At 56.8% G+C, this 115,343-nt stretch carries 105 protein-coding genes and 1 pseudogene (2 of these 106 cut by a window edge); 48 read left to right on the forward strand and 58 right to left on the reverse strand.

The window, feature by feature from the left end:
- Positions 1-261, reverse strand: partial view of a transferase hexapeptide repeat family protein gene (locus tag CDH48_RS03365; protein ID WP_100687320.1) — the 5' portion only. It extends 330 nt beyond the left edge of the window; the window shows 261 of its 591 coding nt (coding positions 1-261); its start codon is at positions 259-261; its stop codon lies off the left edge, out of view.
- Between the two features lie 464 nt (positions 262-725).
- Between CDH48_RS03365 and paaG the strand changes: the two genes are divergently transcribed.
- The 11 genes from paaG (at position 726) to paaZ (ending at position 12,083) form a co-directional block, all read left to right on the forward strand.
- On the forward strand, positions 726-1,517 hold the full coding sequence (gene paaG, locus CDH48_RS03370) for a 2-(1,2-epoxy-1,2-dihydrophenyl)acetyl-CoA isomerase PaaG (RefSeq protein ID WP_100687321.1): 792 nt from the start codon (positions 726-728) through the stop codon (positions 1,515-1,517).
- 2 nt (positions 1,518-1,519) lie between these two features.
- Complete coding sequence (gene paaH / locus CDH48_RS03375; protein WP_100687322.1) at positions 1,520-3,040, forward strand: 3-hydroxyacyl-CoA dehydrogenase PaaH; 1,521 nt, start codon at positions 1,520-1,522, stop codon at positions 3,038-3,040.
- Entirely contained in the window at positions 3,037-3,495 is a 459-nt protein-coding gene (gene paaI, locus CDH48_RS03380; protein ID WP_100687323.1) for a hydroxyphenylacetyl-CoA thioesterase PaaI, read from the forward strand. The genes paaH and paaI overlap by 4 nt, the downstream gene beginning before the upstream one ends.
- A complete protein-coding gene (gene pcaF / locus CDH48_RS03385; protein WP_100687324.1) occupies positions 3,492-4,739 on the forward strand; it encodes a 3-oxoadipyl-CoA thiolase in 1,248 nt (415 codons plus the stop codon). The genes paaI and pcaF overlap by 4 nt, the downstream gene beginning before the upstream one ends.
- 92 nt (positions 4,740-4,831) lie before the next feature.
- On the forward strand, positions 4,832-6,139 hold the full coding sequence (paaK, locus tag CDH48_RS03390) for a phenylacetate--CoA ligase PaaK (protein ID WP_100687325.1): 1,308 nt from the start codon (positions 4,832-4,834) through the stop codon (positions 6,137-6,139).
- Positions 6,140-6,278: 139 nt separating this feature from the next.
- Complete coding sequence (gene paaA / locus CDH48_RS03395) at positions 6,279-7,268, forward strand: 1,2-phenylacetyl-CoA epoxidase subunit PaaA (protein WP_100687326.1); 990 nt, start codon at positions 6,279-6,281, stop codon at positions 7,266-7,268.
- A gap of 15 nt (positions 7,269-7,283) precedes the next feature.
- Positions 7,284-7,565, forward strand: coding sequence for a 1,2-phenylacetyl-CoA epoxidase subunit PaaB (gene paaB / locus CDH48_RS03400; RefSeq protein ID WP_100687327.1), 282 nt, complete (start codon positions 7,284-7,286; stop codon positions 7,563-7,565).
- Between the two features lie 10 nt (positions 7,566-7,575).
- On the forward strand, positions 7,576-8,340 hold the full coding sequence (gene paaC, locus CDH48_RS03405) for a 1,2-phenylacetyl-CoA epoxidase subunit PaaC (protein WP_100687328.1): 765 nt from the start codon (positions 7,576-7,578) through the stop codon (positions 8,338-8,340).
- A 31-nt stretch (positions 8,341-8,371) separates the two neighbouring features.
- Positions 8,372-8,929 (forward strand): 1,2-phenylacetyl-CoA epoxidase subunit PaaD, encoded by a 558-nt coding sequence (gene paaD, locus CDH48_RS03410; RefSeq protein WP_100687329.1) that lies wholly within the window; start codon positions 8,372-8,374, stop codon positions 8,927-8,929.
- Between the two features lie 13 nt (positions 8,930-8,942).
- The gene (gene paaE / locus CDH48_RS03415) at positions 8,943-10,019 is read left to right on the forward strand and encodes a 1,2-phenylacetyl-CoA epoxidase subunit PaaE (RefSeq protein ID WP_100687330.1); all 1,077 of its coding nucleotides are present in this window, start codon (positions 8,943-8,945) and stop codon (positions 10,017-10,019) included.
- Between the two features lie 18 nt (positions 10,020-10,037).
- Entirely contained in the window at positions 10,038-12,083 is a 2,046-nt protein-coding gene (gene paaZ / locus CDH48_RS03420; RefSeq protein ID WP_100687331.1) for a phenylacetic acid degradation bifunctional protein PaaZ, read from the forward strand.
- A gap of 106 nt (positions 12,084-12,189) precedes the next feature.
- On the opposite strand, the gene CDH48_RS19340 is transcribed toward paaZ, so the two are convergent.
- From CDH48_RS19340 to CDH48_RS03445, 6 genes and pseudogenes are all read right to left on the reverse strand, one after another.
- Positions 12,190-12,894 carry an ABC transporter ATP-binding protein gene (locus CDH48_RS19340; RefSeq protein ID WP_227520952.1) on the reverse strand — a complete coding sequence of 235 codons (705 nt, stop codon included), beginning with the start codon at positions 12,892-12,894 and terminating at the stop codon, positions 12,190-12,192.
- Between the two features lie 210 nt (positions 12,895-13,104).
- Positions 13,105-13,554: pseudogene (locus CDH48_RS19345) on the reverse strand (hemerythrin domain-containing protein); the annotation flags it as partial.
- 21 nt (positions 13,555-13,575) lie between these two features.
- Positions 13,576-14,334, reverse strand: a complete 759-nt coding sequence (locus CDH48_RS03430) for an ABC transporter ATP-binding protein (RefSeq protein ID WP_100687333.1) — start codon at positions 14,332-14,334, stop codon at positions 13,576-13,578.
- Positions 14,331-15,338 carry a branched-chain amino acid ABC transporter permease gene (locus CDH48_RS03435; protein WP_100687334.1) on the reverse strand — a complete coding sequence of 336 codons (1,008 nt, stop codon included), beginning with the start codon at positions 15,336-15,338 and terminating at the stop codon, positions 14,331-14,333. Before CDH48_RS03435 ends, CDH48_RS03430 begins: the two co-directional genes overlap by 4 nt.
- On the reverse strand, positions 15,338-16,213 hold the full coding sequence (locus CDH48_RS03440) for a branched-chain amino acid ABC transporter permease (protein WP_100687335.1): 876 nt from the start codon (positions 16,211-16,213) through the stop codon (positions 15,338-15,340). Before CDH48_RS03440 ends, CDH48_RS03435 begins: the two co-directional genes overlap by 1 nt.
- Before the next feature lie 76 nt (positions 16,214-16,289).
- On the reverse strand, positions 16,290-17,450 hold the full coding sequence (locus CDH48_RS03445) for an ABC transporter substrate-binding protein (protein ID WP_100687336.1): 1,161 nt from the start codon (positions 17,448-17,450) through the stop codon (positions 16,290-16,292).
- Positions 17,451-17,767: 317 nt separating this feature from the next.
- On the opposite strand from CDH48_RS03445, the gene paaX reads away from it, so the two are divergent.
- The 5 genes from paaX (at position 17,768) to CDH48_RS03470 (ending at position 24,081) form a co-directional block, all read left to right on the forward strand.
- On the forward strand, positions 17,768-18,739 hold the full coding sequence (gene paaX / locus CDH48_RS03450) for a phenylacetic acid degradation operon negative regulatory protein PaaX (RefSeq protein WP_100687337.1): 972 nt from the start codon (positions 17,768-17,770) through the stop codon (positions 18,737-18,739).
- A gap of 207 nt (positions 18,740-18,946) precedes the next feature.
- On the forward strand, positions 18,947-20,563 hold the full coding sequence (locus CDH48_RS03455) for a cbb3-type cytochrome c oxidase subunit I (RefSeq protein ID WP_100687338.1): 1,617 nt from the start codon (positions 18,947-18,949) through the stop codon (positions 20,561-20,563).
- A complete protein-coding gene (locus CDH48_RS03460; RefSeq protein WP_100687339.1) occupies positions 20,560-21,201 on the forward strand; it encodes a cbb3-type cytochrome c oxidase subunit II in 642 nt (213 codons plus the stop codon). Before CDH48_RS03455 ends, CDH48_RS03460 begins: the two co-directional genes overlap by 4 nt.
- Positions 21,198-21,869: a c-type cytochrome gene (locus CDH48_RS03465; RefSeq protein WP_100687340.1), complete on the forward strand. Its 672-nt coding sequence runs from the start codon at positions 21,198-21,200 to the stop codon at positions 21,867-21,869. Before CDH48_RS03460 ends, CDH48_RS03465 begins: the two co-directional genes overlap by 4 nt.
- 1 nt (position 21,870) lies before the next feature.
- Complete coding sequence (locus CDH48_RS03470; RefSeq protein ID WP_100687341.1) at positions 21,871-24,081, forward strand: heavy metal translocating P-type ATPase; 2,211 nt, start codon at positions 21,871-21,873, stop codon at positions 24,079-24,081.
- A gap of 4 nt (positions 24,082-24,085) precedes the next feature.
- Here CDH48_RS03470 and CDH48_RS03475 read toward each other — a convergent pair whose 3' ends face one another.
- Positions 24,086-25,141, reverse strand: a complete 1,056-nt coding sequence (locus CDH48_RS03475; RefSeq protein WP_227520922.1) for a tellurite resistance/C4-dicarboxylate transporter family protein — start codon at positions 25,139-25,141, stop codon at positions 24,086-24,088.
- A 211-nt stretch (positions 25,142-25,352) separates the two neighbouring features.
- On the opposite strand from CDH48_RS03475, the gene CDH48_RS03480 reads away from it, so the two are divergent.
- From CDH48_RS03480 to CDH48_RS03520, 9 genes are all read left to right on the forward strand, one after another.
- A complete protein-coding gene (locus tag CDH48_RS03480) occupies positions 25,353-26,354 on the forward strand; it encodes a YeiH family protein (RefSeq protein WP_100687342.1) in 1,002 nt (333 codons plus the stop codon).
- Between the two features lie 147 nt (positions 26,355-26,501).
- On the forward strand, positions 26,502-26,828 hold the full coding sequence (locus CDH48_RS03485) for a GreA/GreB family elongation factor (protein ID WP_100687343.1): 327 nt from the start codon (positions 26,502-26,504) through the stop codon (positions 26,826-26,828).
- 273 nt (positions 26,829-27,101) lie between these two features.
- Positions 27,102-28,688 carry a cbb3-type cytochrome c oxidase subunit I gene (locus tag CDH48_RS03490; RefSeq protein ID WP_100687344.1) on the forward strand — a complete coding sequence of 529 codons (1,587 nt, stop codon included), beginning with the start codon at positions 27,102-27,104 and terminating at the stop codon, positions 28,686-28,688.
- The gene (locus CDH48_RS03495) at positions 28,689-29,348 is read left to right on the forward strand and encodes a cbb3-type cytochrome c oxidase subunit II (RefSeq protein WP_100687345.1); all 660 of its coding nucleotides are present in this window, start codon (positions 28,689-28,691) and stop codon (positions 29,346-29,348) included.
- Positions 29,345-29,968, forward strand: a complete 624-nt coding sequence (locus CDH48_RS03500; RefSeq protein WP_100687346.1) for a c-type cytochrome — start codon at positions 29,345-29,347, stop codon at positions 29,966-29,968. The genes CDH48_RS03495 and CDH48_RS03500 overlap by 4 nt, the downstream gene beginning before the upstream one ends.
- Positions 29,968-30,729, forward strand: coding sequence for a c-type cytochrome (locus CDH48_RS03505; protein ID WP_100687347.1), 762 nt, complete (start codon positions 29,968-29,970; stop codon positions 30,727-30,729). The genes CDH48_RS03500 and CDH48_RS03505 overlap by 1 nt, the downstream gene beginning before the upstream one ends.
- A gap of 34 nt (positions 30,730-30,763) precedes the next feature.
- Positions 30,764-31,900, forward strand: a complete 1,137-nt coding sequence (locus tag CDH48_RS03510; RefSeq protein ID WP_100687348.1) for a c-type cytochrome — start codon at positions 30,764-30,766, stop codon at positions 31,898-31,900.
- An 18-nt stretch (positions 31,901-31,918) separates the two neighbouring features.
- Positions 31,919-34,228: a heavy metal translocating P-type ATPase gene (locus tag CDH48_RS03515; protein WP_100687349.1), complete on the forward strand. Its 2,310-nt coding sequence runs from the start codon at positions 31,919-31,921 to the stop codon at positions 34,226-34,228.
- 82 nt (positions 34,229-34,310) lie between these two features.
- On the forward strand, positions 34,311-35,384 hold the full coding sequence (locus tag CDH48_RS03520) for an AraC family transcriptional regulator (protein ID WP_100687350.1): 1,074 nt from the start codon (positions 34,311-34,313) through the stop codon (positions 35,382-35,384).
- On the opposite strand, the gene CDH48_RS03525 is transcribed toward CDH48_RS03520, so the two are convergent.
- Both CDH48_RS03525 and CDH48_RS03530 read right to left on the reverse strand, forming a co-directional pair.
- Entirely contained in the window at positions 35,381-36,664 is a 1,284-nt protein-coding gene (locus tag CDH48_RS03525; protein WP_100687351.1) for an SO2930 family diheme c-type cytochrome, read from the reverse strand. The two genes, CDH48_RS03520 and CDH48_RS03525, sit on opposite strands and share 4 nt — an antisense overlap.
- A gap of 104 nt (positions 36,665-36,768) precedes the next feature.
- Positions 36,769-38,358, reverse strand: coding sequence for a parallel beta-helix domain-containing protein (locus tag CDH48_RS03530; protein ID WP_100687352.1), 1,590 nt, complete (start codon positions 38,356-38,358; stop codon positions 36,769-36,771).
- 389 nt (positions 38,359-38,747) lie between these two features.
- Between CDH48_RS03530 and CDH48_RS19560 the strand changes: the two genes are divergently transcribed.
- The gene (locus CDH48_RS19560) at positions 38,748-38,879 is read left to right on the forward strand and encodes a hypothetical protein (protein WP_264754752.1); all 132 of its coding nucleotides are present in this window, start codon (positions 38,748-38,750) and stop codon (positions 38,877-38,879) included.
- Between the two features lie 175 nt (positions 38,880-39,054).
- Entirely contained in the window at positions 39,055-39,618 is a 564-nt protein-coding gene (locus CDH48_RS03540) for an NADPH-dependent FMN reductase (RefSeq protein WP_100687354.1), read from the forward strand.
- 59 nt (positions 39,619-39,677) lie between these two features.
- On the opposite strand, the gene nhaD is transcribed toward CDH48_RS03540, so the two are convergent.
- The 7 genes from nhaD to CDH48_RS03575 form a co-directional block, all read right to left on the reverse strand.
- Positions 39,678-41,102, reverse strand: coding sequence for a sodium:proton antiporter NhaD (nhaD, locus tag CDH48_RS03545; RefSeq protein WP_227520923.1), 1,425 nt, complete (start codon positions 41,100-41,102; stop codon positions 39,678-39,680).
- Positions 41,103-41,342: 240 nt separating this feature from the next.
- On the reverse strand, positions 41,343-43,145 hold the full coding sequence (locus CDH48_RS03550) for an AMP-dependent synthetase/ligase (protein ID WP_100687356.1): 1,803 nt from the start codon (positions 43,143-43,145) through the stop codon (positions 41,343-41,345).
- The gene (locus tag CDH48_RS03555) at positions 43,142-43,951 is read right to left on the reverse strand and encodes an ABC transporter ATP-binding protein (RefSeq protein ID WP_100687357.1); all 810 of its coding nucleotides are present in this window, start codon (positions 43,949-43,951) and stop codon (positions 43,142-43,144) included. Before CDH48_RS03555 ends, CDH48_RS03550 begins: the two co-directional genes overlap by 4 nt.
- An 8-nt stretch (positions 43,952-43,959) precedes the next feature.
- The gene (locus CDH48_RS03560) at positions 43,960-45,168 is read right to left on the reverse strand and encodes an ABC transporter substrate-binding protein (protein ID WP_100687358.1); all 1,209 of its coding nucleotides are present in this window, start codon (positions 45,166-45,168) and stop codon (positions 43,960-43,962) included.
- Between the two features lie 36 nt (positions 45,169-45,204).
- On the reverse strand, positions 45,205-46,248 hold the full coding sequence (locus CDH48_RS03565; protein WP_100687359.1) for a branched-chain amino acid ABC transporter permease: 1,044 nt from the start codon (positions 46,246-46,248) through the stop codon (positions 45,205-45,207).
- Position 46,249: 1 nt separating this feature from the next.
- Positions 46,250-47,128 carry a branched-chain amino acid ABC transporter permease gene (locus tag CDH48_RS03570; protein WP_100687360.1) on the reverse strand — a complete coding sequence of 293 codons (879 nt, stop codon included), beginning with the start codon at positions 47,126-47,128 and terminating at the stop codon, positions 46,250-46,252.
- Positions 47,129-47,944 (reverse strand): ABC transporter ATP-binding protein, encoded by an 816-nt coding sequence (locus tag CDH48_RS03575; RefSeq protein WP_100687361.1) that lies wholly within the window; start codon positions 47,942-47,944, stop codon positions 47,129-47,131.
- 156 nt (positions 47,945-48,100) lie between these two features.
- Here CDH48_RS03575 and CDH48_RS03580 point away from each other — a divergent pair, with 156 nt between their 5' ends.
- Positions 48,101-48,895: an enoyl-CoA hydratase/isomerase family protein gene (locus CDH48_RS03580; protein WP_100687362.1), complete on the forward strand. Its 795-nt coding sequence runs from the start codon at positions 48,101-48,103 to the stop codon at positions 48,893-48,895.
- A 29-nt stretch (positions 48,896-48,924) separates the two neighbouring features.
- Here the strand turns inward: CDH48_RS03580 and CDH48_RS03585 are convergent, their stop codons facing one another.
- On the reverse strand, positions 48,925-49,680 hold the full coding sequence (locus CDH48_RS03585; RefSeq protein ID WP_100687363.1) for a putative 4-mercaptohistidine N1-methyltransferase: 756 nt from the start codon (positions 49,678-49,680) through the stop codon (positions 48,925-48,927).
- Positions 49,681-49,771: 91 nt separating this feature from the next.
- Between CDH48_RS03585 and CDH48_RS03590 the strand changes: the two genes are divergently transcribed.
- The 5 genes from CDH48_RS03590 (at position 49,772) to CDH48_RS03610 (ending at position 54,527) form a co-directional block, all read left to right on the forward strand.
- Positions 49,772-50,764, forward strand: a complete 993-nt coding sequence (locus tag CDH48_RS03590) for an LLM class flavin-dependent oxidoreductase (protein WP_100687364.1) — start codon at positions 49,772-49,774, stop codon at positions 50,762-50,764.
- Positions 50,765-50,989: 225 nt separating this feature from the next.
- A complete protein-coding gene (locus tag CDH48_RS03595) occupies positions 50,990-52,018 on the forward strand; it encodes a TRAP transporter substrate-binding protein (RefSeq protein ID WP_100687365.1) in 1,029 nt (342 codons plus the stop codon).
- Between the two features lie 113 nt (positions 52,019-52,131).
- Complete coding sequence (locus CDH48_RS03600) at positions 52,132-52,725, forward strand: TRAP transporter small permease (protein WP_100687366.1); 594 nt, start codon at positions 52,132-52,134, stop codon at positions 52,723-52,725.
- A 36-nt stretch (positions 52,726-52,761) separates the two neighbouring features.
- On the forward strand, positions 52,762-54,048 hold the full coding sequence (locus tag CDH48_RS03605) for a TRAP transporter large permease (protein ID WP_100687367.1): 1,287 nt from the start codon (positions 52,762-52,764) through the stop codon (positions 54,046-54,048).
- Between the two features lie 35 nt (positions 54,049-54,083).
- Positions 54,084-54,527, forward strand: coding sequence for a universal stress protein (locus CDH48_RS03610; protein ID WP_100687368.1), 444 nt, complete (start codon positions 54,084-54,086; stop codon positions 54,525-54,527).
- A gap of 154 nt (positions 54,528-54,681) precedes the next feature.
- Here the strand turns inward: CDH48_RS03610 and CDH48_RS03615 are convergent, their stop codons facing one another.
- The 8 genes from CDH48_RS03615 to CDH48_RS03650 all read right to left on the reverse strand — a co-directional run bounded on the left by CDH48_RS03615 (position 54,682) and on the right by CDH48_RS03650 (position 62,685).
- Positions 54,682-55,722 (reverse strand): extracellular solute-binding protein, encoded by a 1,041-nt coding sequence (locus CDH48_RS03615; protein ID WP_100687369.1) that lies wholly within the window; start codon positions 55,720-55,722, stop codon positions 54,682-54,684.
- Positions 55,719-56,486: a spermidine/putrescine ABC transporter permease PotC gene (gene potC / locus CDH48_RS03620; protein ID WP_100687370.1), complete on the reverse strand. Its 768-nt coding sequence runs from the start codon at positions 56,484-56,486 to the stop codon at positions 55,719-55,721. Before potC ends, CDH48_RS03615 begins: the two co-directional genes overlap by 4 nt.
- Positions 56,486-57,346 carry a spermidine/putrescine ABC transporter permease PotB gene (gene potB / locus CDH48_RS03625; RefSeq protein ID WP_100687371.1) on the reverse strand — a complete coding sequence of 287 codons (861 nt, stop codon included), beginning with the start codon at positions 57,344-57,346 and terminating at the stop codon, positions 56,486-56,488. The genes potC and potB overlap by 1 nt, the downstream gene beginning before the upstream one ends.
- Complete coding sequence (gene potA, locus CDH48_RS03630) at positions 57,330-58,466, reverse strand: spermidine/putrescine ABC transporter ATP-binding protein PotA (protein ID WP_100687372.1); 1,137 nt, start codon at positions 58,464-58,466, stop codon at positions 57,330-57,332. Before potA ends, potB begins: the two co-directional genes overlap by 17 nt.
- Positions 58,467-58,621: 155 nt before the next feature.
- Positions 58,622-59,686 carry a TRAP transporter substrate-binding protein gene (locus CDH48_RS03635; protein WP_100687649.1) on the reverse strand — a complete coding sequence of 355 codons (1,065 nt, stop codon included), beginning with the start codon at positions 59,684-59,686 and terminating at the stop codon, positions 58,622-58,624.
- Between the two features lie 154 nt (positions 59,687-59,840).
- Complete coding sequence (locus CDH48_RS03640; RefSeq protein WP_100687373.1) at positions 59,841-61,517, reverse strand: methyl-accepting chemotaxis protein; 1,677 nt, start codon at positions 61,515-61,517, stop codon at positions 59,841-59,843.
- A 69-nt stretch (positions 61,518-61,586) separates the two neighbouring features.
- Positions 61,587-61,805 (reverse strand): DUF3565 domain-containing protein, encoded by a 219-nt coding sequence (locus CDH48_RS03645; protein ID WP_100687650.1) that lies wholly within the window; start codon positions 61,803-61,805, stop codon positions 61,587-61,589.
- A gap of 10 nt (positions 61,806-61,815) precedes the next feature.
- Entirely contained in the window at positions 61,816-62,685 is an 870-nt protein-coding gene (locus CDH48_RS03650) for a cation diffusion facilitator family transporter (RefSeq protein ID WP_100687374.1), read from the reverse strand.
- Positions 62,686-62,779: 94 nt separating this feature from the next.
- Here CDH48_RS03650 and CDH48_RS03655 point away from each other — a divergent pair, with 94 nt between their 5' ends.
- A complete protein-coding gene (locus CDH48_RS03655) occupies positions 62,780-63,661 on the forward strand; it encodes a LysR family transcriptional regulator (protein ID WP_100687375.1) in 882 nt (293 codons plus the stop codon).
- A 3-nt stretch (positions 63,662-63,664) separates the two neighbouring features.
- Here the strand turns inward: CDH48_RS03655 and rarD are convergent, their stop codons facing one another.
- Entirely contained in the window at positions 63,665-64,555 is an 891-nt protein-coding gene (rarD, locus tag CDH48_RS03660) for an EamA family transporter RarD (RefSeq protein WP_100687376.1), read from the reverse strand.
- A gap of 113 nt (positions 64,556-64,668) precedes the next feature.
- On the opposite strand from rarD, the gene CDH48_RS03665 reads away from it, so the two are divergent.
- Both CDH48_RS03665 and CDH48_RS03670 read left to right on the forward strand, forming a co-directional pair.
- The gene (locus tag CDH48_RS03665) at positions 64,669-65,049 is read left to right on the forward strand and encodes a rhodanese-like domain-containing protein (protein WP_100687377.1); all 381 of its coding nucleotides are present in this window, start codon (positions 64,669-64,671) and stop codon (positions 65,047-65,049) included.
- 40 nt (positions 65,050-65,089) lie between these two features.
- Positions 65,090-66,070, forward strand: coding sequence for a sensor domain-containing diguanylate cyclase (locus CDH48_RS03670; protein WP_227520925.1), 981 nt, complete (start codon positions 65,090-65,092; stop codon positions 66,068-66,070).
- Positions 66,071-66,076: 6 nt separating this feature from the next.
- Here the strand turns inward: CDH48_RS03670 and CDH48_RS03675 are convergent, their stop codons facing one another.
- The gene (locus tag CDH48_RS03675; protein WP_100687378.1) at positions 66,077-66,502 is read right to left on the reverse strand and encodes a hotdog fold thioesterase; all 426 of its coding nucleotides are present in this window, start codon (positions 66,500-66,502) and stop codon (positions 66,077-66,079) included.
- A 45-nt stretch (positions 66,503-66,547) separates the two neighbouring features.
- On the reverse strand, positions 66,548-67,339 hold the full coding sequence (locus tag CDH48_RS03680) for a substrate-binding periplasmic protein (RefSeq protein ID WP_227520926.1): 792 nt from the start codon (positions 67,337-67,339) through the stop codon (positions 66,548-66,550).
- A gap of 230 nt (positions 67,340-67,569) precedes the next feature.
- Here CDH48_RS03680 and CDH48_RS03685 point away from each other — a divergent pair, with 230 nt between their 5' ends.
- The 3 genes from CDH48_RS03685 (at position 67,570) to CDH48_RS03695 (ending at position 70,156) form a co-directional block, all read left to right on the forward strand.
- Entirely contained in the window at positions 67,570-68,253 is a 684-nt protein-coding gene (locus tag CDH48_RS03685) for a type 1 glutamine amidotransferase domain-containing protein (protein WP_100687379.1), read from the forward strand.
- Positions 68,254-68,384: 131 nt separating this feature from the next.
- A complete protein-coding gene (locus CDH48_RS03690) occupies positions 68,385-69,113 on the forward strand; it encodes a MotA/TolQ/ExbB proton channel family protein (protein WP_100687380.1) in 729 nt (242 codons plus the stop codon).
- The gene (locus tag CDH48_RS03695; RefSeq protein WP_100687381.1) at positions 69,110-70,156 is read left to right on the forward strand and encodes a peptidoglycan -binding protein; all 1,047 of its coding nucleotides are present in this window, start codon (positions 69,110-69,112) and stop codon (positions 70,154-70,156) included. The genes CDH48_RS03690 and CDH48_RS03695 overlap by 4 nt, the downstream gene beginning before the upstream one ends.
- On the opposite strand, the gene CDH48_RS03700 is transcribed toward CDH48_RS03695, so the two are convergent.
- The 9 genes from CDH48_RS03700 to CDH48_RS03740 form a co-directional block, all read right to left on the reverse strand.
- A complete protein-coding gene (locus tag CDH48_RS03700) occupies positions 70,153-71,097 on the reverse strand; it encodes a ketopantoate reductase family protein (protein ID WP_227520927.1) in 945 nt (314 codons plus the stop codon). The genes CDH48_RS03695 and CDH48_RS03700 overlap by 4 nt on opposite strands.
- 24 nt (positions 71,098-71,121) lie before the next feature.
- Entirely contained in the window at positions 71,122-72,324 is a 1,203-nt protein-coding gene (locus CDH48_RS03705; protein ID WP_157807793.1) for an MFS transporter, read from the reverse strand.
- Between the two features lie 32 nt (positions 72,325-72,356).
- The gene (locus CDH48_RS03710) at positions 72,357-73,946 is read right to left on the reverse strand and encodes a methyl-accepting chemotaxis protein (protein WP_157807794.1); all 1,590 of its coding nucleotides are present in this window, start codon (positions 73,944-73,946) and stop codon (positions 72,357-72,359) included.
- A gap of 106 nt (positions 73,947-74,052) precedes the next feature.
- Positions 74,053-74,859, reverse strand: coding sequence for a 2-oxo-3-hexenedioate decarboxylase (gene dmpH, locus CDH48_RS03715; protein ID WP_100687384.1), 807 nt, complete (start codon positions 74,857-74,859; stop codon positions 74,053-74,055).
- A complete protein-coding gene (gene dmpG / locus CDH48_RS03720) occupies positions 74,859-75,887 on the reverse strand; it encodes a 4-hydroxy-2-oxovalerate aldolase (protein WP_100687385.1) in 1,029 nt (342 codons plus the stop codon). Before dmpG ends, dmpH begins: the two co-directional genes overlap by 1 nt.
- Before the next feature lie 15 nt (positions 75,888-75,902).
- The gene (locus tag CDH48_RS03725) at positions 75,903-76,814 is read right to left on the reverse strand and encodes an acetaldehyde dehydrogenase (acetylating) (protein ID WP_100687386.1); all 912 of its coding nucleotides are present in this window, start codon (positions 76,812-76,814) and stop codon (positions 75,903-75,905) included.
- A gap of 56 nt (positions 76,815-76,870) precedes the next feature.
- Positions 76,871-77,656, reverse strand: a complete 786-nt coding sequence (gene dmpE / locus CDH48_RS03730) for a 2-oxopent-4-enoate hydratase (RefSeq protein ID WP_100687387.1) — start codon at positions 77,654-77,656, stop codon at positions 76,871-76,873.
- A 9-nt stretch (positions 77,657-77,665) separates the two neighbouring features.
- Positions 77,666-79,123, reverse strand: a complete 1,458-nt coding sequence (locus tag CDH48_RS03735; protein WP_100687388.1) for a 2-hydroxymuconic semialdehyde dehydrogenase — start codon at positions 79,121-79,123, stop codon at positions 77,666-77,668.
- A 199-nt stretch (positions 79,124-79,322) separates the two neighbouring features.
- Positions 79,323-80,213: a LysR family transcriptional regulator gene (locus CDH48_RS03740; protein WP_188437669.1), complete on the reverse strand. Its 891-nt coding sequence runs from the start codon at positions 80,211-80,213 to the stop codon at positions 79,323-79,325.
- A 162-nt stretch (positions 80,214-80,375) separates the two neighbouring features.
- Between CDH48_RS03740 and CDH48_RS03745 the strand changes: the two genes are divergently transcribed.
- Together CDH48_RS03745 and CDH48_RS03750 are read left to right on the forward strand one after the other, a co-directional pair.
- Positions 80,376-80,963: an antibiotic biosynthesis monooxygenase gene (locus CDH48_RS03745; RefSeq protein WP_100687390.1), complete on the forward strand. Its 588-nt coding sequence runs from the start codon at positions 80,376-80,378 to the stop codon at positions 80,961-80,963.
- 29 nt (positions 80,964-80,992) lie between these two features.
- Entirely contained in the window at positions 80,993-82,003 is a 1,011-nt protein-coding gene (locus CDH48_RS03750; RefSeq protein ID WP_100687391.1) for an MsnO8 family LLM class oxidoreductase, read from the forward strand.
- Positions 82,004-82,080: 77 nt separating this feature from the next.
- On the opposite strand, the gene CDH48_RS03755 is transcribed toward CDH48_RS03750, so the two are convergent.
- The 10 genes from CDH48_RS03755 to CDH48_RS03800 all read right to left on the reverse strand — a co-directional run bounded on the left by CDH48_RS03755 (position 82,081) and on the right by CDH48_RS03800 (position 89,238).
- Positions 82,081-82,968, reverse strand: coding sequence for a SphA family protein (locus tag CDH48_RS03755; protein WP_100687392.1), 888 nt, complete (start codon positions 82,966-82,968; stop codon positions 82,081-82,083).
- Positions 82,969-83,010: 42 nt separating this feature from the next.
- Entirely contained in the window at positions 83,011-83,202 is a 192-nt protein-coding gene (locus tag CDH48_RS03760) for a 2-hydroxymuconate tautomerase (protein WP_100687393.1), read from the reverse strand.
- A gap of 110 nt (positions 83,203-83,312) precedes the next feature.
- Complete coding sequence (locus CDH48_RS03765; protein ID WP_100687394.1) at positions 83,313-84,236, reverse strand: catechol 2,3-dioxygenase; 924 nt, start codon at positions 84,234-84,236, stop codon at positions 83,313-83,315.
- 10 nt (positions 84,237-84,246) lie between these two features.
- Positions 84,247-84,591 (reverse strand): 2Fe-2S iron-sulfur cluster-binding protein, encoded by a 345-nt coding sequence (locus CDH48_RS03770; protein WP_100687395.1) that lies wholly within the window; start codon positions 84,589-84,591, stop codon positions 84,247-84,249.
- A 12-nt stretch (positions 84,592-84,603) separates the two neighbouring features.
- Positions 84,604-85,665 (reverse strand): NADH:ubiquinone reductase (Na(+)-transporting) subunit F, encoded by a 1,062-nt coding sequence (locus CDH48_RS03775; protein WP_100687396.1) that lies wholly within the window; start codon positions 85,663-85,665, stop codon positions 84,604-84,606.
- Positions 85,666-85,675: 10 nt separating this feature from the next.
- On the reverse strand, positions 85,676-86,035 hold the full coding sequence (locus CDH48_RS03780) for a phenol hydroxylase subunit P4 (protein WP_100687397.1): 360 nt from the start codon (positions 86,033-86,035) through the stop codon (positions 85,676-85,678).
- A 65-nt stretch (positions 86,036-86,100) separates the two neighbouring features.
- A complete protein-coding gene (locus CDH48_RS03785; protein WP_100687398.1) occupies positions 86,101-87,645 on the reverse strand; it encodes an aromatic/alkene/methane monooxygenase hydroxylase/oxygenase subunit alpha in 1,545 nt (514 codons plus the stop codon).
- 14 nt (positions 87,646-87,659) lie between these two features.
- A complete protein-coding gene (locus tag CDH48_RS03790) occupies positions 87,660-87,929 on the reverse strand; it encodes an MmoB/DmpM family protein (protein ID WP_100687399.1) in 270 nt (89 codons plus the stop codon).
- Positions 87,926-88,927, reverse strand: a complete 1,002-nt coding sequence (locus CDH48_RS03795) for an aromatic/alkene monooxygenase hydroxylase subunit beta (RefSeq protein WP_100687400.1) — start codon at positions 88,925-88,927, stop codon at positions 87,926-87,928. The genes CDH48_RS03790 and CDH48_RS03795 overlap by 4 nt, the downstream gene beginning before the upstream one ends.
- Positions 88,928-88,986: 59 nt before the next feature.
- Entirely contained in the window at positions 88,987-89,238 is a 252-nt protein-coding gene (locus CDH48_RS03800) for a phenol hydroxylase subunit (protein WP_100687401.1), read from the reverse strand.
- 360 nt (positions 89,239-89,598) lie between these two features.
- On the opposite strand from CDH48_RS03800, the gene CDH48_RS03805 reads away from it, so the two are divergent.
- A complete protein-coding gene (locus CDH48_RS03805; RefSeq protein ID WP_100687402.1) occupies positions 89,599-91,329 on the forward strand; it encodes a sigma-54-dependent Fis family transcriptional regulator in 1,731 nt (576 codons plus the stop codon).
- A 16-nt stretch (positions 91,330-91,345) separates the two neighbouring features.
- Here CDH48_RS03805 and CDH48_RS03810 read toward each other — a convergent pair whose 3' ends face one another.
- Positions 91,346-92,458: an S-(hydroxymethyl)glutathione dehydrogenase/class III alcohol dehydrogenase gene (locus CDH48_RS03810; protein WP_100687403.1), complete on the reverse strand. Its 1,113-nt coding sequence runs from the start codon at positions 92,456-92,458 to the stop codon at positions 91,346-91,348.
- Between the two features lie 204 nt (positions 92,459-92,662).
- On the opposite strand from CDH48_RS03810, the gene CDH48_RS03815 reads away from it, so the two are divergent.
- The 3 genes from CDH48_RS03815 to CDH48_RS03825 all read left to right on the forward strand — a co-directional run bounded on the left by CDH48_RS03815 (position 92,663) and on the right by CDH48_RS03825 (position 94,884).
- A complete protein-coding gene (locus tag CDH48_RS03815; RefSeq protein ID WP_100687404.1) occupies positions 92,663-93,082 on the forward strand; it encodes a YkvA family protein in 420 nt (139 codons plus the stop codon).
- A gap of 69 nt (positions 93,083-93,151) precedes the next feature.
- Positions 93,152-93,928: a MotA/TolQ/ExbB proton channel family protein gene (locus CDH48_RS03820; RefSeq protein ID WP_100687405.1), complete on the forward strand. Its 777-nt coding sequence runs from the start codon at positions 93,152-93,154 to the stop codon at positions 93,926-93,928.
- Positions 93,929-93,933: 5 nt separating this feature from the next.
- Positions 93,934-94,884, forward strand: coding sequence for a flagellar motor protein MotB (locus CDH48_RS03825; RefSeq protein ID WP_100687406.1), 951 nt, complete (start codon positions 93,934-93,936; stop codon positions 94,882-94,884).
- Here the strand turns inward: CDH48_RS03825 and CDH48_RS03830 are convergent.
- Genes CDH48_RS03830 through CDH48_RS03850 form a run of 5 tightly spaced genes read right to left on the reverse strand, consistent with a single transcriptional unit; the run spans position 94,872 to position 103,410 of the window.
- On the reverse strand, positions 94,872-95,969 hold the full coding sequence (locus tag CDH48_RS03830; protein ID WP_100687407.1) for a lipocalin-like domain-containing protein: 1,098 nt from the start codon (positions 95,967-95,969) through the stop codon (positions 94,872-94,874). The genes CDH48_RS03825 and CDH48_RS03830 overlap by 13 nt on opposite strands.
- Entirely contained in the window at positions 95,966-98,281 is a 2,316-nt protein-coding gene (locus tag CDH48_RS03835) for an ABC transporter permease (RefSeq protein WP_100687408.1), read from the reverse strand. Before CDH48_RS03835 ends, CDH48_RS03830 begins: the two co-directional genes overlap by 4 nt.
- Entirely contained in the window at positions 98,278-98,958 is a 681-nt protein-coding gene (locus CDH48_RS03840; RefSeq protein ID WP_100687409.1) for an ABC transporter ATP-binding protein, read from the reverse strand. The genes CDH48_RS03835 and CDH48_RS03840 overlap by 4 nt, the downstream gene beginning before the upstream one ends.
- Before the next feature lie 28 nt (positions 98,959-98,986).
- Positions 98,987-102,151, reverse strand: coding sequence for an efflux RND transporter permease subunit (locus CDH48_RS03845; RefSeq protein ID WP_100687410.1), 3,165 nt, complete (start codon positions 102,149-102,151; stop codon positions 98,987-98,989).
- Complete coding sequence (locus CDH48_RS03850) at positions 102,148-103,410, reverse strand: efflux RND transporter periplasmic adaptor subunit (RefSeq protein ID WP_100687411.1); 1,263 nt, start codon at positions 103,408-103,410, stop codon at positions 102,148-102,150. The genes CDH48_RS03845 and CDH48_RS03850 overlap by 4 nt, the downstream gene beginning before the upstream one ends.
- Before the next feature lie 147 nt (positions 103,411-103,557).
- Here CDH48_RS03850 and CDH48_RS03855 point away from each other — a divergent pair, with 147 nt between their 5' ends.
- Positions 103,558-103,992 carry a potassium channel family protein gene (locus CDH48_RS03855; protein WP_100687654.1) on the forward strand — a complete coding sequence of 145 codons (435 nt, stop codon included), beginning with the start codon at positions 103,558-103,560 and terminating at the stop codon, positions 103,990-103,992.
- On the opposite strand, the gene CDH48_RS03860 is transcribed toward CDH48_RS03855, so the two are convergent.
- The 4 genes from CDH48_RS03860 to CDH48_RS03875 all read right to left on the reverse strand — a co-directional run bounded on the left by CDH48_RS03860 (position 103,989) and on the right by CDH48_RS03875 (position 111,328).
- On the reverse strand, positions 103,989-107,219 hold the full coding sequence (locus CDH48_RS03860; RefSeq protein WP_100687412.1) for an efflux RND transporter permease subunit: 3,231 nt from the start codon (positions 107,217-107,219) through the stop codon (positions 103,989-103,991). The two genes, CDH48_RS03855 and CDH48_RS03860, sit on opposite strands and share 4 nt — an antisense overlap.
- Complete coding sequence (locus tag CDH48_RS03865; RefSeq protein WP_227520928.1) at positions 107,216-108,313, reverse strand: efflux RND transporter periplasmic adaptor subunit; 1,098 nt, start codon at positions 108,311-108,313, stop codon at positions 107,216-107,218. The genes CDH48_RS03860 and CDH48_RS03865 overlap by 4 nt, the downstream gene beginning before the upstream one ends.
- 105 nt (positions 108,314-108,418) lie before the next feature.
- On the reverse strand, positions 108,419-109,171 hold the full coding sequence (locus CDH48_RS03870; protein WP_100687413.1) for an SDR family NAD(P)-dependent oxidoreductase: 753 nt from the start codon (positions 109,169-109,171) through the stop codon (positions 108,419-108,421).
- 162 nt (positions 109,172-109,333) lie between these two features.
- Positions 109,334-111,328 carry a TonB-dependent receptor domain-containing protein gene (locus CDH48_RS03875; RefSeq protein WP_227520929.1) on the reverse strand — a complete coding sequence of 665 codons (1,995 nt, stop codon included), beginning with the start codon at positions 111,326-111,328 and terminating at the stop codon, positions 109,334-109,336.
- 245 nt (positions 111,329-111,573) lie between these two features.
- Between CDH48_RS03875 and gdhA the strand changes: the two genes are divergently transcribed.
- The gene (gene gdhA, locus CDH48_RS03880) at positions 111,574-112,923 is read left to right on the forward strand and encodes an NADP-specific glutamate dehydrogenase (RefSeq protein WP_100687414.1); all 1,350 of its coding nucleotides are present in this window, start codon (positions 111,574-111,576) and stop codon (positions 112,921-112,923) included.
- A gap of 17 nt (positions 112,924-112,940) precedes the next feature.
- On the forward strand, positions 112,941-115,343 hold the 5' portion of the coding sequence (locus CDH48_RS03885) for a PEP/pyruvate-binding domain-containing protein (protein WP_100687415.1). 174 nt of this gene lie beyond the right edge of the window; 2,403 of the gene's 2,577 nt are visible here — the first part of the coding sequence; it begins with the start codon at positions 112,941-112,943; its stop codon lies beyond the right edge, outside the window.

Genomic DNA, 115,343 nt, shown 5'->3' on the forward strand with positions numbered 1-115,343 from the left:
GTGCAGCACGGCGCCGTGCCCTATGTGCCCGTTGCGCCGGATAACCGCGTCCCGTCCGGGAAACGCATGCACCACACAGGTGTCCTGCAGGTTGGCGCCCTGCTCCATCACAATGCGGCCAAAATCACCACGCAGTGACGCGCATGGCCCCACGTAGCAGTCCGGGCCCACATGCACATCGCCAATAAGCACCGCAGTAGGGTGCACGTAAGCCGTTGGATGCACCACGGGGGTTACACCATCAATCCGGTAACTGGGCATAAAGCACTCCTCAAACATGTTTACGTTTTTGCATTTTAGGCTAATTTTTCTGTGTCAGAACAGATACTACACGGCCCGGAGGATAAACAGGCCCGTTACCGGGCTTTGTTACGCAACAATAAGACTAAAGGCTAACATCGAAAATAATGATAAAAATCATAAATCTATAACTGCTTTATCGAAACGACTGATAACGTGATACAAAATTTTGATTTCAGATTCTTGACCGGTATCAATTCAAACCTATACTCTTTCCACAAATGAACCAGGCGGAACACCGCCCTGCGGAAGCTGCCTTGATAACAATCAGGCTTTACCGAAAAACCACGAAAACAACAGATTGCCGGAATCTCTATGCCACAGATACTGCTCCCGAAAGAGCCGGATCACGGCAATTGTCTGTCTGACTAAAAACCCGCCCGACGCGACTAAACGGGTTCCACTGCTATCACAAGGATTCTTCCATGACCGAGCAGAGCGTGCTTCTCGATATCGACCAGGGAATTGCCAAAGTCACCCTGAATCGCCCCAAGAGCCTCAACAGTTTTAACGTTGAAATGCATGAGCAGATGCGGGCCGCACTGGAAACCATCCGCAACGATGACACCGTCCGGGTCATGTTGCTCACCGGCAATGGCCGTGGTTTCTGCGCCGGCCAGGACTTGTCGGACCGCAACGTAAAGCCGGGTGTCGAAGCGCCGGATCTGGGCTACTCCATTGAGACCTACTACAACCCGATGCTGCAGGCCATTCGCGATCTGCCCATGCCGGTTATCTGTGCCGTAAACGGTGTTGCTGCCGGCGCAGGCGCAAATATTGCCCTGGCCTGCGACATCACACTGGCAGCACGTTCGGCGAACTTTGTTCAGGCTTTTTGCAAGATTGGCCTCATTCCCGACTCTGGCGGCACCTGGACCCTGCCGCGGGCGGTGGGAATGGCCCGTGCAAAAGGCCTGGCCTTATTAGGCGACAAACTGAGTGCGGAAAAGGCCGAGCAATGGGGCATGATCTGGCAGTGCGTCGATGACGAAGCCCTGCAGGATGAAGCCATGAAGCTGGCCCGTCATTTCGCGACCCAGCCCACCAAAGGCCTGGCGATGATCAAGCGCGCCTTGCATGAAAGCACCACCAACAGTTTTGAAGAACAGGTCATTGTTGAGCGTGACCTGCAGCGCGAGGCCGGTCGCACCGATGATTATCGTGAGGGTGTTGCAGCCTTCATGGAAAAGCGCACGCCTGAATTCAAGGGGAAATAAAAGTGCAGCCACTTGTTCCTGATATCCCCGTAGCCGTTATTGGCGCCGGCGCCATGGGTTCCGGCATTGCGCAGGTAGCCGCCCAGGCAGGTCATCAGGTATTCCTGCTTGATCAGCGTGAAGGTGCTGCCGAGGCGGGCCGCCAAAGTATCGCAAAGCAGCTGCAACGCCGGGTCGACAAGGGCAAGCTGGAACAGTCTGCACTTGACGCACTCCTGGACCGCATCATGCCTGTTAATGAACTCAGCGAGCTTGCCGGGGCGGGCCTGGTGATTGAGGCCATCGTTGAGGATCTCGATATCAAGCGCAGCCTGCTTGCCAACCTTGAAGAAGTGTGTAACGCGAGCACTATCCTGGCAACCAACACATCGTCCATATCCGTAACGGCCCTGGGCGCCAGAATGAAGCACCCTGAGCGCCTGGTGGGCATGCACTTCTTCAATCCGGCACCGCTAATGGCACTGGTTGAGGTGATCAAGGGCTTGGCCACCAGCGACGAAGTGGCACAACGTGTCTATGCCACCGCGGCGCAGTGGGGCAAAAAGCCGGTAACCGCCACCTCAACGCCGGGGTTCATTGTGAACCGGGTTGCACGGCCCTTCTACGCTGAAAGCCTGCGCCTGCTGCAGGAACAGGCAGCGAGCAGCGCTACGCTGGATGCCATCGTGCGGGAAGCCGGAAACTTTCGCATGGGGCCTTTCGAGCTGACCGACCTGATCGGCCATGACGTGAACTACGCTGTGACCTCTTCGGTTTTCAATGCCTACTATCAGGACACGCGCTTTCTGCCCTCTCTGGTGCAGAAAGATCTGGTGGAAGCCGGCCGCCTGGGTCGCAAGAGCGGTCAGGGTTTCTATAACTACGCGGAGGGTGCGCAAAAGCCGGAGCCCGCAACAGTAGCTCCTGCCAGCAGCGATGCAGACACTCTTATTGTAGAGGGTACCCCGGGACCACTGGCCGCCCTGGTCACACGCCTGAGTGAAAACGGCCTCAGAATCATCGAACGGGATGGCCCCGGCCGCCTGCGGTTCGGCAAGGCGGTACTGGCACTGACCGATGGCCGCATGGCGACCGAGCGCGCTGCAGCCGAAGCCTGCAACAACCTGATACTGCTGGACCTGGCCTTCGATTACAGCAGGGCCAGCCGCCTGGCAATCGCCACGGCCGACCAGGCGTCACCACAGGCCGTCAATGACGCCTGTGCTCTGCTGCAAAAGGCTGGCATTGCTGTGAGCCAGGTTGCCGACCGCCCGGGCCTGGTGATCATGCGCACCGTTGCAACCCTGACTAACGAAGCCGCTGATGCGGCCCTGCACGGTGTGGCGTCTGTCAGCGACATAGATCTTGCCATGAAAGCCGGCCTCAATTATCCGGAAGGCCCGCTGCGCTGGAGCGATAACCTGGGGCCCGGCCTTGTGCACAAGGTGCTGACAAACATCCAGCAGAGCTATGGCGAAGACCGCTACCGGCCGGCTCTGCTGCTGCGAAAAAACCGGTTTTCCGAAAAGGGATTCTATTCATGAGCGACGAACATCATTCACCCGATGCGCAAAAGCTGGCGCAGGATTGTGCTGAATCCATGTACTCACGGGATATGGCCAGCCAGAACCTGGGCATGAAAATCACCCAGGTTTCACCCGGCAAAGCCACGCTGACCATGCCGGTCACCAACATCATGATTCAGGGGCACGGCGCTTGCCACGGCGGTTATCTTTTTACCCTGGCCGATTCCGCGTTTGCCTTTGCCTGCAACACATATAACAAGGCCACGGTAGCCTCCGGCTGCACCATTGATTACATGATTGGTGCCCGGGAAGGCGACGTGTTGACGGCCACCGCCGTTGAACAGTCCCGCGGCAATCGCACCGGCGTCTACGACATTACTGTCACCAACCAGAACGGCCATGTGGTAGCCCTGTTTCGCGGCAAGTCCTACCAGGTGCGTGGCGAAGTCATCCAATCGGAGAACGATCAATGAGTAACGAAAAACGCCTGCAAGACGCCTATATAGTAGACGCGGTACGAACGCCGATTGGTCGCTACGGCGGTTCTCTGGCAACCGTGCGCGCCGACGATCTGGGCGCCATTCCCATGAAGGCACTGAAAGAACGCCACAGTGAGCTGGACTGGTCGGCCATCGACGATGTTCTTTATGGCTGCGCCAACCAGGCTGGTGAAGACAACCGCGACGTGGCCCGCATGTCCCTGCTGCTGGCTGGCCTGCCCGTTGATGTACCCGGCAGCACCATCAACCGCCTGTGCGGTTCAGGTATGGACGCCATTGGCAGCGCTGCCCGGGCGCTGCGCACCGGCGAAGCCGGCCTTATGCTGGCAGGCGGTGTCGAATCCATGTCGCGGGCGCCGTTTGTGATGGGCAAGGCCGATTCGGCCTTCAGCCGCAAAGCCGAGATATTCGACACCACCATCGGCTGGCGCTTTGTTAACCCGGTACTCAAAAAGCAGTACGGCATAGATTCCATGCCCGAAACCGCTGAAAACGTGGCAGCCGACTACAACATATCCCGGGAAGACCAGGATGCCTTTGCCCTGCGCAGCCAGCAGCGCACCGCGGCAGCCAGAAAGGCAGGCCGTTTTGATAATGAAATCGTGCCGGTGAGCGTGCCCCGCCGCAAGCAGGACCCGCTCATTATTGATACCGACGAACACCCCCGGGAAACCAGCCTGGACAAGCTCGCCAGCCTGGGCACGCCGTTCCGTGAGAACGGCAGCGTGACCGCCGGCAACGCGTCCGGCGTAAACGACGGTGCCTGCGCTCTGTTGCTGGCCAGCGGTGACGCCCTGAAACAGCACAATCTCAAGCCCCGCGCCCGGGTTGTTGCCATGGCCACAGCCGGTGTTGAGCCGCGCATCATGGGCATGGGCCCGGCACCCGCCACCCGCAAGGTGCTCAAGACTGCCGGCCTTGAACTGGCCGATATGGACGTAATCGAGCTCAACGAAGCCTTCGCCGCACAGGCACTGGCCGTACTTCGCGACCTGGGCCTGCCCGACGACGCCGAACATGTGAACCCCAACGGGGGCGCTATTGCCTTGGGCCACCCGCTGGGCATGAGCGGAGCACGCCTTGTGACCACCGCGCTGAATGAACTGGAACGCCGCCATCAACAGGGCCAGAGCGCACGTTACGCCCTGTGTACCATGTGCATCGGCGTAGGCCAGGGCATCGCGCTTATTATTGAACGTGTCGACAGCGCTGAGTAATTGAACCGGCCCGGATACGTCCGGGCTTGCAAAACACATTGAGACCGGCCTGGCGACAGAGCCGGGCGACAAGAACAAGACGGGAAGCAATTATGAATCTACCCATGCACAAGCTCGGAAAACTGGACCGGATGGAAACTGCCAGCGTGGATGAACTGCGCCACGAGCAACTCCAGCGCATGCGCTGGAGTGTCTGGCACGCTTACACCAACGTGCCCCATTACCGGAATACCTTTGATGAAATTGGCCTGAAGCCGATGGACATCAACAGCCTGGAAGATATTGCCAAGGTGCCTTTCACCACCAAGGAAAGCCTGCGCAACAATTACCCCTTTGGCATGTTTGCGGTGCCCATGAAGAAAGTTGTCCGGGTACACGCGTCCAGTGGAACAACGGGCAAACCAACCGTTGTGGGTTATACCCAGAGCGATATCGAGACCTGGGCCGATATAGTGGCCCGCTCCATCCGGGCCGGAGGCGGCAGTGCCGGCGACAAGATTCATGTTGCTTACGGCTACGGTCTGTTCACCGGCGGGCTGGGTGCCCATTACGGTGCCGAGCGCCTGGGCTGCACCGTAATACCCATGTCTGGCGGGCAAACCGAAAAACAGGTTCAGCTGATCCAGGACTTTGAGCCAGACATCATCATGGTCACGCCCTCCTACATGCTTAACATCGCTGATGAGCTGGACCGTCAGGGCATTGATCCGAAACAACTTCCGCTGCGACTGGGTATCTTCGGGGCCGAACCCTGGACCAATGAGATGCGCACAGAGCTGGAAGAGCGTCTCGGCATCCAGGCCCTGGATATCTATGGTCTTTCTGAAGTCATGGGCCCCGGGGTTGGTATGGAGTGCCTGGAAACCAAAGATGGCCCCACCATCTGGGAAGACCATTTTTACCCGGAAATCATTAACCCGGACACCGGTGAAGTACTGCCAGATGGCGAGTACGGCGAACTGGTATTCACTTCCCTGACCAAAGTCGCCATGCCGGTACTACGCTACCGTACCCGGGATCTTACCCGCCTGCTGCCTGGCACTGCCCGTCCCATGCGCCGTATAGACAAAATCACCGGACGCAGTGATGACATGCTGATCATTCGCGGCGTGAACGTGTTCCCCAGCCAGATCGAAGAGCAGGTGCTCAAGTGCCGCACCCTGGCTCCTCACTACGAAATCGAGGTGTACAAGAAAGGCAACCTGGATTACGTGGAAATCCGTGTGGAACTGAAAGCCGGAGCCGAGGGCGCAGACGCCAAAGAACATGCGACCAAGGAACTGAGCCACCACATCAAATCCTACATCGGTATCAGCACCAGCGTGAAGGTTCAGGATGCTGGAACTCTGAGCCGCTCCGAAGGCAAGGCCAAGCGGGTATTTGACCGTCGCAGGGAATAATTGCAGCAAACATGATACAGAATGATCTGCCTTGATATTTATTCAGTATCATATAGTATGAAATTATCGTTTGCGATCCGTCGCGAGCACTGCTGGCCACCACCGGCAGCTCTTACAAGTGATATTCGGAGAGAGAATTATGTACGCACAAATGGTTGAGACCGGCACCAAGCGCCTCAAGACCCTGGAAGAAATGTCTCCCGAAGAAAGGGACTTCCAGGCGAAAATTGATGCCGAAACCAAGATTGAACCGAAGAACTGGATGCCTGAGGGCTATCGCAAGACCCTGATCCGCCAGATCTCCCAGCACGCCCACTCGGAAATCGTCGGCATGCTGCCGGAAGGCAACTGGGTTACCCGGGCACCGACCCTGAAGCGCAAGCTGCAGCTGATGGCAAAGATTCAGGACGAAGCAGGCCACGGCCTGTATCTGTACAGCGCCATGGAAACCCTGGGTGCTGATCGCGATGAAGAAATCCAGAAGCTGCACGATGGCAAGGCCAAGTACTCAAGCATCTTCAACTACCCCACGCTGAACTGGGCCGACATGGGCGCAGTAGGCTGGCTGGTTGACGGCGCCGCCATTGTGAACCAGGTGGTGTTGCAGCGTACCTCCTACGGCCCCTATTCCCGCGCCATGGTGCGCATTTGCAAGGAAGAGAGCTTCCACCAGCGCCAGGGTTACCAGATTCTGCTGGACATGATGCGTGAAGGTACCCAGGAACAGAAAGATATGGTGCAGGACGCCATCAACCGACTGTGGTGGCCGGCGCTGATGATGTTCGGCCCGCACGACGATGACTCCCCCAACTCCCAGCAGTCCATGGCCTGGAAGATCAAGCGCAAGAGCAACGATGAACTGCGCCAGATGTTTATTGACCAGACCATTCCGCAGCTTGAATACCTGGGCTGCACCGTTCCTGACCCGGACCTGAAATGGAACGAGGAGCGGGGCCATTACGATTTCGGCGAGATCAACTGGAAAGAGTTCTACGACGTACTCAAGGGCGATGGCCCGTGTAATCGTGAGCGTATTGCCACCCGCCGTAAAGCAATTGAAGAGGGTGCCTGGGTGCGCGAAGCAGCCGTCGCCTACGCCGCAAAACAAAAACAGCGCGCAGCCGCATAAACAGGAGAAACAACTATGTCTGAATGGCGCCTTTACGAAGTATTCGTACGCAGCAAGCATGGCCTTAACCACAAGCATGTCGGCAGTGTTCATGCTGCCGACAATGAAATGGCCATGGAAAACGCCCGTGATCTTTACACCCGCCGTAACGAAGGGGTAAGCATCTGGGTCGTTCCGTCTGAAGCCATCACAGCTTCTGCTTCGGATGAAAAAGAGATCCTTTTCGACCCTTCCGAAGACAAGATTTACCGGCACGCTTCGTTCTACAAGCTGCCTGACGAAGTCGGGCAAATGTAAGGAGCAGTCCATGACACAGCAACAAGCTTTACAGGAATACGTGCTGCGCCTGGCAGATTCCGCCATGATTCTGGGCCAGCGCCTGAGCGAATTGACGGGCAAGGCCCCGGCCGTGGAAGAAGAGCTGGCATCAATGAACGTTGCGCTCGATCTGGTGGGCCAGGCCCGCAACTGGTACGAGTATGCCGCCGAGCTGATCGATGACGGTCGCAACGCCGACAACCTGTGCTTTCTCCGGGATGCCCACGACTACCGCAACCTGTTGCTGGTAGAGCAGCCGAATGAGGATTACGCGGTCACCATAGCCCGCCAGTTCTTTTTCGATGTATGGCACTACTTCACCCTTAAGAGCCTGGTTAATGCCAGCGACGAGCGCATTGCCAGCATCGCTGCCAAGGCGGTCAAGGAAGCGACTTATCATCTGCGCCGCTCCTCCGAGTGGGTCAAGCGCATGGGCGATGGTACCGAAGAAAGCCATCGCCGCATGCAGAATGCTTTCGACATTCTGTGGCGTTTCACCGGCGAGCTGATCACCCCGGATGACGTTGACAACGCCATGTTCAAGGCGGGTATCGGCCCGGATCCCGAGCAGCTCAGGCAGGACTGGCTCGGCATGGTGCGTGAAGTGTCGGCTCAGGCCACGGTAACACCGGGCGCTGAAGATGCCTGGATGTACATGGGCGGTAAGCGCGGTGAACACACCGAGCACCTGGGGCACATCCTGGCCGTGATGCAGTTCCTGCCGCGCGCCTACCCGGATGCGACCACCTGGTAAACCGGTCTGATTGACAAGAGGAGTACCTCCGGTGAATGAACGTGAACCATCATCTGTAGACCTGCTGATTGCCAGTGACCGGGTTCCGGCCAACGCCAACCCGGAACTGCTGACAGAAGAGGCAATCTGGGCGCTGCTGGAGAACGTCAAGGACCCGGAGGTGCCCGCGGTAAGCGTTGTTGAGCTTGGCATAATCCGGCGGGTGGACTGGGACGGCGAACACCTCACAGTGGATGTCACGCCCACCTATTCCGGTTGTCCTGCAACCGAGCTGATTGAAGAGCTGATTGCCGAGGCCCTGCGTGCCGCTGGTATCCGCCACATAAAAATCAATCAGGTGTTGACCCCTGCCTGGACAACCGACTGGATCACCGAAGAAGGCCGGGAAAAACTCCGGGCATTCGGCATCGCACCGCCCCAGGGCAGCGCCAGCAAAATGAGCCTTCTGGGCGTCGATGAAGTGATTGCCTGCCCGCATTGTGGCAGTGAACACACCGAGCGCCTCAGCGAATTTGGTTCTACCGCCTGCAAGGCGCTTTATCGCTGCCTTGATTGCCGCGAACCCTTCGACTATTTCAAATGCATATAGAGCCGATACGATCATGAATAAATTCTACTCACTGGCCCTCAAAGAGGTCAGGCCGGAAACAAGAAACGCCGTATGCCTGAGCTTTGATGTGCCAGACGATGTGGCAGACAAGTTCAAATACAGGCAAGGTCAGCACATCGTGGTGCGCACCAAACTGGATGGCGAGGAAGTGCGCCGCACTTACTCCATCTGCTCCAGCGTCAATGACCACGAACTGCGCATCGCCGTCAAACGTGTGGACAACGGCCTGTTCTCCAATTTTGCCAACGAACAGCTCAAGCCAGGCTCGACCCTTGAAGTCATGCCGCCGCAGGGGACTTTCGGTATTGATCTGGACCCCGAGCGTGAGGGCAACTACCTGGCAGTGGCTGCTGGCAGTGGCATTACCCCGATCCTGTCCATCATAAAAACCACGCTGGAAACCGAACCCAAAAGCCATTTTACCCTGTTCTACGGTAACAAGGGTACGGCCAGCACCATGTTCCGGGACCAGCTCCAGGATCTTAAAAACGAGTACATGACACGTTTTAACCTGGTGTACATCTTTACCCGTGAAGAACAGGACATCGACCTCTACAACGGCCGTATCGACGCGGAAAAATGCGACCAGTTGTTCGACCACTGGATTGACGCCAAGAATCTGACTGGCGCTTTCCTGTGCGGACCGCAACTGCTGACAGAAACCGTTCGGGATTCACTGGTACGCCACGGTCTGGACAAGTCCAAAGTTCATTATGAGCTGTTCACACCTGCTGGTGGTGTACCCCGGTCGCGCAAAGACCGAGCAGAAACCAAAGTCGATCCGAAAGCCGTCAGTGTGGTTACCGTGAAGGCTGACGGTCGCTCGCTGACCTTTGACCTGGTGCGGGACACCAAGAGCATTCTTGATGCCGGTAACGAGGAAGGCGCAGACCTGCCCTTCTCCTGCAAAGCCGGTGTGTGCTCCACCTGTCGTGCCAAGGTGGTGGAAGGCGAAGTGGAAATGGACCAGAACTTTGCCCTGGAAGACTACGAAGTGGAAGCCGGCTACGTGTTGTCGTGCCAGTGCTACCCCGTCAGTGACAAGGTCACTCTCGACTACGACGAATAGTAATTCTGGAGTTTTTTAATGCCCGTTACCAAAAGTTTTATTGCCGGCGAATGGATTGGTGAGCAGAAGGCCAAAGTCCTGCACAGTGCCATCAACGGTGACAGTGTCGCCTATACTCATGACGAACCACTGGATTTCAAAAAGGCCGTCGAATACGGTCGCAAGGTCGGCGGAAAAAACCTGCTGGCCATGGACTTTCAGGAGCGCGCTTTGGCCCTCAAAGCCATGGCGATTTACCTGCAAGAGCACAGAAAAAAACTTTATGCCCTGTCGATGCATACGGGATCCAGCAAATCGGATAACGGCATTGATATAGACGGCGGATTCGGCACCCTGTTTTATTACTCCAGTATGGGCCGCCGCGAACTGCCCTCGGGTAACGTAGTGCATGAAGGCCCGGTAACGCCGCTCGGCAAGAGCAATCACTTTGCCGGCACCCATATCCTGGTGCCCCGTGGTGGCGTAGCGGTCCATATCAATGCCTTCAACTTCCCCGTATGGGGCATGCTGGAAAAATTTGCGCCCACCTTCCTGGCGGGTATGCCTTGCATTGTGAAGCCGGCAACCTCCACCTGTTATGTGACCGAAATGGCCGTGCGCCTTATGCAGGAATCCGGCGCTCTGCCGGAGGGCAGCCTGCAGTTGATTATCGGCAGCACCGGCGACCTGTTCGACCATCTGGAAGAGCAGGATGTGGTGACCTTCACCGGTTCTGCGGCCACGGCTCGCAAACTGCGCAACCACCCCAACATCATCAACCGCTCCATCCCGTTCAACGCGGAAGCCGACTCCCTGAACTGCGCCGTTCTGGCCCCCGATGTAAAGCCGGAGCACGAAGAGTTTGATGTGTTTGTGCGGGAAATCCGTCACGAAATGGTTGCCAAGGCAGGCCAGAAGTGTACGGCAATTCGCCGGATCCTGGTGCCTCATGAACAGGTCGACGCAATCTGTGACAAGCTCAGGGAGCAGCTGTCGGAAATCACTGTCGGCGACCCCTCGGTTGAAGGGGTACGCATGGGCGCCCTTGCCTCAATGGACCAACTGGCCGACGTCAGGGCCAACATAGAGGAACTGCTGAAAACCAGCGAGCTGGTTATCGGTGGTGATGGAAGCTTCAAGCCTGTCGGCCAGGGCACAGAAAAGGGCGCGTTCATTGAACCGCACCTGCTGCTGTGCCGGAATCCTGAAAACGGCTGTGGCGCGCACGACATCGAGGCCTTTGGCCCGGTTGCCACAGTGATTCCCTACAACACGCTGGACGAAGCGGTAGAGCTGGTAGCCAAAGGCCGCGGCTCACTGGTGACCACCATCACTACCCGCGACCCGGAAACCATCGCTTCCCTGGCACCCAGGCTGGCTGCCTATCATGGCCGCCTGCACCTGCTGGACGCAGAAGCTGCGAAAGAATCCACCGGCCACGGTTCGCCGTTACCCATGCTGAAGCACGGCGGCCCCGGGCGCGCCGGTGGTGGTGAAGAGCTGGGCGGTATCCGGGCCGTACTTCACTATCTGCAGCGCACCGCCATTCAGGGGTCGCCCACCATGCTGGCCGCTGTGACCCGGGAATATGTCCGCGGCGCGAAGGTTATCGAGAGCGATATCCACCCGTTCCGATTCCACTTCGAAGACCTGCAGGTTAACCAGTCACTGCTGACTCACCGTCGTACGGTCACTGAAGCAGATCTGGTGAACTTCGGCTGCCTGTCCGGCGACCATTTCTACATGCACTTTGATGAAATCGCCGCCCGGAACAGCCAGTTCGGCAAGCGTATTGCCCACGGCTACTTCGTGCTGTCTGCAGCAGCCGGTATGTTCGTACATCCGGCCGAAGGCCCGGTGCTGGCGAACTATGGGCTGGACACCCTGCGCTTCATTGAGCCGGTCGCGCCGGGCGATACCATTCGCGCCCGCCTGACCTGCAAGCGCAAGATTGACCAGGGCCGCAGCTCACCGGATGGCCATCCGCAGGGCGTGGTTGTCTGGGATGTTCAGGTTACCAACCAGAACTACGAGCTGGTTGCCAGCTACGACATTCTGACACTGGTAGCAAAGAAGCCGGAATAGTTCTTCCGGCCTAAAAAAAACCGCCAGCAGCTTCGGGCTCTGGCGGTTTTTTTGTGCAAGGTTGTGCGCCCGCTGTTCAATCCGGCGGGCATGCTTACAGGATCCGTTACATACCCAGGTAGGCCTCTCGCACTTTCTCGTTGCTTAACAAATCACGGCCGGTGCCCTCAACCACCACGCGCCCGGTCTCCAGCACGTAACCGCGATCTGCCAGGGCCAGCGCCTGGGATGCATTCTGCTCCACCAGAAAGATGGTCATGCCTTCGTTTTTGAGTTCCTTGATGATATTGAAAATTTCTTCAATGATCAGCGGTGCCAGCCCCATACTTGGCTCGTCCAGCAGCAACAGTCTGGGTTTGGCCATCAACGCACGCCCCATGGCCAGCATCTGCTGCTGACCGCCGGAGAGCTCGCCCGCCAGATTGCGGCGTTTTTGACGCAGTATGGGGAACTTCTCATACATGCGATCCAGGTCGTCTTCCACTTCCTGGCTACGGCCACGGGTGTAGGCTCCCAGCAACAGGTTGTCTTCAACGCTGAGATCCTTGAACACCTGCCGGCCTTCCGGCACCTGAACTATGCCGTTGGCCACGCGCTGATCGGCACCGACTTTCAGCAGATCTTTTCCTTCGAAGGTGATGGTGCCGCTGTCCGCAGGCTGTAGCCCGGAGATCGTCATCAGCAAGGTTGACTTGCCTGCGCCGTTGGCACCTACAAGTGAGACGATTTCTCCGCTGTTGATGCGAATATCAATACCGTGAAGCGCTTCGATCTGGCCATAGGAGGTTTTCAGGCCCTTGATCGTCAGCATTTCCTCGGTGGCATGTTGTGCGGTTCTGCGTGGTGCATGGCGCAACCCAAGGCCGCCGAGGCGCTCGGGCGTGTAACTGATAATACGGTGGCGCAACTCTCGGAATTCATCCCTTACCCGCTCACCAAACAACGGGTCGTTTGCCTGGTCACGGGATTCAGTAATCTGGCGCCACTCATCCTCACTCAGGAATTTACGGGCCCGAGGAATGACCACGCCCTCTTCTTTCTTGATGTGCTTGCGCAGGGCCTCGGTGAACCGCGCCAGTGCATGGCTGAAGTCTTCCCGGCCATCCGGCCAGCGCTCCATGCACAGCATGAGCAAATGCCGTAGCTCGTTGATCTTCTCGTCGCCGATTACATAGCCGTGCGCCAGTTTGTCCAGCAACGGTTTGGTATCCGGTGATTTTTCACCCAGCAGGCGGTACAGCACGATCTCCTCCGGCGAGCTGTGCACACGCCGCGCAAAGTGCTGGATGTAATCGAAGATGTTGCTATACAGGGTTTCGTCAGGCTTCTGCTCGTTGATGTTCATATCGTGCTGGAGCTGATCCAGCAGATCCAGTATGCGCCAAAGCGACTGGTGTTCCTGAACAATGGTACTGATCGCCTGCTGGCTGTAGCTGTCTTCCGGCGCAACGTTGGTCGGTGTTTGTGTCATTGTGATTATCCCTCGCTCCGTTTAACCGCCCAGGTAGGCCGCAATTACGTCCGGATTCGTACGAATCTGTTCCGGCGTGCCCTCTGCCAGTACGCGCCCGTAGTTAAGCACCAGCAAACGGTCAGAAATTCCCATCACCAGCTTCATGTCGTGCTCCACCAGCATCACCGTAATGCCCTGCCCGGCAATCTTGCGGATCAGTTCTTCCAGTGCCGCAGTTTCTACCGCGTTCAGGCCGGCCGCCGGCTCATCCAGCAGAACCACCTTCGGTTCGGCGGCCAGCGCTCGTGCAATTTCAAGGCGCTTCAAGGCACCATAAGACATGGCCGACGCTTCGGTATCGAGGTATTCGCCACAACCCACAAACTCCATCAGCTCGGCGGCCTTTTCCCTTGCGGCCTTTTCGCCCCGAGTGAGTGCGGGCAAACGAAACAGCGTGGTCAGCAGGTTGCTTTTCAGGGTCAGATGCCGGCCCAGCATCACATTTTCAATGGCCGTCATGTTCATGCAGATCTGCATCTGCTGGAAGGTGCGGCACATGCCGCGCTCCGCCAGCTGGTTGGGTTGCAGCTTTGCGATGCTCTCACCGTTCAGTTTCACTTCACCACTGGTGGGCGTATACAACCCGGTGATCAGATTAAACAGCGTGGTCTTTCCGGCGCCGTTGGGGCCAATAACTGAATACACCTGGCCGGCATCCACCGAGAAACTCACATCTTCAACCGCGTGTACACCACCAAACGCCTTGGACAGATTCCTGACTTCTACCAGAGCCGTCATGCGTCACCTCCGGCAGACTTTGCACGTCGTTTTGCCAGCAGGTTGGCTGCGGTTGGCAGCAGGCCCTTGGGCATGAAAATCATGGTCAGCATCAGGATCAGACCAAACAACACCATTTCCATCTCCTGAAAATCCGCCAGCAGCTGCGGCAACAATTCCAGTACCACCGCGCCAATGATCACTCCGATCGTCGAGCCCATGCCGCCCAGAACCACCATGGTAATCAGCAGAATGGAGAAATCGAAACTGGCGACAGAAGGCGTGATAAAGCCCTGGAAATGCCCGTAAAGCGCGCCCATCACGCTGGCATATACCGCAGAGATCACAAATACCAGGCTTTTATATTTGGCGGTGTTTACACCCACCACACTGGCTGCCACTTCCGAGCCGTGAACGGAACGCAAAGCGCGGCCAATGGGCGAATCGATCAGGTTCTGGGCCAGCCAGACTGCGACCAGCAACACCACACCGGCAAACAGATACCAGGCCAGATCGCCGCTGATATCCATGCCAAACAGGGAATACTGGCCAAAGACGCTGAGCTCCCAGCCGAACACATCAAAGGAGGGTACCGGCATGCCATCTGGCCCGCCGGTTATTTCCCGCTCATTGTTCAGAATGATGGCAATGATAAAACCAACCGCAAGGGTGGCCATGGACAGGTAATGGCCTTTCAGGCGCAAAATCGGACGTCCGACAATCCAGGCGATAATGGCTACAAACACAGCACCAAGCACCAGAGCAGGAATGGCAGACCAGCCGTAATTGCTCGTCATGATGGCGCTGAAATAGGCACCGAGGCCAAAAAAACCGGCATGACCAAGGCTGATCTGGCCTGCAAAGCCCACCAGCAGATTGAGGCCCACCACCGCGGCGGCAACCAGTGCAGTCTGTGTCGCCAGGCCATAGTGAAACGGGTTGGAGATGAACATTGGCAGGGCAAACACCACGATGGCGAGAAACACCAGCCCCTTGAGACGGAAGTCCGAGAATCGAGCCATCATCACACCCGCTCCACGACTTTGGCGCCAAACAGGCCCCGGGGCATGAAGAACAGCACAAGCAGAATCATTGAAAACGCCACAGCGTCTTTGTAGTCGGATGACAGGTAACCCGCTGCCATGGCCTCAACCACACCCAGGGCCAGACCACCAACTACGGCGCCCAGGCCACTGCCCAGGCCTCCGATTGCGGCGGCAACGAAGCCTTTGAGCCCCAGGATGATGCCGATGTCATAGGAGGTAAAAGTGATCGGCGCAACAACAATGCCGGCGATGGAGCCCAGCAGCGCGGACACCATGAAAGCCAGCATCAGAACGACCTGGGTACGAATGCCCACCAGACGCGCGGCATCCTTGTTCATGGAAGTCGCAAGAATCGCTTTTCCGGTGAGCGTGCGGGTGAAGAAATACACCAGCACCGCCACAAGAACCGCACCAACACCCAGCACCCACAGGCTCTGGGTATTCAGCACCGCTCCGAAAATCTCTATCGGCTCGTCACTGCTGAAATTGGGCATAACGTGGTATTCCTTGCCCCACACCAACTGGGCCAGACCACGAATAAAAATGGACGCACCGATGGTGATAATGATCAGCGTAACCACATCTGCGTTTTTGGCAGGTGCAATTGCCAGGCGCTGCAGGGCAATGCCCAACACGCCAGCCAGCACAACGGCAAGTACGATCGCGAGCAGCATGGGTACGCCCATGGCTGTCAAAGACACAGTGGCCATTCCGCCAATCATCAAAAACTCGCCCTGGGCGAAGTTGATCACATGGCTGGCGTTATAAATCAGGGTAAACCCCAGGGCTATCAGGGCGTAAGTGGCACCAATAGTGATACCGGTAAACAGGTATTGCAGGAATTCAGAGAACATAATCGGGTCCGCTCGCGCAGCGGCGGACAGCAACCCGCCAGGGTTGCTGTCCGCCTGTGGTACGGATGGGAATTGCTTAGTTGATCAGCTTCCAGCCACCATCCTGAACTTCCAGAATACGGAAAGAATCCGCTTCAAGACCATTGTGATCAGTGGGCGACATGTTGAAGGTGCCGGTCACACCTACGTGCCCCTGAATATTCTCAAGCGCATCGCGCACGGCTTCCTTGTCTGTGCTTCCGGCTTTTTCAATGGCCTTGACGGCAAGGTTCAGGCCGTCGTAGGCATAAGCACCGAAGGTGGAGACCTTTGAATTCCAGCGGGCTTCATACTCGCTTTTGTATGCCTCAACCACCGGCTTTTGCGGATCGGACTCTGGCAGTGACTCTGGCACCAGCAATGGTGATGCCGGCAGTCTCAGGCCCTCGGCATTGCTGCCTGCAAGCTCAAGGAAGCCGTCAGAGGCAACACCGTGGGACTGGTAGAACGGAAGTTCTATACCCAGCTGTGCGTAGTTACGGGTAACAATGGCAGGACCCTGGCCAAAACCGAAGTTCAGAATGGTCTGCACACCATCGGTGTTCCGGATGTTGGTCAGCTGGGCTGTCATGTCGGTATCGGAACCACCGTAGGTTTCATCGGCTACGATCTCGATTCCACCCATTTCCTTGGCAACCGCCAGGGTTTGCTCGCGCCCGGAGCTACCGAAGCCTCCTGTGCCGGAAATCAGGCCAACCTTGGTCAGACCGCGGGATTTCATGTCTGTAAGAATACGCTCTGCCGCCATGCGGTCAGATTGCGGCGTTTTGAACACCCACTTTTTCACGGGAGTGGTGATCACCACCGCACCTGCCAGTGATATAAAGGGAACCCCGGCCTGTTCTATCATGGGTACAGCCGCCATGGTGGCACCTGTGGTACTTCCGCCTACAATAATATCGACACGGTCTGAACGGATCAGCCGGCTTGCAAAGTTACGGGCCTTGGAAGCGTTGCCTGCATCGTCATAATGGACAAGCTCGAGTTGGCGACCAAGTACACCGCCCTCTTCGTTGATTTTCTCAACGTACATTTGAAGGGTTTTTAGCTCCGGATCGCCCAGAAAAGAAGCGGGACCGGTAACCGAAAGGAAGGAGCCAATACGTATCGGATCTGCTGCCTGAACGCTCATTGCCAACAGACCTGCAGCAGCGACAGCTGCAAACTTGCTTGCACGGCGCGTGATTTTTCTGAACATTGTTGTTGTTCTCCCAAAGGTGTCAGGGCGTTATGGTTTTATATGCCCCGGAATTTCCGAAAATGGAACGACATTTCCTGCAAAGGTTGATTTTTTTCGTATCACGTGTCCCTTTACAGCATTCTGGTTTCAGCGCAGCGTGACAGACCTTGGTCTATCATCGCCATTACTGACTATCCGCCACCCCAATAATACGATACTGTTGACGGATATCAATGGAAAATATTGTATCACTACTTCAGTGTCAACCGAGGAGTGCTTCAGGGGCAGATGTTTTCCGGCAACCTATACCAATGTATTAGCAAAGATCGAAAACCATGTCAGCAAAACAACAACTTGAGAGCCTGAACCGGGATTTCCAGAAAAAGCGCCCTTTACGCGCAGGATCCCTGATTATTACAACCTACGGTGACATCATTCACCCCCGTGGCGGTAACGTTTGGCTCGGCAGCCTGATGAAGCTGCTGACACCCATGGGGGTCAGTGAACGGCTGGTGCGTACCTCGGTTTACCGGCTGGTGCAGGAAGGCTGGCTGCAAACCGAGAAAGTGGGCCGGTGCAGCTATTACAGCGTGACCGGCGCCGGCCTCAGGCGATTCCAGCAGGCATTCGAGCATGTATACACCCTTGGCACGGATGAATGGAACGGCAGCTGGTGCCTGGTTTTTCTCAACCAGCTGGAACCGGAGACCCGGGCCAGGGTGCGTGAAGAGCTGAAATGGCTGAGTTTTGGCAGCATGGCCGCCGGGGTTATGGAACACCCGCGATTTACCCGCCACGAGCTGATCCCCCTGCTTCAGGAATGGGGTGCGCTGGACGATACCATCGTGATGCAGACCCAGCCAATGGAACAACGCAGCCCGCGAGCCCTGCGCAGGCAGGTCAGGGAAAGCTGGAACCTGGACGAGCTGGGTTTTCGTTACAAGCGTTTCCTGGAAAAGTTTCGCCCCTTATGGCGGGAGCTCAGCATCAACGACAATCTGAGCCCGGAAGACTGCATTACCGCCCGCATCCTGCTGATTCACGAATACCGGAAGATATTGCTGCGGGATCCACTGTTGCCGGACGAACTCCTGCCAGGTGACTGGGAAGGGCGTAGTGCCAAGCAGCTGTGCCGCAATCTGTACCGCGCCATATACAGACGCTCGGATGAACACCTGGCAAACCTGCTGGAGAACGCCTCAGGCCCCCTGCCCGGCCCGAGCCAGGGTTTTTATCGTCGTTTTGGCGGACTTATTGAGGAAAATCCAGCCGATAACGGCAAATTTGTGGCGGAAGAGTCTGTGTGACTCTTCCGCTTCGCGTGCCTGACACCTACCTCAACTTGATTTAGAACAAGTGCAACCATCGTTCAATCGCGTCTGTCGCGTTACTGTATTGTGACTCTTCGTTACCTTCCAAACGAATACAAATACTGCTTTTAAAGCCAGCATTCAATTGAATTGGACTACTGGATTTATTTAAGATGTATTTGTGATGAATCAACAGGACAGACTATGACGCCCACCATCGCCATTCTCCTGATCATTACCTTCGTGCTCTCTACCGTTGGTTTGCTGCTACTGATCTGGTCTATCGCCAACAATCAGTTCAGCCATGGCCAGGCAGCAGCGCGTACCATTTTCTCGCCGGGTGAAGAGGGCCACAGCGAGGACCCTGCCCGGCCCGCCGACCAGCCTTTTACCGGGGATACCAGCGAGCAGGCGGCAGCCATAAAGGCGCGCTGGACAGCCGACCAGTCTTCCAGAACGGCGGTGCTGACCTGGCTGAGCTCATCGGTCTTCTGGCTGCTTCTGGGTTCGCTTTTCGGCCTGACTTCTTCCATCAAGATGCATCTCCCGGAGTTTCTGGCAGCCAGCGAATTTCTCACCTTTGGCCGGGTACGCCCGGTGCACCTGAACGCTGTTACCTACGGCTGGGCGTCCATGGCCGGCATAGGCGTGGCGCTGTTCCTGATTCCAAGACTGTTCAAAACCTCGCTGGCCGGCGGCAAATATGCGGTTCTCGGCGGCTTTATCTGGAATATCGGCCTGGTTCTTGGCCTCAGCGCCATCACGCTGGGCCTGTCTGATGGCGAGGAATGGCTGGAATTTCCCTGGCAGGTAGACGTCCTGTTTGTGGTGGGTGGTGCCATGTGCGCCATCCCCTTGTTGCTGACCGCTGCCAACCGGCAGGTGGAGCACCTTTACGTAACCAGCTGGTACCTGATGGCGGCGCTGGTGTGGTTCCCCATCCTGTTTCTCATTGCCAACCTGCCCTATACCTTTCCCGGCGCCTCAGGTGCAACGGTTAACTGGTGGTTTGCCCATAACGTGCTTGGGCTATGGGTAACCCCCATCGGTATTGGCATTGCCTATTACATGATCCCGAAAATTCTTGGTAAGCCGATCATTTCCTACCAGCTGTCGCTGATTGGCTTCTGGTCGCTGGCGCTGTTTTACAGCCAGGTGGGGATTCACCATCTGATTGGCGGCCCGATACCCACCTGGCTGGTTACTCTTTCGATTGTTCACAGTGTGATGATGTCGATTCCGGTGATTACCGTTGCCATCAACCATCACGGCACCATGATAGGCAACTTCGGGCGCCTCAAAGACTCGCCTACCCTGCGTTTTGTATGGATCGGCGCTCTCATGTACACAGTGTCTTCACTCCAGGGTTCCATGGAAGCCCTGCGCAGCATCAACGTGATCACCCATTTCACCCACTACACTGTGGGCCATGCCCACCTTGGTATGTATGCCTTCCTGAGCTTCATCCTGTTCGGCGCGGTTTATTTCATTATGCCCCGCCTCACCAACTGGGAATGGCCCTGGCGCCGGCTGATCAGCCTGCATTTCTGGCTGGTAAGCATTGGCATCCTGATCTACGTGGTGTCGCTGACCGTTGGCGGCTGGAAGCAGGGGCTGGCCTTGCTCGATGCCGAGATGCCCTTCATGGACATTGTCCGCATGACACTGCCCGCGCTTCAGGCGCGCACTGTCGGTGGCGCCCTGATGACCCTGGGGCATCTGGTGTTCGCGTTCCATTTCATCGCCATGCTAATGCGCCGCGGCACTGCCACTGAGCAGCCGACCCTCTTCCGCCCAGTCGTCAAGGAGAACGCTCAATGAAACGTGCTCTCGCAATCATGGTAGGCGCAGCGCTTATCCTGTTGCTGGCCACGCTGACTCTGGTGGCAATGCCCTACCTGCAAATGTCCGCAGAACAGGTTCCGCCGGATCTCAAGCCTTACACGGAACAGCAACAGCGTGGCCGCCAGTTGTACATTGCCAACGGCTGCGTTTATTGCCACAGCCAGCAGCCCCGGGATCCGGGCTTTGCCCCGGGAGACAAAGAACGGGGCTGGGGCCGCCCCTCCGTGCCAGGCGACTACGCCTACGATCAGCCTCACTTGCTGGGCACCATGCGTACCGGCCCGGATCTGTTCAACATTGGCGCCCGCCAGCCCAGCATCGACTGGCAACTGATGCATCTGTACAACCCGAGGGCGGTAATCAAAGGCAGCATCATGCCGTCGTATCCCTTCCTGTTCCGCCATGTGGACGAACCGGTAGAGGGTGACAAAGTGGTGAACGTACCGCCACCCTACGGCCCGGAATCCGGAAAGATTGTGGCCACCGATGATGCGCTGGCACTGGCGGAGTACCTGCTCGCCCTTGACCACACCTACCCGGCGCCGACTTTGCCCAAAGTGCCGGCGAAAGCATCGCCAAAATCCGACGAGTCCAAGGAGCAACGCGCGCCATGAACCAGCATGATCATCGCGCTCAGTACCGTGAAGCGCCCGAACCGGAAGAAGGCACCCGCGCAATACCAAAGATTGTACTGGCCTGGATTGCCATACTGATTGTCTGGGGCGTTGGTTATTACGCCTGGCAGATCGGCAAGCCCCTGCTGGGCGGCGACAGCCGCACAGCCGTTGCGATGGCTCCCGGGGAATCCGGGCCCGCAAACAGTGAAAGCCCCGATGCGTCAGAGGGCTCAGGCACATCCGGCTCACAGAGTTCGGGTGCAGGCAGCGGCTCCGCAGGCGCCACACCGGATGGTGCTGCGATTTACAGCGCCCAGTGCAGTGCCTGCCACCAGGCAAATGGACAGGGCGTACCAGGCGCCTTTCCTCCTCTGGCCGGAAGTGAGTGGCTGCAGGCGGACGCGGCCATTCCGGTGGCAATTGTCCACGATGGCCTGCAGGGAGAAATCGAGGTTGCAGGCAACACCTTCCAGGGTGTTATGCCCAGGTTTGGCGGTAAACTTTCCGATGCCGAACTGGCGGCTGTGCTGAGTTATGCCCGCAGTGAGTGGGGCAACAGTGCAAGCGAGATCGACCCAGCGACAGTGGCCGAGCACAAAGAGCGCTTCGGCGATCGCGGGGACTGGTCTGCCGGTGAGTTGAAGGAGGTTTTCGGGGAACCCTGAGATGGCCGCCAACACCGGGAGCACAGCGCAACAAGAGCAGAATCAGGACATCCTGATGATCGAGGGGATGCGTTGTGGCAGTTGTGCCATCGCCGTTGAAGCCCTGCTAAAGAAACAGCCGGGGGTGCGTGACGCTGCCGTCAATTTCGCGGCCGATGTGGCCATGATTCGCTGGGACACGGAAAAGCCCAGGCTGGCCAGCCTTCAGCAAGCCGTTGCCCGCCTGGGGTATCGCTTGCACGCATCGGTGGACCCGGATCGCAGCAAGCTCCAGGCAGAGACGGTGCGCAAGCATCTGCAAAGGCGGCTGGCGGTTGCGGTGGTCTTTGGCATGTGGAGCATGATGCCCGCCCTGCTGATTTACCTGGCACCATTGGGCGCGGCAGAACCGGAAGTCCTCTGGCCACTGGCCCTGGCCAGCGGCCTGTTTGCGGCGCCGGTTGTGCTCTACTCCGGCTCTCACTTCTACCGGGTGGGCTGGCGCACGCTCCTTGCCGGCGCACCGGGCCTCGACAGCCTCATTTTTCTGGCGGTCTTCGCTGCCTGCATCATCTCCGCCTGGCAACTTGCCGCCGGCAGTCATCATGTGTACTTCGATGCCGCCGTTATGCTGATTACCTTCCAACTGGTCGCACGATTGCTGGATACCAGTGTGCGCCGCCGCGCTTCGGAAATCATTCGTCGTTATCTTCAGGACGTTCCCGAACAGGTCACGCTGAAAACCCCAGACGGCCAACTGGAAACCCGGCCTTTAAAGGATGTTGAGGCCGGCCAGCACATACTCCTCCGGGCCGGCGAACAACTCGCTCTGGATGGGGAAGTTATCTGCGGCCATGGCCAGGCAGACCTGTCCATGCTGACAGGGGAACACATGCCCCAGGCTCTCGGGCCGGGAGCGGAGTTGCTGGCCGGCTGTCAGCTGGTTGAAGGGGGGCTTGAACTGGAAGTTACAGCAGGCGTTGGCCAGCGGCGCATTGACCGATTATCACGCTCCATCAGTGCTCTGCTCAGCCGCAAAACCACTCTGCAACGGCTCACCGATCGCATCGCCCGCGTACTGCTTCCGGTGATTGTGATCGCAGCCAGCCTGGCTGTGGGATTGGCCCTTGCTCAAGGTGCACCTGCACCGGAGGCAGCGGCCCGCGGGCTGGCGGTTATGATCATCAGTTGCCCCTGCGCCCTGAGCCTTGCCATTCCACTGGTAATTACCATGGGCCACGCCAACATGGTCAATCACGGCATTGTGTTGCGGGATCCTGCGGCGCTGGAGGCTGCGGCCGGAGTTGGCGCGATTGTGTTCGACAAAACAGGCACATTGACCACGGGCGAGCCTGCCGTGAACAGCATCACACCGGCCGGAAACTGGAGCAAAAGCACGCTGCTGAAGCTGGCCCAGGACATTCTCCGGGAATCATCCCATCCGGTTGCAAGAGGCCTTATGGCGGAACCGGTGCGCTCATCTGTACCGGCTTCCGAGGGTATTCGGGAAAGCGTTGCAGGCGCAGGTACGCGCTGGCTTAACGGCAAGGATACCGCCTTGGCAGGGCAGGCACGCTGGCTTCGGGAGCAGGGTGTTGCGGTGCCACCCACCGAAGATACCGGAATGAGTGTCCACCTAGCCTGCAATGGGCATTATGCGGGCAAAATCGGTTTTCAGGAAACCCTCAGGCCGGAGTCTGCGCCGACGATCCGCCAGCTGGTGCGCCAGGGCTACACCATCTATCTGCTCAGCGGTGACACGCGCACCGCCTGCCTGGAGCTGGCCACGCGCCTTGGCATTGCACCTGAACATGTGCTTTCCGGATACTCCCCCGAGCAGAAGCAAAGCTTTATCGAGAACCTGGAAAAACAGACAAATGCCGTGTTCGTGGGGGACGGCCTCAACGACGGCCTGGCCCTGGCCGGCGCCAGGCTGGGTATCGCCGTGGGCAACGCCGCATCCGCCACCGGTGCCGCAGCGGCTGTCTACCTCACAGAAAGCATCGCCAGGGTGCCTGCGACCCTGCAGCTTGCGCAACGGGCACGCAAGCTCATGTACCAGAATCTGTTCTGGGCGGTCAGCTACAACGCCCTGGTGATTCCCCTCGCCATTATGGGCTGGGTGCAACCGGTTATTGCCGCCATTGCCATGTCACTCAGCAGCCTCTGTGTTCTGCTTAACAGCTTGCGCATGCAAAGCCAGGTATCTGGTGGTACGCAGGCACCATCGTAAAACCCTAACCCTTCAGTTTCTCCGGCCTGAACGATCGCACCAGGCCAAGGAATGTAATGGCCCAGGCAGTCAAAGCAAGGTAGAAAAAGCTGACCGGAATGAAATCGAGAAAGTGAAAACCAAGGGCAGCCGCCATCTCATGGGTGCTGGCGGCATACATGCCCAGGGGGAACACCGCACCCCAGTACAAGGGGTCATATTCCAGCGGGAACTTCTTGTACACATGCCGCCAAATACCAAGGATAAACAACATCGGTATCCACCAGGTTCCCGTGGCCCAATAGAACACAGAGAAGCCCTTCAGAAAGGGCAGCAGCGAATCCAGGAACGGCGCATCTTTCACATTCACAATCAGCAGGGAACCGGCCAGTGTCGAAATTGCCATGGCACCCATGTTGATCCAGTACGGAGGCGCAAGATCGCCCGGGGAGAACCTGAAGAAGGTATAACGGTAGAAAATCAGGGACATCATCCAGATATACAGCATGCCGCCCCAAAGCCACATGGACAGTGCCAGAAAGTTAATACCCAGCTTGTAGGGTTGTGGCATATCTACGGCAATCAACGCACTGAGCACAGCGATCGACTGGGTTGCCACCACCGCCAACAGCCACCCACCGGTAATCCCCTTGTCCAGAGGCGGTTTTTCCTCTTTGACCGTGAACGCGGTGAATATGGTGTAGGTCAGTGCCAGCCAGAGCAGAATCGCCAACATCCACAGCACACGGCCCGCCATGGTGTAATCGGTCAGGGTAATAAACTGGCTGCCCAGAATGCTTGAGCCGGCAGGCAGCGTAAAAAAACCGGGGGCGCGCATATGGTCCACAATATCCAGCAGAAATTCCTGCCGGCACATCCAGAGGCGGGCCAGCGTGCCTGCCCATAAAAGCCCATAGAAGCCAAGGTTCAGGTAGAACAGACTGTACGCAATCAGCTCAAAACCGAGAAAATGCGCGGTCAGGGAAATGATGCCCGTGGCCATCACCATGCCGAAATAGGCCGGCGACAGATTCTTCAGATTGTGGGTCATGCCCATACGCACACGGCCATTATTCGACACTCCCTCCTGTAACACACACTGACCACCAGCCAACCCTCGCTATTTGTCCGACCCGATAAAGTCTAGTTCACAGGCTTACTACTTCAAACCTTCGGAACCGCGTCAACTAATTATCGATTTATCAGGATTACTTTAACTTATATATCTGTTTTACAGATTAAATATTCCGGGACAATATATCCATATATCCGTTGTTCCGGAGATTAACGTTATGTGGAAAGGGTTAGGCGTGTGCGCGCTAATTGCCGCTTGTGGTTTCATGCTGGCGGACATCCCGGTTATTCAACATACAGGGATCAGCCCACTGGTTTTTGCGCTGTTGCTGGGCATGCTTGCAGGTAACCTTCCCGGGGCAGGCAATACAAAAAGCTTGGAATCCGGCCTGAAGTTTTCCACCCGCTGGTTCCTGAGGGGTGGCATCGTTCTGTTTGGATTTTCCATTACCCTCAATCAGGTTCTGGCTCTGGGGCCGGGCGTAGTAGCCCTGGACATCATGGTTATGAGCACCATCCTGGTGCTGGGCTATCAGTTGGGTACCCGGTTTTTCAAGTTGGATGCCGAAACAGCCCTGCTGACCAGTGCCGGTAGTGCCATCTGCGGTGCCGCCGCTATATTGGCCACAGAAACCACCATACGTTCAAAGCCTGCTGCCACGTCCATGGCAGTTGCTACGGTGGTGCTGTTTGGCAGTCTGGCGATGTTTGTTTATCCGGCGCTTTATTCTGTTCTGGGCTGGGATGAGAGTTTGTACGGCGTGTATATCGGTGCAACCGTACATGAAGTAGCCCAGGTTGTGGCAGCAGGTGATGCGGTCGGTGCCCACGCTTTGGCCAATGCCGTTATCGTCAAACTTGTGCGAGTGATGTTGCTGGTGCCATTTCTTCTGATTGTGGGACAGTGGTGGTTAAAGCGAAACAAAGTGGAGCAAGCGGCAGGGGCTGGTAACAGACGCCTGATAATTCCCTGGTTTGCCTTCGGGTTTGTCGGCATGGTGATTGTTAACAGCGTAATTACTCTGCCCGCGATGATTCACGACAACCTGGTGCTTGCCGGCCAGATTGCCCTTACCATGGCCATGGCCGCTCTCGGCTATGAAACCAGAATCGACAAACTGCGCAGTCTCGGTTTCAAACCGTTCCTGCTGGCGCTGGTATTGTTCTTGGTACTGATTGGCGAAGGCATGTTACTCACGCCATTGCTAATGAACGCTTAGTCTTATCTCAAGGCGGGCGCTGAGAGAAGAGCCGCCCAAGCCCCCCTTCCGGGCTTTCAAAGCCTCTTCTTCCGCGCCTTGCCTTTATTTCCAAAGCTGCTATGGTGCCGGCAATCCAAGTGAAGAGGCGGCATTCAGAGAAAAGACATGATGATGAATGTAGGTTTTAACCTGGGTTCACGTGATATCCAAACGCTTAATGCGAAACTGGGAAGGATCTACCGCAACTCCGTTGCGCCACCAGAAAATACGGCGATGATCGGCAGTTCGGTAACGCTGATCAACTGCCTGGACTCCTCGGTGCTGACATTCCGGTTAACGGATTCCAGTTCCTGCTCCGAAGCCGACAAAGGCGATGTCTGCATCGGCTCACCGTTTGGCCTTGCCCTGCTGGGCACCAAGCCCGGAAGTGTGGTCAAGCTGGGACTGAGCAACGAAGAGGGCCATGCCGTCGTTCTGAAAATATCGAACTGACAAAGTAAACCTTTCACACATCCACCCTTGGCGGGGCCTGTGTCACACAGTAGCTAAAGCCCCGCACAAAGGCTGAATCCTCCAGATACTCCCTGTATCAAAAACACATAGCTTGCTTACTTCCTCTGCATTTCGACAGGGTTGGACTACGAACATTTAATATTCATTTAATCCGGTTCTGGCAGGCTGGCACTTGGCAATCTCCCCCTGCCCGACTAGCTTTGAGGGTAGATGCCAAAAAAAGAAAGCTATAAAAAAGGAACCTGAATCACTATGAACCTGACCATCGGTACCTTGTTAGCCTTCAGTTTTGCAGTCTCTCTGATCGCTCTTGCTGCACTTATCTGGGCCATTTCGCGCAAGCAGTTCCAGGTTACCCAGAAAGATGCCATGTCCATTTTCGATAATGGTAAACCCGGCACCTTCGATGATCCGTCTCACCCCTCGGGCCGGCTTCGTGAAGCAACTACATTACCCCTGAGCCCCGCAGTGCGGCGGCTTTTGGTGCTGGGATTCAGTACAGCTGTGTTCTGGTTGTTGCTGGGGTCCGTATTTGGCGTCATCGCGTCATACAAAATGCACTTGCCCGACTGGCTGAACCAGGCCGCACCGCTTACCTTCGGGCGCATGCGCACAATGCATCTGAACCTCGTTATTTATGGCTGGCTTTCCCTTGGGGGTATTACTACCGCCATTTGGCTGGTCCCCACATTGTTCAAGACCCCACTGCGCAAAGCAGGCATGGCCACCCTGGGCGTAGTGCTGTGGAACCTCGGGGTAGCCGGCGGCGTTATTGCCATCGGCAGCGGCTGGACTGATGGCATGGAGTGGCTGGAAATTCCCTGGCAGCTGGATATTCTGCTGGCTGTTGCAGGCGCCTGCCTGGCTATACCACTGGTAGTTACTGCCGCGCATCGGCAGGTGGAACATATTTATGTATCAGCCTGGTACTACATGGCCGGCCTGGTGTGGTTTCCTTCCCTGTTCTTCCTTGCCAACCTGCCAAGCACCCATTCCGGCGTCCAGGCAGCGACCGTTAACTGGTGGTTTGCCCATAACGTGCTGGGGCTATGGCTGACGCCACTGGGCCTGGGCGCTGCCTATTACTTCATACCCAAAATCATCGGCAAGCCGATATTTTCCTACCGTCTCTCACTGTTGGGCTTCTGGGCGCTGGCACTGTTCTACAGCCAGGTGGGCATCCACCACCTGATTGGCGGGCCGGTTCCCACCTGGCTGGTCACCCTCTCGGTTGTGCAATCCGTGATGATGGTTGTTCCCGTTCTCGCTGTTGCCATCAACCAGCATGTACTCTGGCTGGGGAACTTCTGGGCAATGCGTGAAAGCCTGCCGCTGCGCTTTATTGCCACCGGCGCCCTGATGTACACCTTCGCCTCGCTCCAGGGCTCAATGGAAGCGGTGCGTGCGGTAAACACGGTTACCCATTTCACCCACTACACCGTTGGCCATGCCCACCTGGGCGCCTACGCCTTCGTCGCACTGGTGCTGTTCGGCGCTGTTTATTACATGATGCCGCGCATTCTCAACCGGCCCTGGCCCTTTCCGAAGCTGATCAGTGTGCATTTCTGGCTGGTGTTCATCGGCTTTGCCATCTACTTCATTGCCCTTACCCTCGGTGGCTGGCTGCAGGGTCTGGCAATGATGGATGCCTCCAGAGACTGGCTGGAAAGCATGGAGCTCACCATCCCCTATCTGCAGGCGCGTTCCGTTGGCGGCACACTGATGACGCTTGGCCATCTGCTCTTTGCCGTTAACGTATACGCCCTGTTTGCCGGCAAACAGCCTGCCACGGCAAATGCCGGCAACGCCATTCCTGCCACCGACTTAGGAGCCCGGTAAATGAATCGCATTGTTCCCCTGCTCATTATCGCTCTGACTGTCCTGGCCTTTGCCACACTCTTGCTGGTGGCGGTGCCCGCCATGCAGATTCGTAGCGTTGAAGCGCCGGCGGGGCTTGAACCCTACACGGAACAGGAGGCACGTGGTCGCGAACACTACGTTAATCTGGGTTGCGTCTACTGTCACACCCAGCAGCCCCGCGATTCCTCCCAGGCTCCGGATACCCAGCGTGGCTGGGGCAGAGCGTCCACTCCGGCCGATTATATTTACGATAGCCCGCACCTGCTGGGCACCATGCGGACCGGACCAGACCTGCTCAACGTAGGCGCCCGCCTGCCTTCCCGCGCCTGGCAACTGACGCACCTTTACCAGCCGCGGGCCATTGTGCCCAGCAGTCTCATGCCGAATTTCCCCTACCTGTTCGAAGAGAAAGACCAGGCCGAGGAAGGTGATGTGGTTGTAAAACTGCCGCAAAAATGGGCGCCTGAAAACAAGGTGGTTGTAGCCAAACAGGCGGCACTGGATCTTGTCGCTTACCTGCTCAGTCTTGACCGGACCTATCCGCCTGAACAACTGCACCTTCGGGACCACGGGTATCGCCGCGATGAATCTGCCGCGCAATTCGAAGGCTCCGGCGCTGACAGGGAGGCCTCGCTATGAGCAAACAGCAGCAGTCAAAAGATAACTTTGAGCCGTTTGAGCTGAACAACCCCATTCCCTGGCCAGTTATTGCCATAGCTCTGGCACTTGCTGCATGGGGCATATTTACCTTCCTGCACAGCTACATGGCGGCCGGTGAAAACCAGCAGCAGGCGCAGCAACAGGCACAGCAGGCCGGCGCAGAAAAAAGCCAGGGCTCGGGCAACGCGAAAGCCGCGACCGACGGCGCTCAGCTGTTCGATAACTACTGCTCCTCCTGCCACCAGAATAACGGGGCCGGCGTAAGCGGAGCCATACCCCCGCTGGCAGGCTCATCCTGGGTACTGGGTGATGGGGAACAGGTCGCCAGCATAGTGCTGTTCGGTATCAGCGGGCCGATTTCCGTTCAGGGTAAAACCTTCAACGGCCGTATGCCCACATTTGGCAGCACTCTGAGTAACGGTGAAATAGCGGCTATCGTGAACCACATACGTTCAAGCTGGGGTAACAGCGCCGGGCCAATTAATGCCGAACTCGTGCAGGTGCAGCGCGAACGCTTCAGTGACCGCACGATTCCCTGGCAGGGTGGTGCGGAGCTGAGGAGCCACTTTAATCCCGCCAGAACTGCGGAGGGCAACTGATGAAAAAGCAATCACGGGTTTATCGCGCCCCGCTGATCATTGCGTTATCCGTCGCACTGCAGATGGGCCTGAACGCTTCTGCGGCTTCTGCTGAAAACTCATCAAAAACCAGCGACCCGCTGGCTGCTGAATATCTGGGCACCAGAACCGTATCAAACGAAGCCCTGGAAGACGCAAGGCAGATTGCGGTCAACGGCAAGGGTGCAACCTGGTCCTGTGCTTCCTGTCACGGAGAAGATGGTGCAGGAAACAGTACTGCGCCGCGGATTGCCGGACTTGCTCCCGGCTATATCACCAAGCAGTTGCACGACTACGAAAACGGCGCTCGCAAAAATGCAAATATGGAGTACGTGGTACAGGAACTGAACGAAGAACAAATGCTGGCACTGGGGCAATATTACGGAGCACTGGAGAGCCCCAGCAGCGCAAGCCCGGATCTGGGCGGCGATATCAGGCGTGGTCGCCAGCTGGCGCAACAGGGTGATTGGCGGGTTGAAGTGCCCGCCTGTTTTTCATGTCACGGTTCGTCAGGCTGGGGCGTCAGCCAGGCCTTTCCGGCAATCGCTGCACAGCACCCCAGCTACACTGCCGTTCAGTTGAGTAACTGGAAAAGCGGTCGTCGCAGCAACTCCCCGGTAAAGCTGATGCATGGCGTTGCAATGGCACTGTCGGATGCGGACATCCGCGCTGTCGCGGATTATCTTGCGACATTGCCGCCGCCCCAGCATGGGAACGACAATCGTGCGCAAGCCGGAAACTGAAAGCTGCAGCGGCGCTTGAGGAGACAGCAGACACATGAACACTCATAACGAAAACCAGCAAAAATCGGCCGCTACCCGAATGATCTACGGCGTACTGGGAGCAGTGGTGTTGTTTGTTATTGGCACCCTTCTTTACCGTTACGATGTGCTTGCCATGCTTACCGACTCGTACAGTGAGCCCTCCGCAAGCCAACTGGAATCCGAGGCTGCCCGCAAGGCCCGGCAAAAGCTGGCGGAGGAACGCAAACAGTGGGACGAATCGGTAACCGCCAAAGCACCTGAACAGCCAACAGGCCGGGGTGGCTATTATGTACCGCCCGCCGAAGCCGACATTCCCGACGACGAATTTGGCGATTCAGTACGCCGCGGTCGGGAAATCTTTCTCAATACAGGCACCAACGCCGGCGAGTTTGTCGGTAACGGCCTTGCCTGCGCCAACTGCCATCTGGATTCCGGGCGCCTGGAACACGCGGCTCCCATGTGGGCTGCAGCCGTCAGCTACCCGGCTTACCGGGGCAAGAACAAGCAGATCAACACCATGGAAGACCGGGTAAATGGCTGCTTCACATATTCCATGAATGCCCAGGACTCTGAATACGGCTCAGCGCCGCCCGCCGGTCATCAGGTTTACAAGGACCTCGAAAGCTATTTTTACTGGATGGCAGACGGCCTGGCACTGAACAGCAGCCCTCCGGGCCAGGGGTATCCGACGCCACCGGAAACCGAGCTGGGCTATGACTGGCAAAGGGGCGAGCAGGTTTATGCAGATAACTGCGCCGTGTGTCATGCAACAGACGGGCAGGGTCGCAAGGACCTCAACGGCCGGTATATTTTTCCACCGCTTTGGGGTCCGCACAGCTTCAACTGGGGTGCGGGGATGCACCGCGTAAATACCGCGGCCGGATTTATCCAGGCCAACATGCCGCTGGGCAAGCGATTCAGCCTGAGCGACCAGGAAGCCTGGGATGTGGCCGCTTATGTAATGAGCTTTCCGCGACCTGCTGACCCCCGCCTGTCGGATACGGAAAGTGTTGATGAAACCACCGACAAATTCCATCAACACAAGGATTACCATGGCCAGACCATCCGTGGCATCAAGCTGGGTGAGCCACTGACCGAAGCATCCTGGGCCAGGTTCATGGAGCAGAACTTCGGCCAGGAAGTGCGCTGATATGCGCTTTTTATCGCCGTGAACGCCACACCGTTTGCCGGCCCGCAGCATGCGGCGCCGGCCGGTGACTCACTGGCGCATCTGCAGCCGTTTGGCCGCGCCCTCCTGTCGGTAGAGGGTATGTGGTGCCCCAGTTGTGCCGCAGCCACTGCCCAGGTACTGCAACGTATCCCCGGCATTCTCTCGGCCCAGGTCAGCTTTGCCACCTCCTCGGTCCTGCTGAAATGGGATCCGCAAGTGGTGGACCTTGAACAGGCCCGCGGCAGGGTTGAGCGGCTGGGTTATCGGCTTCTGCCCGCAGCCAGCACCGAACAGACCCTGGCCCGCATTGACAGACAGGTAACCCGCCTCGGTATCCGGCTTGCTGTCGGAGTGCTGTTTGGCATGTGGACAATGCTGTGCTCACTGTTGCTGTACATCGGAGGGCCGGAACTGACCACACCACCCACCGGTACCTGGCTGGCAATAGCAGCCGGTATTGCAGCCGTGCCGGTATATATTGTGGCGGGCCTGCCCGTCATTCTGGCCGGCTGGAGGACCTTGCGCACCGGCGTGCCCGGCATGGATACGCTGGTTTCCCTTGGCACACTGGCCGCAATTGCCCTGTCCATGTGGCAACTGGCGGAGGGCGACACCGAAGTGTACTTCGACACGTCCGTAATGCTGATCCTGCTTCTTACAACCGGCCGCTTGATTGAGACCATTACCTTACGCCACGCCGCCCGCGCAATCGGAGCCTTGCAGGATATGCTGCCCGAATCCGCGGAACGCCTGGAGCCAGGCGGTCGCTACCGGCAGGTACCGGCTCGCAGCATTCGCGTGGGAGACCAGATTCGCATAAGCGCCGGCCAGAGGGCATCACTGGACGGAGAGGTGGTCAGTGGCCACAGCGCTGTCGACTGCTCCGCACTTACCGGCGAGTCCAGACCGCGCAAGGTTGCCCCCGGCGATGCTCTGGAAGCGGGCAGCACTAACCTTACCAGCCCCCTGAACGTGACCGTCACGGCTGCCGTGGGCCAGCGTCATATCGACCGTATTGGCGTCCGCATGGCAGAAGCCGCAGGCCGCCGGGGGAATACCCAGCGTATGGCCGATACCCTGGCCCGGTTTATTGTCCCTGTCGCACTGGCGCTTTCGGCCACCAGCCTGCTGATCAGCTGGTTCATGGGCGTTGCCACACCGGATGCCATACTGCGCGCCGTAACGGTCCTTATTATTGCCTGCCCCTGTGCAGTAAGCATTGCCGTACCCATAGCCTACGTTGCTGCCGCATCCCGGTCGGCAGACAACGGCATACTGTTCCGGGACCCGGCAGCAATGGAGGCCATGGCCGGTATAGATACGATGGTGCTGGATAAAACCGGCACGCTGACACATGGCCGACCTCGCGTTACCCGCGTGCAATTCCACGAATCACACCCGCAGATTGCCTCGCGCTCATCACTGCTGAACCTGGTTGCGCAAGCCGAAGAAGGTATCACCCACCCCCTGGCAGACGCGCTGCGCGAAGCGGCACGCGAATCCCCGTCCAATGCGGAAACCACTGCGGATTCACTTTCGCCGGTAAACGAACAGACAACCAAGCGCTACGATCGCGGGGTTCGAATGATGGATACGCAGCTTGGTGAGGTACTTGTGGGCAGCCAAGGCTTCCTTCGGGACATGGGAATACACCTTTTGACCGCTCCGGAAGCCCGGCCGCAGGAGCCTGCCGGCAGCCGGGTGGAAGTTGCCGTAAACGGGCGCTGGCTAGCCACAATGTTTCTGGCAGACGAACTGCGTGACGATGCTGCCGATGCCTTGAAAAAACTGCGGCATATGGGCATCCATTGTAGTATCGCCAGCGGGGATGGGCGTGAGCCCGTGCTTGACGTGGCACGCAAACTCGGGCTGGAGGAAAAGGATGCTCACTGGGAGTGCACACCACAAGGTAAAGCCGACTTTGTTGAGCGCCTGGGCGCCCATCGTACAGGGTTTGCAGGCGACGGCATCAACGACGGCCCTGCCCTGGCCACCGCCAATGTCGGCCTGGCTGTGTCCGACGCCACCAGCACAGCAACGGCCGCTGCCAACGTAGTGCTGGCAAAGGGAGGCGTCGGTGCCATTCCCCTGGCGGTTCAGCACGCCCGGCGGGCTCACAGTATAATGAAGCAAAACCTGTTCTTTGCCGTTATCTACAACCTGGCCGGGCTGTCGCTGGCAGCATCCGGCAGCATCTCTCCCGTTGTAGCAGCGCTGGCGATGGCAGCAAGTTCACTGAGCGTTATCGCAAACGCGTCTCGCCTGTCACTCGGTCAGGCATACAGCCAACAGCCATCGCCCGCCTGACGGATTGACACCAGCACATCATGGTGACATGTTTGCAACCAATTAGCGCGAATAACAAAAAATAGCGTCGAGTATTCAAACCATGTTGATCCTCACCGGTTTTGGCCTGGCGTGCCTGGTGATTCTCCTGATTGCAACAACCCGCGAACTGCCCCACTCGTCCGCTGCCCGGGTGTTCGCAGTATTTCTCATTGCCTGCTCAGGTTTTTTACTCCATCCCCTCGCTCCGGCTCACTGGCAGTGGCTCACCCTAAATCTGGAGGTGATGCTTCCGGCGCTGTTCTGGCTACTTTGCCAGACTACCTTCCGCCAGCGCCTGAACCTGTTTTCACCCTGGAGTGCCATGGCGCTCTACAGTGTAGTAGCGCCCTGGACAGCAAGGATTTTTTCCAGTCACCAGAGCGCAGAAGGACTCCTGCTCTTTGTTGGCTGGGAACTGGGCGAGGTGTTCGAGCTCCTTATTATTACGAACGGCTTTTGGGTTATCCTCGCAGACTGGCCGGCGGATCTTGTGGAACCGCGCCGAAAACTCCGTGCACTGGTCCTGTTTATCGCGGGCACCGCAGTGCTTATTGTCGCGCTGGCATTCAACCTCGGGGTAGCTTTTGCCATTAACCGTGCCCTGGTTGTGTCAATTGCCGGCGTTGCCATAACAACCTTCCTGTTGCAGGGCAGATTTAGCGAGCTGTCATTCCGCAGCGGACCCTCACTACCGGTGGAGATCGAACAACCTGTGCAAGTTGCCGAATCCGATCCGCAGGTGGCCTCGCAGCAGGAACACGTAGAGCGCCTCACCAACTTGATGAAAACCGGCTATTATCGAACAGAACACCTGACTCTCAAAATGCTGGCTGGAAAACTCGATCTGCCGGAATACCGAACACGGGCACTTATCAACAAACACCTTGGCTATCGCAACTTCAACGACTACATCAATCAACTCCGCATTGCCGAAGCCTCGGAGCGTCTGGTTCGTGAGCCAGGCACTCCGGTGCTCAACATTGCCCTGGATGTGGGGTACCGGTCCCTCAGTTCTTTCAACCGTGCCTTCCGGGAAATCAAACAATCCACCCCCACCGAATTCCGCCAGGGCAACCCGGCACACCGATACTCAGACCGGTTCAAAACAACCGCTGACGACGGCAAAGCCGGCTAGGGCGCTGTTGAACAACCCGCTGCCGGCAAGTTATCAATCCAGCTACGGATAAGTGCCGTTCCCTCCTGATGCTCAGTGTTCCGGGCAAGCTCCGGCATCTTGTGGCGATTGTCTACTGTCGTCATACGGAACAGCAGGTAGGAGTCGTCCGGGTTGCCTGGGATCACGTCGAACGGATAGCCATCTTTGCCGCCAGCCACGGGTGTCTTGCAGACGCCAAACGCGCCAGGATCCGTTGCATAATCCCGACCGTATTCCAGCTGCACACCGCTGCTGCCGGCAGGGCCCGCGTAATCAACTGGTAAGGTCAGCCCTGCACGATGACAATGAGCGCAATTGATATCCAGGTAGGCTCGCGCGGCATCATTCAATTCGTCGGCGCTGAGCGAAGGGATTGACACCTGATCGTCAAACACCGGAGCCTGTTCAACACTCTGAAAGTCAGACGGCAGCCCTGTCAGCAAATCGCCCTCAGCCCAGTATTGCAACTGGTTGTATACCGTACCGTCCGCATAGGCATAGTCTGTATTCAGATAACGCGCCTTCGGGCCGATGGGCAGGAAGATCTGCTCCCGGTCATCGTCCGGGCCCGCCAGATCGGGCACGATCGAGTGACACGAGTTGCAATCCGCTGCTTTAGGCACCGAATAGTCAAAGGTAATCTGTTGGCCCTGGTTATTAATGGTTGTGAGATTCGCCAGGCGCTTGCCGGCAATGGCCAGTGTTGCGTCGGAATCGGATGACCAGTAATAGGGAAGCGCAAACCATCCATCCGTGCGGTGGATCAACAGCCGGGTTTCAATAACCAGCTCTTCGCCACCACGCATGGCGGTATTGGCCGGTAACGCAAACGTCTTGGTAATGACAGTCCCAACCGGGAAATCCAGGACTTCCGAAGGGTTATAGCTGACTGTTTTACCTTCAGGCACGAATATGAAACGGTACTTGCTGGTGTAGTCGGAGAACAAGGCGGTAGACAGATCATAGGGAACGCCGCCGCGGGTTGGCGCAGCCGTCGGATCAGTGGCGTTGGCAAACAGATTGTAATCCGAGAGTTTGGGGCATACCTCTGTCATCAACGCATCCCAATTGACCCCCGAGGTTGTCGCGCTGCAGCTGCCCTGTGCACCTGTAGGCGAACCTGCTCCGGCATTCAGGGCACTGCCCACTGGCGGGAGCGTACCACCGGTGCCGTCACCATCACCGTCTCCCCCACCACACGCTGCCAGAAAAAGAGAGGTTGCCAGAATTGCTACTGCCGTTTTGTTGTTGTTTCTCATGAGTAGTGCTCTCGTGCAGCGGTATGACCGCCGGAGCAGCCCTGCCCCGGCGGGTCATACCGCTATTGTTTATCCCAATACAATCAACAGTTCAGAGAGACGGGTTACAGCGCGCAAGCCGCGTCCGCCAGATCGTCCCCGGTACAGCCGTAAATAGTGTTCCGGAAGTTCACCACCGCTGGCGCCAGGCGCGGCTGGGTGCAATTGAGGTAGGTGTTGTTGACCATCTGATCGATCAGCAGTTGTGCTTCGGGATTGCCATTGCCGTCGAACGTCGCAGTCGCCGGGTCAACCGGATACACCAGACCGGTGTTGACCTCGTCGTATTCTGGCGCCGGATTGCCATTGATATTACTGTTCGCACAAATCAAGTCGCCCGGGCTGTACGGGTCGTAATTTACCCCATCGGCCGCAGCTTCTGGCCCGACAAGCGCGTTGAACCCGCCAATTCCCCGGGCGCCGAGATTTGACAGGAGTTCGCCAATGCCATCATAAAGAATGGCCGGGAAAGTCTGTGACATTCCTGAACTGTTCATGCTGGAGGTATAGCCAGCGACAATCGGTGCCAGCAGGGCACCCCGCGGCGCACTGCCATTCCGGGCGATGGTGTTGTTGTGCAGGTAGACATTTTTCACCGTTGGACTCCAGCCATCCGCCATGGTTGCACCATAGCTGACCAGATAACCTGCCACATCTTCATCAATCAGAAAGTAGCTTGTGATAGCAACGGCTGTGGTGTCGTTGTCTGTGATCTGGTTGTTGTAAATTTCCACATCGCTGGCGGCAAGAATAATCACACCGGTGCCTGGTGGTACGGCACCTACAACTCCCGCCCCTACGTTGTCTGCGTTATTGGCATAAATTTGGTTATTGAAGATTCGCACATTGCTGCCATAGGCTTTCTCCAGCCCTGGCAAATCAAACGACAAAATGCCTCCGGAGTTTCCGACGGCTATGTTGTTGTAAACATCGGCCATGCTGGAGTTTTCAATCTCAATACCGGCAACGTTATTCTTGGCAGTATTATTGCGCACCACAATGTTTTCTGACTGGCCAACGTATATCCCCGCGTCAGCAGAACCATATGCGTAGTTATTCTCCATCAACACATTCTGGCTCTTGAGCGGATAAAGGCCATAGGCACCGTTGTCTGATTCCAGCGGGCCTTCCCACACGGTAGCGGTATGGGTTATGTGAATACCGTTGACGTTCGTCGTCTTGATGCCGTTCTTGGGCGCCTCATACACGCCAAGGTCGCGCACGGTAATGCCATTACCGCCCTGAAAACGAAACGCATCGTCTCCATTGGATGTGCTGAAATCAAGGATGGTTTCATTGATACCGTAGCCGGTAACCGTAAGCCCCCGTGCACTGTTGACAATAATGCCTTCCGTCACTGTGAACCGCCCTCTCGGCAGCACCACCAATGCATCCTCCGGCAGATCAAACAGGGCGAGGGATAGCGCTTCGGTAATGTCATCACCATCGACTGCATTCGGCGCCACGAAGATGGCATCGTCAGTAATGGTAAATCCGGACGTGGTTGATGCCACAACAGCCGGCCCGGCATTTCCGGCAACGCCATCTTTGCCGTCCTTGCCATCCTCACCGTCGTCGCCACAGCCTGCCAGTAACAAACCGCTGGCCAGGGCTGAAACCGTGAATAGTTTTGAGAGCTTCGTTCTATGACGCATGATGATCCCTGCTTGTTTATTGTTGGTTTTGAGCAGACGCGCTCTCGCTGTCTTGCGACAAAGACGAACGCGCCACAATAAACATTATTGACGGACATCAAACAAAGCGAGAATCAACGATAATCAGAAACGCAGAACTTCTGTGCAATTCTTTAAAAGCCCTGCGCCACAAGCCTTCCCGGGCAGCGAAAACGGCACCGATGGATTCGTGAAATACGCCCTTTTGCAACTTCTGCACAGTTTTCTTCAGGAGAGAACCCGGTTGTATCCGGGGCATTGCGTCCCTGGAACCCGGGCATTGTGTGCCACGATTTTCGCCCCTAATCGGGTTCAACTATAGTAGTGGTCGAAATCCCGCAAGGAAGCCTTGACCATGCTGAATGCTGATCATGCAGAAGACTCTTGATGACCTGCACTCCAAAACGGGGCTGCCCGACGATTTCAAGAAAAACATCAATCTCTTCCCTTCCGATATCGATACGGGCGACCTGGGCTATCGGCAAACCCATGCCAGCAGCTAAGCTGGAAGAGCATGTGCGGCAAACATCATGAACCCGCATGCACACTTGATCGGATTCTCTGTTCATCTCCCTCAAAATGCTTCGTTTGATCTGCCGCGCCAGAGCATCTAGATTTGATGCCACCTCATAATCGCCAGCTTCTAGCTGGCTCCCAGAACCATCAAGGACACTGTATATGGCGCTTAAACTGAATGTTGTAATCTGCAGCACACGCCCCGGTCGCATCGGCCCATCCGTCGCAAACTGGTTTCACGAGTTTGCATCAAACAACTCCGGCTTTGAATGTGAATTGGTAGACCTGGCTGACTTTGACCTGCCGGTATACAACGAGGCCAGCCATCCGCGCTCCGGAATTTACGAGCACGCACACACCAAAAGCTGGTCAGAGAGCGTTAATTCTGCCGATGCCTATGTGTTCGTAATGCCAGAATACAACTACTGCCCACCTCCGGCCTTTGTGAACGCTCTTAACTACGTTTACACCGAATGGAATTACAAGCCGTGCGGGTTTGTCAGCTACGGTGGTGCAGCCGGCGGTATCCGGGCCGCAACACTGGCTCGCCAGTTGGTGACAACTCTCAAGATGATGCCGATGGTTGAAGGCGTTATGGTGCCCATGGCCTGGAATCATCTGGACGACGACAAGGTATTCCATTCCAACGAACTGATTGATCCTTCCGCCACCGCGATGCTGACCGAAATGGAGAAGTGGGCAACGGCCCTGAAAACCATGCGCTGACTCGCGCCGGGCATATCCGACTGAACACCGGAGCCCTGAACGGGCTCCGCACGGGATGATCAGAACAGGTTGGCGTTCAGCCACATGTGAGTTGCAATAGACGCGGCGTACCCAAGGGCAATAACCGGTGTCCAGCGCAGATGTGACATCAGGGTGTAATAGCCCCGCGCCTGGCCCATGAGTGCAACCCCCGCTGCCGAGCCGATTGACAGCATGGAGCCGCCCACACCCGCAGTGAGTGTAACCAGCAGCCACTGGCCGTGGGACATATCAGGCCCCATGGACAGCACTGCGAACATAACCGGTATGTTGTCAACAATTGCCGACATAAGGCCGATAGTGATATTGGCACCTGTGGCATTCCAGCCTTCATATAAAATCTGCGACACTTCCGCCAGGTAGCCAATATAACCAAGGCCGCCCACGCACAGCACAATACCGTAGAAAAACAGCAGCGTATCCCACTCCGCCCGGGCCATCGGGTTGAACACATCGAACGGTACCGCTGTGTCGAGCCGCTTGAGCAGGCGGGTATTCTGATGATTTTCCGCCCACACCCGTTCACGGGCTACACCACGCTTGAAACTGAGGCGCAGGTAATAACCCAGGAACTGCAGGTAAGCCAGGCCCATCATCATGCCAACCACAGCTGGCAAGTGCAGGAAGTTGTGCCCCAGAACCGCCGTGGTGATGGTAAGCAGGAACAGTGCAACAGTCCGTCGGGCACCACGCTTCATGATCACCGGCTCCGTCGCTTTTTTCGGGGGCTCGTTCGGAATGGCAAAACTCATGATGATGGCGGGAACCAGGTAGTTAACGGCAGACGGGATAAACAGCCGGAAAAACTCGGTAAATTCCACCACGCCCTTCTGCCAGACCATCAGGGTGGTAATGTCGCCAAACGGCGAAAAAGCACCGCCGGCGTTTGCGGCGACTACAATATTGATACAGCCAAGGCCAATAAAGCGTGGGCTGTTTTCACCCACCTTCATCAACACCGCGCACATCAGCAAAGCGGTGGTCAGGTTATCGGCAATGGGCGAAATGAAGAATGCCAGCACCCCGGTGATCCAGAACAGGCTCAGATAACTGAAGCCCTTGCTTACCAGCCAGGAACGGAGTGCATCGAAAAGCTGGCGCTCCTCCATGGCGTTTATATAGGTCATTGCCACCAGCAGAAACAACAGGAGCTCGGAGTATTCCAGCAGGTTGTGTTTCAGGGCCGCATTGGCGCTTTCGGTATCGCCGCTCATGGCCGCCGCAGCGGCAACCAGGAACCAGATAAGGCCTGCAGCCAGCAGTACCGGCTTGGACTTGCGCATGTGCAGTTTTTCTTCAAGCGTCACAAACACATAAGCGATAACAAAAATCGCAAGAGCAATGTAACCCACCGGGTGATGGGTAAGGCTCCGGACTCCGGATTCCGCTGCGCTGGCAAAGGCGCTGAATGTCATTGAAACGATAAAAGAAAGGGTCAGTGCCACTTTCCGGACAACGCGGTATTGGTCAGGGGCACGCCTGCAACACCGCCGGATGGGTAGTTTTTCGGAACTGTGATTTTCAGTCATGATAACTGGCTCAAAAGTTGGGGGGCGACATTATCAAGCAAACCAGGCCCGGTATGCCATGGCTTCCGTCAAGTCGGCTTGATCTAGATCGTTCGCTAGCTATCCGATTTGATAATTATCGTATCACCCTGCTTTTAAGCCCTGCCAAAACACGAGTCAGCTATATAACCCCTCTATCACATCCCCATACTTCTCGTAGATTTTGCTCCTGCGCACTTTCATGGTGGCGGTCACCTCGTCATCATCGTGGTCCAGTTCCTTGCTCAGCAAATGAAAACGTTTAATCTGCGCCACTTGCGGCAACTGTTCATTGCCTTTATCCACTTCCGCCTGAATCAGTTCCTGCACCTTCTCGTGCTCGGTCAGGCTGCGGAACGTAGTGTAGGCAATGCGTTCCTGCTCGGCCCATTTCGCTGCGGTGTCGAAATCAATCTGGATCAACGCGGAAACGTATTTCCGGGCCTCACCAATGACAATACATTCCTTGATGTAAGGGCTTGCCTTGATGGTGTTCTCAATTTCCGTGGGCGAGAGGTTTTTGCCCCCTGCGGTAATCATGATGTCCTTGAGCCGGTCCACAATTCGTAACTGCCCTTCTTTCCACTCGCCAACATCGCCGGTATGTAACCAGCCGTCTCGCAGAGTAGCCCGGGTTGCCTCGTCATTTTTGTAATAGCCTTTGAAAACGGTGCCACCGCGCATAATGATTTCATTCTGCTCGCCAAGGGTTACCTCCAGCCCGGCGACTGCTGTACCCACTGTGCCCAGGCATACGTTGTCCGGCCGTTGTGCTGTTGCCACGCCGGTGCTCTCGGTCTGGCCGAACACCTCAACCAGGGGCACGCCCACCGTGCGAAAGAACTGCAGAATACCCGTTGAAATGGGTGCCGCGCCGGTCAGTGCGATGGTGCAGCGGCGCAGCCCGATAAAGTTCTGCAGCGCCCGGAATACAAGCCAGTAGTACAGGTTATAAGTGATGTGCTCTCCAGCACGCCACTGTGCTTTTGGTTTGGTTGCCATGGGCTCGCAGGCGCTTATGGCTTTATTGAAAAGCCATTGTCGAAAACGCCCCGTTTCTTGCATCTTGATGTAAATGGCAGAATGGAGCTTTTCCCAGATTCTGGGGACCCCCAGGAAAAACGTCGGCGCAATTTCCCGCAGATCTTCCTGGACCGTGCGCAGGCTTTCGCCAAAGCTCACCGCACTGCCCACGTACACCGGCGCAATGTTGGTCAACGCCTGTTCTGCCACATGGCACAGGGGCAGGTAAGACAAACTGCGGCTGTGCTGGTCGACTCCCAGCAATTCAATCAGCCCCGGCGCAGCGGCCTGCAGATTGCCCCAACTGATCATGGCTCCCTTGGGCCGCCCGGTGGAGCCGGAGGTATAGATCATCAGGGCAATATCATCCATTTGCTGACTGTCGAGCAACTGGTCGATGATCTCAGGATGGGTTTTCTCGAATTCCCGCCCTTTGGTTTCGATATCCTCGAATGAAGACGGTCGCTCCGAATAGGAGCGTAACCCTTTCGGGTCTATCACGATGTTGTGTTTGAGTTGTGGTAACCGGGGCCTGGCTTCCAGTACCTTATCGGTCTGCTCCTGATCTTCACACACCACCATTTCCGCATCGCTGTGCTCAAGCACGTAGGCCACTTCATTCCAGGGGCTGGTGGGATAAACCCCGACACAGATGCCCTTCACCAGGCCGATGCCCATCTGGGCAACCACCCACTCCACCCGGTTTTCCGAAATTATGGCAACATGGCCACCCTCAGGCAGCCCAAGTGCACGCAGACCAAGCCCGAAGTGCCGGGCACGCCGATAATAATCCTGCCAGGTATACGCCTGCCAGATACCAAAATCCTTCTGGCGAAGTGCCAGCGCATCCGGACGTTCTTTTGCATGGGCCCGCAGCATTTGCGGAAGGGTAAGATTGCGGATCTCGGGCGCACTCATGACAGCCACCGCTTGCGGCGCTTGTAGTGTTTGATATCCCGGTAACTGCGGGCTTCGCCCTCTTTTCCGCCAACACCCAGATAAAACTCCTGCACATCCTCATTGGATGAAAGCTTCTCGGCAGGGCCGTCAATCACAATTTTCCCGTTCTCCATGATGTAACCGTACGAGGCAATCGCCAGAGACACAGCCGCATTCTGCTCCACCAGCAATATGGCTGTACCCTGTTCCCGGTTTATACGGACAATGATGGTGAATATTTCCTCCACCAGCTGCGGTGCCAGGCCCAGGGATGGCTCATCCAGCATGATCAGTTCCGGCTGCGCTATCAGTGCACGACCAAGAGCCAGCATCTGTTGCTCACCGCCCGAGAGATAGCCGGCCAGCTGTTTGCGGCGTTCCCTGAGCCGGGGGAAATAGTTGTAAACCAGTTCATAGGCGTCGTTCAGCGAAGTTTTGCGCCCGCTCAGCGCATAGGTTGCCGCAATGAGATTTTCTTCGACGGTCAGGTCTTCAAACACCCGGCGCCCTTCCATCACATGGAAGAGCCCCTGGCGAACCAGCTTTTCCGGGGCTACGCCTTTTAACGGGAGGCCCTTGAAGCGGATTTCACCCGCTGTCACCTCACCGTCCTCCAAGGTCAGCAGCCCGGACACACTTTTCAGTGTGGTGGATTTGCCTGCGCCGTTGGAACCCAGCAGCGCCACAATGGCGCCGCTGGGAACACGCAGTGACAGCCCCCTGAGAACCTGCACCGCCTTGTTGTAAACCACTTCGATATTATCGATTTCCAGCAAGGCTTTCATACAGCGTCTCAGTCGAGGTGAATCCAGTCGGATACAGGCTCGTAGCGGCCTTCTTTGGCATTTACACGCCAGATACGGCCAACCGGGAAGGACATGTCGCGCACTGTAACCGGTATGCCAATAATGCCGCCGGTGTCCCAGTCCTCGATGGATGCGAGCGAATCCGCCATGTTATCCGCAGTCAGTTCCTTACCCGCATCCAGGGTGCGCTTGATCACCTCGGTCCACACCATGGCATTAAACCAGCCCTGCATGTAACCGGTTGGGCGGTAGCCCGCATCCGGATCGCTCTTTTCTGCCTGCGCACGCAGGGCGTCAAGCATAGGGCCACCTTCGGCACTGTCGTAGTAGTTATAAGGCATTACACCCATATAGCCGTCGGCATCCTCACCCATCTTGTTGATGATGAGTTTGTCGGAAGACCAGAAAGTGCCCATAAACTGTGTATCCAGCCCCATCTGCCGCATCTGCACCATGAACTCATTGATGGGCGACAGAACATAGCCGTGAAACACCACAAAATCCGGCCTCGCCCGGCGCATTTTCAGTACCTCTGCAGAGACATCCACACTGCCAGGCTTGGTAACAATTTCTTCAACAACTTCAATACCCATTTCGGCAGCTTTGGCCCTGCCGTTTTCAATGGGGTCTTTGCCAAACTCGGTATCGCTGTACACAAAGGCAACGGTGGGCATATCGCCGTCTTTGCCCTGAGTTGCAATGTACTCAAGAATAATGCCGAACATCTGGCTGTAGTTCGGGCCGGGAATGAACTGGTACGGGTACTTTTCGTTGTCGGTAAGCGCCGTCGCAAAAGAAGCGCCACTCATCAGCGTGGTGCCTCTGCTGTTCAGCTCCGAGGCTATGGTTTTCATGAACCCGGTGCTGTCACCGTAGTAAACCGGGACCTTGTTACTGCCGGTGATTTTCTTGAAGGCAGCCACGGACCTGTCGACTTCATAGCCGGTGTCTTCCATTACATACTTCACCGGATGGCCGTTGATCCCGCCCTCGCTATTGATCCAGGTTGTATAGTCAGTCAGGCCGGCATGGAGGTGCACGCCGGCAAAGGCGAACACGCCAGACAGAGGTATAGAACCACCAAATACAATGGGCTCTTTGTCCTGTGCCATTGCGGGCGCCGCTATCAACAAAGCAGCGGCAACACTGCCGATACCTGCGAGCCTGCGGCCCTTATTGAGAATGCTTTTGAACATGTTTCTTCTCCTTGCGGCTTCTTGTTGTTAAATCCACTAGTTCTTGAAGGGCCATAAACTGAAAAAGCGCCGTATGCGGTGCCAGATCTCCGCCAGCCCATGCGGTTCAAAAATAAGGAAACCGACGATCAGGGCACCAAAGATGATTTCGAGCATCGGCGACATGAATATCGGTGCATTCGGATAAAACGGGGTTAAAGCTGCGGTGAGCAGTTTGAGAGCTTCAGGAATCAAGGTCATGAAGGCGGCACCCAGGATGCCGCCCAGAAGATTGCCCATACCGCCAACAATAACGGCTGCCAGATAGAAAATGGACATGGAGAGAGGGAAGCTCTCCGGCGTGACTACCCGATAAAAGTAGGCAAACAGTCCGCCCGCGACGCCGGCGTAAAACGAACTCAGAGCGAAAGACATCAGCTTGTAACGCAGCAGGTTGATACCGAGTATTTCCGCCGATATGTCACGATCCCGGATTGCAATAAACGCCCGGCCCGTTCGGGTGCGGAATATGTTTGTAGCGCCAAACACCATCAATACCGCCAGCGGCACAATGATGAAGTACATGGCAAAATCGCTCTGGAAGGTCAGCCCGAACAAATGCGCCGGATCCAGGCTCAGCCCGCCCATACCGCCAGTAACAGATTCCCACTCGGCAAATATGAAATGCAGGAACACGCTTGCGGCCAGGGTAGCAATCGCCAGATAAAGCCCTTTAACCCGAAGGGACGGAAGCCCCACCAGAATGCCAACCGCAGCCGCAAGCAACCCGGCCAGCAAAAGCGTTATCGGGAAAGGCAGGGCCGTGTTCATGGACAGCCAGGCCACGGTATAACCACCCACGCCCATAAAGCCCGCTTGCCCGAGAGAAATCAGGCCGGTAAACCCGGTCAGAATGTTAAGCCCCGTGGTGCTGATAACCGCAATACCCACCATGCAGCCCAGATACAACAGGTAGGCGTCGGCCATGAAAGGAAAAACCAGAAGTCCAACCAGAAAAAGCGAGAACCAGACTTTCTGCGTTGAGCTGGTCCAGATGGCCTCATCCGCTTCATAGCTCTGTTTGGCGTCACCAATGCGCATCTTACACGCGCTCTATTTCGTGGGTGCCAAACAGGCCGTAGGGCCGGAGCACCAGAATCGCGGCCAGCACGGCAAACGTCGCCGGCATACGGTATTCACCACCCAGGTAAGCGCCGGCAACGGTCTCGAGCCAGCCAATGAAGACCCCCGCAATCAGTGCACCCAGGATGCTGTCCAGCCCTCCCACAATCACCACCACCAGCACGCTCAGGCCTATGGCGCCAAACTGAGGGCTAAGCCCGCCGGTAGCCGCCACCAGCACACCCGCAAGCGACGCGGCGAGCGAACCAAACACCCAGGCCAGGTTGAATACCCTGCGCACGTTGATGCCCATGGAATAAGCCGCCGCCTGATCCGAAGCTGTTGCCCGCAGCGCCACGCCACCGCGGGAAAACCGGAAATACAGCAGGTAAACAACCAGAAGTGCGGCGCCAATAAGAAAGCCATAGGCAATTTTGGGCGCCAGGTACATCTCGCCAATAAACACCGGCTTGCGTGGCAGAAAGCCCGGCAGAAGCTGGGGATCCGCCCCCCATACCAGTTCTACCAGCCCCACCAGAATACTGGCGATGCCGATAGTAACCATTACTACTGAAATGGAAGACTCTCCCAGCATAGGGCGGATCATCACCTTCTCGATCACTCCACCCAGCAGGCTCCCCCCCAGCACTGCCAGCGGCAGCGCCACCCAGGGCGACATTTCCATACCACCGGCAAAGGCCAGAAACAGATAAGCCGCGAACATCATGATTTCGCCAATGGCAAAGTTGATGACCCGAGTGGCCTTGTAAATAATGACGAAACCCAGGGCAATCAGGGCATAAAGCCCGCCCATGGCCAATCCCGCCAGGCTGATCTCACCGAAGAATAACCAGTCCACTCAAGCTACCTCGCGTTCCTGGTTCAGTTTCCTGCGCAGGCTGTCCATATCACTGGTACCCAGATAGGCTTCGATGACTTCCGGGTTGTTCTGCACCTCCGCAGGCGGGCCTTCGGTAATAACCTGGCCAAAATTGAGTACGGCAATATGGTCAGAAATATCCATGACCATGCCCATGTCATGCTCCACCATCAGCACCGTAACGCCCCATTCCTCCCGGATATCAAGAATGAAGCGGGCCATGTCTTCCTTTTCTTCCCGGTTCATTCCGGCCACCGGCTCATCCAGCATCAACACTTTTGGCCGCATGGCCAGAGCGCGGGCCAGCTCCACCCGTTTCTGCAGGCCATAAGACAAACTGGCTACCGGTTGGCGCCGTATGTGGTCGATCTCCAGAAAATCGATAATGTGCCGTTCTACATGCTCACGCACGGCCATTTCTTCCCGGCGCGCAGCACCGAAATACGCCAGCGCGCCCAGCAGGCCACTTTGCATGTGCACGTGGGCGCCAAGCTTGATGTTATCGAGCACGGTCATCCCCCGGAACAGGGCAATATTCTGGAAAGTGCGGGCAAGGCCCATGGCAGCCCGGACGGGCGGTTTTGTGCCTGCCAGAGCTTTACCCTGATAATGAATGGTGCCCTGCTGTGGCTTGTAAAACCCGGAGATGCAGTTGAACAGTGAGGTTTTGCCTGCACCGTTCGGGCCGATCACGGTAGTTACGGTATTTTCGGGCACACGGAAGCTGACGTCCTGCAGCGCCTTGACACCGCCAAAAGAGAGCGAAAGATTATTGATCTCGAGGATACTGGACATTCTTCCCCGCACATCCGCAGATTGTGGTTGTTGTTCTTTTCATATGCGCCAGGCGAATTTGCTGGACAAGATTTAAAGTAGCCTATTCCAGCCGCAAAAACCAAGATAGTCTGTTATGCAACCACATAAGCTCTCATGCCAACGGATACCACATCAATGACCACCACCCCGGTAATCTCCGTATTTGACAGACAAACCGGCGTTGCAACCCTGACGTTCAACCGCCCCGAGGTTCTTAATGCCATCAATGTTCCCATGGCCAGCGCCTTTCTTGCCGGGGTTCAAGCCCTGGCCGAGCAGCCGGGGCTGCGTTGTATTGTGATGACAGGGGCCGGGCGGGCGTTCATGGCCGGCGGTGATGTGGCGAGCATGGCGGGCACGCCGGAGCAGACCAGAGATGTGATTAACGGCCTGCTCGTTCCCCTGAATCAGGCCATTCTCCTGCTAAGAGGGATGGACGCTCCGCTGGTTGCCGGTATTAAGGGCGCGGCAGCTGGCGCCGGGCTCAGCCTGGCGCTGATGGCAGATATTATCGTGGCGGAAGAAAATGCAAAGTTCCTTATTGCCTACAATGGCATTGGCGCTGTACCAGACTGCGGGGGCACCCGGTTTCTGCCCGGCAAAATCGGCGCAGCGCGCGCTTCGGAAATGATGCTGCTGGGCCGGCAACTGACAGCAAAGGAGGCAAAAGACTGGGGGTTGGTCGCCGAGGTCGCCTCCGGGGACTCTTTCGATACTGTATTGGCAACCACAGCAAACAGGATTGCCAGCGGCCCTACCAGAGCCTTTGGTGCCTTCCGCCGCCTTGTGGACGATGCCGGCGGAAGGCCTCTGGCGGCGCAGCTGGAAGCAGAGCGTCAGGCTTTTCTGAAAGCCGCAGAAACCGACGATTTCAGGGAGGGCGCGGCCGCCTTTGTTGGCAAACGGCCTGCCGCATTTACGGGCAGCTAGGCTGTCTGGCCAGCTGCCGTCGGTATGCTTCAGACTCTGCTCTTCTCCCAGACCGTCAGCTCCGAAAAACTGTGCTGGAATTTGTTGCGCGTTTCCCGGATTACAAAGGGCAGGCTGCGAGGCTCCAGCAACAGGGTAAAGTTCGGTTCCAGCATGTCGTGCAGGCCATCAAGGGTGGTGTAGTCCTCTCCGTCCTTCTGGAAGCCCCCCACCCACTTGTCCTTCGGCGTGTAGTCTTCCAGCCAGGTATAAGGGGATGCAATCAGCAGCAACCCGTCTTCGTTTAACCGCTCATGTATGCGTGTGAGGAAGAGCGCCGGGTCGTATAGCCGGTCTATAAGATTGCCCGCCAGAACCAGATCGTACCCGGTAAACTCGGGCCCCAGATCACAGGCATCCCCCTGATGAAAAGCTACCCGCTCTGCGGTTTCCTCCAGATCCAGGGACGCCAGGGAGCGCTCCTGCAAGGTAACCAGAGCGCCTTCCTCAGGGCGGGCATAACGCACCACCCTGTCACGGGCCATCACCTGGCACTGCTCCACAAACTTGCGGGAGAAATCGATGCCATCCACATGGTTAAAAACCCGTGCCAGCTCGAAGCTGGTGCGACCGCAGGCACAACCGATATCCAGGGCGCGCCCGGGCCGGCGACCGTCCATTGCATCAATCGCTACCCGGGCAAGCCCACGGGGAAAATTGGCTTCACCATGCCACTGCTCACCATAATGAAATTCCAGGTACTGGGCCAGCGTGGTGTCGTCTTCATAATAGGCGCTCTGCTGCACAATGATTTCCCTCACAATGAATCACGTTGTGGTACCCCGGTATTCATAAATCGCCAGAGGCAATGCTGGCCTCAGATGTTATCCTAACACTATGAGCAAACATCCTGACTACTCACTATTAGAGCTCGCGTCGGTTCGCGAAGGTGACTCCGTGGGCACCACCCTGAAAAACAGCGTGGCCTATGCCCAACATGCTGAAAAGCTGGGCTTCAAGCGATTCTGGCTGGCGGAGCACCATAACATGGAGGGCATCAGCAGCTCTGCGACTTCAGTGCTGATTGGCCACATTGCCGGCAAGACCCAAAGCATTCGGGTGGGCTCCGGGGGCGTGATGCTGCCAAACCACCCACCACTGGTAATCGCCGAACAGTTCGGCACGCTGGAAAGCCTCTACCCGGGCCGCATAGACCTTGGCCTGGGCCGGGCTCCGGGCACCGACCCCATTACGGCCCGCGCCCTGCGCCGGGACGGCCTGGGCGCGGAACAGTTCCCGGAAGACGTTGCCCGGTTGCAGTCCCTGTTGGGGCCCCTGCAGCCCGGGCAGGCGGTTAAAGCCATTCCCGGTGCCGGCACCAGGGTACCGCTCTGGCTGCTCGGCTCCAGCCTCTACAGCGCGCAACTCGCAGCCATGCGCGGCCTGCCCTATGCCTTTGCCGGCCACTTTGCGCCACGCCTGTATCGTGAAGCCCTCAAGGTATACCGGGACAACTTCCAGCCTTCTGAGCAGTTGCAGCAGCCTTATGCCATGCTGGCGGTGCCTGCCGTGCCGGCAGACTCTGTAGACGAAGCAAAGCATCTGGCAACCACCAGCTACCAGCGCATTCTCGCGCTTTTCCGGGGCCAGCCGCTGTGGATGAAACCTCCGGTAGATAGCATGGACGGGCTTTGGACTGCGGGTGAACAAGCCGCTGTAAAGGATTTTCTGGGGCTTCAGCTACTGGGCGATGCCGCCTCCATAAAGCAACAGATCCGGGAACTGCTGGCCACCGTGGAGGTTGATGAGCTTATGTTTACCGTGGACATTCACGACCCGGCAAAACGCCGTCATGCACTGGATATACTCGAAGAAACCCGGCGAGACTGAGGCTCATGCCGTTGACCATCGCAGCAGCAAAGACCCGGCTGGCGAACAGCCTTGACCGGGTTAAAATAGAATTCAGGGCGTTCCTTTCAAGGGCTGGCACCCGCTGAACAGGCACTGTTCATAAACAAACCAATGAAGCCAATTTCTTGCGAAAGTCGCCGAGTTTTGCCAGTCTCTTATAATGTAACAATAAATATCTGAAAAAAAACGAACGGAGAAAAACCGATGAGCAGCATGAGTAAATTCAAGAAACTGGCCGGAATTTCAGCGTTCGCATTCGCGGCAATGACAGCCGCTAACTCCGTGAGCGCAGCCAACTGGCGCTATGCCCACGAAGAGTACGAAGGCGACGTACAGGATGTATACGCATACAAATTCAAGGAATACATCGAGGACAACTCGGACCACACACTCCAGGTTTATCGCTTCGGCGAACTCGGTGAGTCTGATGACATCATGGAACAGACCCAGGCGGGGATTCTGAACTTTGTTAACCAGTCTCCGGGCTTTACCGGCGCCCTGATCCCGGAAGCACAGATATTCTTCATTCCTTACCTGATGCCTACCGACATGGAGACGGTGATCGAGTTTTTCCGTGAGAGTGAGGCCATCAATGAGGATTTCCCCAAGCTCTATGCTGAAAAAGGTCTTGAGCTGCTTCAGATGTACCCGGAAGGCGAGTTTGTTATCACTCTGGATGAACCCGTCACAACACCGGAAGGGCTTCAGAATAAAAAAATCAGGGTTATGACCAACCCGTTGCTGTCGGAAACCTACTCCGCCTTCGGAGCAACACCAACGCCACTGCCCTGGGGTGAAGTGTACGGTGCACTGCAGACCAACATGATCAATGGCCAGGAAAATCCGATTTTCTGGATCGAGTCCGGCGGGTTGTATGAAGTATCACCCAACCTGATATTCACGGGCCACGGCTGGTTCACCACGGCCTCCATGGCCAACAAGGATTTCTACGACAGCCTGTCTGACGAAGACAAGGAACTGATCCAGAACGCTGCAGATTACGCGTTCGAAGAGATCATTGAGCACATTGATGGCCTTGCCGACGAAGCACTTGCGAAAATTCAGAAAGCCAGCGATGAGGTGACCGTTACCCGCCTGAATGAAGAGCAGATCAAGGCCTTCAAGGCAAGAGCTCCTCAGGTGGAGAAGAAGTTTATTGAAATGACAGGTGAAAGTGGTAAAGAGCTGTTAAACCAGTTCAAGAAAGACCTGAAAAAAGTACAAAACGACTGATTTTATGTCGTTCTATCTGCCGGCGCCCGCCGGCAGATAGGTTTTTGAACCAATAACCCGCCCCGCCCGACATGAAAAACCGGCAGGGAGCGACATGATCTGGAGCAGACCCCATGTCCGAGAACTCCCCGGAGATAGATGACGACACCGGCACTTTCGAGTCCGGCCTGCCCGGGTTTCTGGGAACCGTGGATGGATGGATCGCCAAAGCTGAGGCCGTTATTCTGGCTGCTGGCGTGATTCTGATGGCCATCAATACCTGCGTTAACGTTGTTGCACGTTTCGTATTCGGGGAAGGCCTTTTTTTCTCCGGCGAGATCAACCGCATCCTGATTATTCTGGTCACCTTTGCGGGTATCGGCTACGCGGCACGCTACGGTCGTCACATCCGGATGTCCGCTGTTTACGATGCGCTGCCTCCCAAAGGCAGAAAAGTGCTGATGATTATTATTGCCCTGTTCACTTCCGCCGTGATGTTCTTCCTGTGCTATCACTCGTACGGCTACATCGAGACCCTGTACAGCCGCGGCCGCATTCTTCCCGCGCTGGGCTTTGAGATCTGGTGGATTTACATCTGGGCACCCGTGGGCTTTGCCGTTACCGGCATCCAATATTTTCTCACAGCCATCAAGAATCTCACCAGTGAGGACGTTTATCTCTCCACCGGTGTGATTGACGGTTACGCTGATTCAGAATCGGAAGTCTGACCCGGCCACCCGGGCACAATAAAAAAGGGCACAGCTATGGCGACAATTCTTATGATCATCATGATCGGGCTGCTACTCCTGGGCTTCCCGATGATGATTCCGCTGACCACCGCCGCCGTCGTTGGCTTTGTCATGATGTTCGATGGCTTTGGTCAGATGGGTACGTTCATCCAGCAAATGATGGGTGGCATACGACCCGCCTCGCTCATTGCAGTACCCATGTTCATTCTTGCCGCAGACATCATGACCCGCGGCCAGTCTGCAGACCGTCTGATCAATATGGTCATGGCGTTCATCGGGCATGTAAAGGGCGGGCTGGCGATCAGTACTGCCACGTCCTGCACTCTTTTTGGCGCAGTTTCAGGCTCTACCCAGGCAACCGTTGTCGCTGTCGGTTCTCCGTTACGCCCGAAAATGCTCAAGGCCGGCTATTCCGATTCGTTTACCCTGGCGTTGATCATCAACTCCAGTGACATTGCTTTCCTGATTCCCCCCAGCATCGGCATGATCATATACGGGGTTATTTCCCAGACCTCCATTGCAGAGCTGTTTATTGCAGGTATTGGGCCAGGCATACTTATCCTGTTCATGTTCTCGCTTTACTGCCTGTTCTATGCCTACAAAAACGATGTACCCACTGAACCCAAGGCATCCTGGAGGCAGCGCGCCGTCTCTGTCCGTGATGCCATCTGGCCCCTGTTTTTTCCGGTTATCATTGTGGGCGGAATATACGGTGGCATCTTCAGCCCGACTGAAGCAGCGGCGGTTTGTGTGCTATACGCGTTCTTGCTGGAGTTCATCGTATTTCGCTCTCTGAAAATTGGCGAGATCTACAAGATTGCCAAATCCACCGGCCTGATCACGGCAGTGGTATTCATTCTGGTGGCAGTTGGTAATGGGTTCTCCTGGATCATTTCCTTTGCACAGATCCCCCAGGCAATTCTTGAGTCTGTTGGTGTTAACCAGGCCGGCCCGGTAGGCGTGCTTCTGGCCATCTGCATTGCGTTTTTTATTGCCTGCATGTTTGTGGACCCGATTGTTGTCATCCTGGTGCTCACGCCCATATTCGCGCCCGCCGTTGAAGCGACGGGGCTGGATCCGGTGCTGGTGGGGGTGCTCATTACCCTGCAGGTAGCCATAGGTTCGGCAACACCGCCCTTTGGCTGTGACATCTTTACGGCGATTGCGATCTTCAAACGGCCCTACCTGGACGTTATCCGGGGCACGCCCCCGTTTATTCTCATGCTTGTTACTGCGGCGGGCCTGATCATTGCCTTCCCGGACATTGCCCTGTTCCTGCGTGATGTTACCTTCGCAGACTGACAGGCAACCGGATCTGTTTTTTTAAGGAGATAATCATGTTCAAACGGATACTGGTGGCGGTGGACAGCTCCAAAACCTCACTCAAGGCTCTGGAAAAGGCCATCGAGCTGCAGAAGCTTATCCCTGAAGCTGAAATCTTCATTCTCTGTGTTTACAAACATCACAGCCTGTTCGAGGCATCACTTTCCATAGGCCGGCCAGCCGACATTGATATTCCGGACAAGGTGCTTTCGGAATATGCCAAAGAAGTGGTCAATCACGCCAAGGAAATGGCCAAGGAACATGGTGCGACTAAGGTGCGTGGTTTTGTTAAAGCCGGCCGGCCTTCAAAGGTCATTATAAGTTTTGCACAGGACAAGGAAGCGGACCTGATCGTAGTGGGCGCCCGGGGTACGCACAGCGGCAAAGACGGAATGCTCCTGGGCAGTGTTTCTCACCGGGTAGCCTCCCACGCCAAGTGCCCGGTGCTGGTGGTCTGAAACTGGATCATCACAAACTTCTCACCACCGTAGCGACACACCACATCGCTGCCACAAAAATGCGCCTTCATCACAGCGTCTTGTTTTCATACCCTTGCCCTTGCGGCAGCACGATCTCATGCCAGGGCCAGTCTTCAAGCCGGAGCAACCGTTTTTACAGGCCGGATTTCAGCTTTTCCCAGTATCTGGCATAGATCTGCAACGCCTCATCCCCGATGTCCGTCTGAAATTCGGCATTAACCATGTCTTCCGCCGTGGGGTAGCTGGCCCGATCGCCGGCAACTTCATCACCAAGCAACTCTCTTGCCGGCAGCACCGGCGTGGCGTAGCCGATATCCTCGCTGATCAGTGCCGCGATTTCCGGCTGTAGCACAAAGCTGATGAACTTGTGAGCCGCTTCCGGGTTTTTGGCATTCTTCGGAATCACGAAGCTGTCCAGCCAGGCGATAACGCCTTCTTCCGGATACACATACTCCAGCGCTTCCATGCTGTCCTTGCCCATAACGGCTTCACCGTTCCAGATCATGCCCACATCGGCCTCGCCTTCCAGGAAAGGCATGCGGGGCGCATCTGAGTTGAAGGTGCGCACGGATGGCATCAGTTCCGTCAGCTTTTCATAGGCTTCTTCGATCTGCTTCGGGTCGGTGCTGTTACCGGAATAACCCAGCACCCGCAGGCCCATGTGGAAAACCTCGCGCATGTCATTGGTCAGGTTCACCCGGCCCTTGAAGCGCTCATCCCACAGATCTGCCCAGGCGGTCACCGGCTCGCCTTCAACATCCGCAGTATCGACACCAATGCCCGTTGTGCCCCAGAGATAAGGCACGCTGTACTGGTTGTTCGGGTCGATATCCAGGCCGGTGAGTTCCGGATCAAGCTGATCAAAACCACTGATCTTGCTTTGGTCGATGGGCATCAGCAGCCCTTCATTGCGCATTTTGCTGACGTAGTAGGTTGAGGGCACGGCGAGGTCGTATGCAGCACTCTCGTTCAGCAGTTTTAGCCGGGCATACATGGCTTCATTGCTGTCATAGGTGGTGTACACCACTTTGATGCCGGTTTCATCCTCAAAGCGCGTCAGTACTTCCTGTGGCATGTACTCTGACCAGTTGTACAGGTTCAGTACCTGTGAATCGTCAGAACTGCAGCCAGTCAGACCCAGGGCCAACAGGCCCGCCAGTGCGAGTTTCTTCATTGTTTGCTCCTTGAAAGAATCCATTGCGATAACATCAGCATTGCCAGCGAGAATACCAGCAACAGAGTGCCAAGTGCGTTTACTTCAGGTTTGAGCCCCACGCGCACCATGGAATAGATGCGCAGTGGCAGAATTTCGTAACTGGGCCCGCTCACGAAGGTGCTCACCACCACATCGTCCATGGAGAGGGTGAAGCCGAGCAACCAACCCGCCATTAACGCCGGCATGATCACCGGGATCAACACGGTACGGGTCATGGTGAAATCGCTGGCGCCAAGATCCCGCGCCGCCTCCGGCAAGCGCTCATCAAAACCGGTGAGCCGGGCCATCACAGTGATCACCACAAACGGCAGGCAGAAGGTTACGTGGGCCAGCAGCAGGGATACATACCCCAGCTTCAGGCCCAGCAGCAAGAACAGCCCAAGCAGTGAAATCGCCAGCACGATCTCTGGCGACATCATCACTACAAAGAGCATGCCATTGAGTGCTTTTTTTCCCCGGAAACGATAGCGGTGCAGCGCCAGTGCGGTGAGCGCGCCAATGCATGTAGACACAGTAGCAGCCGTAAGAGCAAGCCACAGAGAATTCCACATGGCCTGGACCATGGCGTGGTTATTGAACAACGATTCGTACCAGCGCAGGCTGAAACCGCCCCAGTTGTAGCCTGTGCGGGAATCGTTGAAAGAAAACACCACCAGAACCACAATCGGCACGTACAGAAGCAGGTATACCAATGCAAGATAACTGCGGGAGAGCCAAGGCATTACACGCCCTCCTCACCCAGGCGGCGTTTACTCAGGCGGTGGGCGAACATCAGCAATGCCATGCACAGGGTCAGCACTATGCTGGCGGCCGCGCCAAAGGGCCAGTTGCGGGCATCCAGAAACTGGTTCTTGATAACGTTACCTACCAGCAAGTTGCGGGACCCACCCAGAATATCCGGCACGAAAAACAAACCCATGGCCGGTAACAGCACCAGCATCACCCCCGCCAACACGCCGGGCAGCGTCAGAGGTACGACAACGTTTTTGAAGGTAGCAAACCGGCCTGCACCCAAATCGTGGGAAGCCAGCAGAACATCCTGGCGCAAATCTTCAAATACCGAGTACAGGGGTAAAATCATAAAGGGCAAGAGCAAATATACCAGGCCAACAATCACCGCACCTTCGGTGTACAGAAGTTGCACTGGCTGGTCAATCAGGCCCAGAGACGAGAGCGCGCTGTTCAACAGGCCGTTGGTGGCCAGAATCAGCTTCAGCGCGTAGGTGCGCACCAGTGAGTTGGTCCAGAAGGGCACAATCAACAGGAAGATCAGCAACATCTGCCGGCGTTTTTCCACCCGCGACAAAGCCCAGGCAAAGGGATAGCCAATCAACAGGCAAATCAATGTGGTCATGGCCGCCATGTAAAGGGAAGCGAGAAACACATCCAGGTACAGGGGATTGAACAGTTGCCGGTAGGCGTCCAGGTTCAGTGGCAGAGAGATAAAAGTGGCAGGGTCCCGGGTCATGACACTTGCGCCCACCACCAGCATGTTGGGCGCAAGTACGAGGAACAGTAGCCAGCCCCACACTAGCACCAGAACAGCCGCCCGGAACGGCTGCTGCTTAATGCTCTGCATCATCAGCGGCCAGCTCCTCTTCGTCGGTGAGTGGCTCATCGCCTTCTTCCGCCAGCAACCATTCCCAGCCATCCACCCAGCTCACACGCACCCGTTCACCAATGCTGTAATCGAAGGTGGGGTCGTCTTCATCAAAGAATTCGCTGGCCATCACCTGGCTGCCGTCTTCCAGTTCGATCACCGAGTCCAGTGTGCTGCCCTTGTAGTTGCGCTCTACGATCTTGCCTGCGACCCCTTCGGTATCATCGGGCGCAAGTACGCGGATATCTTCCGGGCGCAGCAGCACATGCAGTGGCTGATTCATGGTAACGCGGAACGACGGCATGCTCAGCTCCCGGTTCAGGCCAAACACATCCACACTGATCCGCTCGCCTGCAATTGCGGTAACACGACCGGGGAAGAAATTGGTCTGCCCCACAAAACGCGCGGTAAACACATTTGCCGGGCGTTCATAGACTTCCCGGGGGGTGCCGAGCTGCTGAATATAACCATCCTTGAGCACCACAATGCGGTCAGACATGGACAAAGCTTCTTCCTGATCGTGGGTCACGAACACAAAGGTAATGCCCAATTCCCGTTGCAGGCGCTTGAGTTCCACCTGCATGGTGCGGCGCAGCTTGTAGTCGAGTGCAGACAAAGGCTCATCCAGCAACAGCATCTTTGGCCGCTTCACCACGGCTCTGGCAATCGCCACCCGCTGCTGCTGCCCGCCGGAAAGCTGGTGCGGCTTGCGCCTGGCAAAGTCTTCAAGCTGAACCATGGCCAGGGCTTCTTCAACCCGCTCACGTATCTCGGCTTTCGGCCGTTTTTCCATCTTCAGGCCATAGGCCACGTTGTCGAAAACCGACATGTGGGGAAACAGGGCGTAGTTCTGGAAAACGGTATTAAGCGGGCGGCTCTCCGGTGGGGTTTGGGTAATATCCATACCAGACAGGGTAACGGTGCCCCGGTCCGGAAGCTCAAAACCCGCCATCATGCGCAAAAGGGTGGTTTTTCCGCAGCCGGAGGGGCCCAGAAGCGTAATGAACTCGCCATCATCTATCTTCAGGCTGAGCTCATCCAGCACGGTTTTGCCGTCAAACTGCTTACTGATGCCGCTCAGCGATAAGAGTGTCTTAGTCATCAGCCCTGCCTGAAAAACGAAATAGCCGCGTATTTTTTCAGAAAGCACGCTGCATAAAAAGGGTAGTGCGGGATTTTAGCACCACGATTTCGGGGATTGTTCGGCAAAGAGCGCACCCTGGCTATCGCAACAGCCAGGGTGCAGGTGGCGGGAGGTCAGTCGGTAGCAATACTGTTCAGGTACGCTTTGTCTGAAATGTTCGTCCACTGACGAACCTGCTTCAGATAGTCGTGCTGGGAGTTGATGATTTCTTTCGCCAGCTCATCCTTCTCAGCTGCCTCCGCCAGCAACTTCCGGGTTGCCTCGCGCATCGCATCAATGACTTCCGGTGGGAACGTCTTGTGTGTCACCTGGGGATAGTCTTCTTTCATGCGACTCCATGCCACGCCGCTTTCGTGAGTGGTCTGGATGTACATATCATAAGCCGCTGTGCGCATGGCTACGCGCAGGATGGCCTGCAGATCCGCCGGCAGCTTGTTCCAGGCTTTCTCATTGATCAGGAACTGCACTTCGGCACCCGGCTCCTGCCAGCCTGAGTAATAATATTTCGCAATCTGGTGGAACCCCATCGGGAAGTCGAGGGCCGGCCCTACCCATTCAACGGCGTCGACTGTACCACGCTCAAGCGCTGTGTACAGTTCTCCCGGGGGCAGGTTGGTTACCGCAACACCCAGCTCGGACATAACTTCACCGGCAAAACCGGGAGTCCGCATTTTCAGGCCTTTGAGGTCCGCTACAGAATTGATTTCCTTGTTGAACCAGCCACCCATCTGGTTACCGGTATTGCCACCGGGGAAGGACAGCAGGCCGAAGGGCTCATACACCTTCTGCATCAGCTCCATGCCTTCATCGTGGTAGAACCAGGCATACATTTCAGGAGCAATCAGGCCAAAGGGTATGGTGGTGAAGTACATGGCATTGGGGATCGTGCCCTTGTAGTAATAAGAGGCGGTGTGGCCCATGTCGTACTGACCATTGCGCACCAGATCGAAAATACCAAAGGGGGCCTTGTGCTTGTTGGAGCTGTCAATACGGATCTTGAGGCGGCCGCCAGACATTTCCTCGGCCATTTTGGCCATGTTTTCGGTGGTTTCACCAAGAATTGGCGAATTGGGACCCCAGGTCTGTGCAAGCCTGAGGGTGTAGTTTTCTGCCGCCACACCAAGCGAACTGACAGAGAACAACAGCGTGATCGCCGCCATTCTGAACAGACGAGTCATCATCGTTAGCACCATTTATCGTTTTTTTATGTCGCGTTTTTGTCGCTCGAACGAGTGCAATACTAGCCCGTGTTTACACTCCGCGCCAAGAGAGCCCTGCAAAAAACTCCCGGCACCGCACAATTCCTTTTTGTAAAGCCTGCCTCGCTGGGTGTCAGACCTTGAACTGGCTCACCAGATCCCGAAGGGTCTCGCCCAGCCGGGCAAGCTCCTGGCTGGCTTCATTGGTCTGGGTAACACCGGTATCGCTGCGTTGCGCCGCATCAACAATGCGAATCACGTTCTGGTTTATTTCTTCCGCCACCTGGCTTTGCTGTTCTGCAGCGGTGGCAATCTGGGCCACCTGATCGTGAATCTGGCCCACTGATTTCTTGATGGTCGTCAGTGCGCCGGTTGCATGGTTAATACGCTCTACAGTCTCGGCTGAACGATCCCGGGAGCGGTTCATACGCTCGACGGCGGAACGCGACTCACTTACAAAGCCATCAATCATTTCCCGTATCTGGTCCGCCGACTCGGCACTGCGCCTTGCCAGTTGCCGCACCTCATCCGCAACTACAGAGAACCCCCGGCCGTGGTCGCCGGCCCGGGCCGCTTCTATCGCAGCATTCAGTGCCAGCAGGTTGGTCTGCTCGGTAACTGCATGAATCACATCCAGAACCTGCTGAATATCATCTGATTTTTCCGCAAGGGCATTGATGCTTTCAGCGCTTTGCTGGATTTCTTCAGACAGTTTATTCACTGCACCCTGGGCATTGGCGATAGTTTCACCGCCGTCGCGGGCCATGCGGTCAGCATCGGATGCAGCGCTCTCAACTTCGTTGGCATTGCCGGAAATCTGCTGGATGGTGGCCGCCATTTCATTGATTGCAGAGGCAATCTGGTCGGTTTCCGAGCCCTGCTCCTGAACCGAGGCACGGGTTTCGTTGGCAACCCGGCTGAGCTCCTCGGCCGCAGACGCCACCTGGTCCGTGGTAGCGCCCACTTCCCGGATGGTGGTCTGTATCTTGACAACAAAGGCATTGAAACGGCGACCCAGTTCTGACAGCTCATCGCTGCCCTCTTCCGGCAAACGCTGGCGCAGGTCACCGTCGCCGTCGGCGATCTCCTGCATCATATCGCTGACACTCTTGATCGGGCGGGTTACCGTGCGGCCCACGAAAACACCAATCACCAAGGAAACCACCACAACACCGATCGTTACCAGCACAATAAAGCCAAGGATTGCGACTATTTTTTCCTCGATTTCAACACGTACAGCGGCGACCTGCCGGTCGATATCAGTAATATAAACACCAGCGCCGATCATCCAGTCCCACCCCGGAATGATCGTAGAGTATGAAACCTTGGGTTCCTCTTTACCCGACGACGGGTTAGGCCAGTCATATGCAAGGTAGCCGTTCGACTCTGCTGCACGGAACAGGTTGCCTACAAGTTTTCTGGCCACCGACCCGCTCTCCTTGCCTTCTCTGGAAATATCCGGTGCATACGCCACGGCACGCGCTGCCCGGTCATAGGCAAATATGTAATTGGTTTCCTCGAACCGGATGCTCCGCAAGCGAGATGCTGCCTGTGCTTTGGCTTCCTCTTCAGACAGTTCGGGGTTGTTCTTTGCTTCGAGAACGACCGCTTTCGCGGCATCAATCAGATTCTTCAGGCCGTCCTTCCGTGCCTCCAGAAGGCTTGATTCAAGGCGCTTTAACTCTGCCTCTCCGTTAGCCTGTATCTGGTTTACTGAAATCCAGGCCAGGGTTACCGCAGTAACCAGAACGGGGATAAGCACGGCAAGAAGCAGACGGGTTCGTATGCGCAGGTTGTTCAGGAAATTCATTACGGCAGGTCCTCGGAAAAGCGTTGTCTCCTGATATTAACGGCAAGGCACGGAATATCTTGAATAAGATTATCGCTTGTCCGGGACAAAATCGCGGGGCGCTCCCTCGTCACACTTGCGGCAATCCAGCTCAAAACCCAGCATGGCGCGCCTGCCCTCTTCCGTGATTACCCAGGGCCGGTTGACCCAGGGAGGCGTGTGGCGCACATGCTGGTTGTGGCCACAAGCCAGCCGGGCAACCCAGTGGTCTTCTTCATCTTTGTGGTATGCAGTTATCGGTTGTTTCATACCGCCCAAGTTAGCTGATCAGGCTGCGGATGAAAATCGCCGGGCGCACAGGAAGTCCCGAAAGATGCCTGAGGAGGCTCCACTTCAAGCGGTCTGACTGTCCGGACCAGTTGGCCGGGAGGCTGATTTCCATCATCAGGTTGGGGCCAACCTTGGCCATTTTTACCTGCTCGGGGGCGAGCCCTACGGAGCTCAGGGCATCGTGAACCTCTTCTGCAAACTCTGCCGGAGGCGCGGCCAGCATCAGTTCCCGCACGGCACCAACCGTCATTTTCACGGGCACCAGAATAAAATAGGCTGAAATAACCACCATCATTACCGGGTCGGCATACACAGCCCAGGCAGTCAGGCCATTCTTCTCCAGCCACCAGGCTATGGCAAATCCAAGAACTACCGCAGCGCTGAGAACTGAATCCATAAACCACTGACGCTGCTCTGCTTCCAGCAGACCGGAGGATTCAAGGCGCTCTGCCCACTTCAGGTATACCCACACTGCAGCACAACCCAGAACGCTCACAGCAGCAAACACCAGTGCCTTGTCGGCACTCACGGCACGTCCACCTTCAAGCAGAGCCGCAATGGCAGAAGCCAGAGACAAGACACACACCAGCGCAATCACCAGCCCTTTAACAGCAATCACCAGAGGTTCAACAGCTCCCCGGCCAAACGGGTATTCTTTGCTGGCCGGGCGGCGCACAATCCGCGCAGCGTATAACGACAGCAGTGACAGCAGCAGGCTGACCAGCGAATAGGCGCCATCAAACAGGATAACCAGTGAATCAATCCATAAACCCCAGGTAATGCCGGCCAGGGCAAACAGACCCGCCGCTATTGCCGACAAACTCAGCGCCGTATTTTCCCGCGCTATAGACTTGAACATTTTGATCTCCCATGAATTACCGGCATATTATCGCGGTATAACTGACAGCGTGAGTCGGTGACCGACGGAAAATCCGTCACCTCGGGAGGATTCATTGAAAACATCACAGGTAAGGGTATTTCTGGCCGTGGTTCGTAATGGCACCATAGCCGCAGCAGCCCGGGAGCTTAACCGGAGCCGCACCACTGTGAGCACTGCCCTGGCAGCGCTGGAAGACGAGCTTGGCGTTGCGCTGTTCGAGCGCAGTGGCAACCAGTTACAACTGACCACCATCGGCCAGGCCATAGTGACAGATTGCCGCCGATTCGATCAGGTGGCCGGGCAGATATTCGCGCGCTGCCAGCATCACCTCAGCGGTGCCGAGTCGATCCTGCGGATTGCCCGGGACGATTCGGTTCCGGAACCGGTTTGGCGTGACCTCCTGCGCCGGCTAAAAATCCGTTTTCCCCAGACCAGCCTTTCCATTTACCTGGCCACGCCCAGGGAATTGCCAGCGCTGGTCAAAAACCAGTCTGTGGACGTGGCCTACGGCCTTATGCCTGAACTGCTGAGTGAGGGTTATCAATGGTTTCGGGAACTTGCCGATGTACGCATGCTCACGGTGGCCGCGCCGGAGCACCCGCTAAGCAAGCTCAAACGGGTTACCCAGGATGACCTTGTCAGCTTTACTGAAGTCACCCTTGCCTTTATGCAAAACGACAGACTGGTAGCCGAGTCACCGGAAACCGCTAACTACCTGGCCTTTACCCAATACGAACTGATCCGGGATGCGGTGATTGATGGCGCGGGCTGGGCAGACCTTCCCCTGCCCCTGATTTCAGAGGCTCTGAAGCAAGACAAGCTTAAAATTGTGCACCACCGCAGCGCACGCTGGTGGAAAGTGTTCAGCGCACTGGAATCGGAACAGGCCCAAGGAGGTGCAGTTGTGAGATGGCTGGCCACAGAACTTGAACAATTCCTGGAAACGATGGAATGATTTTTATGGTGCAGCAGGCGTGGCACGCCCCGACCAGGCCGACCATGAATAGATCGCCAGAGCGACCCAGATCATGATAAAGCTCGTCAGCTTTTCCGGGCTTAAAGGTTCGCCGAACACCGCCAGCGCGATCAGAAACTGGATCGTCGGGTTGATGTACATCAGAAAGCCGACGGTGGAAAGGCGCAACCTTCGTGCCGCACCCGCAAAGGCCAGCAGGGGAACAGCCGTTACAGCGCCACTGGAAAGCAACAGCATTGTGATTGCAGTGCTCTCCCCGAAATGTGAAACCCCTGCATAACCCAGTGCCAAGAGCACAACAATGGCCACCGGGAACAGGAGCAGCGTTTCCACAAACAACCCTGATAATCCGTCAAGGGCCACCTGCTTGCGGAGCAGACCATAGGTTCCAAAACTGAAAGCGAGCAACAGCGTTATCCAGGGCACAATACCCAGCAAGAAGAGTTGGTAAAGAATCGCGGTGGCCGCCAGCGCCACAGCCACAATCTGTAACCGGGAAATGCTTTCCTTGAGCACCAGCATGCCCAACCCTACGTTAACCAGAGGCGTAAGAAAGTAGCCCAGACTGGCCTGTAAAACCTGGCGCGATTCCACTGCGTAGATATAAACTCCCCAGTTCACTGCAATCAGTACCGCACAACCGAGTACGTACCCGAGCTTCGATGGCTGCGCCAAAGCAACCCTTACCGGTTGCCAGCGTTTCAGGAAGGTGATGATAAAGGCCAGAAACACACACGACCAGAGCACCCGGTGAACCACCACTTCCCACGCCGGCACGCCTTCAAACAACGCGAAGTACAGCGGGAAACAGCCCCACATTATGTATGCAGACAAGCCGTATAAAACGCCTTTACTGGTTTCCTGCGGGGCCATTAAATAGCTTCCTTATTACACCTTGGCGATGAATTTAACACAACTGACAGGTGACGCGCCTTGGCAATATGTCTTAACCTGAACACACATTCACACAGTGCGGAGAATCCGTTATGAAAACAGCCCAGGATTTTGTTGCAGAAGCGAAACAGCATATTCAGGAGATTCCCCTGGAGGAAGCCGACAGCGCCATTCAGGCGGCGGATCTGTTACTGGATGTTCGCGATGCCGACGAGTACCGGCACAGCCACATCCCCCAAGCCACGAATGTCTCCCGGGGGCTTCTGGAGTTCAAATTCAGCAACGACCCGACACTGGCTGACCGGAATATGAACATCGTGCTTTACTGCAAAAATTCGGGGCGATCCGCGCTCTGTGCAAAGGTACTGCAGGACATGGGTTACCTGCATGTGCAGTCGATTGAAGGCGGCTTTGATGCCTGGCAGGAAGCCGGCAAACCGGTAGCGGAACCGAAGCTGCCACCTTTCGGCTAATCGCTGCTATACTGCGCCGAATACCCGGAAACTGACGCCAATGACTACCTGTAAGGCCTCGCGCACGATTCCTGCCCGGATGGTTGATTCCGACCCTGCGGACCCTTCGGCTTCCTCAGGGTCCGTTACCAATGCAGGGCTCCAGACGATTCTCGACAACCTTGACGCCCTGGTGTATGTCGCCGATTTCGACACCCACGAGCTGTTGTATATGAATGCCTATGGCTACAAGAACCTGGGCAGCTTCGAGCATGGCCAGACATGCTGGGAGGTCCTGCAAAACGCCGACGGCCCTTGCAGTTTCTGCACCAACCACTTGCTCGTTGACAACCGTGGCGAGGCTACGGGCATTCATGTCTGGGAATTCCAGAACAAAGTCAATAAACGCTGGTATCAGTGCCGTGATCAGGCCATTGAATGGACGGACGGGCGCCTGGTTCGCCTGGAAATCGCTACCGACATTACCGATCGCAAGAACATGGAACTTGCCCTGAAAGAGGCCCACAAGAAAGCAGAAGCCGACTCCCGGCAGGACGGGCTCACACGGCTGAATAATCGCCGGGCCTTTTTTCAATTTGGCCGCAAGTATCTGAAACAGGCACACAGGAACCAGACGAGCCTGGCTGCCATCATGTTCGACCTGGATCACTTCAAGCAGATTAATGACAGTTACGGCCACGAGGCTGGCGATGCAGTTCTGCGGGAAGTGGGCAACCTGCTTTTGTCCAGGATTCGTGAATCTGATATCGCAGCACGTATCGGCGGCGAGGAATTTGCCGTACTGCTGCCAGACACCTCCCAGGAACAGGCCATGGAACTGGCAGAACGGCTGCGCTTCCTGCTTCAGGAGCTGCGGGTTCGGTTCAGGCAGGACGTGCTCAGGCCCACCGCCAGCTTCGGGGTGGCCATGCTGGTGCCGGAAGACGAACGCCTTGAAACGCTTTTATCAAGGGCCGATGAAGCCATGTACCTGTCCAAGACCGAAGGCCGGGACAGGGTACACCTTTTCCCGCAGTTCTGAGCCTGTTCAGGGGCGCCGGGTAACCGCCATGGTCAGGCGGGAAATACAGGTGGTTTTACCCTCTTCGTTTTCCATGCGAATTTCCCACACCTGAGTCGCGTTGCCAATGTGTACCGGCCTGGCCGTTCCATAAACCCAGCCTTTGGTAACGGGACGTATGTGGTTAGCGTTGATCTCCAGGCCGACGGCAACGGTACCCGGGTCTTTCAGGCAGCAGTTTGCCGCCATGCTACCCAGTGTTTCGGCCAGCAATACCGATGAACCACCATGGAGAATTCCGAAGGGCTGAACCGTGCGTTCATCAACCGGAATACGCCCTGTCACGTAATCGTCACCAATTTCGGTGTACTCAATACCCATGTAGCTGACTGCTGTGTTTGCACTGGCTTTCGCCAGCTGCTCAAGATCCGGGGTGCGGGTCCAGATTGCCATACTGATAAAACTCTCTTGCCGGTTCAGTGGTTTATCTCTGAGGCACTAAGGCCGAAGATACATGTAGCGGGCCGCATATTCCTTGATGATTTCATCCAGCCGGCCCGACTGAACCAGAGTATACAGCCGGTCTGCGATAAGCTCACGAAACTCAAAGGTATTGCATGGCGAGTTCTTGGAAAAGGTAAAGAAAAGCCCTTCGTTGCTGACGGGCACATCCAGCGGCACGAACTTCCTGGCCATCCCTAGCCGCTGCAGCTTTACCTGCCCCTGCAGGCGCTCATAGAGAACGTAATCAACACGCCCGGCAAGCGCCATTTCAAAGGATTGCTCAATGGTTCTGACCTTGATTATTTCCAGGTTTTGTTCGGCGTAGCGGTCAAAGCCCTGACCAAAGCTGTTGCCGATCAGCGTGCTTCCGCGCTTGTTCTCCAGGTCCGGCCAGTGACGATAGGTGAACGTCTCGCCTGCGGGCACCCAAACGGACGTAGGCAGGTGCATATAAGGTGGCAGCAGGTAATCCATGTACTGGATACGTTCCGAGGTAATGAACGCTCCGGCGATCATGTCCAGCTCTCCCACTCTTGCAAGGCGCTGAACCCGGGCCCATGAACCGGGACTCTGTACGTCCAGTTTTACTCCGAGGGGCTCAAGAATCTCCGCGAGAAATGCGATGGCTGCGCCGGTCAGATGCCCCGGAACGCGATCATCCTCCCAAAGCAGTGGCGGGTATTCAGGATTACCACTCGCCGTCAGGATCTTACAGGGTGGTGCCGCTGCTCCATGAGTGCAGAAGATCATCAGGGCCGGCAGCAAAACCGCAATGACTACTCGCATGATCTATTGCCTCCCTACCGGTATCTCCACAGGCATCTCCATATGCTATTGCGCGCATTTATCTGCAACGATCTGCGCAGAGTATAGACGCCCGCGAATCTACATGCGGCCAGACTACGTAAAAAAGACGCCGGGCACGACGGTTGAATTAATACATTTACGCCGCAAGAAAGGTAACAGGTCAGGTAAAAGCAGATGACAATCACTTCCCAACGAAAAGGACAGGCACTATGAAAATTCTCATGGTTCTTACGTCTCACGATCAGATGGGCGATACCGGGCACAAGACCGGCTTCTGGCTGGAGGAATTCACGGCGCCTTATTATGTATTCCGCGACGCCGGCGCAGACATAACCCTGGCATCACCCAAGGGCGGCAAGCCGCCTGTGGACCCGAACAGTGAGGCCGATGAAGCCCTCACCGACACCACTCGCCGCTTTCAGGCGGATGCCCATGCCCGGGAATCCCTCGCCAGCACGAAAAAGCTGGCCGATGTGGACATGAACGAATTTGACGCCATTTTTTACCCCGGCGGGCATGGGCCTCTGTGGGATCTGGTTGACGACGACAAATCCATTGCACTGATCAAAACCGCCTACGAACAGGACAAGGTGATCGGGGCCGTATGCCACGCGCCGGCGGTGTTCAAGAACGTGGAGATCAAACCGGGCCAGAACCTGGTGGGCGGCCGCGAAGTAACCGGCTTCAGCAACAGCGAAGAGGAAGCGGTTGGCCTTGCCTCCACTGTGCCTTTTCTGCTCGAAGACATGCTGAAGGAAAACACGGCAACCTATTCCAAAGGTGACGACTGGGCGCCGCACATTGTTGTGGATGGCAAGCTGATCACCGGCCAGAACCCGGCGTCATCCGAGGGCGCCGCCAAAGCCGTGGTTCAGGCCTTGCAGGAAGGCTGAAACCCTGAACATCCCCCCGGCCATTTGCCTGGCCGGGGAACCTCACTTAGCGAATCTGCCGCAAATCGGGCTCCATGATCCGCCAGTCTGTGCTAACGTTCTGAAGAACATCTCAAAAGGCTGGCTTTTCCATGAGTAATCCTAAACACACCCTTTTCTGGATGACCTTTTTTCTCGCGGTTGTCGCGATCGTTGGCGTGCTGATCCACAAGCCTCTGATATCCGCGTTTATGGCCAACTGGGTTTTCAATCTGCTGATTGTTGGCGTATTGCTTATTGGCATCGGGCTTACCTATCGGCAGGTGTTCGTGCTGTTCCCCGAATTGCGCTGGATATCCCAGTTCCGCACTGGCCACTCCGGCCTCTCGGTACTGCAGGAGCCACGCTTGCTCAAACCCCTGGCGCGACAGCTTGGTGAAGAATCCAAGCGCGACCGTTTCAAGCTTTCCACCCTGTCACTGCGTACGGTTCTGGATGGCATTCACTCCCGCATGGATGAACAGCGAGAAATCACCCGTTATTTCATCAGCTTGCTGGTATTTCTGGGGCTGCTGGGTACCTTCTGGGGCCTGCTGGGCACCATCAATGCGGTGGGCGAGGTGATTACCAATCTGGATATGGGCCAGGGCGATTTCGGCAAGGTGTTTGCCGATCTCCAGGCGGGGCTGCTGACGCCACTGCAAGGCATGGGCACCGCCTTCAGCTCTTCTCTTCTCGGTCTTGGTGGCTCCCTGATTCTGGGTTTTCTCGATATCCAGGCGGGCCATGCCCAGAACCGGTTCTACGACGGGCTGGAGGAGTGGCTTACCGGTGTAACCAACCTGGTAGACCCGTTCAACGCTGATGAAAACCAGCCATGATCGGATCCAGACGCCGCAGCCGCAACAACACCAATGTCTGGCCAGGGTACGTGGATGCACTGTCTGCCCTGCTGATGCTGGTGATATTCATGTTGCTGGTGTACGTGGTGAGCCAGCTTTATCTGTCCCAGACGCTGTCTGACCGCAACACAGAGCTGGCCCGCCTGAACCAGCGGCTGAACGAAATCTCGCAACTGCTGGGGCTGGAACAGAGCAAAACCGAAGCACTGGAGCAACAGGTGCTCACGGTTCAAAGCAACCTCAGCGACAGCCTGAGCCGCAACGAGGACCTTCAGGAACGGCTGGACGCCTCACGCAACCAGTTAATGCAACAAACCGCCGATGCCGAAGCCAGGGCTGAAAGGCTGGCCAATATGAACCGGGAGCTGGATGAAAAGGATGAGCTGTCCGCCAGCCAGCAAAACATGATCATGCGCTTATCCAATCAGATTGCATCGCTGCAGAGCCAGTTACGACAGATAGCCTCTGCTTTGAAGCTGCAAAAAGAACTGACTGCGGAAAAAGAAGGCGAGCTGGAGAACGTCAGCAAACGCCTGAATACGCTACTGGCGGAGCGCGTCAACGAGCTGGAACAGTACCAGTCGGAATTTTTCTCACGGTTGCGGAACATTCTGGCCGCCAATGAAAACATCCGCGTTGTCGGTGACCGCTTCCTGCTGCCCTCGGAGCTGCTGTTCGCGTCCGGCTCGGCCAGCCTCGGGGCCGAGGGCAAGCGCGAGCTCGACAAACTGGCGGGAGTTCTTCTGGATGTGGTTAAAACCATCCCCGGGGATCTTGACTGGATCCTGCGCATTGATGGCCACACCGACCTGATTCCCATCAATACGCCACAATTCCCCTCAAACTGGGAGTTATCAACCGCCCGTGCCGTGGCAGTGGTGCGCTACCTGGCAAACCAGGGCGTGCCAGAGAACCGTATGGTCGCAGCCGGCTTTGGCGAGTTTTTCCCGGTTGCCGAGGGCACCACACCAGAAGCCCTGCAGAAAAACCGGCGCATCGAGATCAAGCTGACGGATCGCTAACCTAGGCCGTGTTCCAGAAGCGCGCTTACGGTAGCTGTGTAAGGTGCATCAGTACCGAGTGCTTCCGAACGGCGAAGCACAGCCCCCGCGATGCTGTCCAGTTCCAGGGGGCGCCCCTTTTCCTTATCCACCAGCATGGAGGTTTTGATGGCATTAAAGCTGCTGATCAGCCCGAACATCTCGTCCACATCCGGTTTGCCAAGCTCCACGCCATCGGCCTTGGCTGCAGCGGCGGTCTCCGCCATCATGCCGTAGACAATCTTGCTGAACGCCGGATGCCGGGTCAGGCTTTGTGTATCCAGCCCGGTGAGTGCCGAAAGCGGATTAACGCCATTATTGATCACCAGCTTGCGCCAGAGCTCATAGCGAATATCGTCTGAAATCGTTGTGGGAATGCCTGCCTGCTCAAAGGCACTTTGCAGGATCTCCAGCAGCGGGCGGCGGGCATCCTGTTCCGCCGGAGCGCAAGGCCATTCGCCCATGACAATCTGTGCCACACCTTCCGCCGCAATAACACCGGGTTCAACAATATGGCCGCCGATACGCACAGCCAGGCCACCGAGAACGCGGGTGTCGCCCAGCATTCGGGCGATCAGAGGCTCGTTGTCCACACCATTCTGCAACGACAGAACCGGCACCTCACTTCGCGCCAGCCATTGGCCAAGCTCTCCCAGCACGGCTTTTGTCGCGGTGGATTTAAGGGCAACTGCAATCACATCAAAATCGGCGGGTTGGTAGTTCTTTATCAGTGCGGCATGATCAACCGCCGGTACCCGGCACTCTATCACCCGTTCTTCATAATGAACCACGAGGCCGTTTTTCTGCAGGGCAGCAAGGTGCGCACCGCGAGCCGTGAGCACAGCCCGGTGCCCGGCCTCAGCCAGCCTTGCGCCGTAATAACCGCCAATACCGCCTGCGCCGATCATGAGTATGCTGAGCATGAGAAGAGTCCTCGTTACTATCCTTTAAGTTGCCAGCTTGCGGTCTTTAAACACCAGCGTGGCAATCATGATAGCTTGCAGGACAACCAAGGTGCCAAATGCAATCTGGTATCCCTCTGCCGGATATGCGCCAGCGTCCACCCCGCCCCAAAAACCGATAACGATTCCAATGCCCCACTGAAAAACAAACGCTGCCAGGAAAACCAGCAAGTTGAGCGCGGTGCTGGCCCGACCGGCCAGGCTACTGTCGAAGTGACCTGATAACAAAGAAAATATCGTAGCAGATGCAGAGGCCAAAAACCCCATTGTAGCCATGAACAGAGGGAGCACCGGTATGTGCCAGCCTGTTGCCATGGCTGCAACCATACTCATAAACAATGTCATGAGCACAGCAATAACGGGTACCGGCCGAACTCCGTGCCTGAGCAGCCACGCCAGAATGAAACCCAGGCTTAAAAAACCGGCTCCCATACCCATCGCCATGAACATCAACGCTGTCGCGACCTGCCCCGAATCCTGTTGCATGATGTCACGCAGCCAAGGGGCAGCCCAGAGTGTGGCAATAGCCATAGAGGAGCCGCTGAACACCGCGGCAACCGGAGCAATGCGCCAGAAAAAACGGTCGCACAACACCTGTTTCAGACCACCAAACAGGGCGTCAAAACGGATATCCTTTGGCGGCGCCCTGTGCTCAGGTACCATCACCAGGATTAGCCCGGACATTATCAGGGTCATTACCGCCAAGCCCATAAACAGCTGTCTCCAGCCGGTTAGCTCCAGCAACCACGCTACCGGTGCCGTAGCCGCGAGCGCCCCCAACGCCCCGAAAGCCATGAGGCTGCCGTTCAGCATTGGCAACTGGTCCGGCCGGAACCAGAGCGCAAATGCCTTGAAGGACGCCATCAGACAGCAGGCTACTCCCACACCGATCAGTAACCGGCCCAACGTCAAGGCCGCAAGGTTGTCTGCCAGGGAGAAGATAACCGCGCCCAGAGCCGCGATCAGCAACAGCAAGGCCTCGACCCGACGGGGTCCGAAGCGGTCCAGCAACATGCCAACCGGCAACTGAACCACAGCGAATGCGAGGAAGTAGGCACTGGTCAGCAGGCCGAGCTGATTTGCGGACAGGCCCAGATCGGCCACCAGTTCATCGGCGATGACGGCATTGATGGCACGATACAGGTAGGACGCAAAATAGCCGGCTGCGAATGGCACAAAAATACTCAAAGCAACTTTTCGCCTCTGCGTTGTTGTACTCCTTATAATCGGCGGCATTCAGACTCGGTTTCAGCAGGCATGAGGTGCTTGATCAGCAATTGCTGTCGACCAACATGATAGCCGACGGCCTGCCCCGCCTTGGCGGTATCCAGAAGCTGTTCACTGGTACTGACGGCTATCTGATGTATATCGTGGATGTCGTGATTCAGCTGCGATACGGTCTGGTTTTGCTGCTCACTGGCTGCGGCAATCTGTTGGTTCAGACCATCGCTTTCAGAAATGCCCGCCACGATATTCTGAAGCTCTTCAGTGCTGGCAGACACCTGTTCGACACTGATTGCGGACTGACGCTTGCTCTTATCGATGGACTCGACCACCCGCCGGGATCCTTCCTGCAGCGCGCTGATCATCTGTTGGATCTCGTTAGTGGATTCCTGCGTCCTTTGCGCGAGTGAGCGGACCTCATCTGCCACCACGGCAAAGCCACGACCGCTGTCTCCGGCACGTGCGGCCTCAATGGCAGCGTTCAGCGCCAGCAGGTTAGTCTGTTCCGCAATGGCGACTATTACATCCAGTATCCGGCCTATGGACTGGCTATTCTTATCCAACTCTTCCACGATCTGGCCGGACTCTTCCAGTTCCAGCGCCAGTGCGTGGATGCTGTTCCGGGCGGCGGCTGCAGAACGGGCACTTTCTTCTCCGGATTCCCGGTTTCGTGCACTGAGACTGGCGGCCTGCTCGGTGTTCTCCGAAACCTCCCGGATGCTTGCACTGAATTCCTCGATAGACGTGGCCACGGTGGACAGCGCCAACAGCTGCTTTTCGGAGGCGTCTGTGCTCACCTGCAACAGGCGGTTGGCCTGCAGGACATTACCCTCAATCTGCCCGCCGCTATCGCGAATCCTGGCCGCCATGACCTCCAGCCGCACTTGCATCAGCCGCATGGTAAGTTCGATCTCGCCAACCAGGCCGGCGTTGCCGGTATAGACCAACTGCTTGATCGGATGACTGACGACTTTGCGACAACGATTGAACAGCCGGGTCAGGGGCCGGTTGAGGCCGTAAAGAAAGCCAAAAGAAACGGCACTACCCAAGGCAAAAAAGAGAGCAGACAGGCCCGCTTGGCCAACCATCCCCACAACTAGAGAAGGGGCAAGGCAAAGGGTAGCGATAAGCCATTGCTCGGTGGCGGGTCCAAGTCTGGGAACTCTCAACGCCAAGGGCTGCTTGCCCTTGCTGCGAGCGCGGTAAACCTGTTCGGTACGTTGAATGATGTCGACATCAGGTACCCGATAAATGGCCTGATACTCCAGCACCGTACCATCGGTGTCCGTAATGGGGCTGACAAACGCATCAAGCCACCAATCCGTGCCATCTGCCTTGCGATTACAGAGCATGCCCATCCAGGACTCGCCCCGGCCAAGGGTATCCCACAGATCCCTGAGCGGCCCCTTGGGCATTCTCGGGTGTCTCAGCTTGCTGAACGAGTCTGCTTTCAGCTCATCTTCAGAGAAGCCGCAAAGCGCACAAAATGCCGTGCTCGCATAGGTGATTCTGCCTTCTCTGTCGGTCAACACCAGTAGTTGAGCGTGCTCATGAGGGCGGTCTGGAAACGATTCAAATCGGGACACCTTGATTAACCTCCGAAATCCAACAAGAGACCGCAAGCAACCCGATGTCAGGGATAGCTGACATCGGGTTGGGGAGGGGCCTGGCAGGCTGGCGAATCAAAACGCCTTAAACAAATTTACCGCTCAAGGTACCCAGACCCTGATAGCGCACGGTGAAAGCATCACCCTTATCGACCTGAACAGCCGCCGTGATGGCACCGATCATGATGAAGCTACCAGCAGGCAAGGTTTCACCACGATCCGCCATCATATTAGCCAGCATGGCTACTGACGCTGCCGGGTGGCCCAGCACAGCAGCACCCGCTCCGGTCTGAACCACTTCGCCGTTGATTTCCATCACCACGCCGATGTTCTTCAGGTCCACATCAGCAATGTCTGCCATGCGACCGCCCGTTACAAAACGGCTGGAGGAAGAGTTGTCTGCAATCACACTCTTAAGATCGAATTTGAAATCTTTGTAACGGGAATCGATCACCTCAACCGCGGGCATGACGAAATCGGTGGCACGCAACACATCACCAATATGCACACCTGGCCCTTTCAGTTCTTCCTTGAGCACAAAGGCCAGTTCCGCCTCGATTTTCGGGTGAATCAGCTCGTCATGTTTGATTTCACCGCCCTCGGGCACGCTGAAGTAGTCCGCCAGAAAACCATAGCAGGGCTGCTCAACACCCATCTGCGCCATTTTGGCCCAGGAGGTCAGCCCCATTTTCATGCCAACGATTTTATGGCCACGCTCTTCCTTGCGACGACGGATTTCCCACTGGATGTCGAAGGCATCCTTATAGGTCATCTGGGGGTAATCGTTGGTGATCTTGGTGATCTCATAGGCTTCCAGCTCGGCTTTCTCACAGTGGATCGCCAACTCTTCAATCTGAGCCTGTGTCAGTTTGTTCTCGTATACGTCAGTCATCAGATCAATCCCTTTTCTTTGGCCATGGTCAGTGCCAGGTCTTCAATCATGTCTTCCTGGCCGCCAACCGTGCCGCGACGGCCCAGCTCCACCAGAATGTCACGGGCCGAAATGCCATACTTTTTCTCCGCCCGCTCTGCGAAAAGCAGGAATGAGGAGTAAACTCCCGCGTAACCCAGGGTCAGGGCGTTGCGATCCACACGAATCGGCTGATCCATCATCGGTACCACCAGGTCTTCAGCGACATCCATGATCTTGTAAAGATCAACTCCGGTTTCCACACCCATGCGATCCAGTACGGCACAGAATACTTCCAGTGGTGTATTACCAGCACCCGCACCTAAACCGGCAACGGAACCGTCGATACGAGATGCGCCCGCTTCAATCGCAGCCAGCGAGTTGGCGATGCCCATACCCAGATTGTGGTGGCCGTGGAACCCGATTTCGATGTCGGAGGGTAGCTCGGCACGCAGCAATCCGATACGTGCGGTGACATCGTCGGGCAGCATGTAACCTGCAGAATCGGTGGCATAGATGCAATTGGCACCGTAGCCGACCATCAATTTGGCCTGCTCAAGTATCTTCTCCGGGCCGACCATATGCGCCATCATCAGGAAGCCAACCGTGTCCATCTTCATTTTGGCAGCCATGCCAATGTGCTGTTCCGACACGTCAGCTTCGGTGCAGTGAGTGGCCACGCGAATGCTGGAGACGCCGCAATCCCGCGCCATCTTCAGGTGATCAACGGTACCGATCCCCGGCAGAAGCAAGGCAGAAATCTTGGCATTTTTCATCTTCGGCACAACAGCGCTGAGGTATTCCTTGTCGCTGTGGGCCGGGAATCCGTAGTTCAGAGAGCGACCGCCCAAGCCGTCACCATGGGTGACTTCGATCATCGGCATGCCTGCTTCATCCAGCGCTGTCGCGATGTTAACCGCCTCTTCCAGACTGATCTGGTGTTGTTTGGCGTGCATGCCATCGCGCAGGCTCATATCGTGCAACGTGACTTTTTTACCTTGTAAATTCATTGTTCTCTCCCCCGCTTAGCCGCGTGCCGGCAATGTGATGGTGCCGTCAGCCGCTTCTTCAGCAAACATCTCGGCAGTACGCAGAGCGGCGGCCGTCATAATGTCCAGATTACCGGCGTACTTGGGCAAGAAATCACCCAACCCTTCCACCTGCATATAGCAAGTGACCTTATTGCCATCGAAGATCGGGCCGTTGACCAGGGTGTAACCGGGCACGTACTTCTGTACCTCCTTCACCATGGCATGCACGGACTCAGTGATGGCAGCCTGATCCGGCTCGCTTTCGGTGAGGCAATGGACGGTGTCACGCATCATCAGGGGCGGCTCGGCCGGGTTAATAATGATGATCGCCTTGCCCTCTTTGGCGCCGCCAACCTGTTCCACGCCACCCGCCGTGGTGCGGGTAAACTCGTCGATGTTCTGGCGCGTACCCGGGCCAACGGAGCGCGAGGATACGGTGGCGATGATTTCCCCATAGGCCACCGGCTGAACGCGGCTTACAGCAGCAACCATCGGGATAGTGGCCTGGCCACCGCAGGTAACCATGTTGACGTTCATCTCCAGGTTCCTTGCGTGGTCGGTCAGATTGACCGGCGGCACACAAAACGGGCCGATGGCAGCCGGGGTGAGATCAACCATGATCACCCCCAGTTCATTCAGTTTGCGGCTGTTCTCGGCATGCACATAGGCAGAGGTCGCATCAAACGCAATCCGGATATCATCCTCGATTACGTGCGGCAGGACACCGTCCACGCCGGTGGCGCAGGTCTTGATACCCATTTCGGCAGCACGTTTGAGGCCTTCGGATTCAGGGTCAATACCCACCATCCATACCGGTTCAATCCACTCCGAACGCTGCATTTTCATCAGCAGGTCGGTACCAATGTTGCCGGGGCCAATAATGACCGCTTTAAGTTTTTTGTTCATATCTGGAATTCCTGTAATGGTTTCCTGTGACCACATCCTGTAGTCAAAGGAAGCGATCAAATGAAACGGACAGACGCACTGCCGATGCCACCGATGCTGACGCTCATGAAATCGCCAGCCTGAACCGGCTCCAGCGGTACCAGCGAACCAGACAGAATAACTTCACCTGCCTTTAGCGGAATACCGAACTGCCCCAACGTATTGGCGAGCCAGGTGACGCAATTGACCGGGCTGCCCAAGGCAGCCGCGCCAGCACCGGTGCTGATGATGGCACCGTTCTTCTCCACCACCATGCCACAGGTTGCCAGATCCACTTTGCGCGGGTTTATTGCACGGTCGCCCAGTATGAAAAGGCCGCAGGAAGCGTTGTCTGCGACCGTGTCCTGAATCTTGATTTCCCAGTTTTCAATGCGGGAATCAACCACTTCAAAGCAGGGGATAACGCAATCGGTGGCCGCCAGTATGTCCGCATTGGTGATGCCCGGGCCCAGCACGTCTTTTTTCAGGATGAAGGCAATTTCGCCCTCGGCCTTGGGCTGCATCAAGTGCTCGGAGATCGGCATTTCTTCACCCTGGTTAAACGCCATGGCATTAGTCAGATAACCAAAATCAGGCTGGTCAACCTTCAGCATGTTCTGCACAGCCTTGGAGGTAAGGCCGATCTTCTTGCCAATAACGCGCTCACCCGCTTCGATACGGCGCTCCAGCATGCGCAGGGAGATATGGTAGGCGTCATCAATAGTAATATCGCTGAAACGCTCGGTCAGCGGGCGCACCGGGGTGCGGTCGAGCATGGCCTGGTAAAGCTCATCACCGCAGTCCTGAATCTGTTGTTTATCCATGTCCATTCCTCAGAGTTTGATGCAGATGTTTTTGGTTTCAGAGTAGAACTCCAGGCCATGCACTCCGCCCTCGCGCCCGAGCCCGGAATGCTTGGCGCCCCCGAATGAGGTACGAAGATCACGCAAGAACCAGGAGTTCACCCACGCCAGGCCAACTTCCATCTGCTCGGCCACGCGAATAGCGCGGGCAGAGTTTTCAGTCCAGATTGCGCATGCCAGGCCGTAATTGGTGTCGTTGGCCAGGGCGATCACTTCGTCTTCAGAATCAAACGGACGGATATGGCAGCAAGGGCCAAAGATCTCTTCGCGAACAACACGGGCATCATCAGCCAGGCCTGTCCAGATGGTCGGCTCAATCCAGGCTCCCTCGTTCAGTTCAGCACCCATATCAGGGATACCGCCACCAATCTCGACAGTCGCCCCCTCTTCGAGAGCCAGATCGTAGTAACTCTTCACCTTGTCGCGATGTTCGAGGCTAACCAGAGGCCCGAAGTTGGCCTCGGGATCTTCCGGTCGGCCCAGTTTTAATTTGGCCACTTCTTCCTTCATGCGGGCGAGGAACTGGTCAAAAATCGAGCGTTCCACATAAACCCGCTCTGTTCCCAGGCAAACCTGGCCGCAGTTAACAAACGCCGAGCGCATGGTGCCTTCCACGGCTTTCTCAAGATCACAGTCGGCAAACACAATGCCCGGATTCTTGCCTCCACATTCCATGGAGACATTGCGCAACCCTACCGACGCGGCTTTCATAATGACTTCGCCCGTGCGGGTTTCACCGGTAAAGGTGATTGCATCAACCAGTGGATGAGTGGTCAGGAAAGCTCCTGCAGAGTCAGGACCAAAACCGTGAACCACGTTAAATACGCCTGGTGGTACGCCACACTCGTTCATGACTTCACCCAGCAGGGTGGCCGTAGCGGGCGTTTCCTCAGACGGTTTGACAACCACCGTGTTACCGCAGGCCAGCGCCGGGCCAACCTTGAAGGTCATCAGCAGTAGCGGGAGGTTCCATGGGGAAATCACGGCAATAACACCCTTGGGCGTGCGGTGGCCTACGTTCAAGGCGCCGGCACCATCCGGAGTATCCATCCGGAAACCTTCAGTCGGATGGCTCATGGAGTCCGCAAACTCCTTGAAGTTCGCGGCGCCACGGGGAATATCAATATGGCTGGCCATGGAGCGCGGCTTGCCGGTGTCAAGGCACTCTGCGTCCAGGAATTCATCAAAACGTTCGCTGATACGGTCTGCGATCCTGTGCAACATCGTTGATCGCTGCTTCTGCGTCATTTTTCCCCAGGGGCCTTTCAAGGCAGCCTTGGCAGCGCGGACAGCGGTATCAACTTCTGCTTCACCCGCCTCATGGACTTTTCCAATCAGGCTGTTGTCGACCGGGCAGCGGTTTTCAAATAACTTGCCGCTGGCCGAAGAAACGTACTCGCCATTGATAAAATGTTTGAACTCTTTCATGGCTCACCTTATTTATTAACTGAACCTGCACACTGTCGCAGTGTTTTGGTTGTTGAGTGGCACGGATGTTTCCAAAAACGGTCAGATCACATGCCAGCGTCTTGAAGTCAGTATAACTTTGCAAAAACGGGATAAAACCACCAAGAATGGCGGCTGGAGTTCCCATAATCGGGAATAACCGAAAAGCTAATTAACCCGGTCAGGTCCCCGCATCTCCTTCGCTTACCTTACCCATAACAAAATCAATGAATGCTCGCGTTTTAAGCGGCAGGCTGTCTCTATGGGGGTACATCATATGCATGGTGCGCTTTTCCATTGACCATTCAGGCAGCAGTTGCACCAGTTCGCCACTGCCTAATTCGCGCTCCACCACGTAGCGCGGTACACAGCAGGCGCCAAGGCCCCGCTTGACCGCATCAATAGCAAAGCTGATTTCATCCGTCCGGAGGTGAGCATGGGGGGTGAAGGTTTCAGCGTAACCATCACTGCGCTGAAACCGCCAGAAAGCCGAGCGTTTGAGTACGATCAGCGGCAAGGCATTCAGCTCACTGGGCTGCTTTGGCTGTGGGTAATGATCCAGCATCTCCGGGGCAGCCACTAGCAGCATCTCGGTGTCCATTAGCGGTCGCGATATCCAGTCATTGAGGGTCACTGACCCCAGGCGGAAAGCAATATCAATGCTGTTCTTTACCAAATCCACATTCTGGTTGCTGAGGAACATCTCCACGCTCACCCGCGGGTTAAGCTCCATAAACTCAAACACCCACGCCTTCACTTTGTGATGCCCTAAAGCAATCGGGGCGGTGATCTTGATATCTCCCGAAAGAGACGAAAGCTCGCTATTGACATCCTCCGAGCGCATCTCAAGTTCAGTCATCAGTGGAGAAAGGCTGCCATAAAAGCGCTGCCCCGATTCCGTCAGGCCAAATTTTTTCGAGCTTCTATGCACTAACTTGTAGCCAAGCTGTTGCTCAAAGGCCTGCAAACGACGCGAAAGGGTTGAGGTGGGGATATCCAGATAACGGGCCGCCGAAACCAGACTCCCCTTTTCAACCACCTTGATGAAGTAGAACAAATCCTGGTAATTCATATTGTTATTCTCATAAATGAGATTACACATTCCCGTGGATCAGGTAGATAAAAATCACCGCCAAACTATATTTGTTACCCATAGACTATAGGCCTTCTGATCTGCGACGGCTTGCTTCAAACCTACTCCACTTTAAATGACTTAACCGTCAGGGCCTTCAAGATGCCAGAATCAGACTCTACACTCAGCGAAGAAAACGCCGTCACCGTCGTGATATCCCGCCGGGTGATCAAGGGCCAGGAAGACAGGTTTGAGGAACTGAGCAGCGAAATGACTCAACGGGCATCTCGCTACCCGGGCCACCTCGGCGCCAACTTATTCCGCCCGAGCAGTCCCAATGACCCTGAATACCGCATAATTTTCAAATTTGCGGATGAGGCCTCCCTGGCCTCCTGGCAAAGCTCCGAAGAACGTGCCGAGATACTGGAGCAGATTGAACCGCTCCTGGTTGCGCCCAGCGAAGTCGAAACCATGTCAGGCATCATTACCTGGTTTACCATGCCCGGACACAATCCCGTCAAACCGCCCCCCAAGTACAAGATGACGCTTGTCAGTTGGCTGGCACTTTATCCGGCTGTCACGCTTGTTTTTTTCCTGTTCGGCGACCTGCTCGCCCAGCTGCCCTTGTTAGCGCGCACCTTTATTGTGACTGCCGTGGTCATGGTGGCCATGAGCTACGTGCTGATGCCCCGGTTTACCCGCTGGTTTGCCTTCTGGCTGTTTCCCAGGCATGAGCGCGGCGAACGCTGATACCCCAAACCCTACTTTCAGGATCTCCCATGGCTTTAAAACTCAATGTCGTCGATCAATCTCCGGTGCAGAGTCTGCCCGATGATAAATCGCCGGTGGCCATTACCATTGATCTGGCCCGCAATTGTGACCTGCTGGGCTACCATCGTTACTGGTTGGCCGAACATCATAACAGTGTCAATTTCGCCGGCCCTTGCCCGGAGATTCTGGTCAGCCATATCGCCAGTGTGACCAAACGTATCCGTGTTGGCAGCGGCGGAGTGATGCTGAGCCATTACAGCCCGTACAAAGTCGCTGAGCAGTTCAGTATGCTCGAAACCCTCTACCCGGGGCGTATAGACCTCGGGATTGGCCGAGCGCCGGGTGGCGATGAACTGGCCTCGCACGCCCTGGCCTATCCAATCCGGCCAGGTTCAGGAAACTACGCTGAACAAGCCTGGCTGTTGCAAGGGTTACTGCACAACACCCTGCCAGACGACCACCCTTACAAGGCTCTGCGGGTAATGCCGGGCCAGCCAGCCGCCCCGCAAACCTGGATGCTCGCCTCTGGCAGCGGCAGCAGCGGCCTGGCCGGGCAGCTCGGCATGAAAATGACGCTGGCGTTGTTTATCAGCCCGGACCCCGCTCCACCCTGTGTCATTTCCGAGTACCAGCAGGCGTGGCGTGATGCCGGTCATACCGGCCAGCCGGAAGCCAACATCGCGGTCGCCGCCCTGTGTGCTGACAGCCGCGAAGAGGCAGAGTACCTGGCAGCTCCCTCGGCATACTGGAAAGTCAAAGCTTTCCGCCAGGGCATCCGTGAAGTGGTGAAAAGCCCCGATGAAGCTCTGAGTTTGAAAGCGCGGTTAAGCCCGTCCGAGCAGGACTTCTTCGATGCGGTGCTGAATTCCATGGTGTTGGGTGCGGCGGAAGAGTGCGCTGAAAAAATCACCCGTATTGCGGATCAATATCAGTCGAATGAAGTCAGTGTGGTAACAGTCACTCATGACTACCAGCATCGCCTGGGCAGTTATGAACGGCTGGCTAGCGCCCTGCTCTGAGTTCCACTCTAATCCCTGCATTCTGCCAACGCAGAATCAAGCTCTCGTCTATGCCCCGAGAGCTTGATCCTTTGGGCTTAAAACACCTTGGTAAGGTGCAGACGCAACAAATCTCCTTCAGGACCGGCTTCATTGTTGTATTCTTGATAGTAAGCACCGTTCAGGCCCAGCCCGAGGTGCGGCCAGAAATAACCCACTTCAGCGCCCAGTGCATGCTTCTCGGCTTTATCGGCAGCCGTTCCTTTGCTGCGCTCCAGTTGCCAGGCTTCGTAACCCACCAAACCAACATTAAGCCCGCTGTCCAGGCGGTGACTCAGCGCCCATTCAACCAACCAGCTATCGCCCGGGGTAATGTCCGTGTCATCCTGCTCGGTCTTGATCTCGTAACGGGACAGTGCTGAAAACGACCAGCGTTTGTCCGCATCAAAATGCCAGGACCCTCCCAGAGTCAGCATGGTGGTGCCATAGCCCTTGCCAATGGACGCGGGCTCCGTTGGCTCATAGCTTGCCGTATCAAACCAGTGACCCGCCGCAAACACCGCATCCCATTGCTGCCCGTGCCAGCCCAGCACAACGGGCCCGATGAAGATGTCACCAAGGCCACTATCACTATCCTTAACACCCAGCCCTCTGAAGTTCAGAGAGGTGTCCTGCAACGGGACAATGGCTTCCATGCCGTAGTTGGCACCCAAAAAGGTTTTATCGGTAATCCAGATAAACCGGTTCGCCAGCGCTGTCACTTCACCGGTATTCTTTCCGGGGGCTTTGTTGCCCTGGCCATCTCTCAGGTTGTCGATGTCGTAGTGCACCAGATAACCACGGTAATAAACGCCAGGCGGTGGCACAGCGGGCCCTCCTATGCCTTCCACGCCCGGCACATAATGTCCGTTGGCGGCCAGCGCAGGAGAGGAAAGTGGAGCGGCAGCGATCAGGCCCGCCAGAGTCAGAGCTTTTTTGTATTTCATCAATGTTTCCTTTTTTGTCATTATTGGTGTTTTCTTTTCGAACTAGCGCCCGAGTTTTTTGGCGGACTGCCCCGCAATACCAAAGTGCTGTTTGGGCATCTCGGTGATCATCACCCGTATGCGCTCCACGGGGGCATCCAGGGAACGGGCCATGGCCTCGGTGACTTCCCGGATCAGGGTTTCTTTCTGCTCATCACTGCGGCCTTCAATGATATAAAGCTGTGCAATTGGCATAACCTCTCCTTATTCAGCGAAATTCGGCACCCAGGCCCAGCCCTTTTCAGGGACCGGTGACAGTGTCACCGGCCCTCCTTATAAAAGTGCCGCTTCGTATACCTGGTTAATCAGGTCAATACCGACAGGAACCGCTCGTTCAGCGCACGGTCGTGGTAAAAAATGGCCTTGCCCAGCTCCTCGGCATCCCAGGTCACCGGCTCGTGATCCGGGTAGTGGTAATCGCCACCGGCGAACACTTCGTTCCGGTTGCCGGACGGATCAAAGAAGTAGATGGTCTGACCATGGGTGAGACCGTGGCGGGTCGGGCCGATATCGATGGAGGTGTCGGTCATGGACAGCAGGTCCGCCGCCTTGAGTACATCCTGCCAGGTCTCCAGGAAGAAGGAGGCATGATGGAATTTGGCCGGCTCTTCATGATGAATAAAGGCCACGTCATGAGCTTTCATGCTGGCAGTCAGGAATTGCGCAACCCGCTTGCCGTCCGGCGCAATTACCTGCTCGGCCAAATCAAAACCGAGCACCTCACGGAACAGGTCCAGAGTTTCATCCAGGTTCGGTCCGTAGAGCAGGCAATGGTCAAAGCGCGTTGCTTTCATGCCTTCAAGGCCCATCGGCCATGCCTCCGGGTTATGGTTGCCAACACCCCATTTGCCGGTCTGCTTTTTGGTAGCAAAGATCTCGAACGCGTGCCCGGTAGGTGCCACAAACCGCACACGACGGCCGCAATCCTTGAGCTCACCCTCGGGAATATCCTCAACCTCGCAACCAAACTCGACGAGCTCGCCGCGCAACTGGTCAACCACTTCCTCGCTCAGACATTTGAAGCCCATGAAGTCCATGCCAGGCTCATCCGCTTCCCGCAGCACAACCGAGAACTTGTCCACTTCCGTCCAGCCTTTCAGGTACACACGGCCCTGGTCATCACGGTCCATCTCGATCAGACCCAGAAGGTCTTTATAGTGTTTGACGGCTTCATCCATATCGAGAACTCGGATCTGGACGTGGCCGGGACGCATTACACCCTTTTTCATGATAGTTACCTCATTGCTCTTGTTGTTGTGTGCTCGTTGTAGTTTGTTCGCTCGCAAGCGTGACCGCGGTTTGCGGTCGACATTCAATAACCAGATTGGTCAACGGGTAGATGCGACAGGCCAGCACCTCACCCTGCTCAAGGGCTTCCGGGGGCACGTGTACCCGGCTCATCTTTCCACATTCGTAATCGCCATTAAGCACGGTGACCTTGCAGAAGCCACAACCGCCGCCCCTGCATCCTACCGGTACACACTTCAGCCCCTGTTGCTCCATGGCCTTGAGAACGCTCTGACCGGCCTTGCAGCGAAACGACTGGCCGCTGCACTGCTCGGTGATCTGAAAGGACTCGCCCATGGCTCGGTCCCCTCAGATCTTTTTGAACAATGCGGAGCGCTGCGCATCTTCCGCTCCGTCAGCCGCTGTCAGGAATTTCTCCATGAAAATATCCCGTTCAAACAGGCGCCCCTGCATGAGAGCGGTAATGGCTGCATCAATCATTGGAGGGGGGCCACAGAGATAGGCTTTCCGCCCGGAAAAACGGCCATCGAAATGCGCTTTGGCGGCATCGTGAACGTACCCCTTGAAGCCCTGCCAGCCTGCATCTTCTTCTGCCTGGCTTAGCGCCGGTACATAGATGAAGTTGTCATGGTCACGGGCCAGGCCTTCGAACAGCTCGCGGTTGTAGAGTTCTTCCACATTGCGAGCGCCCTGAAAGAGCACGATCTGGCGGTCATCTCCCTGCTCAAGCAGGTCCAGAATCATGCACTGGGGGCTCGAAAGCCCGGAGCCGCCCGCAATAAAGATGAGATCACCCGGTTGCGAACTGCGCACAAAAAACTGCCCGTAAGGTCCTGACAGATTCAGTGTGTCGCCTTCTTTCAACTGCTGGTGAATGTAGGTTGTTGCTGCGCCCCCTTCCACCAGGCGCACATGCAGCTCCACTTCGTCTGCACGGCTCGGGGGGTTAGCCAGCGAGAAGGCCCTGGGGCCTTCAACTCCAGGCAACTCAATATTGATGTACTGGCCTGCCTGAAACGTCATTCCACGGTCGAGTTTGAGGTGTATACCCTTGATGGTTGGAGACAGATCGACAATTTGGGTGACGGTTGCCTGATAATCCTCAACCGGATAGCCCTCGAAGTCCTCGTCTACATCTATGTCCGCCTCGATGGTGACGTCACTTTCGAGGGTGGCGCAGCAGGCCAGCACCTTGCCTTCATCACGCTCGCTGTCCATCAGTGCAAACGGAGATGCCTCGCCTATATCCACATCGCCTTCGAGCACCTGCACCTTGCAAGTCGCACAGGTTCCGTGGCCACAGGCAAACGGCAACCACACGCCATTACGAAGCGCGGCCTGCAGGATGGTCTGTCCATCTTCCACTTCTATCTGTTCGCCAATCGGCTCGATGGTAACGGTATAGCTCATCACTCAGCCCTCAGGATGCAGAACCCTGGATACCTTCCAGGCCCGGCGTGGTTACGGTCAGCATGCTCTTATGGTCAATGCCGTTATCGATCAGTGTGGCTGCCGGGTCCGGGGTAAAGGCTTCATCGTTAAGAAGCCACTGGGCATTCAGGAAATCCGCTTTTTCAGAATCCGGATGCCCCGCAACCGCAGGCTTGAGCAGCTCGTCCACAAAAGCACCGAAGGTCATATCCGGCGCAACCAGTAAGGCGAAGGGTGCGCAGAACATCAGATGCTTGGGCCAGTAGACATAAAGCAGCTGCATGCCGTTGAAATTCTCGACGCGGTCTTTGGGTTCAGCGTGATACTCGGAAATCGCGTTAACACTCATGGTGCACTCCTTTTTTGTTTTGAAGGCCCGCCCCGGCTGGCAGCGCACAAGGCGGGCAAATCAGATCAGGCAGCGGACTTTTTCTCGCTGTTTGATTTCAAGGGCTTCAGGCCTTTGATATCCAGCCAGCGCTGGTGATCGGGCGAGCCGTGGTATTCCATGTTGTCGACGCCAGGATTGATGTGGTAGTACTTCTCAACCACTGTTGCGACATCCGCACCACCGCAGTTGCCCTGGTAAATCTGGTGCACGGGCAGCCACGCCTGGATGTACTTCTCGGGCTCGTTCTTGAAGATGTCGCAGCAACCGTCGGAGCAGAAGTGGTAACGCTCACCTTCGTGCTTGATCTGGCGATGACTGAACACGGTCGGGTCGTCTTTTTCCGTAAAGATGACCGGTATCTGGCACACCTGGCAGAGCTGGGGAAGCGTGTTGTTATAGAAACGACGCCCCTCTTTATGCTCTTTATCCCAGTGCTCGAAGCGGGCGCGATAGTACTTGTCGAAAGTCTCCGGATACTTTTCGGACAGCCAGGCCATCTCTTCTTCTTCCGGCATCCAGGTATGGAAGTTGGTTGCCTGGCTGTACTGGTAGAATGTGCTCCAGGCCTGGTGGCTGACGTGATTTTTGGCAGCGTTGGCAACATCCTGATACTTGGGCGGGCGAATACCATAGCGCTCGAGATCCTTGAACAGGGCTCCGCCGTTCTGCTCGTAGTAAACTTCCCACGCCTCAGCCCAGGACATCACCTTGTTCGGCAGCATGTAGTCCATCATCATCCCTACCAGACTCAGCAGGCGGAAACCGCGCCAGAACCACTTGTCGATCCAGCGCTGAATGATGGGCACGTTGTCCTCGTGCTGCTCAAGGATGAACTTGATGACTTCAAGGCCAAGCGTCATGTGGCGGGCTTCATCCGACTGCGCAGAGAACCCGAAAGTGACGGTTGCCATATCGCCGTTATAGGCGGCGCCAGACATAAAGGGCACAAACAACAAGTTAGTCAGCACGTATTCAAACGAGAACGAGATGGCTGTCAGGAACTCGAACGGACCCGCAGAACGCGCGTCGTCAAAGAACGATTTGGGAACCGAGAGGAACCAGATCCTGTCATGCTGGTGCGCCGCGTCGTGCAAGCCATTGAAGTGCTTGTTGTAATGACTCATCGCGTGTTGCTGGGTCTGAGAGTGGCGCAACTCGTCAATGGCCTGCATCTGGCAGGCTACCCGTGCACCGGCTCCGCTGAACTGACGTCCAACCCGCGCATACCCCTGAAATGCCGCATATTCAAGCGGTGACACGCCGGAAAGGAACAACTTCAGCGAGTTAACGTAACGGGCGTCGGAAATGTTCTGGTGGCCGTTGTTCTGGGCAAAGGCATCAAAGATCGCATAAAGCTTCTTTTCTTTCTCGGCCTGGTATTTCCAGTAGGCATCCATAGTCAGGCGGAACGGGTCTTCCCACTGGGACCAGTCGGTAATCTTGATGCCTTCAAAGCGCTCATCCGGGTAAATATCTTCTTTTTTCTGGTACGTGGGCTCCCAGGCCATATCACGTGTGAGGTACTGGTATTTGTCTTTAAGATTCAGCTTCTTGTTCTTGATAGCCATGTTGGATCTCCCAATCAGTTCCACTGAAGAATGAAGTGGTCATCGTCTTCGTCGACATTGCCGCCAATACTGATCACATCAATCAGCATTTCCTGGACATCCCATTCGCGCCCGAGTGTTTCTTCCATGGTTTCCCGGTTGATAACGAGGCGCTTTTCGGCCTCAATCCTGATCATGGCCGGTTGATACTGAACTTCGGCCTCGGGGTTGTCCTGCATAACCGCGTCCACCAGGTAGCGGGCGTTGTCGTTATCCTGAAATGCAATGAATACTTTCTGGCTCATGCCTGGACTCCTGTGCTCTCAAGGCCTGCTTTTTTCAGCCGGGCGGAAAGCTCAGCACGGGTTTCATCCAGGGCGTCCAGGCCAGTAGTAGCCTGGGCAATGGGCTTCAGAGCTTCATAGGCTCGTGGTTCCCACTGCGTGACCCAGCTCTGGAGCTGTTCACGGTTGCCGTCGCTTTCACCTGCAACGGTCTTGATCATGGCGTTGGTCCAACGCTGGGATTCCTTGAACCAGTCACGCTGGAACTCGGTGAGCAGAGACACATCCTCGGCCCCCTGTTCGCCCAGCCAGGCATCCATTCTTTCGTAAACCAGCGGATACATGAGACCGTCCAGAAGAAGGTTCTGTACAAGCGAGAGCTCGAACCAGTCATCAATCACCAGCATGTCTTCAACCAGCTTGCGCATGGGTTGCCAGAGCTCGTCATCCATCCAGAAGGTTTTGGATTCATCAAGCGCCTTGCCCGTGCTGCCGTCCAGCAACAAAGCAATACGGGAGAGGTACTGGCCGATTCCCAGGCGGTCGGTAGCGGCGAACATGTGCATCTGGGCAACGGTGGTCGCAATCGCATCACCGGCAATCTTGCTGTTGTTCATGTTGGCTCCCAGCTCAACATGGCGCAGAGGCACTAACAGGCGCAGGATCTGATGCTGGGTTTCCTCGGGCAGGCGGGTCAGCAGGTTACGCTTGTCACAGAACGCGAAATTGCTCTCTGCAGCCTCCTGCATTTTCGCCCGGTTGCCGACATAGGCGCCGTAAAAAAACTGGCGTGGATCGGTCACTGCGTACCAGTCTTCCATGCGAATGGCGGTGCGGCTGGGGTCGTTCAGGGTGCGCTTCGGGTCCCACAGCGGTCGATAGTGAAAGTTGGTTTTAGCTTCGATATCAAAGCTGGCTTCCTGATAGCGGGTTGCCGGCTTGTCGCCAAATCGACGTGCAATCGCCGAATAGGTGTTGCGAATGGGTTCCACCGAAGTGGTTTTTATCTCAATAGTCATATCTGCCCTACCATCGTTGTTTTTGTGAGGTGGATGTTGGCGCTGGTGATTATCAGCTTCTAGCGGTGGCCTTTTTCTCCGAAACGCCACTTGATCATGTCTTCGTCAATCTGGCGGATCATGTCGGAATCCATGTGCACTACATTGTTGTGCTCACAGAAGACCTTGAAGGCGTCCCGGGGCAGCACCAGCTCGACAAAGAGTTCGGGATAGCCGATCGCAAAATCGAACTCCACGAACTTGTCCTCCGGTGCGCTGCGAACGCGGATATAGCGGGTGTATTCGTTAAAGGTCTTTATTCGCTGTTCCATGGTTGACCCCGTTGTGGTTGTTATTGGCTGGAAAGACAGGAGCAACGGCTGTGCCACAATTTTCTGAGCACCGCCACAATTATCTTCAAGACATTGCGTTTATTCGTTTTTTTGAACAAACAAGGCTGATCAAGAACTCCTGGGCCGGCTTTTAGTCTTGAGATTAATCAGGAAAATTTGATCATTTGATGAAACGCAAAAATTGATGTGAGCAATTGCTGAAACACCTGGAGCTGGCTACGACTTTTCGGGTGTTTTTTATCATTTGGTTGATTTTTGGCATGAATCAGGGGTTATATAAAGACAACACTTTCTGAGCGTCCGCGCTCACCCCGTACAAAAACAATAGGGGATTCGGGCATGGCTATTAGCTATAAGCCACAACTAAAACATCGGGATTTTCAGGATCTTACCGATCAGATTCGATTCCTCAGTTCAGAAGGGAAGATCTGGCTCGGTGAACAGCGCATGCTGTTGATGGCGGTGAGTGCGATGGGGGCGTTTCGTCGCGAAATGGTCAACAGCATGGGCGTTGAAAGAGCAAAAGGATTTTTCCTGCGCCTAGGGTACCAGTCTGGCCTGAAGGATGCCGAGTTGGCACGCAAACTTCGCCCACATTGCGATGAGATCGATATTTTCCTGGCAGGCCCTCAGCTTCATGCCTTGAAAGGCATGGTAAACGTCATTCCGATTCAGGTGGACATTGACAAAGAGGCTGGTGAGTTTTACGCAGAAATAGAATGGGTTGACTCCTTTGAGGTGGAAATTTGCCAAACGGAACTTGGCCAGATGGAAGCCCCCGCCTGCTGGTCCCTGCTCGGCTATGCATGTGCATATACATCTTCCTTCATGGGGCGTGAGGTTATCTTCCGCGAAACCAACTGTCGGGGCTGCGGAGATGACAAGTGCATTATTGTGGGGAAGCCCGCGGAACAGTGGGAAGATGCAGAAGAGTTTGCCCGTTATTTCAAGGCGGACCCGATCATGGAGGAGCTTTACGACCTGCAATCCCAGGTCAGTTCACTGCGCAGCAGCCTCAAAAAACAACAGGGCCAGTACTACGGCATTGGTCAGTCCGCTTCCTACAACAAAGTGTGCAAAATGATTGATAAAGCGGCATTGGGCAAGGTATCGGTGTTGCTACTTGGGGAAACCGGAGTTGGTAAGGAAGTGATTGCCCGCAGTGTGCACCTGCGCAGTGAGAGAGCTGAAGGCCCCTTCGTTGCTGTCAACTGCGCGGCCATTCCGCCCGATCTTATTGAGTCTGAGCTCTTTGGCGTGGAGAAAGGGGCATTTACCGGGGCCAATCAATCCCGCCCGGGACGCTTTGAGCGAGCAAACGACGGCACCATCTTCCTCGATGAAGTGGTCGAACTGACACCCCGGGCGCAAGCCTCTTTGCTGCGCGTGCTCCAGGAAGGCGAGCTCGAGCGCGTTGGCGATAACCGCACCCGTTCCGTCAATGTCCGAATCATCGCAGCAACCAACGAGAGTCTCGCAGACGCCGTCGAAGCAGGAAAGTTCCGAGCCGACCTCTACTACCGCCTCAACGTATTCCCGGTGCATATCCCGCCTCTGCGCGAGCGTCTTGAAGATTTACCGCTCCTGGCCGAGCATTTTCTCCGGAAGTTCGAGGCAGAGTATAACAAGCATACACTCGGCCTCTCGGACAAGGCCCTGGAAATGTGCCTTCGTTATCGCTGGCCTGGGAATATCCGGGAGTTGGAGAATGTGATTGAGCGCGGCGTGATACTTACGGACAACAACGAAACCATAAGCCAGGATGCGCTTTTTGCGGTGGTTCCGGACAGCGAATTCCATCAGGGCTCGCCCCCGTCTCCGGAAATCATTGGTGATACCGGCCAGGTGATCGCGGGAGATTCTCTCGGTGGCGCTGCTCACTGGGCAGAAAGCATCATCAGCAACAATGTCAGCCTGGACAAAGTCGAAGAAACTCTCATGCAACGGGCGATGGAGATGTCCAAACAGAATGTCTCAGAGGCCGCACGCATACTCGGATTAACCCGGCCTGCCCTGGCTTACCGGCTCAAAAAATCGGGCATCCTGCAAAAAACTGAGCGGGGCCTCTGAAAAATATCCAGCCGGATTAAAAGTGAATCACAGTGCGAATGCTCTTGCCCTCATGCAACAGATCAAACGCCTTGTTGATGTCTTCCAGCGGCATTTCATGGGTAATGAAAACATCCAGCGGGATTTCCCCTTTTTCGGCTTTCTCCACATAGCCCGGCAATTCCGTGCGGCCTTTTACGCCACCGAACGCCGAGCCTTTCCAGACCCGGCCGGTCACCAGCTGGAAAGGTCGTGTGCTGATTTCTTCGCCGGCACCGGCCACACCAATGATGATGGATTCACCCCAGCCCTTGTGACAGCACTCCAGGGCTGAACGCATGAGCTGTACGTTACCAACACATTCGAACGAGTAGTCCACGCCGCCATCGGTCATCTCGATAATCACTTCCTGGATCGGCTTGTCGTGATCTTTGGGGTTGACCACATCGGTGGCACCAAGCTGTTGCGCAATTTCGAATTTCCCGGGGTTGATATCCACTGCGATGATACGGCCGGCCTTTGCCATTTTGGCGCCGATAATCGCAGCCAGGCCAATGCCACCCAGGCCAAAGATCGCGACTGTTGCACCCTCTTCAACCCGGGCCGTATTCAACACGGCGCCAATGCCAGTGGTTACGCCGCAACCCAGCAGGCACACTTTGTCCAGAGGTGCTTCCTTGGGAATTTTTGCCAAAGACACTTCCGGCAGTACGGTATACTCCGAGAAGGTGGAACAGCCCATGTAGTGATACAAAGGCTTGCCGTTGTATGAGAACCGGGAGGTGCCGTCCGGCATCACGCCTTTACCCTGGGTTGCGCGAACAGAACTGCACAGGTTGGTTTTGCCCGAGGTGCAGAACTTGCACTTGCCGCACTCCGCGGTATACAGCGGAATCACATGATCGCCCACCTCAAGCCCTGTTACGCCCTCACCCAGCGCTTCTACAATGCCCCCGCCCTCATGGCCCAGAATGGTCGGGAACAGGCCTTCCGGATCGGCACCGGAGAGGGTGAAGGCGTCTGTATGGCACACCCCCGTTGCAACAATACGGACCAGCACTTCACCTTTCTGTGGTGGAGCCACATCCACCTCAACAATTTCCAGTGGCTTGTTGGCTTCAAAAGCCACTGCAGCACGGGATTTAATCATCTTGACTCTCCTTTAATCCGGTTGGGGCATGGCCGCCACAGGCCTGATGACCATACTTTAACATCGAAACGGGGCAGCGGCCCTGTGTCTCCTGGCAAGCTTCATGGCAGACTTCCGGTTCCGTATACTGACGGAGTAGTCCGGCGATCGGGGTCGCCAGCTGCAGCTATTGGATGATCATTAATCAACAGAGGATACAGGTTCATGGCTCTGTTCAGCCAGAAGAACGCACGCAAACAGTTGAATGCCCAGGCAGAAAAGATAAACCGGGACGATCTTGAAACCCTGTTGGAGAAACAACGTGCCATTGAGGAAAAAGTAAAAAACAGCGGAAAACTCAAACGCTTCAGCGCCGATATCAAGCTGATGTTCTCCATGATCCGGGATTACTGGAACGGCAGCTACAGGGATATCCCCTGGAAGAGCATTGCCGCGGTCGCCGGCACGCTGGTCTACGTAATGAATCCGCTGGATTTCATTCCCGACCTGATTATTGGCTTTGGTTTTCTCGACGATGCCGGCGTGGTTGCACTGTGCCTGAAACTCGTCGAATCCGATCTGCACAAATACGCAGCCTGGAAAGAATGCAAGGAAGAATCCGGCCACAGTGCACAAGCCGATTGATTGAATAATGAACTACAGGTAACCTCACACCCCCCCAATTCAAATCCGTTAAATTCCTCCGGAGCGCTCGTGGATTTTGCCACCCTGATAGGCCTTGTCGGCGCCATCTTCCTCATCGTAACAGCCGTTATTCTTGGTGCAGCGCCTGATGTATTCATCAACCCCGCGTCGCTGTTGATCGTTGTGGGCGGAACCCTGCTGGTGGTTCTGGCCAAGTTCAGTATTCCACAGTTTCTCGGCGCCTTTAAAGCGGCGGCCCGGGCCTTCAAATTCAAACTCCCGGAAACCCAGGCCAGCATTGAAGAACTGGTGGATGTCGCCAACGTGGCGCGCAAGGAAGGGGTTCTGGGGCTGGAGGGCCGGGAAGTTGGCTCTCCCTTTCTCGGCAACGGCATACAGATGCTGGTAGACGGCCAGACCGGCGAAACCATCAAGCAGCTGCTGGACAAGGAACGCCTGATGACGCTGGACCACAATCGCTCCGGTGCCAAGGTGTTCACCGCCATGGCGGATGTGGCACCGGCCATGGGTATGATTGGCACCCTGATTGGCCTGGTCCAGATGCTCTCCAACATGGAGGACCCGAAATCCATCGGCCCGGCCATGGCGGTTGCACTGCTGACCACGCTTTACGGTGCCATGATTGCCACCATGATCGCCACGCCTATTGCCGACAAGCTGTCCCTGCGGATGACAGAAGAAGCCCGCCTGCAAATGCTGTACACCGATGCGCTGGTGGCCATTCAGCAGGGCACAAACCCGCGTATTATTGAGCAGATGCTCTCCAGCTACCTGCCGCGAAACCAGCGTGACAAAACCCCCGAGGCGGAGGCCGCCAGCGGATAAGCGCCATGGATGAGCTGCCAGAAGAGGAAAAACCGGGCATCCCGGCCTGGGTTGTCACCTTTGCCGATTTGATGTCCCTGCTGATGTGCTTTTTTGTGCTTCTGCTGTCGTTTTCTGAAATCGACGCCATGAAATTCAAGCAGATTGCCGGTGAGCTATCCAAGGCATTCGGCGTTCAGCGCGATGTACCTGCACTGGAAATCCCCCAGGGCTCCAGCCCGATCTTCGACAAGTTCTCACCCGCACCTCCCGAGCCCACACTGGTTAACGAGGTTAAACAGACCACAACCGATCAGCAGCCAGAGCTGCAAACCCTGAAAAGCCCGACAGAGCAGGCCCTGGATGCGGCGAAGGAACAGGCACTGGACGCCAGCACTGCCAGCATAAGAGAGGTTCTTGAAGACGCGATTGAAGACGGCCGCATTACCGTAGAACAAGATCAGGACCAGCACCGCATTGTCATACGGGTCGAGGAAAAAGGCTCTTTCCCTTCCGGCTCGGCAGAGCTGACCTGGGAGTTTGAGGGCCTGCTGCTCGACATGGCAAAAGTACTGGCCGAAATACCGGGCGAACTGACGGTAGAGGGGCACACCGACGATATACCTATCCGCACCTCCCGCTTCTACAGCAACTGGGATCTGTCTGCAGCCCGTTCTGCGGCGGTTGCCAACGTGCTGCTGGCCACAGGCGGTGTTGAACCCACCCGGCTGGCAGTCAAAGGCCTGGCCGATACGGAGCCCAGGGTAGAAAACACCTCCCCGGAAAACCGCGCAAAAAATCGCCGCGTTGAGATCATTATTGACATGTCTGACCCGCTGGAAGAGCAGCATTTGCGCCTCCGGGAGCTGATTGAACGGGATGCCGGCGAGCGCGAAGCCATCATCGATATCCGGCCCGCCAGCCCGGGCGCCAGTTCAGGATCAGGCCCGGCCTGGCCTGGCTCTCACTCAGAGTAACCGGTCAGTTCCATATAGCCTACGCCGTCATGGCTTCCGGATACGCTCACCGGGCTTTCCCAGTAGGGGTAAAGGCCACGGTTAAGGTAATTGCCGGCTGGTGCACCGAGTTCCAGACTGACCTGATACGCCGGAACTTTGAGATGCCAGCGCACAGGTACCCCCTTGCGCCGCTCCAGTTCCTGCAGGCTCAGCTCTCCGGAGTTCAACGGTACGGGATGGCCACCTTCGGGTATCCAGGTACCGGACCGGAAACTGCCGCTGTCGTCCCTCAGGCGAAATGCCATCAGCTTGTCGCCGGTGTCCAGATGCAAGGCAAACCAGTCCCAGCCCTTCTGCCCGGTTTTCAGCAGCTGGCTGCTCCATTCCCGGTCAAACCAGCCCTTGCCTTTTACCTCCAGCACGTCATCGCCCAGAGTCACCTCACCCGTGATGGCAATATCCACCAGGCTGAAGTACATGGAGCCTTCGCCGCTGGCGGATTTGGCGCTGAAGCCGTTATCGCCATGGGCTACGGGAGCGCCCTCAATACTCAGACTCAGATCGTAGCTCCAACCCTCGCCACTGGCCTGCAACTGCCAGCGACTGTTATCAGCATTGGCACGCAAGCGCCAGTTATCCAGCCACACCTGAAAAGGAGCAGCCGTTGCCCCCGCATGGCCCACATCTCCCCGGGCGAGTTTTTCCGCAAAATAATGCCGGCCCTTCCAGCTCACCGCGCCGTGGGCCATCCAGGCTGCTTGCAGAGGCCATTCAGTCGCCACTGGCGCCGGCTCGGTTGCTTTCCTGGGCTCAAGTGCCTGCCGGAACTGCGTCCATTGCAGCCCCAGGGGTTCACCCGCTGCCGTTTGGAGATTTGCCGTAAGGTACCACCACTCAACACGGTGCTGGGGGTGTGGCCCGAAATCCTCTGGAAAGCTCAGCCGGTCGCCCGGGCCGGGCTGCAGGTAATGCGTATCAGCACCTGTGGCGTCAACACGGCTGTTCCCAAGCCCGGCCAGCCCGGCGAAGCCCGTATCGCCGGTCTCTCCGGAACAACCCGCCGACAGGAACAACATCAGAACAAAAGCCGGGTAACGGATCATCGCTCACCTCCAGACAGCGCACTGGCTGATGCAGGCAGCGCGGCAGGCCTGCTGAGTTGCCGGCGCATCAACAGCGCTATGCTGAGGCCAATCGCCAGGCTGAGTACTGCCAGTTCCAGCCAGAATCCCGGGTAAACCGCCATCGGCAACGACCAGCCAAAAGCCAGCGGGTTGATCCGGTGCACCAGCGCCCAGGTCAGCCAGAGCCCCAGAGGTAACGCCAGCGCCGCTATGCCGCCGGTCAGCAGTAATGCCAGGCGCAACAGCTGGGCTGCCACTTCCCGTTGCGACATGCCCCAGGCCACCAGTAACCGGAAGTACCAGGTACGGGTAGAGAAAAGCACCCAGCCCATCATCAAAAGTGCTGAGGCCGCCAGAACCAGGGTAAGAAGCGTCATGGCGCGGGTCAGCGCAAAAGTCTGGTCGAATACACCGGTGGCCAGCTCGCGGATAGTGGCGTTATCCCTTGTGGTTAGCGCGCCCACATCCCAGATTTGCCGGAGTGCTTCGGTAATCCGGTCAATCCCCGGCCGGCCCGGCGTTACAGACACACTCTCGAAGCGAGTATTGAAACTGGCCGGCAACAACCCTGCATTCAACAGGACCTCTCCCACCGGGCGTCCATAATCCGGATAGACGCCCACTATTACCGAATCCAGAGGTTCACCGCCGATACTGAGCTGCAAGCGATCACCAGCACCAAGATTGTGCCGGCGCGCCAGCTGTTCGTTGATCATCACGCCATCGCCGGCTGCCAGGGTTTCCCAGTGCCGCTCTGCGGCTTCTAGCAACGACCACTCACGGATCAGAGAACTTATCGGTGCCAGCGCAAACACATCCACTTGCCGCCCGCCTTCGCCACTGGCGTCGGCAAGCAGGGCACTGCCGCGAATCACCCTGTGCCACTGCAAATCCGGGCTGCGCTCCTGTGCACTGGTGAGCCAGTCTGCAGCTTTGCGCCCGTCCGCACCCGCCGGCACCTCAATGTAATAGGCGGCCTCAAGCCGCTGCGCCAGCCAGCGATCAAACGTGCTTTCAAAGGTTGTGACCAGAGCCTGAACGGCAAGCACCATAGCCAGCGCAAACTGCAGCGCAACCAATGGCAGGGTAAGCCTGCGAACCAGCACCGCGAGTTCCCGGTAGCGCCAAAGCACGAGCGGTTTTTTTGCCAGGCGGGCGCGCCAGTGTGAGAGCCGGGCAACAGCAAGCGGCGTCAGCCAACCGGCACCGGCAAATACCAGGGCAACAGCAATAAACACCCAGAGCAGTGATGGCGCGAGCCAGGCCATGGCCAGCCCGGTTACAAGCAGCGCCGCTGCCACTACCGCCTGAACCGCAAGGGGCAAAGCAAGGCGCTGACGGAACCTGAGAAAAAGCAGATCGCCCAGGCAGGAAACCATGACCACCGCCAGCATGACCAGCACCGGCGTTAACCAGCCCTGACCCTGACCGGCGTAGAGGGGAATATCGAAAAGCCCCTCCAGCGCCTGCCCGAATCCGCCGCCCAAGCCGGTCGCCAGCCATCGGCCCAGCCAGACCCCGGGCACAACACCCAGCAGCGCCAGGGCAAGAATTTCAAGGGCCAGCCAACGCTGGACTCTTCCGGGCGGCACACCAAAGCGGTGCAGCAGCGCAAAGCTCTCACGGCGTTGCGCCAGCCCAAGCAGATAAACGCTGCGCAGTAGCAGAGCTGCAATTAATAACACCAGAACACCCAGTGCCTCCAGGTTGAGCAGAAAGCTGTCACCAAGTTCGCCGGTGTCGGGGCTCGCAGAAAAACCCGCAAGGCTGTAACCGGGCGGTAAAACCGATGGATTTGTGGATGCAGGCACCAGCAGATGCAGCCGGCTTTCACGGGCACTTATACCCGCTGCAGTGTGAATATCAACGAAGGGCTTGCCATCAAGGGGCTGATCCAGCGCTCCGGCTCCGTCAACGCTGTTGCCAAAACAGTGAGCCGCCAGCGGATCAATGCCGACCAGGCGTTGCCCGGCCAGGTGGTGCCCCGGCGAAGGTGTCACTTCCAGCCAGGGCATGACGCATACACCGGCAAGGCGCAAGGTTACGAAATCGTCAACCGCAAGCGCACCACCATCGTCCCGCAGCACCTGCCGGCGTTCTGCCACCGCCTGCTCGCTCTGCGCCAGACTTGCACGGGCCTGGCTGGTAAGCTGATTGACCCCTGTCCACAGCATGGTGGCAAGAACAATCATCACACCCAGAGCCACAAGTTGCAGTGGATGGCGGCGATAGTGGCTGAGCAGGGCCCGGGGCAGAAAAAAGAAGCGGAAAAAAGACAGGAAACCGGTCATACGCCACTCAGGTGGCCGAGATCCAGGTGCTGCTGACAGCCTGCAGCCAGCTCGGCATCGTGGGTAGCAAGGATCAGGCTGCAGCCATGGCGGGCCTGAAGCTCGAACATTAGCCCGGTGACCTCATCGGAGGTATGGCGATCAAGGCTCCCGGTCGGCTCGTCCGCCAGAATCAGGGCCGGCTCCATGGCAAACACCATAGCCAGAGCTGCACGCTGGCGCTGGCCGCCGGATACCTGATCCGGGTAGCGCCGGGCCAACTCGCCGATGTTCAGGCGGGTCAGCCAGTCTTCACTGTGTGCCGGGTCACGACCGGCAAGGTAAGCACGGAACTGTACATTTTCCAGTAACGTCAGGGCGGGCATCAGGTTGGCTTCCTGAAATACCACACCTATGTGCTGTTTGCGCAGCCTGGCCCAGGCCGCGGCTCTGTGTTTTGCGGCAGCGGCGCCAGCTTCGAAAACCTGGTCGCGCAGCGCAATGCTGCCGGCATCCGCCACTTCCAGGCCACACAGCAGGTTCAGCAGCGTGCTTTTGCCAGAGCCGGAACGTCCGGTCAATGCCAGCGACCGGCCCTGCCCGAGCGTGAACGACAGTTTTTCGATAACCGGTACTGTTTCGTTAGCACTGACAAACTGCTTGCTCAGACCCCGCACAACCAGCAAAGGTTCGGACATACCCCCATTCCCTCACGTCAGCAGCCGATCAATCCGGCGCTCCCAGTGGTTCTACTTCCCCGCCAGGGCGTCGGGCCAGCCATTCCCGGAACTGCTCAAGCCAGGACAGAAGCGCTGGAATAACCAGCAACACTAGCACCGTGGATAGCCCCAGTCCAAAGGCTATGGAAGTGGCCATGGGGATCAGGAACTGCGCCTGCAGAGAGGTTTCAAACAACAGAGGCAACAAGCCGCCAATGGTGGTCAGCGAGGTCAGCAGCACCGCCCGCACCCGCTGAACGGCCGCCTCGTTCAGAGCCTCGTTGATACTCAGCCCCTTTGCTCTCTGGTTATTGTAGAAAGACACCAGAATGATGGCGTTGTTCACCACAATGCCCGCCAGACCAAACAACCCGAACAGTGACAAAACTGTGAGTTGCAGCCCCATCAGCCAGTGGCCAAGCAAAGCGCCCACCAGTGCAAAGGGGATAATTGCCATGACAATCAGCGGCAGACTCCAGGACGCAAATACCCACACCAGTATTACGTACATCAATGCCAGGCCGACCACCAGGCCGGTTTTCATGTCCGCGATGGTTTCACGCTGGTCGGCGGAACGGCCCTCAAAACTGTAGCGGACATTATAGCGGCTTGCGATGTCTGGCAGCGCATCGGCCTGCAGGCTCTCCAGAATCTGGTCCGTAGTGCTGACACGGGTATTGAGCGCGGACGTAACTTCTACCGACAGATCGCCATCCGCATGGCGTAACGCCTCGAACCCCTGGCGATGATCCAGGTTCATGACCTGCCCCAGCGGCACGAAGCGCCCATCGGGAATCCGCACCGTCACGCGGGACAGTGTCGATAGCCGTTCGCGCTGATCCCGGGGCAACTGAACCCGCACTTCCATTTCATCCCGGCCATCCTGATAAATTTGCGCAACCCGGCCATCAAACGCAGCCCGCAATTGCCGGCCGAGATCGTTTGTGGTGAGGCCCAGTGCTTCCCCGTAAGCACTGGTTTGATAGATCAGCTGCTCCCGGCCCCAGGGCATGTCATCTTCCACATCCAGAACACCGGGCAGGGTGGATAACGCCTGTGCCAGCTCTTCTGCTGCATGCTTCAGGTTTTTCGCGTCATCTCCGGTCAGCCGCACGTTCACATCCCGGCCCGGTGGCCCGGCCTGGCGCTCTGAAATAGCCAGATTATCGAGCCCCGCGGGCAGGAGCAGACGGCTGCGCCATTCGTTTATGAATTCCGGGTTACGCACGCTGCGCTGGTCCGAGGGCACCAGCTCGATCATCATTGAACCCAGCTCATCACCCGCCCGGGCACTGCCCCCGGCCCCCAGGGTGGCGCCTTCCGTGGTAACTGCGTGCAGTATCAGATTGCCGCCCAGTGCCGCTTCGGTCTCGTTCAGGGCCTTCTGCATTTCCCCCATAAAGCGGTCAACGGTCCTGCTGTCCGTACCTGCAACGAAACTGGCATTGGCGTATAGCACAGAGGGTTCAGGCGTGGGGAAAAAATTGAAGCCAAGGCGGCCCCCGACAAGCAGCCCGACAGTCACTATGGCCAGGGCCAGAACGCTTGCCATGGTAATACCCCGGTGCTCAAGACTGCGCTGGGAGAAGCGGCGGAAGGGGCCTTCACGGAAGCGATCAAACCTGCGTTCAAAGCCGCTACGAAAGCGTGTGACAGGATTGCGGCTCGGCACCCGAGATTGTTCCGCGTCTTTATTCGCATACCCGGGTTTGAAAGCGTGCCGCAAATGCGCCGGAAGCACAATAAAGCACTCCAGCAGGGAGGCGATGAGTACGCAAATCATGACAACGGGTATGTCGCCAAGGATATTACCGATGACGCCGCCGACAACCAGGAGCGGCATGAAGGCTGCGACGGTAGTCAGGGATGAGGCCAGCACCGGCCAGACCATACGTTTGGCGGCACCTTCCGAGGCGTAGATGGACGCTTCTCCCATTCGGGCATGGGCGTCTGCATCTTCCCCCACCACAATGGCGTCATCAACAATAACCCCCAGCGCCATGATCAGCGCAAACAGGGACATCATGTTGATGGAGCCACCAATCAGCCAGAACACGCCCAGAGCTGCCAGAAATGCTGTGGGGATGCCAACCGCCACCCAGAATGCCACGCGCCCCGGAAGAAAAAGATACAGCAGGCACACAACCAGTATCAGGCCGCTTAGGCCGTTGCTGGTCAACAGCGAAATACGGTCGTTCAGCAGTTGCCAGGTTTCATCGTAAACCTCCAGCTCCAGGGATGGCGGCAGCGTGGCCCGTGTCTCCTCCAGCCACTGCTCCAGAACCTTTGCCGCCGCCAGTGAATTGCCGCTTTCTGCGCGCTGGAGTTGCAGTTCTATGGCGGGAAAGCCGTTGCGGGTGAGGGATACCTGGGTGTCCCGGTCTTCCCTGCGAACGGTCGCGATGTCCCCAAGGCGCAGCTGCACCCGCTCAGAGCTGAGTACAGGTACGGATTCAAACGCCTGCGGGCTGCGCCGTTGCTCCACAGACCTCAGTTCCCGGGCCGCATCCTGCTGGGCCATGATACCGGCGGGCAAATCCTGCGACACCGCAGCCACCCGGTCGGCAATCTGCCCGAGTGATAACCCCAGTGTTTCCAGCCTTTCGACCGGAATATCAATACTGATCTGCTGCTCTGGCAGCCCCCTGAACGACACCCGGTCTATGCCCCGCTGCAGAAGCTCGTCTTCATAGCGATAGGCCAATGCCCGCAGCTCGCTGCGATCAACATCGCCGTATACCAGCAACCGTGCGACCGGCTCATAGCGTTCAACTCTTGAAACCCGCGGTTCTTCGGCATCTGCCGGCAGGTTGTTGAACTCATCTACCTGCTGGCGCACATCATCCAGTGCGGTGATCGGATTGGTGCCTTCATGGAATTCCAGCGTAATGGACGCCACGCTCTGGGCCGAGGTGGAGGTCATTTTTTTCAGACCATCCACACTGCGCAAACGCTGCTCCAGCGGATTGGTTATGCCCTGCTCCACATCCTCGGCAGAGGCACCGCTCCACACCACCCGCACGCTGACCACATCCAGCGCAAAGGTGGGAAAAAACTGGATGTTCATGCGGGTAAGCGCCAGGGCACCGGCAAGCAGCATCATCAGCATCACCAGGTTGCCGGCAACCCTGTGATGCACAAAAAAGCCGATTACGCCTTTTCTGCGCTTCATTGTGCAGGGCCCCGGTTATCTGCACCTGCATCTTCAAGCTCACCGGCAACATCGACTTTCAGACCCGTCAGGGCATTGGGCAGGTGGGTCACGATCAGGCGTGCGCCTGGCTGAAGCGTCTCACCTGCCACCAGCAGGCGCCGTTCGCCGTTCGCCGAGAGTACCTCACCCACCCGCTCTACAGTTACCCGCTTCATGCGGCTGTCATCTGTCATCAGGTATACGCTGTCGGCGCCGTACAGGGCGCTGAACGGGATGGCTATGGTGTCGCGACGCGCCGGTCGCTCCAGACTGACCGGCAGCAAGGCTCCCGGGCGCAGGCCCGCCGGATCTCCGGTTACCGCAAGAATTGCCTCCGTTCCGGATGGATCGCTGATGCCGGCAAAGCGTTCAAGCCGGAAACGGATATCCCGCTGATCGTTGTAGGCATGGAGTTCTGCACCCTCTGCCAGGGCGCCGAGCAGCTCGGCACGATACATGTCGGGCACTCTCGCCCTGAGTTCCAGCCCCTTGATGGAATAGATAGAGAGCAGATTCCGGTTTCGCGATACCTGGTCGCCCACAGCAACCTGAACATCGGTTACAACACCGTCAAAGGGGGCAACAACCCGGGATCGTTCAGCATCACGTTGTGTTGTGGCCAGGCTGGCTTTGGCCTGGGCAAGCCGGGCCTCCAGGCTTTGCAGCCGGGCCGGGTGTTCGTCGATGGCACGTTGGCGGACACTGACAGTAAGTTCGGCTCTGGCCGCCGCATCGGTTACGCTTTCCAGGTTTTCACGGGAGGCCAGGTTACGTTCTACCAGCGAACGGGTACGTTCCAGCTGCCGGCGGGCGTTGGCCAGAATGGCCTGTTCACTTTTCAGGGCGGCCAGATCATTGCCATAGCGCACCTGTTCAGCACGAATCTGGGCGTCCAGATCGGCCACCTGGGCTTTGGCCTGAGCCAGTACCGGCTCGACATCCAGGGGGTCCAGAGCCACCAGAAGATCCCCCTGGCTCACCCGCTGACCTTCAGCCACAGGACGCTCACTGATTCTTCCCGCCAGAGTCGCCACCACCGATATCTGTTCCGGCGCCACCACCTCCCCGTACAGCGGCAGAACCGGTGCATGCGCTGCCGGCTCAATGGTCTGGACCTGCACCCGCCAGCTCCGTTCGGTAGCACTTACCTGCGCCGGTTCCGGGCGGGTCATTTTCAGAAACAGGAAACCCAGAACACCTGCTGCCAGAATAACTAAAGGTATAAAACGTTTGGACATAGCGCGTTGGCCAGCTAAGGTAAATAAAGCCGCGTCGCACGGCGGGTGCTAAAAATATGAGTGCACGGGAAACGCAACTCGAAAACCCGTTACAGCCACTGTTTGCCCGGGAGATCTGTACGCTTGTTCGCGGAAGATCATGTCAATCTGCTCAGCGCAACCGCCATCACCTCGCTGGTTGTGGTGCTGGTTGTCCTGCTCCACCATGGGGTGCTTGTGCAGCTGAGCCGCTTGCTTGCAAAAATGCACTCGGCCCATCACACCCGCCTGGTGACAGCCGTCTTTGGTGTTCTGCTGGCTCACACGGCTGAGGTCTGGATATTTGCAGCGGCCTATTTTTTTATGCACCACGCTGATGCGTGGGGTTCGCTGACCGGCAACTTCAACGGCAGCCTGCTGGATTGCGTTTACTTTTCATTCAGCACTTTCACCACCGTCGGCTACGGTGATATCGCGCCTCTTGGTGAACTACGCTTCCTGACCGGCGTCGAAGGGCTCACAGGCCTCGTTCTTATAAGCTGGAGCGCTTCTTTCCTGTTCATGAAGATGCAGCGTTACTGGGCTGGCGCACGGGGCAGCTAAACCCACTTACACTTTGCCAGCGTGTAATACAACAGTGGCACCACCACCACGGTCAGCAAGGTGGAGAGCGCAAGGCCAAACACCAGCGAAATGGCCAACCCGTTAAAGATCGGGTCATTAAGAATAAAGTAGGCTCCCACCATGGCCGATATGGCTGTCAGGGCGATTGGCTTGATGCGCACCGCACCGGCCAGCACCACCGCTTTATCCAGCTCCATGCCTTCTTCGAGCAGTTGCCGGATAAATACCACCAGCAGTATGGAGTTTCTTACGATAATCCCCGCCAGAGCGATCATGCCAATCATGCTGGTGGCGGTAAATTCCCGCCCCAGCAGGGCATGCCCCGGCATGATACCAATCAGGGTCAGCGGAATGGGCGCCATGATCACCAGCGGCAGGATATACGAACGGAACTGCGCCACCAGCAACACGAAAATCATGAACACCCCTACACTGTAGGCCGCACCCATATCACGGAAGGTCTCGTAGGTAATCTGCCACTCACCGTCCCACTTGAGCGTGCCCTTTTCCGGCAATGGTGGCTGATCAATAAAGAACTGCTCCGGGGCACCCTCCTGCTGCTTCAGGCGGGAAACCATCGCAAACATACCGTACAGGGGTGAATCCACTTCGCCCGCCATATCCGCCGTCACATAGGTCACCGGCAGCAGATTCTTGTGATAAATGGCTCCCATCCAGTCCGCCTCGCGCACCTCGGCGACACTGGCCAAGGGCACCAGATGTCCGGCACGGCTGCGCACCTGCAGCGACATGAGCACCGATGGCTGTGCCTTGTCGCCCTCGTTCAGCGTGACCCGGATGGGCACGGGGTATTTTGCATAATCATCGTGCAAAAAGCTGACGTTCATGCCTCCCAGCGCCATCTGCAAGGCCTCGACAACCTGGGCCTGGGATACACCGAGACGGGCAGCCCGGTCGCGGTCCACTTCGATTTCCCATTGCCTGGTGGGCGCTTCCAGCGTGGTGTCAATGTCCACCAGCCCCTCAACCTCGGCCATACCGGCCGCCACAGAGCGGGCCAGCTCTGCTCGCTGTTCCGCGTCCACGCCATAGATCTCCGCAACCACCGGGGACATCACCGGTGGTCCCGGTGGCACTTCAACAATTTTTACACTGGCATCGTAGCGCTTGCCAATGGCGGTCAGTGGCTCCCGCAACGCCTGGGCAATATCATGGGACTGGCGGGACCGGACATCTTCATGGCTGAGATTGACCTGAATATCCCCCTGGTAAGGGTCGCTGCGCAAATAGTACTGGCGCACCAGCCCGTTGAAGTTAATGGGCGCTGCGGTGCCGGCATAGCTCTGCCAGCTGGTCACTTCATCCACCGTCTCCAGGTAGTGCCCCATCTCCATCAGCACCCGCTGGGTCTGCTCCACCGGCGTGCGCTCGGGCATATCAACAACAACCTGCAGCTCGGATTTATTATCAAAAGGCAGCATTTTCAGGATAACCGCCTGAAACACCGGCAGTGAAGAGGCGGCCAGGGTCAGCAGGATTACTCCCAACGCCAGTAAACGGCGGCGCCAGTGGTGGTCACCCAGGAACGGTGTGAGTACGCCACGAAATATTTTAAGGGAAAGGGGGCTGACACCATCGGCGGAGCTGCCTGACTCTTCCGCCTCGTTCGCGGCTACACCTTTCTGGTGCTTCAGCAAGCGGAAGGCAAGCCAGGGCGCTACCACAAAGGCCACAATCTGGGACAGCACCATACCAGCGGATGCGTTTATGGGGATGGGGCTCATGTAAGGTCCCATCAGGCCGGTTACAAAGGCCATGGGCAACAAAGCCGCCATAATGGTGAGGCTGGCCATGATCGTGGGTGTACCCACCTCGTCCACCGCTACCGGAATAATATCCCGCACCGGGTGCCTGGAATTGCGGATGCGGCGGTTAATGTTCTCGGTTATTACAATGCCATCGTCTACCAGAATACCGATTGAGAAAATCAGCGCGAACAGGGAAACACGGTTCAGGGTGAAGCCCCAGGCCCAGGAGAACACCAGAGTCAGCAGCAGGGTGATCAACACAGCCACACCCACAATCAATGCCTGGCGCCAGCCCATGGCCATCAATACCAGCAGCACCACGCACAGGGTAGCGGATATCAGGTCGGTAATAAGTTTGCGGGCCTTGGCCGAGGCGGTTTCCCCGTAATCGCGGGTAACGATGATTTCCACACCTTCGGGCAGCGCGCGATTGCGGATCTCCTCCAGTCGTTGCGTAATGGCGGTGGTGATATCCACAGCGTTCTGCCCGGGCTTTTTGGCAATTGCCAGTGTTACTGCCGGGTATACATCGCCGGGTCTGCCTGCATTATCTCCTTCCACTGCCGGCCCGAAGCCGGTCATCACGCTTTGGTCCACAACCGTGCCACCACGGCTGACGCTGGCTACATCGTCCAGAAATACCGCCGCGCCATTGTGCATGCCAACAACCAGTCCACGCACATCCTCTGCGCTTTCCAGCAAGGTACCTGCCTGAACCGGGATCGAGAGATTGTCACGGGTAATACGGGCTTCCTGACTGCTGGCGTTGGCCGCCTTCAGGGCATCGCGAATATCGTTCAGGGTAAGGTCATAGCCGGCCAGCAGCGCCGGGTCAAAATGAATATCGACACGGTCGGGCACACCGCCCACGGTGTAAACATCGCGGGTTCCGGGCACACGCTTGAGCGCCACTTCCAGCATGTGAGCCAGCCGGGTCAGCTCTTCGCCGGTGTGGCCATTGTTGGGGTCGAACAGGGTCAGCGTCATTACCGGTACATCATCAATACCTTTTGGCTTGATCACCGGTTGCGTGGCACCCAGATCCGGCGGCAACCAGTCCTGGTTGGAATACACCTGGTTATACAGCCGGACCAGCGCTTCCTGCCGTGGAATACCCACTTCAAACTGAACCGTAATCACCGCCTGGCCCTGGCGGGAGACCGAGTACACGTGCTCAACGCCGGCAATTTCACTCATCACCTGACCGGCCGGGGTCGCAATGGCACTCTCCACTTCCCGGGTGCTGGCCCCCGGAAAAGCCACCATGATGTCCGCCATGGTGACATCTATCTGTGGCTCTTCCTCTTTCGGGGTCACAACAACGGCGAGCACACCCAGTATGATAGACAACACCGCAAGCAACGGCGTCAGATGGTTATCCTGGAAAACCCGGGCGATCGCTCCGGAAGGGCCTACCGGCGGCAATTCTCGGCTCAATTCCCTGCCTCCCCGTTTGACTGCTCACTTGAGCCCGGGCCGGATACACCGGCAGCCGCCAGATTCAGGCGATCGGTACCGACCAGTTCAACAGGGTTAACCACCACCTGCTCGCCCTCGCTCAGGCCCGCCAGGATTTCCAGGCGACCGTCCTGCTCCATGCCGGTGCGCACCTGCCGCAACCGGGGAGTACCCTGATCATCCAGTACGAAAACGGCTCTCAGTTCACTGCGGCGAACAAGACTGCTTTCGGGTATCCACAGCGCACTCCGGCTGGCAACCGGAATACCCACCTTGACCAGCATGCCCGGGAACAGTGAGCCATTGGGCTCACTGAGGCGCATACGCAAGCGAAAGGTGTGGGTGGCCGGATTGGCGTAGGGGTAGAACGTCATGGCGCCGGTTTCAAGCACGCGGCCATCGGCGAGCGTGACCTTTGCCTGGCGGTCGCGTCGGGCAAGATCTGCGTATTGCTGGGGCAAATCCACAACCACCCGTAACTGTTCCAGCGACAGGCCGCTGAGCAGGGGCTGGCCGGGGCTGACAGACTCCCCTATTTCCACATGCCGTTCGGTGAGTATCCCGCCATAGGGCGCAGTTATGCGGGTATAGCTCAGCTGCTCACGCGCCTCTGCCAGTGCCGCATCCGCACGCTCCAGCCGTGCCCTGGCCGCCGCCAGGTTGTTTCGGGCCTGATCGAATTCCTGCCTCGAAACAAGGCCGCGTTCATGCACGGCTTCAATACGGTCAAATTGCTGCTGTGCGTTCGCAAGAGCCGCTTGCGCTTCGTCCCGGCTGCCCTGGGCCTGATTGACCCGGGCACGCTGCTCACTGCTCTCCAGTTGCACAATCAGATCGCCGGCAACCACAGAGTCATCCACATCAAACGGCAACTTCTGCACCGTGCCGCTGGTTTGTGCCGACACCGTACTTTGCTGGACGGCCTCGATAACGCCATCAAGCACAAGCGTTTCCTGCAGTTCACTGCGCTCAACCGGCACTGTCTCCAGCCTGCCTGATGTTTGTTGACCCAGAGCAAGCCCGGAACAAGCCAGGCTCAGGAGCATTGCGCCCAGCAAAGCAAAACGACTCACCACCAGCCACCTCGGATTTTATGTTATTAGCAAATAACCACAGGTTATCAAAAAACTCGATTGAATACAGTCCGAACTTCCCGCAGGCACAGATAAATTTCGCTGTCAGGACTTGCCCGCAGTAAAGCCTCCATCAACCATCAGAGTTGTGCCCGTTATAAAACTGGCCTCATCACTCACCAGGAACACGAAAGCATTGGCAATCTCTTCAGGCCGGCCCAGGCGCTTCAGCGGATGCAGGTCGATCAGGCCCTGCCTCAGCTCATCGTCCAGATCCTGCAGCAGTGGCGTATCAATATAGCCCGGCCCTATGGCGTTGACACGCACAGTTTTTTCGGCAGATTCCAGGGCCAGAGTCCGGGTCAGGTTTACCACGCCACCTTTAGCCGCCGAATACGCAGCGGCATTACTCTGGCCAAAAACGCCCAGAATGGATGCGCAGTTAACAACAGAGCCGCTGCCTTGCCTGTACATTTGCCGTAACGAAGCCCGGGCCACGCGGAAAACACCGTTCAGGTTGATATCAATAACCCGCATATAGTCATCGTCCGGGTAGTCAACGGCGGCACTCAGCCCGCCAATGCCTGCATTATTGAAGACACCGTCGAGACCTCCAAGCTCGCTCACCGTATTTGCCACCAGGTCATCCACTTCTGCACTGGAGGTTACATCCACCGGCAGAAACAGGCAGCGGCCACTGTATTCGCCGTCCAGGCGCTTTGCCTCCTGGGCTCCGTGGCTTGCGGCCAGATCCGCGATGACCACACTAGCGCCCTCTTGCAGACAACGCTCCGCCGACGCCAGGCCAAGACCACTGGCACCGCCGGTTATCAGAATTCGCTTTCCATTAAGCCTCATGATCCGTCCTCCTGATGTTTACTCTGTCAGAGCATAGCCCATAGCGCCATTGCCAGCATGAAAAAGCCTCTGAAAAAAAACCCCGTGCGGGGGGAGTTAGTCCCGCACGGGGCAGAGTGTTACCCGCTGGCTATGAGTAGCGGGCAACCGCCATTGCAGGGTTTACCACCTGGCCGTCAAGGCCGCGCGCAGTGTACGCCCCGGCTCGTTCACACGCACCGCATCAGGGTTGAACGGGTCCGTATTGGCACGGCTCACGTGAGGCGCCCAGGTGTTGTCAAACAGATTATCCACAGCCCAGTTGAAACTGAGGTGCGCCATCAGCGGGTGGCTGCCGGACAGGTTAAACACGCCATATCCGGGCGAGGTTCCCGCATCCAGCCCGGATTCCGGATCGATGCGATCCTGGCGCCGAGCCAGGTGCCACTGGGCCTCTATGCTGTGGCCCATGCTCTGCCATGCCAGTGTCTGCACAAACTGCACCGGCGGAATCTGCGGCAGAGGCTTGTTATCATCGCGGTTTTCACCGCGAACAGAGGCCAGAGCACTACTGCTGCTCCAGGTACCGTTGGTCCAGCCAACCGTCATTTCGGCACCCAGCAGGCGAGCATCAATGTTCTGGTAGCGGGTATCAGCCGGCGTTTCTTTATAGCGCAACACAAAGTCGTCCACTTGATCCACCCAGACAGCCGGCTTCCAACTCCATTGATCCTTACTACCACTCAGTGCCAGCTCCAGTTTATGGTGCTTTTCCGTATCCAGGCCGGGGTTGCCAATCCAGCTGTCATTCATGGTATTGCGTGCCAGATAGCGCTCGGTAACACCCGGGCTGCGCACACTGCGGCTGCCGGTAAGGGTAAGCGCCTGGTTCTGCGGCAAGCGCCATTCGCCGGTAACAAACCCGCTGACGTTATTGTCTTCCGATTTCACATCGGTTGTGCCGTAGGCGCTCTGGTAAAGCATGGCCGGAGTCATGCCCATGCTCGCAACGGTGTCTGCTTTGGTGGCATCCATTTCCACGCGGTCGTAACGCAGGCCAGCTCCAACTTTCAGGTCACGGGCAAGACGGCGGAAACCCTCTGCAAAAATTCCGGCACGCTCACGCTCCACGCCCGGCCACATGAATGACACGGTCATTGGCATGGGGTTGGTCACATTGGACAGGGTGGCATCCCAGTCGTTGGTCTCCACGTCTGCGCCTATGGCCCAGTCGGTTGAGCCACTGGGGCTCTGGTCAAGAATAAAACGCAGGCCACGGGTTTCGGTAATGGAGTCCGTTTGCATTTTCATCATGCCGGCCGGGCGCAGGCTGAAGTTGTCCATGATGTGATCCACATCCGCCTGCCAGGCCAGCAAGCTCCACTCGCCCATGGCCACCGGGGAGCCAATCTCCATGCGATAAATATCCGTGTCGGTTTGCGGCGCATCCATGCCGGAGCCGGCGTATTTTACGTCACTTTCTTCCTGGCGGCTGACCATACTCTTGATATAAAAACCGCTCTCTGCCGTCCAGGCAGCGTCGGCGCGGCCTTCGGCATTTTCATAGGCGCTGCGCACCTTATTGCCATCGCCGTCCTCATAATCGTCGGCTTCGTCATAGCCGCCAGACAACCTTAACCAGGCCTCTTCACTGCCCACCGCCGCTGCCGCATTCACCAGTTTGCCGTTGCCGTTATCTGATCCACCCACCGTCACCTGGCCGGTTGTGGCGTTCCCGTCGAACTGTGGATCAGCGGTGGTGGCAATCACCTGGCCACCTGCAACAGGGCCCCAGCGCAGGGTGCGGTTAGTGGTTCGAATTTCCAGAACTGGCACCAGCGCACTGCTCAGGCGACTGGTGGGTGGATCCATGCGATTGGGACAGGCACCTTCTACCCGGATACCATCCAGCAGCACATCCACCCGCTCCTGGCTTTGCCCCCGCACCACAGGTTCCAGACCGCGACCGCCCATCCGGGAAAGAGAGACCGAAGGATCCGAAGCCAGCCGGTTTACCGGCTCGCTGGCCAGCACCGCAGTGGCGTTGTCGCCGGCTCGCCCTTCAGTTACCCGGATGACCAGATCGTCCCCGCTGGTCTGGGCGGACACCAGCGTCGGCAGCCCCGCAAGGCCAATCAAAACCATCTTTGCGCAGCTCGTACATACTCCCTCTTTCATACAACTGTTTCCCCGCCGGCGATCCGTTTATCCATCTGTAGAACAAAAGTGTCCGCGAATGATAAACAGACCGGAGCCGGCGCGCGTGAGACACAATGCCGCATCTCCATAGGGGTAGCTGTTCATGGGGCTGCTGTGGGGATGTCTTGCCAAATTGACTGCAATATGCTCAAATCACCGCCCCATTTTTCAACCATCCTTTCCATTTTCCTGCAATAAGCAAGAACCGAAACGAGGAATACTCTATGGCCGCCCGACTTGATGAAAAACTTGAACTGATTTACGAAGACGTTCTGCACCGCAATCCGGGTGAAAACGAATTTCACCAGGCTGTTCACGAAGTTCTAGAAACACTGGGGCCCGTGCTGGTGAAGTACCCGGAGTTTGCCGAGAAGAAAATCATCCAGCGCATCTGCGAGCCTGAGCGCCAGATTATTTTCCGGGTGCCCTGGCAGGACGATAACGGCGAAATCCATATCAACCGTGCCTTCCGCGTGGAATTCAACAGTGCTCTGGGACCCTACAAAGGCGGCATGCGTTTTCACCCGTCTGTATACCTTGGCATCATCAAATTCCTGGGCTTCGAGCAGATTTTCAAGAACGCCCTGACCGGCCTGCCCATCGGTGGCGGTAAAGGCGGCAGCGACTTTGATCCCAAGGGCCGCTCGGATGACGAGATCATGCGCTTCTGCCAGAGCCTGATGACCGAACTGTATCGCCACATCGGTGAGTACACTGACGTGCCAGCCGGTGACATTGGCGTGGGCAAACGGGAAATCGGCTACCTGTTCGGCCAGTACAAGCGCATCACCAACCGCTACGAATCCTCGGTGCTGACCGGCAAGGGCCTGGACTGGGGCGGCAGCCGTGCGCGCACTGAAGCAACCGGCTACGGCACCGTTTTCTTTACCCAGGAGATGCTCAAGGCCCGCGGCGACTCCATGGACGGCAAAAAGGTGGTTGTCTCCGGATCCGGCAACGTAGCCATCTATGCCATTGCCAAAGCTCATGAACTGGGCGCTACGGTTATTGCCTGCTCCGACTCCAGCGGCATCATCGTAGACGAAAAAGGCATTGATCTGGCGGCGCTCAAGCAGATCAAAGAAGTAGAGCGTCGTCGCATCAGCGCTTACACCGAGTTCCACAAAGACGCGAAATACGTGGAAGGCGGAAGCATCTGGTCCATACCTTGCGACATCGCGCTGCCATGCGCTACCCAGAACGAACTCAATGCCAATGACGCCAAAACCCTGGTGGAGAACGGCTGTATTGCGGTCGCCGAGGGTGCGAATATGCCAACCACTCCGGAAGGTATCGCAATTTTCCAGGAAGCCAAGCTGATGTACGGCCCGGGCAAAGCAGCCAATGCCGGCGGCGTGGCAACCTCGGCACTGGAAATGCAGCAGAATGCCAGCCGTGATTCCTGGTCCTTCGACTATACTCAGAAACGCCTTGAGGACATCATGATCGATATCCACAAGAGCTGTTTCGAGACATCGGCAGAATTTGGCGCCGAAGGCAACTATGTGCTCGGCGCCAACATCACGGGCTTTATCAAAGTAGCGCGCGCCATGGAGGCCATGGGCGTTATCTGATCACGGAGCAGCAGCTCATGACCGGGAACGGTGGAAACTCACAGGATCACAACCGGGTTTCCACCGGCCTCCCGGGGCTTGACGATGTTCTTGATGGTCTCAGAATCGGCGATAACGTCGTCTGGCGCGTCAGCGACCTCGACGACTACCGCCGGTTTGTTACCCCGTTTGTTGAATCTGCGGCGTCTGCCGGGCGTCGCATAATTTACCTCCGCTTTGGTCAGCACCCGCCGCTGATATCGGGCAAAAGCAATATCCACACCGAAAACATCGATGCCCTGGGAGGTTTCGAAGCGTTTACCGGCAGGGTTTGGCGCCTGATTGAAGAATATGGCCGCGGCGCGTTCTATGTATGCGACTGCCTGAGTGACCTGCTCAATGCCTGGGCCACCGATGTCATGGTCGGAAATTTTTTCCGGGTGGTCTGCCCATTCCTCTTTGAACTGGATACGGTTGCCTGGTTTGCCCTCTATCCGGACCGACATTCCCGCACCACATTGGACCGTATCCGCCAGACAACCCAGGTTATGGTGGATGTTCACCGCCTGGGGGATGACGTTCAGATCCAGCCCATCAAGGCCTGGTGCCGGCAGTCCCCGACCATGTTCCTGCCTCACCGGGAACGCAATGGCCGGTTTCTGCCGGTGGACGACAGCAGCGATGCCACCCGGCTGCAGGCCGGCCTGGAACTGGCCCAACTGCACCGGCAACCGCTACTGGACTACTGGGACCGGCTGTTCATGCAGGTTGCCAGTGCCCTAGAAAGTGAGGATCCGCAGCAGATAGCGGATGTGCAGAATCGCGTGCTGAATGTTCTGATCAGCCGGGACTCACGCATGCTGGACCTGGCCAGGCGCTATCTTGGCCTGGAGGATCTGCTTGCCATACGGGCGCGGATGATCGGCAGCGGTTACATTGGCGGAAAAGCCGCCGGCATGCTGATTGCGCGCAGCATACTGCTCACCAATCAGCCCGACATCTGGCAGGAGGGCCTGGAGCCCCACGATTCCAGTTATCTTGGTTCAGACGCCTACTATGCGTTTCTCGTCCACAATGGCCTGTGGCCGGCAACCATGCGGCAACGCTCCGCGGACGGCTACTTCAGCGAAGCCGCGGAGCTGCGCCGGGGCCTGCTGGCGGGCAGGTTCCCTCCGGAAATCCGTGTAGAACTGGAGCGGCTGCTGGACCACTACGGGCAATACCCGATTCTGGTGCGCTCAAGCAGTCTTCAGGAAGATGGCTTTGGCAATGCATTTGCCGGCAAGTACGACAGTGTTTTTCTGGTGAACCAGGGCGCACCCGAGCACCGGCTTGCCGCACTGGAGGACGCTATCCGCCGGGTTTACGCATCCACCATGAGTGACGATGCCCTGGTTTACCGCAAACAGCGTGGTCTGGACCAGCGGGAAGAACCCATGGCCCTGCTGATCCAACGGGTCAACGGCCGCTTCCATGGCCGCTATTACCTGCCGGATGCCGCCGGTGTTGGCGTTTCCCGCAATACCTTTGCCTGGGATACCGACATGGACCCGGCTGCCGGTATGGCTCGGCTGGTTATGGGGCTGGGCACCCGTGCCGTTGACCGGATTGAAGACGATCACGCCTGTGTTATGGCGCTGGATTACCCGCGCCGCCAGCCATTCCGCAACCAGGATGAAAGCTACAGGTTCTCCCAGCATCTTCTGGATGTTCTGGACCTGTGGGAAGGCAAACTGACCACCCGCCCGCTGAGCCAGCTCGCGCAAGAGGTTTCGGACCTGCCTCTGAATCACCTTGGCGAAGTGGACCAGTCCGCCAGCCGGAGCGCAGAGGAACTGGGCCTGCCTGCACCCGTGTGGCGCCTGACGTTCCTGCCCCTGGTGCGCAATGGCCGCTTCGTTGCCCGTTTATCCAGCCTGCTCAAAACCCTCGAGGCAGGCTATCAACACCCGGTGGATGTGGAATTCACACTGCATCTGAATAACGCGGGTGGGCCGGCTTTTAACCTGGTGCAATGCCGGCCACTGGCGACCATTGGCGAAACTGCGGCAGCACCAATACCTGCAGACATACCTCACCACAAACTTCTGTTCCGCACCCGCGGGCACTTCATGGGCGGCAATATCAATCTCTCGATCCGGCGTGTTATCCGGGTAAATGCCGCCGTATACAGCAAACTGACAATGAGCCAGCGCTATGACGTTGCCCGCCTTGTAGGCGAGCAGGTGCGTATGGATAGCGGAAAAACCATGCTGATTGGCCCCGGGCGCTGGGGAACCTCCAGCCCGGAACTGGGTGTACCCGTGCGTTTTGCCCATATCGCCGGCGTTGCCGCACTGGTTGAAGTGGCAGAGATGGAGGGTGATATGGTGCCGGATCTTTCCTACGGCTCACATTTTTTTCAGGACCTGGTAGAAACCGGCATCGCCTACGTGGCGCTT

The organism is Marinobacter aromaticivorans (assembly GCF_002806975.1).
GTDB lineage: Bacteria > Pseudomonadota > Gammaproteobacteria > Pseudomonadales > Oleiphilaceae > Marinobacter > Marinobacter aromaticivorans.

Bases quoted from the DNA above. Each gene is read 5' to 3' on its own strand.
- CDH48_RS03505 (WP_100687347.1), top strand. From the start codon at position 29,968: ATGAAAAAGCAATCACGGGTTTATCGCGCCCCGCTGATCATTGCGTTA.
- CDH48_RS03735 (WP_100687388.1), bottom strand. From the start codon at position 79,123: ATGAAAGAGTTCAAACATTTTATCAATGGCGAGTACGTTTCTTCGGCC.
- CDH48_RS03870 (WP_100687413.1), bottom strand. From the start codon at position 109,171: ATGAGGCTTAATGGAAAGCGAATTCTGATAACCGGCGGTGCCAGTGGT.
- CDH48_RS19340 (WP_227520952.1), bottom strand. From the start codon at position 12,894: ATGCTGACGATCAAGGGCCTGAAAACCTCCTATGGCCAGATCGAAGCG.
- CDH48_RS03750 (WP_100687391.1), top strand. From the start codon at position 80,993: ATGGCTTTAAAACTCAATGTCGTCGATCAATCTCCGGTGCAGAGTCTG.
- dmpG (WP_100687385.1), bottom strand. From the start codon at position 75,887: ATGAATTTACAAGGTAAAAAAGTCACGTTGCACGATATGAGCCTGCGC.
- paaG (WP_100687321.1), top strand. From the start codon at position 726: ATGACCGAGCAGAGCGTGCTTCTCGATATCGACCAGGGAATTGCCAAA.
- CDH48_RS03830 (WP_100687407.1), bottom strand. From the start codon at position 95,969: ATGATCCGTTACCCGGCTTTTGTTCTGATGTTGTTCCTGTCGGCGGGT.
- pcaF (WP_100687324.1), top strand. From the start codon at position 3,492: ATGAGTAACGAAAAACGCCTGCAAGACGCCTATATAGTAGACGCGGTA.
- CDH48_RS03435 (WP_100687334.1), bottom strand. From the start codon at position 15,338: ATGATGGCTCGATTCTCGGACTTCCGTCTCAAGGGGCTGGTGTTTCTC.
- CDH48_RS03725 (WP_100687386.1), bottom strand. From the start codon at position 76,814: ATGAACAAAAAACTTAAAGCGGTCATTATTGGCCCCGGCAACATTGGT.
- CDH48_RS03765 (WP_100687394.1), bottom strand. From the start codon at position 84,236: ATGAAAAAGGGTGTAATGCGTCCCGGCCACGTCCAGATCCGAGTTCTC.
- dmpE (WP_100687387.1), bottom strand. From the start codon at position 77,656: ATGGATAAACAACAGATTCAGGACTGCGGTGATGAGCTTTACCAGGCC.
- paaB (WP_100687327.1), top strand. From the start codon at position 7,284: ATGTCTGAATGGCGCCTTTACGAAGTATTCGTACGCAGCAAGCATGGC.
- CDH48_RS03680 (WP_227520926.1), bottom strand. From the start codon at position 67,339: ATGCGAGTAGTCATTGCGGTTTTGCTGCCGGCCCTGATGATCTTCTGC.
- CDH48_RS03580 (WP_100687362.1), top strand. From the start codon at position 48,101: ATGACCACCACCCCGGTAATCTCCGTATTTGACAGACAAACCGGCGTT.
- CDH48_RS03470 (WP_100687341.1), top strand. From the start codon at position 21,871: ATGGCCGCCAACACCGGGAGCACAGCGCAACAAGAGCAGAATCAGGAC.
- potB (WP_100687371.1), bottom strand. From the start codon at position 57,346: ATGATGCAGAGCATTAAGCAGCAGCCGTTCCGGGCGGCTGTTCTGGTG.
- CDH48_RS03615 (WP_100687369.1), bottom strand. From the start codon at position 55,722: ATGAAGAAACTCGCACTGGCGGGCCTGTTGGCCCTGGGTCTGACTGGC.
- CDH48_RS03465 (WP_100687340.1), top strand. From the start codon at position 21,198: ATGAACCAGCATGATCATCGCGCTCAGTACCGTGAAGCGCCCGAACCG.
- CDH48_RS03480 (WP_100687342.1), top strand. From the start codon at position 25,353: ATGTGGAAAGGGTTAGGCGTGTGCGCGCTAATTGCCGCTTGTGGTTTC.
- CDH48_RS03575 (WP_100687361.1), bottom strand. From the start codon at position 47,944: ATGTCCAGTATCCTCGAGATCAATAATCTTTCGCTCTCTTTTGGCGGT.
- paaX (WP_100687337.1), top strand. From the start codon at position 17,768: ATGTCAGCAAAACAACAACTTGAGAGCCTGAACCGGGATTTCCAGAAA.
- CDH48_RS03600 (WP_100687366.1), top strand. From the start codon at position 52,132: ATGTCCGAGAACTCCCCGGAGATAGATGACGACACCGGCACTTTCGAG.
- CDH48_RS03455 (WP_100687338.1), top strand. From the start codon at position 18,947: ATGACGCCCACCATCGCCATTCTCCTGATCATTACCTTCGTGCTCTCT.
- CDH48_RS03745 (WP_100687390.1), top strand. From the start codon at position 80,376: ATGCCAGAATCAGACTCTACACTCAGCGAAGAAAACGCCGTCACCGTC.
- dmpH (WP_100687384.1), bottom strand. From the start codon at position 74,859: ATGACTGACGTATACGAGAACAAACTGACACAGGCTCAGATTGAAGAG.
- CDH48_RS03675 (WP_100687378.1), bottom strand. From the start codon at position 66,502: ATGGCAATCTGGACCCGCACCCCGGATCTTGAGCAGCTGGCGAAAGCC.
- CDH48_RS03490 (WP_100687344.1), top strand. From the start codon at position 27,102: ATGAACCTGACCATCGGTACCTTGTTAGCCTTCAGTTTTGCAGTCTCT.
- paaK (WP_100687325.1), top strand. From the start codon at position 4,832: ATGAATCTACCCATGCACAAGCTCGGAAAACTGGACCGGATGGAAACT.
- CDH48_RS03815 (WP_100687404.1), top strand. From the start codon at position 92,663: ATGGCTCTGTTCAGCCAGAAGAACGCACGCAAACAGTTGAATGCCCAG.
- CDH48_RS03810 (WP_100687403.1), bottom strand. From the start codon at position 92,458: ATGATTAAATCCCGTGCTGCAGTGGCTTTTGAAGCCAACAAGCCACTG.
- CDH48_RS03595 (WP_100687365.1), top strand. From the start codon at position 50,990: ATGAGCAGCATGAGTAAATTCAAGAAACTGGCCGGAATTTCAGCGTTC.
- CDH48_RS03520 (WP_100687350.1), top strand. From the start codon at position 34,311: ATGTTGATCCTCACCGGTTTTGGCCTGGCGTGCCTGGTGATTCTCCTG.
- CDH48_RS03550 (WP_100687356.1), bottom strand. From the start codon at position 43,145: ATGAGTGCGCCCGAGATCCGCAATCTTACCCTTCCGCAAATGCTGCGG.
- CDH48_RS03845 (WP_100687410.1), bottom strand. From the start codon at position 102,151: ATGAAGCGCAGAAAAGGCGTAATCGGCTTTTTTGTGCATCACAGGGTT.
- CDH48_RS03800 (WP_100687401.1), bottom strand. From the start codon at position 89,238: ATGGAACAGCGAATAAAGACCTTTAACGAATACACCCGCTATATCCGC.
- CDH48_RS03485 (WP_100687343.1), top strand. From the start codon at position 26,502: ATGATGATGAATGTAGGTTTTAACCTGGGTTCACGTGATATCCAAACG.
- CDH48_RS03840 (WP_100687409.1), bottom strand. From the start codon at position 98,958: ATGTCCGAACCTTTGCTGGTTGTGCGGGGTCTGAGCAAGCAGTTTGTC.
- CDH48_RS03645 (WP_100687650.1), bottom strand. From the start codon at position 61,805: ATGAAACAACCGATAACTGCATACCACAAAGATGAAGAAGACCACTGG.
- potC (WP_100687370.1), bottom strand. From the start codon at position 56,486: ATGCCTTGGCTCTCCCGCAGTTATCTTGCATTGGTATACCTGCTTCTG.
- CDH48_RS03760 (WP_100687393.1), bottom strand. From the start codon at position 83,202: ATGCCAATTGCACAGCTTTATATCATTGAAGGCCGCAGTGATGAGCAG.
- potA (WP_100687372.1), bottom strand. From the start codon at position 58,466: ATGACTAAGACACTCTTATCGCTGAGCGGCATCAGTAAGCAGTTTGAC.
- gdhA (WP_100687414.1), top strand. From the start codon at position 111,574: ATGGCCGCCCGACTTGATGAAAAACTTGAACTGATTTACGAAGACGTT.
- rarD (WP_100687376.1), bottom strand. From the start codon at position 64,555: ATGGCCCCGCAGGAAACCAGTAAAGGCGTTTTATACGGCTTGTCTGCA.
- CDH48_RS03650 (WP_100687374.1), bottom strand. From the start codon at position 62,685: ATGTTCAAGTCTATAGCGCGGGAAAATACGGCGCTGAGTTTGTCGGCA.
- CDH48_RS03685 (WP_100687379.1), top strand. From the start codon at position 67,570: ATGAAAATTCTCATGGTTCTTACGTCTCACGATCAGATGGGCGATACC.
- paaI (WP_100687323.1), top strand. From the start codon at position 3,037: ATGAGCGACGAACATCATTCACCCGATGCGCAAAAGCTGGCGCAGGAT.
- CDH48_RS19560 (WP_264754752.1), top strand. From the start codon at position 38,748: ATGCAGAAGACTCTTGATGACCTGCACTCCAAAACGGGGCTGCCCGAC.
- CDH48_RS03700 (WP_227520927.1), bottom strand. From the start codon at position 71,097: ATGCTCAGCATACTCATGATCGGCGCAGGCGGTATTGGCGGTTATTAC.
- CDH48_RS03740 (WP_188437669.1), bottom strand. From the start codon at position 80,213: ATGAATTACCAGGATTTGTTCTACTTCATCAAGGTGGTTGAAAAGGGG.
- CDH48_RS03525 (WP_100687351.1), bottom strand. From the start codon at position 36,664: ATGAGAAACAACAACAAAACGGCAGTAGCAATTCTGGCAACCTCTCTT.
- CDH48_RS03775 (WP_100687396.1), bottom strand. From the start codon at position 85,665: ATGAGCTATACCGTTACCATCGAGCCGATTGGCGAACAGATAGAAGTG.
- paaA (WP_100687326.1), top strand. From the start codon at position 6,279: ATGTACGCACAAATGGTTGAGACCGGCACCAAGCGCCTCAAGACCCTG.
- CDH48_RS03785 (WP_100687398.1), bottom strand. From the start codon at position 87,645: ATGGCTATCAAGAACAAGAAGCTGAATCTTAAAGACAAATACCAGTAC.
- CDH48_RS03635 (WP_100687649.1), bottom strand. From the start codon at position 59,686: ATGACTCGTCTGTTCAGAATGGCGGCGATCACGCTGTTGTTCTCTGTC.
- CDH48_RS03695 (WP_100687381.1), top strand. From the start codon at position 69,110: ATGATCGGATCCAGACGCCGCAGCCGCAACAACACCAATGTCTGGCCA.
- CDH48_RS03850 (WP_100687411.1), bottom strand. From the start codon at position 103,410: ATGTCCAAACGTTTTATACCTTTAGTTATTCTGGCAGCAGGTGTTCTG.
- CDH48_RS03445 (WP_100687336.1), bottom strand. From the start codon at position 17,450: ATGTTCAGAAAAATCACGCGCCGTGCAAGCAAGTTTGCAGCTGTCGCT.
- CDH48_RS03640 (WP_100687373.1), bottom strand. From the start codon at position 61,517: ATGAATTTCCTGAACAACCTGCGCATACGAACCCGTCTGCTTCTTGCC.
- CDH48_RS03805 (WP_100687402.1), top strand. From the start codon at position 89,599: ATGGCTATTAGCTATAAGCCACAACTAAAACATCGGGATTTTCAGGAT.
- CDH48_RS03665 (WP_100687377.1), top strand. From the start codon at position 64,669: ATGAAAACAGCCCAGGATTTTGTTGCAGAAGCGAAACAGCATATTCAG.
- CDH48_RS03790 (WP_100687399.1), bottom strand. From the start codon at position 87,929: ATGAGCCAGAAAGTATTCATTGCATTTCAGGATAACGACAACGCCCGC.
- CDH48_RS03540 (WP_100687354.1), top strand. From the start codon at position 39,055: ATGGCGCTTAAACTGAATGTTGTAATCTGCAGCACACGCCCCGGTCGC.
- CDH48_RS03690 (WP_100687380.1), top strand. From the start codon at position 68,385: ATGAGTAATCCTAAACACACCCTTTTCTGGATGACCTTTTTTCTCGCG.
- CDH48_RS03530 (WP_100687352.1), bottom strand. From the start codon at position 38,358: ATGCGTCATAGAACGAAGCTCTCAAAACTATTCACGGTTTCAGCCCTG.
- CDH48_RS03875 (WP_227520929.1), bottom strand. From the start codon at position 111,328: ATGAAAGAGGGAGTATGTACGAGCTGCGCAAAGATGGTTTTGATTGGC.
- CDH48_RS03500 (WP_100687346.1), top strand. From the start codon at position 29,345: ATGAGCAAACAGCAGCAGTCAAAAGATAACTTTGAGCCGTTTGAGCTG.
- CDH48_RS03610 (WP_100687368.1), top strand. From the start codon at position 54,084: ATGTTCAAACGGATACTGGTGGCGGTGGACAGCTCCAAAACCTCACTC.
- CDH48_RS03795 (WP_100687400.1), bottom strand. From the start codon at position 88,927: ATGACTATTGAGATAAAAACCACTTCGGTGGAACCCATTCGCAACACC.
- paaZ (WP_100687331.1), top strand. From the start codon at position 10,038: ATGCCCGTTACCAAAAGTTTTATTGCCGGCGAATGGATTGGTGAGCAG.
- CDH48_RS03555 (WP_100687357.1), bottom strand. From the start codon at position 43,951: ATGAAAGCCTTGCTGGAAATCGATAATATCGAAGTGGTTTACAACAAG.
- paaC (WP_100687328.1), top strand. From the start codon at position 7,576: ATGACACAGCAACAAGCTTTACAGGAATACGTGCTGCGCCTGGCAGAT.
- CDH48_RS03440 (WP_100687335.1), bottom strand. From the start codon at position 16,213: ATGTTCTCTGAATTCCTGCAATACCTGTTTACCGGTATCACTATTGGT.
- CDH48_RS03565 (WP_100687359.1), bottom strand. From the start codon at position 46,248: ATGCGCATTGGTGACGCCAAACAGAGCTATGAAGCGGATGAGGCCATC.
- CDH48_RS03825 (WP_100687406.1), top strand. From the start codon at position 93,934: ATGGATGAGCTGCCAGAAGAGGAAAAACCGGGCATCCCGGCCTGGGTT.
- CDH48_RS03430 (WP_100687333.1), bottom strand. From the start codon at position 14,334: ATGACGGCTCTGGTAGAAGTCAGGAATCTGTCCAAGGCGTTTGGTGGT.
- paaE (WP_100687330.1), top strand. From the start codon at position 8,943: ATGAATAAATTCTACTCACTGGCCCTCAAAGAGGTCAGGCCGGAAACA.
- CDH48_RS03460 (WP_100687339.1), top strand. From the start codon at position 20,560: ATGAAACGTGCTCTCGCAATCATGGTAGGCGCAGCGCTTATCCTGTTG.
- CDH48_RS03770 (WP_100687395.1), bottom strand. From the start codon at position 84,591: ATGGGCGAGTCCTTTCAGATCACCGAGCAGTGCAGCGGCCAGTCGTTT.
- CDH48_RS03590 (WP_100687364.1), top strand. From the start codon at position 49,772: ATGAGCAAACATCCTGACTACTCACTATTAGAGCTCGCGTCGGTTCGC.
- CDH48_RS03510 (WP_100687348.1), top strand. From the start codon at position 30,764: ATGAACACTCATAACGAAAACCAGCAAAAATCGGCCGCTACCCGAATG.
- CDH48_RS03560 (WP_100687358.1), bottom strand. From the start codon at position 45,168: ATGTTCAAAAGCATTCTCAATAAGGGCCGCAGGCTCGCAGGTATCGGC.
- CDH48_RS03780 (WP_100687397.1), bottom strand. From the start codon at position 86,035: ATGAGTGTTAACGCGATTTCCGAGTATCACGCTGAACCCAAAGACCGC.
- CDH48_RS03755 (WP_100687392.1), bottom strand. From the start codon at position 82,968: ATGAAATACAAAAAAGCTCTGACTCTGGCGGGCCTGATCGCTGCCGCT.
- CDH48_RS03605 (WP_100687367.1), top strand. From the start codon at position 52,762: ATGGCGACAATTCTTATGATCATCATGATCGGGCTGCTACTCCTGGGC.
- CDH48_RS03835 (WP_100687408.1), bottom strand. From the start codon at position 98,281: ATGACCGGTTTCCTGTCTTTTTTCCGCTTCTTTTTTCTGCCCCGGGCC.
- CDH48_RS03495 (WP_100687345.1), top strand. From the start codon at position 28,689: ATGAATCGCATTGTTCCCCTGCTCATTATCGCTCTGACTGTCCTGGCC.
- CDH48_RS03670 (WP_227520925.1), top strand. From the start codon at position 65,090: ATGACTACCTGTAAGGCCTCGCGCACGATTCCTGCCCGGATGGTTGAT.